Below are 115,343 nucleotides of genomic sequence, written 5' to 3'. Positions count from 1 at the left end.
CCGGAATCATGGCGTCCATCGACGCCATGAACTGGCGGGAGTTCGAGCATCACGTCGCCGTCCTGCTTCGCCGCGACGGCTGCACCGACGTCGTGGTGCACGGCGGCCCCGGCGACCGTGGAGTGGACGTCACCGCACTGGCCGCGGACGGCCGCAGTGTCGTCGTGCAGTGCAAGAACTTCCCCCTTACCGTCCGGTCTGGAGTGGCGAAGTGCAGAAGTTCCTGGGCGCCTCCATGGTCCAGCACCGGGCAGACGTGGCTCTCTTCGTAGCGACCACCTCCTTCACACCCGATGCACGCGCCATAGCCGAGACCCACGGCATCACGGTCGTGGACCGAGGCCACCTCGAGAAGTGGAGCGCCGGGGTACCGCTCCCGGTCCTGCAGTAGCCGACTGAGAGACCAGCGGACGCAGAGAGGCCCGAAGCCGCAAGAGAAAGTTGCGGCTTCGGGCCTTCGCCATCCTAGGGTCAGCTCAGCTCCGCCGGCTTCGTCTTCGGCGGCCCATCCGGCTCACAGCGCTGGCCGCGAGCCGAACCGCCCATCGAGCCCCGGCACCGCAACGGTGGCCGGGGCTCTTCGCTGTGCGCGCCGCGATGCCTGCCACCCCGGCATACCGCACATGTAGTCGTAAAGCGATCGTGTCTTCATATGTACTGATTCGTTGATCAGGTGGGGCGGGGCACCAGACTCCGGCTGCACCGACGGCTACGCGGAGGGCCAAGAGCATGATCAATGAAGTCGTACTGGTGGAATCACAGGCGCTGCGTCAGAGCCTCACGGAGCGGACGGAGGCACTCGACCGAGTCAAAGCGCTGTCCCTGCTGCCGGACGGTATGCACGTCACCACCGCCATGGTCGCTGCCTACTTCGAGGTGGCGGAAACAGTCATCAACAACCTCCTCAGCCGTCATCGGGGGGAGCTCGAATCGAACGGCCTGAGGGTGATCCGGGGTGCTGAGCTGCAGAAATTTAAGGAACTCACCCTGAGTTCCTATCCGCGGAGTTATCCACAGCCCCGTTCGAGCATGGCTCTCTGGCCCCGGCGGACCGTCCTGAACGTCGCCATGCTGCTCCGGGACAGTGAGGTGGCACGCCGCGTCCGTACGTACCTGCTCGACGTCGAGCACACCTCCCGGACGCACCCGGTCGTAGATACCCCGCGACGTGACAGCGAAGCCGAATCACTCGACGCCCGCATCACGCGACTCAGCGAAGAGAGCTTCACCCGCCTCCTCGGCACCGCGGTCGTGCCCATACTGAACGCCCTCATCGAGACGTCCTGCGAGCAGCAGCGAGAACTCATCAGCCTCCGCGAGAACGTCCAGCAGATCGAGCGGCGCCTCGTCCGGCACGACATCCAGCTGCGTCGTCTTCAGCGCGCGCAAGAGCAGCGTCCCCTCGCCGGAGTCATGGCCGCCATCGACACCATGAACTGGCGGGAGTTCGAGCAGCACATCGCCGGACTGCTGCGCCGTGACGACTGCACCGGCGTCGAGGTCCACGGCGGGAGCGGCGACCGCGGGGCCGACATCACCGGGTACACCGCCGACGGGCGCCGACTGGTCGTCCAGTGCAAGAACTTCGCCCCGTACCGCTCGGTGTGGAGCGGCGAGATGCAGAAGTTCGTCGGCACCAAGACGCTGCACCGGGCGGACGTGGCCGTCTACATGGCGACCTGCCCGTTCTCCCGCGAGGCGCTCGACATCGCGATGCAGGTCGGCGTCACCGCCGTGCACCGCGGCCTGCTGGAGGCCTGGAGCGCGGGCGCGAAGCTGCAGGTGCTCAAATAGGCCAGGACAGCAGAAGGCCCGAAGCCGCAAAAGGAAGTTACGGCTTCGGGCCTTCGCCATCCTAGGGTCAGCGCAGCTCTGCCGGGACCGTACGATCCTTATCGACCTTCTCCGTACGCACCAGCTCGCCCCACACGATGTAGCGGTACTTCGACGTGTAGACCGGCGTGCAGGTCGTCAGTGTGATGTAGCGGCCGGGCTTCTTCACGCCGGACTCCTCGGGGACCGGCTGGAGCACCTTGACGTTGTACTTCGACGTCTCGGGGAGCTCCTTGTAGACCTTGTAGACGTACCAGGTGTCCTTGGTCTCGAAGACGACGGCGTCGCCGGTCTTCACCTTGTCGATGTTGTGGAACTTCGCCCCGTGCCCGTCGCGGTGCGCCGCCAGCGTGAAGTTGCCCTGCTTGTCCCAGGGGAGAGCCGACTTCACCGGGTCCGTGTAGTAGCCGGCGATACCGTCGTTGAGGTTCTTGGTGTCGGTGCCCTTCTTGACGAGCACCTCGCCGTTCTTCATCGCGGGTACGTGCAGGAAACCGATGCCGTCCTTGGTGTCGAGGGCCCCGGGTCCCTCGTCCCAGCGGTCGCGAACGGTGTGGCCCTGCTTCTCGGCCTCGCGGTCGGCGAGCACATTCGTCCACCACAGGGAGTAGACGACGAAGAGGCCCAGCACCAGGCCCGCGGTGATCAGCAGCTCGCCGAAGACGCTGACCGCGGTCGCAACGAGATGGCGGTCCCTGCTCCGCACCGGAGGCGTGGACTCGTCGGTCTGCTCGTCCTGCTGCTGGGTCCTCGCTGCCACCGCACCCGTCCCTGTCGTGATGTAGTTCAGCCGACGAGCGCGTCGGGCTTTCCCTTGCTGCGCGGCCGTTCGTCGATCATCTTGCCCCAGACGATCAGCCGGTACGTACTTGTGAATTCAGGCGTGCAGGTCGTCAGAGTGATGTAGCGGCCGGGCTTGGTGAAGCCCGAACCGGGCGGCACCGGGGTGATCACCGAGACATTGGACGGGGACGTCTGAGGAAGGACACTGGTCATCTCGTACGTGTAGTACGCATCCTGCGTCTCGACCACGATCGGGTCACCCTTGCGCAGCCGGTTGATGTAGCGGAACGGTTCGCCATGGGTGTTCCGGTGACCGGCCAGCGCGAAGTTGCCCTGCGCGGCCGACGGCATCGCCGTCTTGAGCGCGCCCTGGCCGTAGTGACCGACCATGCCGCGGTCCAGGACCTTCTCCTTGCTGATGCCCTCGGCGATCGGGGCGACCACATCCAGCTTCGGGATGTGAATGATGGCGAAGCCCTGCCCCGGCTCGAACACCCCGGGCTTGCGGCCCTTCTCCCAGCCGTCCTGAATCTTGTGCGTCTCTTTCCCGGCGATCTGGTCGGCACGCACATTCGTCCACCACAGCTGGTACGTGACGAACAGCAGCATCAGCACGCCGAGCGAGATGAACAGCTCGCCGACGACCCGGCTGGCGATCACGGCCGGGCTGTCCTTGGCCGCACGGGCGGCCCGCCGTGCCTCGACGCGGGACAGCGGACGCCCCTCAGGCGTCGCCGCCGACCGGGTCTCCGGCTGCGGCTCGCCGTGCCGGCGGCCACGCCCCTTGGCGGCGCGCCGACGCTCGGCCCGGCCTCCGGCAGGCGGTTCCGGGCGCGCTTCGAGTTCCGTGGTCTCCGGACCGGGATCCTGAGCCGCGGCAGGCTCCGTGCCGTACTCCGGCTCTGCTTGCGGTGCCGGAGCCGTCATCGCCCGCTCGGCCGGGCGCCGGGTGTCCGCCGTCCGGAGACCGATCGTCTCGTCGTTGCGGGGGAGCGGCGGCGCGGGTGGAGGCGCCGCGACAGGCTCCTGCTGCCCGTACCAGTCCCGTTCGTACCCCTCGGGGTCGTACCACTCGCGCGGCGTCCCCTGAGGCCCCTGTGCCCCCTGTGACGCCTGCGCCTGGCCTTCCGACTGCCGGCCCTGCGCCGCCCCGGTGTCCGCCGTCACCGCCGGAATGCTCTCCGCCCGGAACCACGGCGAGGCGTGCTGCCCCGGCAGCGGATCGTTCAGCGGGTCCGCCAGCTGGTCGACTGCCGCCTCGAACGCGCCCGTGGCCTCGTACGCGCGTTGCTCGTACGGGCCTTCCTCACCGGCGTCGTGCTCGGGGCGGAGTGCGGTCACGCGACAGCCTTGCCCACCACCGGCGCGAGCCCCTCCGACCTCGCGACGGCTCCCGTATCACCGCACCGCACCAGCCAGTTGGCCAGCATCAGATGGCCGTACTCGGTCAGGACCGACTCCGGATGGAACTGCACACCCTCCACCGGCAGTTCGCGGTGGCGCAGCCCCATGATGATGCCGTCGGCCGTGCGCGCCGTGACCTCCAACTCCTGCGGGATCGTCTCCGGTTCGGCGGCGAGCGAGTGGTAGCGGGTCGCGGTGAACGGGGACGGCAGCCCGGCGAAAACGCCCTTGCCCTCGTGCGTCACCGGCGACGTCTTGCCGTGCAGCAGCTCGGGGGCGCGGTCCACCACACCGCCGTACGCCACGGCCATCGACTGCATGCCGAGGCAGACGCCGAAGACCGGGACGCCGGTCGCCGCGCAATGGCGCACCATCTCGACGCAGACGCCCGCATGCTCCGGGGTGCCGGGGCCGGGCGAGAGCAGAACGCCGTCGAAGCCGTCCTGGGCGTGTGCCGTGGTCACCTCGTCGTTGCGCAGGACCTCGCACTCGGCGCCGAGCTGGTAGAGGTACTGGACGAGGTTGAAGACGAAGCTGTCGTAGTTGTCGACGACAAGGATGCGGGCGCTCACTGGCCGGCCCCCGTTCCGCTCGTGCCGTCGACCGTCACGTCGCCGAACGGAAGCAGCGGCTCGGCCCACGGGAAGACGTACTGGAAAAGCACATAGACGACGGCGAGTGCCAGTACGAGCGAGATGAGCCCGCGCACCCACGCATTGCCCGGCAGATGCCGCCAGATCCAGCCGTACATGCTGTCCCTCCATTCGGTACGGGACCAGACTAAAGGGCCGGGGCAGGGGCGTGGGTCAGCTGTGGAAAGCTGCCGGCTTGCCGTCCGTCACAGGCTGCGTCGCGTCGAGATGCGCCCAGACGATGAGCCGGTGGCTGCTGCCCCATTCGGGATCGCAGGTGGTCAGTGTCAGATAGCGGCCGGGCCCGTCGAAGCCGGACTTGCGGGGGACGGCGTCGATGACACCGGTGTCGCTCGGCACGGTGCGGTACGGCTTCTTCTCGATGCGGTACGTGAACCATATCGTCCCGTCCGTCAGCACCACCGCGTCGCCGCGGCGCAGCGTCGGGAAGTCCTTGAAGGGATCCCCGTAAGTGCGACGGTGCCCGGCCACCGCGAAATTGCCGACGCCGCCGAGGGGGGCGGTTCCGCGGTAGTGGCCGAGCCCCTTCTGCAAGGTTTTGACCTCGGTGTTCTCCAGGACGGGCCACTCCCAGCCCTTGCCTAAGCGGGGGATGTACAGCATCGCGAACGGCTTCCCGTCCCGGTAGGCGGAGGGGGCCGGTGATGGCGTGGGTGCGGACGACGGCGAGGCCGAGGGCGACGGCGTGCCTGTCGCGTTCGGCCCGGGTACGGACACGGCCCCCTGCGCCCACTGGCTCTGCAGGGTGTCGATCTGCCCCTCGGTGGCACCAGCGGCCTTCACCCCGGTCCAGAACAGCACGTACACCACAAAAAGGATGATCAAAGCGCCCGCGGTGATGCACATTTCGCTGAAGGTCCTGACGATCAGTCGCACCGACACCGGTCGGCCTCCCCGGAACTGCTCGCTACTTCACCGGCTTCGCATAGTGGAGATCCACTGTGCCCGAGTAGCCGGGAAGAGTCACCGCCCCGTGCTCGTCGACTTTCCAGCCGAGCCCGTACGCCTTCACATACAGCAGGTAGTTCCGGATCGAGGAGGAGTTGTCCAGGGCCTTCTTGAGCCGGTCGGGGTCGCCGACCGCGGTGATCTTGTACGGCGGCGAGTAGACCCGGCCCTGGAGAATCAGCGTGTTGCCGACGCAGCGCACCGCGCTGGTGGAGATCAGCCGCTGGTCCATGACCTGGATGCCGCGGGCACCGCCCTGCCAGAGAGCGTTGACGACGGCCTGTAGATCCTGCTGGTGGATGACCAGGTCGTTGGGTTGCGGGTCGGGGTAGCCGGGGTTCGCGGTGGCGTTCGGCGGGGCGTCGTCGAGCGTGACGGCGACGGCCCGGCCGGAGAGCTTCTTGGTGCCCGCGGCCCGCTCCAGCGCCTTGAGCTTGACGTCCTCCGCCTTGGTGCTGCCGTCGTCGCGCTGGGCAAGGGCATCGATGTCCTCGCGCACGGACGCGTTGGAGCCGTCGAGCCCCGCGTTCTTCTCGCTGCGCTGTTGAATGAGGTCGGAGAGCTTCAGCAGCGACGAGTCGGTGCGGATGTTGGTGCCCTTGGCCGTGTTGGCGCTGGTGACGAAGATCAGCCCGGCAAGGGCGAAAACGGCAGCGGTGAGCACTCGGACCGGGTGCCGGACGGTGCGCCGGACCGGTCCTTGGGGAGAGTCGGCAGAATTGCTCAACGTACCCTTATCTCCTTCGGCGCCACGGAAGCACTACGCTAACGGACGTCCGGGGGAGGCAGCATTCCCCCTCGCGCCGCGCCCCGGCGCCAGCCACAGTTCCCTGCGCGGTCACGCAGCGCATCGACAGGAGAGTTCCTCGTGCCGAAGTCACGTATCCGCAAGAAGGCCGACTTCACGCCGCCTCCGGCGAAGCAGGCAACCAACATAAAGCTGACCAACCGCAGTTGGGTGGCGCCGGTGATGCTGGCGTTCTTCCTGATCGGTCTGGCCTGGATCGTCGTGTTCTACGTGACCGACGGCGATCTGCCCATCAAGACGCTGGGTAACTGGAACATCGTCGTGGGCTTCGGCTTCATCGCCGGTGGCTTCGGCGTCTCCACGCAGTGGAAGTAGCCGGACAGCACCCGTAGGACCACAGCCGGCCCCGGTACCGCAACCCTTGCCCTGAGTTACCCACAGCGTTATCCACAGGCGGGGGAAAAGGTCAGACGATCTGTGGATAACTCCCCGGCTGTTGACGCCGGTGTGACTGCAGTCTCCCCTGTCGAGGGGTGGCACGCCCCTTGTCTCCGCTGGAAAAACCCAGCTCAGCGACAAGGGGCACAGTTGTACCCACAGAATGCACAAGATCGTGCACCTGCTGTGGACAACTGCCGGAGAAGCCCCCCTGGCGCCTGCGATCAGGTCAGTGCGGCAGTTCTGGCAACCACGACGAGGACCACCGCCACCAGGACCAGCGCACAGGTGCCGTACTGCACCAGCGTCCGCCGTTCACGCGGTGCGTGCACCATGGCGATGGCGATCAGCGTGCCGGCGATCAGACCGCCGACATGCGCCTGCCAGGCGATTCCGCCCCAGGGGTTGAACGTGAAGAGCAGGTTCAGCGCGAGGAGCACGAGGACCGGCCGCATGTCGTAGTTCAGCCGACGCATGAGCACGGCGGTGGCGCCCAGCAGACCGAAGATGGCACCGGAGGCACCGAGCGAGCCCTGGTTCGGTGCGGCAAGCCAATAGGTGAGCGCGCTGCCCGCCAGGCCGGAGAGCAGGTAGAGCGCGAGGTAGCGGGCACGGCCGAGCGCCGCCTCCAGGGGACCGCCGAGCCACCACAGTCCCAGCATGTTGAACGCGATGTGCCAAACCTCCTGGTGCAGGAACATCGACGTCACCAACCGGTACCACTGGCCCTCCGCGACCCCTTCCAGCGGACCGCCCTCGTAGAAGGTGGCCCGTCCCAGCAGTGTCAGGTCGTCGAGCAGTGACACCTTCACATGTACCGCGATGAACAGGACGACATTGAGGGCGAGCAGGATCTTGGTGACCAGCCGCGGGTCGGCGGCGACGGTGCCGCCGGCCAGGGTGCGCGGCTGATTGGCAGCCGGGCCGTGCCCCGTACCTGAGCCCTGGCGGACGCAGCCCGGGCACTGGAAGCCGACCGAGGCGCTGACCATGCACTCGGTGCAGATCGGACGGTCGCAGCGCGTGCAGCGGATCCCCGTCTCACGGCCCGGGTGGCGGTAGCAGCTCAATGGGCCGCGGGCATCGGCGGACTGTTCCCGGGCGCCGGGCGGCTGCTCGTCCATCGGTCCCATCACTTGCTGGCCCCCTCGGGTCACGTCGTGGGCGACAGCGCGCATGGTGCCGCCCTGCTCGTCCGCTATGTAACCAAGTACGGACAAGCAGGGCGGTTGGTTCCCGAGATGGCCGATCAGAGAGTGATCCCACCGTAACCACAGGCAATCATCGGGTCTCGACGACGACCGACTCGATCACCACATCCTGCACCGGGCGGTCGGTGCGCGCGTTGGTCCGGGTGCTCGCGATGGCGTCCACGACCTTCTTGCTGGCCTCGTCCGTCACCTCACCGAAGATGGTGTGCTTGCCGGTCAGCCACGCGGTGGGCGAGACGGTCACGAAGAACTGCGAGCCGTTGGTGCCCGGGCCGGCGTTGGCCATGGCCAGAAGGTACGGCTTGTTGAAACTGAGGTCCGGGTGGAACTCGTCACCGAACTCGTAGCCCGGGCCGCCGGTGCCGTTGCCCAGCGGGTCCCCGCCCTGGATCATGAAGCCGCTGATGACCCGGTGGAAGACGGTCCCGTCGTACAGCCTGTCCGTGGACTTCTTGCCGGTCGCGGGGTGGGTCCACTCCCGCTCGCCCGTGGCGAGCTCGACGAAGTTCTTGACCGTCTTGGGCGCGTGGTTCGGCAGAAGCCGGATCTCGATGTCGCCTTGGCTGGTCTTCAAGGTGGCGTAAAGCTGCTCGGCCACGATCTGCCTTCCGTAAGTCTTCGCTGACGTCCACCGATCCTCGCACGGACCGTCCGTCGCACGGCCTTCCTGCGGCTCCCCACAGGAACAAAAGAGGCCAAGTGCGTGACGAACCGGCGCGTGCTGAACCGAACCGTGGCATTGTCATCGGCAAGCTCCCCTTGCACCACATTGCTCACAAACATCGCTTATGACTGTTTTGCATGACCGTCTCTCATGCCCCGGATGCCCGCCCCACATGCCGCACACGCCATCGCGGGGCATGATTTCGAAATGGGTGGAAAGGCGGAGTACCTACCCGCCACCAAGGAGGAGGATCCCGTGACCCGCATCGACAGCGTGCGCGCCGCAACCGACTCGGCGAAGGAAAGCGTGCAGCACGCCGCGGAAGTGGTGGCGCCCTACGCCGACTCGGCCAAGGACCAGGCGGCACACTATGCGCACGAGGCCCGTACGCGGCTCGCGCCGAGGGTGTCGAAGGCAGCCCAGCAGGCCCGCGTCCAGTACGACGCCCATCTCGCACCACGTATCGAACTGGCTCGCGCGCATGTGCCCCCCAAGGTCGACGAGGCCGCCCAGCGCGCCACGCTCCGCACCCGTCAGGCAGCCAGAAGCGCCGCGGCATACACCGTGCCCCGCGTCGAGCAGGCGATGGCCGCCGCCCAGCCCGTCGCCGGGGAAGCCGCGGCCCGCAGCGCCGCGGCACTGGCCGCACTGCGCGGGCAGGTCACGGCGAAGGAGATCAAGAAGCTGGCCAGAAAGCATGAGCGGCGGGCCAAGGCCGGGCGCGCGCTCAAGGTCGTGGCCGTGGTCTCCGTCCTGGCAGTCGGCGCCTACGCCGCGTGGCGGTGGTGGGATAAGCAGGCCAATCCGGACTGGCTGGTCGAGCCCCCCGCCCCCACGGAGGTCGCCGACCGTACGCCGCTGACCTCGGTCGACGGCAGCGGGCCGACGGCTGTGGACCCCGAGGTCCGCGCCAAGCAGGCCGATTCGGACAAGACGGACGAGGTGGACGGCACCGACCTCGACGACGGCCGCTGAGCCGCCACAGCCGCGCCGCCCACGGCAGACACCACAAGAGAGCCCCTCCGACCTGCGTTTCCGCAGATCGGAGGGGCTCTTGACGTGGAGCCTAGGAGATTCGAACTCCTGACATCTGCCTTGCAAAGGCAGCGCTCTACCAACTGAGCTAAGGCCCCGAAAAAGAGGACAGCACCAGACACATCAGCGTCTTGGTCACCGCCGCAGACCAGACTACCGGGTGACCCCCTGAATCTTCCAAAAAGATGGGGACTCCCGGTCGGCAACCACTCTCCGTAAGATGCTGGACGAGGTTCGCAGCAGCGAAGCCTCAGCGAAGGGGAGACGCCATGGATGCAGTTCAGCAGGAAGCAACGGCAAGAGCCAGGGAACTTCAGCGCAGCTGGTACGGGGAACCGCTGGGCGCGCTATTCCGCCGGCTCATCGACGATCTCGGCCTGAACCAGGCCCGGCTCGCCGCCGTACTCGGGCTGTCCGCACCCATGCTGTCCCAGCTGATGAGCGGTCAGCGGGCGAAGATCGGCAACCCCGCGGTCGTTCAGCGCGTCCAGGCTCTGCAGGAGCTGGCCAGCCAGGTCGCCGACGGCAGCATCAGCGCGGGCGAGGCCACCGACCGCATGGAACAGATCAAGAAGTCCCAGGGCGGTTCCGTCCTCACCGGCACCGGTCAGACCACGACCAGCGGCGGTGCACCCACCGTTCGTCGCGTGGTCCGTGAGATCCAGTCGCTGCTGCGGTCGGTCGCTGCCGCCGGTGACATCATCGATGCCGCCGACTCCCTCGCCCCAACCCACCCGGAACTGGCAGAGTTCCTCAGGGTGTACGGCGCCGGCCGCACCGCGGACGCAGTCGCGCACTACGAAGGACACCAGAGCTAGTGCCGTAACCGGCAATGTTTGCCCCATGAGGAGCGTCGTCCAGTACGTGCGACCGCAAGGCGGCCGGAAGTCCTTGGGTGGGGCCTCCCCTGCTCGAACGAAGCTGAGAGCTTGGGGAAGAAGCTGCTAGGACTTTTGGCCAACGCGGCGAGCAGGCGTGCTGAGCGGTGCGACGGGGCAGAGCTTGCCGGGAGGGGCATTAGGACCTTTCTTTCGGTTCGGGCCGGATTCAGGGGGCGGAACCTGGTACGTGCGACTGCCAGGCGGACAAGGGAAACAGCGCCGGGCGTTGTGGACCGACGACAACGCGGCGGATGTGCGTACCAGACCCCACAAGCTCAGCCGAATGAAAGATCCTGGTGCACTACCCCCGAGAACCGGGCACGAGCCGAAACAGGAACTGGGAGCGGGCACAGCGCAATGGGTGAGGTCTTCGCGGGTCGGTACGAGCTGATCGATCCGATCGGACGTGGTGGCGTCGGTGCCGTCTGGCGAGCCTGGGACCACCGGCGCCGCCGGTACGTGGCGGCCAAGGTGCTTCAGCAAAGCGACGCACACACGCTGCTGCGCTTCGTCCGCGAGCAGGCCCTGCGGATCGAGCACCCTCATGTGCTCGCTCCGGCCAGTTGGGCCGCGGACGACGACAAGGTCCTGTTCACCATGGATCTGGTGAGCGGCGGCTCGCTTGCGCATGTCATCGGCGACTACGGCCCACTGCCCCCGCGCTTCGTCTGCACGCTGCTCGACCAGCTGCTGTCCGGACTGTCGACGGTGCATGCGGAAGGCGTCGTGCACCGCGACATCAAGCCCGCCAACATCCTGATGGAGGCCACCGGCACCGGCCGGCCGCACCTGCGGCTCTCCGATTTCGGCATCTCCATGCGCAAGGGCGAGCCCCGCCTGACCGAGACCAACTATGTGGTGGGAACGCCGGGTTACTTCGCGCCCGAGCAGATGATGGGCGCAGAGCCCGACTTCCCCGCGGACCTCTTCGCCGTGGGGCTTGTCGCGCTCTATCTGCTGCAGGGGAAGAAGCCGGACGCCCGAGCCCTCATCGAATACTTCGCCTCGCACGGCACCCCCAGCGCCCCGCAAGGCATCCCGGAACCGCTGTGGCAGGTCCTCGCAGGTCTTCTGCAGCCGGATCCGCAGGCCCGGTTCCGCACGGCCACCGGCGCGCGCAAGGCGCTGACGGCCGCGGTCGAGATGCTGCCGGAGCCAGGTGTCGACGACGAACCGGTGGAGGTCTTCGACCAACTCGGCCCGCTGCCCGCCGGTTTCGGCCCCGAAGGCCCGATCGCCACCCCCAGGCAGCCGTCCCCGGCCGACCACACCGCACACGTGGGCCAGGACGCACAGCAGGCCGTACAGCAGCCGCACACCCCACCGCCCTCCCCGATGTCGGAGACAGGCAGCTTCCATCTCGCCCCGCCTCCGCAGCAGCCGCCCACGCCGCTGCCCCAGCCGGCCCAGCCTGCTCCTGCCCCCGCTTCGCTCCCGGCGCATACGGGTTCCCCCTTCCCTGCCGCTCCACCGGATCTCTCCCAGGCCCCGACATCCGCAGTGTGGCGCGAACCGGTTCCTACTCGTGCATACACCGCCGAGCAGCAGCAGGTTCCGCATCCCGGGGCGGGAATGTCCCCGCACTTCGCTCCGGCATCGCCTCCGGCCCACCCCATGGCCGCCGCTCCCGCACAGGGATCGCAGAAGCGTCCGGGACCGCCCCCGAAGGTGGCGATCCCGGTCCTGCTGGTGGCGCTGATCTGTTTCGCTGTCGGAATCTGGGCACTGAACCAGGCCTGAGGCCCGGTGGCTGCAGCCGCTGTCACCAGGCCTGCGGAGGCCCTCCGTAGGGCTGCTGCCCGGCCGCGCCACCGGCAGGACCGCCCACGGCGGCCGCCGTGCGGCGACGCGCAAGCAGCGTCCACGCCCCGAGGCCGAGCACCAGCACGGCACCGGCGCCGATCCCGGCCGCACCCACCGTCTTCATCGTGTTGCTCTTGTCGGCCTGAGGGGCGCTCTGACCGCTCCTGGCCATGTCCTTGTCGTCCTGCGTCACACCGAAGACTCCGGCGGAACCTTCGTACGGCGATGTCTTCGCCGTCTTCGCCGCGTTCTCGACCTGCACACTGAGAGTCATCGGAATCGCCTTCTCCCCGTAGGCATGAGCGACCTTCGGGCTGAGCGACACCGACAGGTAGTACCAGCCCGCGAACCGCATGGCGCTCTCGCCGGCACTGAACGTGAACCGGTTCCCGTACGCCACCGGGGGCAGCGGATCGAGCGACACCGAGGCGGGCTTGCCGGAGTACGACAGCGGCGAGGCGTTGTCGACATGGCCGTGCGCCGGATTGTCCAGGGACAGTGCGAGCGCGTTGCCGACGTACTCGTCCGAGCCGCCAACACTGTTGCCGAGGTCGACGGTGGCGAAGATCTGCTGTCCCCAGTCCACCGGCACCCGGTAGAAGAGGGTCTGCCCCGGCTCGATGCCGTCCCTCCACGTGCCGGTCTCCAGGCTAGTGGCGTCGTAATAGCTGGTGCCTCCGTGCCGTTCCTCCTTCTTGGCCCGCGTGGGCGGTGTCGGCGACGCGGAGGGCCAGTCCTCGGGCGCCTCGGTCTGCGCCGCACCGCCCTTCTTCAGCTTCGGCTCCGACGCGTAACGGAGCTCCAGGTCCCAGGCGTCGGGCGTCGAGGTGGCCTTGCTCTCCCGCTCGATCAGGACGTTGTACTTACCGGCGTCCTGGCAGGTGCTGCGGTCCTTGTCCGTGACCCGGTAGGCGTACGCGGCGATCGGATGCGGGAACTCCGCCGCCTCGAAGCGGGCGTCCTCGGAACTGCACTGCAGGTCCCTGCTGTCCCTGATGCTGACCGTGATGCCGTCCCCGTACGCGACCTTGCCACCGGCCTTGGGTACGACCACCGCCGAGACGTACGCGTTCGTGGCGGCGTCGAGGTCGAGGCGGTAGTAGAGCTTCTCGCCCGGCTTGATCGAGCTCCTGTAGACGGATCCGGGCTTCAGGTCCGACGCGTCGGTGCTGACCTCCGCGCCCGGGACCGCCTTCGCCCCGGGGGCGAAGGTGTACGCAGCAGGCTCACCGGCCGCGTACGCCTGCCCCGGCAGCGCCGCCACCGCGCACATCGCCGCGGCCGCGGCCAGCGTCGCCCGGCCCCTGTTGCGCTGCCTCATCACGCGCTTCCCCTCGTCTGTGTGGCCGACCTGCGGCGGCTGCGTACGAACACGAGCCCGGCGATCACCACCACGGCGCCCGCCCCGTCAGCGGCCGCAACGCCGGTCCATCCTGCCCCGCCCGTACCTCCGCTGTCTCCGGCCCCAGCCGAATTGCCCTCCTTGTCCGCCCTCTTGCTCTCTCCCCTGCCCGGCTTCCCGGAGAGGACGGCGGCATGGTACTCGGGGCCGGCCCGCTCGTCGTCGAGCACCGACACCCGCAGCACCACACCGATCTGCGCGTTCTCGGCAATCTCGGCAGCCTGCGCGCCCAGCGTCACCGAGATGTAGAACTCACCCCCGGCATGCACTGGCTGGACCACCCAGCGGTACTCGTAGCGGTTGGTCCAGGCGGCCGGCACCGAACCCATCCTGACCGCGGCCGGACGGCCGCTGTACAGGGGCGACGAGGTGAACTCGCCACCGCCGCCGACTGGGAAGCAAGCCGGCGTGAACAGCTGCGTCGCACCATACGAGTACGTCGAGGCGACCCCCGCGACCGTGGGTTCGTTGGCGAACTCCACGTCGTAGCGCACCTGCTGGCCCCAGCCCGCCGGAACCTTGTACCAGAGCGTCTGTGCCGGCAGGATCCGGTCGCACCACACGCCCCGGCCGAGCTCCTCGGCGTCGTTGAATCCGGTGCCTCCCCGCATGTCACGGGGGTTGCCGGAGGGCAGCACCGCGCTCTTGCCGCCCGCCCCGTACTCCGGCTCGGACGCGGCGGGCGTGACACCCTTCTTCAGCGGTGCCTCCACCCCGTACACGAGCTCCAGCGGCCAACGCGCGGCATCGGAACCCTTCTTGCTCGCCCGTTCCACCACCAGCCGGTAGTGGCCCGCCCGGTCGCAGCTGCGGGTCCCCTCGGTGGAGGGGATACGGGCGACGGCCCAGGTCAGCGGGGTCGCGCCCTCCTTCTGGTAGAAGCGCGCGGTGTCCGTCGCGCAGGCGCTGTCAGTGCCGTACGCAATGCTGGTACGCAGCGCGTCGAAGGTGTCGACGGCGGCCCCGGGCTGCGGCACCGCCGTCGCCGAGAAGTCCGCCGTGGACACGGCGTCCAGACCAACCGCGTAGTACCGCCTCTCGCCCGGACCGATGGTGTCCAGATACTGCCCGGGTACGAGTGCGGGCGCCCTGCCGCCGGTCGCGGCGCCCTCGACCCGCTTGCCACGGAACCGGTAGCCGTCCGCCGAGAGTTGCGCTGCCCGTTGCAACTGCCTGGCCGGCGACTTGGCGTCCGGTGCGTCGCAGTAGCGGCCGTTGCCCGCCTCCGCGATGCATTCGAGCTGCTCGCGGGCTCGGCCCTTCACCTGGAAACCGACGGTGTCGATGCGCAGCCCGATCCCGTCCTTGCCGAGCCGCTCGGCCACCGCGCAGGGCTGCGGCGTACCGCAGTTGCCTCGCCGTCGGAGATCAGCAGGATCGCGCGCGTCCCGATGACACCATCCGCGGGCTCAGGAAGGTCGTTCGCGGCCTTCTGCAGGGAGAGCCCGCCAAGGAGTGTCGCCCCTGGGCCGCAGGTCCGCCACGGCCTGCTTCACCGCGGCCCGGTCGAGCGCCTGCACCGGGCGGACGAGACGGGTGAGCCCCGGGGCCGGTCGGCGCCGTACACCCGCAGACCGGTCGGGTAGCCGTCGGGAAGACCGTCCACGACGGTGCCCACAGCGGTACGGGCGGACTCCATGCGGGTCCGGCCCGTTCCGTCGTCGTCCGCCATGGAGCCGAAAGAGTCCAGCACCATGACCAGGCTGCTGCTGCCGTCCCGAGGGGTCGTGGCCGGGGCCGCAGCTGCGCCGCCCGCAACCGTGCCGGCCGCCGTGGCGGGCATCGCACCCGCGACCAGGGCGAGCAGGGCCCCGCCGATCCATGTCCCCAATGCTGAAGTACGGCGATGGTTCCGTGCTCCCACCCGTGCCCCCTCGGCAGACCCACCAGTCCCTTTGCTTTCGCAACCTATTGATTTGCGTAGGTGAATTCAAAAGCACAGGTGTCGCGGTCCCGCAACAGCACGAAACCCCGGTCGCTCAGCGACCGGGGCCCGCACAAGGCTGTTCTGTCTCAGACACCCGAACCTGCGGGCACGGAGTCAGTCGCCTCCGTCCACAGATCCTGCTCGGCGCGATCCGCCTGGATCTGGCGGTACACGAGGAGCCCGCCGATGGCGGCCAGTGCGACCAGGAGAAGCTTCTTCACCGCGCGACCTCGTCTTTCCTTGACATAGGGGACTTCTGCCGCCCGACTATACACACCGACCGATACCGATCAGTGACCTACCTGCGACCTGGCTGCTTTCCGGGCAAAAGTGACCATCCCGCCCCGCCCCGCAGCGGTCCGTCCCGCCCGGTTGCACCAGACGAGTGGTGTTCATCTGAAGATCGGTGGATCCGCGGCGTCGGTCACCGAAATCGCGAGCTACATCCACATCATCAGAAAGGTAAGCAAACCGGACCACCCGAAAGCGAGGGGCCATGAGCACCTTCAAGGCCAAGAGCATCTGGACCGCCTTCATCACCGCCTTCTTCGCGCTTCTCGCGTCGATGGGGCTCATCAGCACCCCCGCCGCAGCCGCGCAGCCGAAGGCCACGACTCAGGAGCACACGGGTGCGACCGCGGCAACCGCGACCACCCCGTCGGTGCGATGGACCCTTCCGCGTGACAGGTCGCTGCCACCCACGATGAAGCAGCGCATCCACGCCGAGGCACACGGCTCCTCACCGGCCACCAGGCACCTGCTGACGGACATGAGAGACGCCGTGGGCGCCACAGGCACCACCGGTGCCGCCCGCACCGCCCACGGGGCCCCGGCGGGGGACACATCCCTCCTGCCACCGTGAGAGCGGCGCCACTGACGCACAGGGCCCCTGGTCTGGTTCACACCGGACGGGGGCCTTTTCGTGCGCGGGCAGCCGGGGGCCGGCTTCGTGCCCACCATGGCGTGGCAGACGGATCCGCAGTCCGCCAAAGCTTCGAGCGTCTCGTGAAGCGGGCCGGGGTCCGCCGCATCACGGTCCGGCCGGCCCGGCACACGTGCAGGACGCTGCTTGGCTTCTTGAAGGTGCATCCCAAGGCCGCTCAGGCGACCCTCCGCCACAGCCAGATCAGCATGACCAGGGACGTCTGTACGCACATGGTCGACTCTGGCGAGCGGGAAGCCGTCGCGATGCTGGCAGAACCCACCCACCGGCTGATGTCAGCCGCAGATGCCAAAGACCCCCAACCATGATCGGTTGGGGGTCTTCGTGCTGGTGGGGCTAACAGGATTTGAACCTGTGGCCTCATCCTTATCAGGGATGCGCTCTAACCAACTGAGCTATAGCCCCGCCGCGCTGCGCGCTGACTTCTGAAGATTAGCGCACGTCGGGGCCAGTCCCAAAATCGATACCCGCGGCCCTACTCGTCCTCCGCCAGCGTGAGCTCGACACCGCCCACGAAACCGGCCGACAAGTTGTAGATGAAGGCGCCCAGCGTCGCCAGCGCGGTCGCCAGCACGACGTCGATCACCGCGATGACCGACGTGAAGATGAGGACGCGCGGAAGCGACAGGAACGACTGCACATCGAAGCCGTTGCTGTCGTTGGAACCGGTCGCCTCGCTGATGGTGCCGCCCACGGTGGAGAAGACACCCATGGCGTCCATCACCATCCACAGGACCGCGGCCGCCACGACCGTGCAGATGCCGAGCGCGATGGAGAGCAGGAAGCTGACCTTCATCACCGACCACGGGTCGGCCTTCGCCACCCGCAGTCGCGCCTTGCGGGTACGCGGAGTGGTCCGCGCCCCCGTTCGCGCGCGACGGGCCGCCTGAGCGGCAGCGACGCCCTGCTGCGCGCCCTGGGGCGGGCCGCCCTGCGTCCCGCCCGCGGGCGAGGGGTACGCCTGCGGCGGGTGGTAAGGCCCGCCTGCCTGCCCTGGCGCGGGCTCACGCTCACCGGGCAGCGGCCCGGTCGCGTATCCCTCGTACTGGGGCTGAGGCCCCCGGGTGTCCGTCACAGTGCCCCCTTGGGAGTCCGTGGCAGGGCCACGGGCACCGTTCGCTCCAGCTCCGGAAGCGGCCGAACCGGCGCCCGTGGCTCCACTCACGCTCTACTCCTCGTGCTCCCCGGCCGAAGGCGACGTGCCTTCGACAGTGCCCTCGACAGTGTTCTCTGCGGTCGCCTCGGCAGTCGCCTCGGCAGTCGCCTCGGCATCCGCATCTCCGTCGACCTCTTCGGCCTCGCGGCCGGCCTCGGCGTTACGTGCGATGCCGACGACCGCGTCACGCTTGCCCAGATTGATCAGTTGAACGCCCATGGTGTCACGGCCCGTCTCCCTGACTTCATTGACTCGCGTACGAATCACACCGCCGCCGAGCGTGATGGCGAGGATTTCGTCCGTCTCCTCGACCACCAGCGCGCCGACCAGCGAGCCCCGGTCCTCCACGATCTTGGCGGCCTTGATACCCAGGCCGCCACGACCCTGAACGCGGTACTCGTCGACGGGGGTCCGCTTCGCGTACCCACCATCGGTGGCAGTGAACACGAACGTACCGGGCCTGACGACATTCATCGAGAGCAGTTCGTCGCCTTCGCGGAAACTCATGCCCTTGACGCCCGAGGTGGCGCGGCCCATCGGGCGCAGCGCATCGTCCGTCGCAGTGAACCTGATGGACTGGGCCTTCTTGCTGATGAGCAGCAGATCGTCCTCGGCCGAGACCAGCTCCGCACCGATCAGCTCGTCGTCGCTGCCGTCCTCCGTCTCGCGGAGGTTGATCGCGATGACACCGCCGGAACGCGGGGAGTCGTAGTCCTTCAGCGCGGTCTTCTTCACCAGGCCGCCCTTGGTGGCGAGGATCAGATAGGGCGCGGCCTCGTAGTCCCGGATCGCCAGGATCTCGGCGATCTGCTCGTCCGGCTGGAAGGCCAGCAGGTTCGCGACGTGCTGGCCGCGTGCGTCCCGGCCGGCGTCCGGAAGCTCGTACGCCTTGGCCCGGTAGACGCGGCCCTTGTTGGTGAAGAACAGCAGCCAGTGGTGGGTCGTCGACACGAAGAAGTGGTCGACGATGTCGTCTTCCTTGAGCTTCGTGCCGCGGACGCCCTTGCCGCCGCGCTTCTGCGAGCGGTAGTCGTCCGTCTTCGTACGCTTCACATAGCCGCCGCGCGAGATGGTGACGACAATGTCCTCCTCGGCGATCAGGTCCTCGATGGACATGTCACCGTCGAAGGGCACCAGCTTGGAGCGCCGGTCGTCGCCGAACTTCTCGACGATCGCCGCCAGCTCCTCGCTGACGATCTGCCGCTGCCGTACCGGCGACGCCAAAATCTCGTTGTACTCGTTGATCTTCGCCTGGAGCTCATCGTGCTCGGCCGTGATCTTCTGGTGCTCCAGCGCGGCCAGTCGGCGCAGCTGCATCTCCAGAATCGCGTTCGCCTGGATCTCGTCGATCTCCAGCAGGCCCATCAGGCCCTCACGCGCGATCTCGACCGTCTGGCTGCGCCGGATGAGGGCGATGACCTCGTCGATCGCGTCGAGTGCCTTGAGCAGACCGCGCAGGATGTGCGCCCGCTCCTCCGCCTTGCGCAGGCGGAACTTCGTACGCCGGACGATGACCTCGATCTGGTGCGTCACCCAGTGGCGGATGAACGCGTCGATCGACAGCGTGCGCGGCACCCCGTCGACGAGCGCCAGCATGTTCGCGCCGAAGTTCGTCTGGAGATCGGTGTGCTTGTACAGGTTGTTCAGTACGACCTTGGCGACCGCGTCCCGCTTCAGCACGACCACGAGGCGCTGGCCGGTGCGCGAGGACGTCTCGTCGCGGACGTCCGCGATGCCGCCGACCTTGCCGTCCTTGACCAGGTCGGCGATCTTCTGCGCGAGGTTGTCGGGGTTGGTCTGGTACGGAAGCTCCGTGACGACCAGGCACTGCCGGTTCTGGATCTCCTCGACCGCGACGACCGCGCGCATCGTGATGGAGCCACGGCCCGTGCGGTACGCCTCCTCGATGCCCTTGCGGCCGACGACGAGCGCTCCGGTCGGGAAGTCCGGGCCCTTGATCCGCTCGATCAGGGCCTCCAGCAGCTCCTCGTGCGAGGCCTCCGGGTGCTCCAGGTACCACTGGGCACCGGCCGCGACCTCGCGCAGGTTGTGCGGCGGGATGTTGGTCGCCATGCCGACCGCGATGCCCGCGGAGCCGTTGACCAGCAGGTTCGGGAAGCGCGCCGGCAGAACCGTCGGCTCCTGGTTGCGGCCGTCGTAGTTGTCCTGGAAGTCGACGGTCTCCTCGTCGATGTCCCGGACCATCTCCATGGACTGCGGCATCATCTTGCACTCGGTGTACCGCATGGCTGCGGCCGGGTCGTTGCCCGGAGAACCGAAGTTGCCGTTGGAGTCGACCAGCGGCATGCGCATCGACCAGTGCTGCGCCAGTCGCACGAGCGCGTCGTAGATCGAGGAGTCGCCGTGCGGGTGGTACGTACCCATGACGTCACCGACGACACGGGCACACTTGTAGAAGCCCTTCTCGGGCCGGTACCCGCCGTCGTACATGGCGTACAGCACACGGCGGTGGACGGGCTTGAGGCCGTCCCGTACGTCCGGCAGCGCACGCGACACGATGACGGACATCGCGTAGTCGAGGTAGGAGCGCTGCATCTCCGTCTCGAGCCCCACGGGCTCGACACGCATGCCCACACCCGCGGCTGCGGGTTCCTCTTCAGGGGTCACAGGGGTGTTCTCGTCGGCCATTGCTGGTCAAAGTCCTTTCGAGCTGCGGCTTGCTTGGTACGGCCGACTCAGATGTCGAGGAAGCGGACGTCCTTGGCGTTGCGCTGGATGAACGAGCGCCGTGCCTCGACGTCCTCACCCATCAGCACCGAGAAGAGGTCGTCGGCCTGCGCCGCGTCGTCCAGCGTGACCTGGCCGAGCACCCGGTGGTCGACGTCCATCGTCGTGATGCGCAGCTCCTCGGCGTTCATCTCGCCGAGACCCTTGAAGCGCTGGATCGAGTCTTCCTTGATCCGCTTGCCGTTCTGCTTGCCGAGCTCGACCAGGGCGTCGCGCTCGCGGTCCGAGTACGCGTACTCGAAGTCGTCGCGGCCCCACTTGATCTTGTAGAGCGGCGGGCGGGAGAGGTAGACATGGCCGGCCTCGACCAACGGCCGCATGAAGCGGAAGAGGAACGTCAGCAGCAGCGTGTTGATGTGCTGACCGTCGACGTCGGCGTCCGCCATCAGAATGATCTTGTGATAGCGGAGCTTCTCGATGTCGAAGTCCTCGTGGACTCCGGTACCGAAGGCCGAGATCAGCGCCTGGACCTCGGTGTTCTGCAGGATCTTGTCGACCCGGGCCTTCTCGACGTTCAGGATCTTGCCCCGGATCGGCAGGATGGCCTGGTACATCGGGTTACGGCCGGACTTCGCCGAACCACCGGCGGAGTCACCCTCGACGATGAAGATCTCGCACTTCGTCGGGTCGTTCGACTGGCAGTCGCTCAGCTTGCCCGGCAGCGAGGCGCTCTCCAGGAGCCCCTTGCGACGGGTCAGGTCGCGCGCCTTCCGGGCGGCGACGCGGGCCGTGGCCGCCGCGATGCCCTTGCGGATGATGTCCGCGGCCTCGTTCGGGTTCCGGTCGAACCAGTCCGTGAGGTGCTCGTGGACCACCTTCTGGACGAAGGTCTTCGCCTCCGTGTTGCCCAGCTTGGTCTTCGTCTGGCCCTCGAACTGCGGCTCGCCCAGCTTCACCGAGATGATCGCCGTCAGACCCTCACGGATGTCGTCACCGGTGAGGTTGTCGTCCTTCTCGCGCAGCAGCTTCTTGTCCCGCGCGTACTTGTTGACCAGCGTGGTCAGCGCCGCGCGGAAGCCCTCCTCGTGCGTACCGCCCTCATGCGTGTGGATCGTGTTGGCGAAGGAGTAGACGCCCTCGCTGTACTGCGTGTTCCACTGCATCGCGATCTCGGCCGAGAGGAGTCGCTCCTTGTCCTCGGCCTCGATGTCGATCACCGACTGGTGAATGACGTCGCCCTTGCGGGAGTTGAGGTACTTCACGAAGTCGACGATGCCGCCCTCGTAGTGGTACGTGACCGTGCGGGCCGCTTCCTCCTCGGCGACCTCGACCGCCTCCGCGACATCCGCGCCCGCCGTCGCCTTCGCAGACTCGCGCTCGTCCGTGAGCCTGATCGTCAGGCCCTTGTTGAGGAACGCCATCTCCTGGAAGCGGCGCGACAGGGTCTCGAAGGAGTACTCGGTGGTCTCGAAGATGTCGCCGTCGGCCCAGAAGGTGACGGTCGTACCGGTCTCCTCGGTGGCCTCGTTACGGGCCAGCGGCGCCGTGGGCACACCGAGCTTGTAGTCCTGGGTCCAGCGGTAGCCGTCCCGCCTGACCTCGACGGAGACGCGCTTCGACAGGGCGTTCACGACGGAGACACCGACACCGTGCAGACCGCCGGAGACGGCATATCCGCCGCCGCCGAACTTGCCGCCGGCGTGCAGCACCGTCAGCACGACCTCGACCGCCGGCTTCTTCTCCGACGGCACGATGTCGACGGGGATACCGCGACCGTTGTCGATCACGCGGACCCCGCCGTCGGCAAGGATCGTGACGTCGATGGTGTCCGCGTGCCCGGCCAGGGCTTCGTCGACCGAGTTGTCGACGACCTCTTGCACAAGGTGGTGAAGTCCACGCTCACCGGTCGAGCCGATGTACATGCCAGGTCGCTTGCGGACCGCGTCCAGACCCTCGAGGACGGTGATCGCGCTGGCGTCGTACGAGGCAGCCGCCTCGCCGCTCTCACCGGGTGTGGACGGAATGTTCTCGTTGGGGTTGCCGGAATCGGCCACGAAGCGCCCTTTCTGGCACAGCACAGGCCGTTCTCCGGGCAAGCGGGAGCGGCTGCGTCGTTCGGCTTGTATCGACGACTCCCGCAAGGACGCGGGATTGTTCACCAGTCTACCGGTAGCGCCGACACGAATGGGGGTTTGCCGGTACCTGAGTCCGCATGTGCCGCCCTGAATGAGCGCCTGACGACTCCCCATATTCGGGATGGGTCCCCAAGAGGCTCACGCGGGCATTAAGCGCTTCGGCCTGTCAACCTCTCGCTACGGTGAGGGACGCCTCGGCCACACCGCAGGGTTTCAAACTGCACAGACCCGTACATCACGGAAGCAACGGACAACGCCGCAGAGAACGCAGCACACCACCGCAGCCGAACTTCTCCGGGCTGCGGAACCGCAGCCGCCGGCATCGGGCAAAGAACCGCACAGGGAGAGAAAATCCCAGGTCAGCCGTAGGTGTCGCCCGGGCCGATGCTTCCCGGCGCACGTAGCGGACCGAATCTGCGCTGCGGACCGCCCGGCCCCAGAACCTTGATCAACTTCACGGTGCCGTGCCCCAGATCCGCGTTCAGCCGGGCGACCAGCTGCGGCGCCAGCAGCCGCAGCTGCGTCGCCCAGGCCGTCGAATCGCACTGCACCGTGAGCACCCGCTCCTCGGGGGCCTCGTCGTACCGCAGCGGCACGCAGTGATTGGCCAGATCCTCACCGACGATCTGCGGCCAGCGTCCCATCACACCGCCCACAGCCGCGGGGGTCTCCCAGCCGCGCTCGGTGATCAGACGATTGATCGCGGCGCCCAGCGGCAACGGATCGCGCCCGTCCGCCCGCGCGCCGGAACGCAGCCCACCGCCCCGTCTGGCCTGTTTCTTCTGCTGCGCCGCGGCTCCGCGCGCCCGAGCCTGCTCCTTCGCGGCACGCAGGGCGACCCGCGCCAGATCGACACCGGACGCCTCCGGCTGCTTCGTCTCGCCCAACGGCTCCTGCGGGCCGCCGGCAGCGCCCTTCGCCGGATCGACGGAGCCGCTCATATCCGCTTCACCTCGCCCGCCGACACCGCATACCGCGTTCCCGCCAGCACACCCGGAACGTCATCGTCCACCGCCGCCGTCACCAGCACCTGCTCACCCGGAGCCACCAGCTCCGCCAGCCGCTCCCGGCGCCGCGCGTCCAGCTCGGCGAAGACATCGTCCAGGACGAGCACCGGCTCATTGCCCTCGGTGCGCAGCAGATCGTACGAGGCAAGCCGCAGCGCCAGCGCGTACGACCAGGACTCGCCATGACTCGCGTACCCCTTGGCGGGCATCCCGCGCAGTCCCAGCAGCAGATCGTCACGGTGCGGACCGACCAGCGTCACACCCCGCTCGATCTCCTGCTTGCGGACCTCCGCGAGTGCGGCGAGCAGTTGCTCGTACAGCTCGTCACGGGTACGGGCGGGCTCCACGCCCGCACCGACGGAACTGCGGTACTCCAGCGTCACCGGCCCACCACCGGGCGCGACATCCGTGTACGCCTTGTCCGTCAGCGGCTGCAGGGTCGCGATCAGATCCAGCCGCTGCGCCAGCAGCTCCGCGCCCACGCGGCCCAGATGCTGGTCCCACACGTCGAGGGTGGACAGATCCATCGACCGGCCGCCGTGCCTGCGCGCCATCGCCGCGGACTTCAGCAGGGTGTTGCGCTGCTTCAGCACCCGCTCGTAGTCCGAACGGACACCGGCCATCCGCGGCGAACGCGCCGTGATCAGCTCGTCGAGGAAGCGCCGACGCTCCCCGGGATCGCCCTTGACGAGCGCCAGATCCTCCGGCGCGAACAGCACGGTCCGTACGATCCCCAGCACGTCACGGGGCCTGACCTGCGACGATCGATTGATCCGGGCGCGATTGGCCTTGCCCGGGTTGAGCTCCAGTTCGATCAGCTGCGCACGCTCGCCCTGGGTGACGGCGGCCCGGATGACGGCCCGGTCCGCACCCATCCGCACCAGCGGCGCATCGGAAGAGACGCGATGGCTACCGAGCGTCGCGAGGTAGCCGACGGCCTCGACCAGATTCGTCTTGCCCTGACCGTTCGCCCCCACGAACGCGGTGACGCCCGGGTCGAGAGGCACCTCGACCCGGGCGTACGAGCGGAAGTCGGCCAGCGAGAGATGCGTGACATGCATGGGTGTATGCCGACCTTCCCGGCTTCCTGCTCCGTGCTCCGCAGCGCGGGCCGGTGGGTCCGGCCCGCCCTCGGTGCGGTTACTTCTTGTTCTCGACCGCGTGGCCACCGAACTGGTTGCGCAGCGCGGCGATCATCTTCATCTGCGGGGAGTCGTCCTGGCGCGAGGCGAATCGCGCGAAGAGCGACGCGGTGATCGCGGGCAGCGGCACCGCGTTGTCGATCGCGGCCTCCACCGTCCACCGACCCTCACCGGAGTCGGCGGCGAAGCCACGGAGCTTGTCGAGGTGCTCGTCGTCGTCCAGCGCGTTGACCGCCAGGTCGAGCAGCCAGGAACGGATGACCGTGCCCTCCTGCCAGGAGCGGAAGACCTCGCGCACATCGGTGACGGAGTCGACCTTCTCCAGCAGCTCCCAGCCCTCGGCGTAGGCCTGCATCATGGCGTACTCGATGCCGTTGTGGACCATCTTCGCGAAGTGGCCGGCGCCGACCTTGCCCGCGTGGACGGAACCGAAGTCGCCTTCCGGCTTCAGCGCGTCGAAGACCGGCTGGACCTTCGCCACGTTCTCGGCGTCGCCGCCGTACATCAGCGCGTAGCCGTTCTCCAGGCCCCAGACGCCGCCCGACACACCGCAATCGACGAAGCCGATGCCCTTGATGCCCAGCTCGACCGCGTGCTTCTCGTCGTCCGTCCAGCGGGAGTTGCCACCGTCCACGACGATGTCGCCGGTTGAGAGCAGCGCGGCCAGCTCGTCGATCGTGGACTGGGTCGCGGCACCGGCCGGGACCATCACCCAGATGACCCGCGGGCCCTTCAGCTTGCCCACAAGCTCTTCGAGGCTGTGGACATCGGAGACGTCCGGGTTGCGGTCGTATCCGATGACGGTGTGGCCTGCGCGGCGGATGCGCTCGCGCATGTTGCCGCCCATCTTGCCGAGGCCGACGAGACCGAGCTCCATCAGAGATTCCTTAAGCGTTGTGCCGATTCGTACCCAAGGCCGAGCCTACGCCCGGCCGGGGACAGACCGACGGGCATGCTCGGCGCTGAGCGTGCCCGTCGGAAGCTGCCGTGACAGGACCGGTGGCCGGATCAGCCGGAGAGGCGGACCGGCATGATCAGGTACTTGTACGCGTCGTCCGCCTCGGCATCCACAGCCGGCCGGCCGCTGAGCAGCGCAGGCTTGGTGGACGTCGTGAAGGAGAGCTGGGCGACCGGGGAGTCGATCGCGCTGAGCCCGTCGAGCAGGAAGGTCGGGTTGAAGGCGATCGAGATGTCGTCACCGTCCAGCACGGCGTCGACGCGCTCCACAGCCTGTGCATCGTCGCTGGATCCAGCTTCCAGGATCAGCACACCCTGCTCGAAGCTGAGCCGCACCGGGGTGTTCCGCTCGGCGACGAGGGCCACACGCTTGACGGCCTCGACGAACGGGGCGGTCTCGATGACGGCGACCGAGTTGAACTCGGTGGGGAACAGCGTCCGGTACTTCGGCAGATCGCCTTCGAGCAGTCGCGTGGTCGTACGCCGGCCCGCGCCCTCGAAACCGATCAGACCTTCACCGGCACCCGAGCCGGACAGCGCCAGCGTGACCGTGTCACCGCTGGTCAGGGCCTTGGCGGTGTCCAGCAGTGTCTTGGCGGGCACCAGGGCGACGGCCGAGGCGTCCGGGTTCTCCGGCTTCCACAGGAACTCGCGGACCGCGAAGCGGTAGCGATCGGTGGACGCCAGGGTGACTGTGTCGCCCTCGATCTCGATCCGCACACCGGTCAGGACGGGCAGCGTGTCGTCCCGGCCCGCGGCGATGGCGACCTGGGCGGCGGCCGAGGCGAAGACCTCGCCGGGGACCGTGCCCGTCGCCGTCGGCATCTGCGGCAGCGCCGGGTACTCCTCCACAGGAAGGGTGTGGAGTGTGAATCGCGAGGAGCCGCAGACCACGGTGGCCCGTACACCGTCGGTGGAAATCTCCACCGGTCGGTTGGCGAGAGCGCGGCAGATGTCGGCGAGCAGCCGGCCGGAGACCAGCACCGTGCCGTCCTCCTCGACCTCGGCGTCCACCGAGACCCGGGCCGAGACCTCGTAGTCGAAGCTGGAGAAGCTGAGGGCGCCGTCCTCAGCCTTCAGAAGAAGGCCCGCAAGAACGGGCGCCGGCGGACGGGCCGGAAGGCTGCGGGCCACCCAGGCCACCGCCTCCGCGAGTACATCGCGCTCCACCCGGATCTTCACCGGAACCGCCTCCTGCTGTTGCTCGCTCGCCCTGCTGGCCTTCGTGGTCTGGTCGGGGTCGCTCCGCCGATGGCAGGGGGAGGACGTCCGGGGACCAGTCTGACGTACGGCACCGACACTCGGTGCTGCTCGGGGTCAAGTCGCGACAAGAGGTTCGGAGAGCTCCGGCGCCGAGTTGTGCACAGCACCCACTTCGAAGCGGAATCCGAGCTAACTCTATGTGGCAGTAGTAGTAGGGCCTGTGGAAACCGTGGATAACGTCGTTTTCGCAGGTCAGGCCCGGTTTTTTATCCACTGGTCCTGTGGGTGGCATCGGTGGACAACCCGGCGTTTCTGTGGACACGCAAAAGTTCTGCACACCCCATGCACAGGACAATGGTGTTTCTCCCCAGGGCTGTCCCCAGTTTTACCCAGGTTCCCCACAGCCCAACCGCGCCCCTTGGTGTGACGCCTTTCACTCCGCGCGGTGAAGGCGGGTGTTGTGTTGCCGAACAGTGGACAGGGATGTGGAGAAGCTGGGGACAACGCAGCCCCGCCTGTGGGCCGCCGGTGGACAACATCGAAGGGCCCCTGTGGACGAATATTTTGTCCACAGGCTGTGGATCGCTGTTGACCACAAATCCCCAGGCCCTTGACCTGGCCTGATGGAGTATCGGCAGTCGCCCCTGTGGAAGCAATATGGACAACTTCGCGATCCCCAGGCTGTGGAGGGGAAATTTTCCCCAGATCTGTGGAGAACCGCAGGTCGGCGGCGTGTATTCGAACACCAGGGCCGGGGCGGAGGCGTGCGGATGGCGCCGGGAAGGGCTCCGGGAGGCCTCTGGAAGCTCCGCCGACGTGTCCCGGCAGCCCCACGGAGGCGTTCCGGAAGCCGACAGAAGAGCTCCCGGTGGTCGGCAGGAACGCTCCAGGACCACGCTGAGACATGCCCCGGCCCCCATGGATGTGGGCAGGAGACGACGAAGGGCACCCCTGCCGGACTTGTGTGGAAGTCCGGCAGGGGCGCCCTCGGCGCCGTGCATGAAGTCGTGCCAGAAGCCGTACCGGCGCTCTGTCAGCCGTTCTTGATGCGGTTGGTGAGCTCGGTGACCTGGTTGTAGATGGAGCGTCGCTCCGCCATCAGCGCACGGATCTTGCGGTCCGCGTGCATCACCGTCGTGTGGTCGCGGCCGCCGAACTGCGCGCCGATCTTGGGCAGTGAGAGATCCGTCAGCTCACGGCAGAGATACATCGCGATCTGGCGAGCCGTCACCAGCACCCGGCTGCGTGAGGATCCGCAGAGGTCCTCCACGGTCAGACCGAAGTAGTCGGCGGTCGCCGCCATGATGGCCGTCGCCGTGATCTCCGGAGCCGAGTCCTCGCCACCCGGGATCAGGTCCTTCAGCACGATTTCGGTCAGCCCGAGATCCACCGGCTGCCGGTTGAGGCTGGCGAAGGCCGTCACCCGGATCAGCGCTCCCTCCAGCTCCCGGATGTTGCGCGAGATGCGGGAGGCGATGAACTCCAGGACCTCCGGCGGGGCGTTGAGCTGCTCCTGCACCGCCTTCTTACGGAGGATCGCGATGCGCGTCTCCAGCTCCGGCGGCTGCACATCGGTGGTCAGACCCCACTCGAAACGGTTCCGCAGCCGGTCCTCCAGGGTGACCAGCTGCTTGGGCGGCCGGTCCGAGGACAGCACGATCTGCTTGTTGGCGTTGTGGAGCGTGTTGAAGGTGTGGAAGAACTCTTCCTGCGTCGACTCCTTGCTCGCCAGGAACTGGATGTCGTCGACCAGCAGGATGTCCACGTCGCGGTACCGCTTGCGGAAGGTGTCGCCCTTGCCGTCGCGGATCGAGTTGATGAACTCGTTGGTGAACTCCTCGGAGCTCACATAGCGCACCCGGGTGCCCGGATAGAGACTGCGCGCGTAGTGCCCGATGGCATGCAGCAGGTGGGTCTTGCCGAGCCCCGACTCCCCATAGATGAAGAGGGGGTTGTACGCCTTCGCGGGTGCCTCGGCGACAGCGACGGCGGCGGCGTGCGCGAATCGGTTGGATGCACCGATGACAAAGGTGTCGAAGAGGTACTTCGGATTCAGCCGGGCATGGGGTTCGCCGGGACCGGGTGCGGGTGCGGGCTGTGCACCCATCGGTCCGGTGGCGCCGCCGGAGCGTCCGGTGCCGGGACCGCCCTGCCGGTGCTGGGGCTGGGGGTCCGGCATGTCGTGGCGCTCGGGGCGCTGCTGCTCGTAACCCTGGCGCTCGGGCAGCTGGGACCGGTAGCCGTGCTGCTGGGGACGGTAGTCGTGCTGCGGCTCACGCCACTGCTCCGCGGACGCGTCGCGCTCCTGGAATCCGCCGAGCCGGGGCTGCTGCCAGGAGAGGTCTTCCTGCGTGCGCGGCCAGGCGCCGGGCTCGGGGCGCTGCTGCTGGTAGTCGGGGTAGGCGGGGCGGGCCGTCGGCATGCCGTCGTCCGAGGGCCGGTGGCCGTATCCGTCGTACGCGTCGTTGTGCTGCCGCTCGTCGTGCTGCGGTCCCTGGTAGCGGTGCTGCTCCGGCTGCTGGGACTGGTGCATCGCGGGTGCCGGCGGGTTCGGCGGCACCCCCGCCGAGTCGTCGACGGTGATCGCGATCCGGATCGGGCGTCCGCATTCACGGCTCAGGGTCTCGCTGATGAGCGGCGCGAGCCGTCCCTCGAGGACGCGCTTGCCCCATTCGTTGGGCACGGCGAGCAGCGCGGTGTCGGCGACCAGCGCGAGCGGCTGGCAGCGCTCGATCCACTGCTTGTCCTTCGGCTCGATGCCCTGCTGGCCCTCCCCGAGGAGTTGCTCCAGCACTCGTGGCCACACTGCGGCAAGATCGGCAGGTACGTCAGCCACAAGGCACGCTCTCTCGCTGGTCCCACGAATGTGTGGTTCTCGGGACGGGATGGGTCGGGACGGGTGAGGCCCGGCAGGCGGGAAGAAAAAGAACCGCAGTCCAGCCACGGTAGTCACGCCGACCCGGGAGGTTCAAGTCGTTGTCCACAGGCTGTGTACAGCGCGGGTCGCCGCGGGGCGGGTTTGACCGGATGGCGTAGCCGCGCGTACCGTGACCAGGTCGAGTTGTCGATGGCTGCTGCCGCCTGCCTCCGATGGGCAAAGATCACGATCTGTGATTGTGAAGCGGTGCACTAGGGCGTTTACGCGAGTCTCTCGTGGGCGCACGGTGACAGCCAGGCGATGTCCCGCCAACACACAATCATTTCTGGAGCCCCCGAGTGAGCAAGCGCACCTTCCAGCCGAACAACCGTCGTCGCGCGAAGACCCACGGCTTCCGGCTGCGTATGCGCACCCGTGCCGGCCGCGCGATTCTCGCGTCCCGCCGTGGCAAGGGTCGCGCCAATCTGTCCGCCTGATCGCGTACAGGTCATGACGTGCTGCCTACCGAGAATCGGCTGAGGCGGCGCGAGGACTTCGCGACCGCAGTACGTCGAGGACGCCGGGCCGGACGCCCGCTACTCGTCGTCCATCTACGCAGCGGTGCAACGGACCCGCACGTGACTGGGGAGAGTGCTCCCCCGCCGCGTGCGGGTTTCGTTGTCAGCAAAGCCGTGGGTGGCGCGGTCGTACGCACAGCCGTGAAGCGAAGGCTTCGCCATCTGGTCCGCGATCGTCTGGCCATGCTGCCCCCCGGTAGCCTGGTTGTCGTACGAGCGCTGCCCGGATCGGGCGACGCCGACCATGAACAGCTGGCCCGAGACCTGGACGCCGCCCTTCAGCGGCTGCTGGGAGGGGGCGCGCGATGAAGTACCCGCTGCTGGCTCTGATCAAGCTGTACCAGTGGACGATCAGCCCACTCCTCGGGCCTGTCTGCCGTTACTACCCGTCGTGTTCCCACTATGGATATACGGCGATCGACCGGCACGGAGCGATCAAGGGAACCGCGCTGACCGCATGGCGCATCCTGCGGTGCAATCCGTGGTCACCCGGCGGCGTGGACCATGTTCCGCCACGCAAACGTCCGCGTTGGCACGAACTGCTGCGTAATGCACTACGTGGCAGCAAGGGCGGGGACTCCGCCACTGATGTGCCTCTTGGGGGGACGGTCTCCGAATCCCCGAGCCCGGCCGCAGAGACTTCGCCCAATGCTCAAGGAGCCTGATTAGTGGACACGATTGCCAGTCTGTTCAGCTTTATCACTTACCCCGTTTCGTGGGTCATCGTCCAGTTCCACACGCTGTACGGAGCGATCTTCGGCGATGACACGGGCTGGGCCTGGGGCCTGTCCATCGTGTCCCTGGTGGTACTGATCCGGATCTGCCTGATCCCGCTTTTCGTTAAGCAGATCAAGTCGACCCGGAACATGCAGGTGCTCCAGCCGAAGATGAAGGCGATCCAGGAGCGCTACAAGAGCGACAAGCAGCGTCAGTCCGAAGAGATGATGAAGCTGTACAAGGAGACGGGTACCAACCCGCTCTCCTCGTGCCTTCCCATCCTGGCGCAGTCGCCGTTCTTCTTCGCCCTGTATCACGTGCTCTCGGCCATCGCCTCGGGCAAGACGATCGGTGTCATCGACCAGCCGCTGCTCGACAGCGCCCGTCAGGCGCACATCTTCGGTGCTCCGCTCGCTGCCAAGTTCATGGACAGCGAAGCGACGGTCCAGGCGCTCGGTGCCTCGCTGACCGATGTCCGGGTCGTCACCGCGGTCATGATCGTCATGATGTCGGCGTCGCAGTTCTTCACCCAGCGCCAGCTGATGACGAAGAACGTCGACCTGACGGTCAAGACGCCGTACATGCAGCAGCAGAAGATGCTGATGTACATCTTCCCGCTGATCTTCGCCGTCATGGGCATCAACTTCCCTGTCGGTGTCCTCGTCTACTGGCTGACCACGAACGTCTGGACCATGGGTCAGCAGATGTACGTGATCAACCAGAACCCGACCCCGGGTAGCAAGGCGCAGAACCACTACCTGGAACGTCTGCTGAAGAGCGTCACCGCTCATGAAGAGGTGCGCGGCCGGACCAGGCGCAACACGATCAAGCGGATCGTGGCCAAGGGCCCGGACCGCAATGACATCGAGCGGAAGTTCATCACCGGGCTGGCCAAGCTCGGCCTTGCCGCCCAGGAGGACGGCACGGTGACGAAGAGCGATACCGCTCTTGCCGAGGCCGAGGGTGGATCCGCACAGAAGCGCCAGCAGCCCAAGCGCCAGACCAAGGCGAAGCGTCAGAGCGGTACGACTCAGGCCGGTGCCGCTCAGCCCGGCGCGGCGAAGGAGACCGACTCCACCGAGTCGGAGGCCAAGACCTCGCTGCAGAAGCAGGACGCACCGCAGGACGACAAGCCGAAGCCGGCGGGCAAGCCCGCGTCCGGCTCCTCACGCCAAGCCAAGTCCGGACAGCGCAGGGGCCCGCAGCGGCCCAAGCACCCGTCCAAGAAGTAAGAAGGAGTCCATCCGTGACGGAAGGCACCACCTCCACGGCCGCTGAGGGCAGCGACACCTTGACCCGCCTCGAGCAGGAAGGGGAGATCGCAGCCGACTACCTCGAGGGCCTGCTCGACATCGCCGACCTTGACGGTGACATCGACATGGACGTCGAGGCGGACCGGGCCGCGGTCTCGATCATCAGCGACTCGGCACGTGAACTGCAGAAGCTCGTGGGCCGCGACGGTGAGGTGCTGGAGGCGCTCCAGGAGCTGACGCGACTGGCTGTGCACCGGGAGACCGGTGACCGCAGCCGTCTGATGCTGGACATCGCAGGCTTCCGGGCCAAGAAGCGTGCGGTCCTGGCCGAGCTGGGTGCCAAGGCCGCGGACGAGGTCAAGAAGACCGGTGAGCCGGTGAAGCTGGACCCGATGACGCCGTTCGAGCGCAAGGTTGTGCATGATGCGGTTGCGGCCGCAGGTCTGCGCAGCGAGTCGGAGGGCGAGGAGCCGCAGCGCTTCGTCGTCGTTCTCCCGGCCTGACCGGACCCTTGTTCTGTCGGCCCCGTCTGTTCGCAGGCGGGGCCGATCTTTGTCAGCCTGATAGTCAGCCACCCACAGTGCGGTAGTGCGGTATGGAAGGACGGTTCCCGTGACGGCGGAAGTAGAGCTTCCCCAGGCGCCTGAAGAGGCGCGGGCAGTTTTCGGTGAGTTCTTCCCGGAGGCTGTCCGGTACGCGGAGCTTCTTGCCGATGCCGGGGTCAAGCGCGGTCTGATCGGCCCCCGCGAAGTGCCCCGGCTGTGGGAACGGCATCTGCTGAACTGCGCGGTGCTCTCCGAAGTGGTGCCCGAAGGTGTCACGGTCTGCGACGTGGGCTCCGGAGCGGGTCTCCCGGGGATTCCACTGGCGTTGGTGCGTCCCGACTTGAAGATCACCTTGCTGGAGCCGTTGCTTCGGCGGACGAACTTTCTCCAGGAAGTCGTCGAGTTGCTCGGGCTGGACCATGTGACCGTGGTCCGTGGCCGGGCCGAGGAAGTCCTGGGGACGCTTCAGCCGGTCCATGTGGTCACGGCTCGTGCCGTGGCGCCGCTCGATCGACTCGCCGGCTGGGGTGTGCCACTGCTGCGTCCCTACGGGGAAATGCTGGCGCTCAAGGGCGACACCGCCGAAGAGGAGATCAACGGCGCACGGGCCGCTCTGAGCAAGCTCGGAGTGGTGGAGACCGAGGTGCTGCACGTCGGGGAGGGCGTGGTCGAGCCGATGTCCACCGTGGTGCGCGTGGTGGTCGGTGAGAGCCCGGGTGGTGTGAGGTTCGCCGCAAAGAGGGCCAAGGCCGCAAGGACGAGCCGCACGCGACGGCGGCGCTGAGCCGCGTAGTCACGCTGCGGAATCAGTCATTACGTACAGTTCATGCCGTCTATCCGTAATGCTCCGCACAAGCAGCCATACGCACTCTGTGCGGAGTGTCGTGCCCCTGTAGCTAGGCTGCAGGGGCATCGTGTTTCACGTGAAACGTCGCTCTCTGCTGCATGGAATCATCGGCCGCGGCCGTGCGGCTGCCGCTCCGCGCCATCGCAGGCCCGCTAGGGCTACGGAGTTGTCCACAGAAGTGGATTCATCCACAGAAGAGCGGGCCTCGCTGGTTCACGACCCCGAAAGCATGGCAGGCTCTGCTCATTGCGAGCCTGAAGTCGAGGAGAGTGAATCCTTGCGGTCCGACGCCAACATCGCGGGACCGATGACCGATCCGGTCCCCGGTCCCCGAACCGAATCGGCGGGGGACGGTGTTTCACGTGAAACACCCCCGCCGATGGATGACACACCCATCGGTCGTGCGGCCCAGCTGGCGGTCGAGGCCCTAGGCCGCGCCGGCGAGGGGCTGCCCCGCCCTGACCAGACACGCGTCATGGTGGTGGCCAACCAGAAGGGCGGAGTGGGTAAGACGACCACGACGGTGAACCTTGCCGCCTCGCTTGCACTCCACGGTGCACGTGTTCTGGTGGTCGACCTCGACCCGCAGGGAAACGCCTCCACGGCCCTGGGTATCGACCACCATGCCGAAGTTCCCTCTATCTATGACGTTCTGGTGGAGAGCAAGCCACTCTCCGACGTGGTGCAGCCCGTACCGGACGTCGAAGGTCTCTTCTGCGCCCCCGCCACCATCGATCTCGCCGGTGCGGAGATCGAACTGGTGTCGCTGGTGGCGCGGGAGAGTCGACTGCAGCGAGCGATCCAGGCGTATGAGCAGCCGCTGGACTACATCCTTATTGACTGCCCGCCTTCGCTCGGTCTGCTGACGGTCAACGCCCTGGTCGCGGGCGCCGAGGTGCTGATCCCCATCCAGTGCGAGTACTACGCGCTGGAAGGACTGGGACAGCTGCTGAGGAACGTCGATCTCGTCCGGGGACATCTGAACCCCGATCTGCATGTGTCGACGATCCTTCTCACCATGTACGACGGCAGGACCCGGCTCGCTTCCCAGGTGGCGGAGGAGGTGCGCAGCCACTTCGGTAAGGAGGTGCTGCGCACAAGCATCCCCCGGTCGGTACGAATCTCGGAGGCGCCGAGTTACGGGCAGACCGTGCTGACCTACGACCCGGGTTCCAGCGGATCCTTGTCGTATCTCGAAGCAGCTCGTGAGATTGCCCTGCGGGGGGTCGGGGTGCACTACGAGGCCCAGCACGCCCACTCAGGCAGCCAGAACAGCCAGCAGAACATTTCGGAGGGGATCCAGTGAGTGAGCGTCGTAGAGGATTGGGGCGTGGGCTCGGCGCACTGATTCCCGCTGCCCCGCAGGAACGTCAGGTACCAGCCTCCGAGCCGGGCGCGGCCTCACCGGGCGCGATCCCGGTGATGGCGGCCGAGCGAGGAGTGGCCGCTGCGAAGGTGGCCACGCTCGCGGCTGCTTCCGTTGCACCGGGGCCGAGTGCGCCGATCTCGCAGCCCGAAGCCTCCTCCGAGGCGACGGACGCCGCGGGAGCGTACTTCGCCGAGGTTCTCCTCGGCTCCATCACTCCGAACCCCCGGCAGCCTCGTGAGGTGTTCGACGAGGACGCGCTTGCCGAGCTCGTCACCTCCATCAAGGAGGTCGGTCTCCTCCAGCCTGTCGTCGTGCGGAAGCTGGGACCGGAGCGCTACGAGCTCATCATGGGCGAGCGGCGCTGGAGGGCCTGCCGTGAGGCGGGTCTGGAGCGCATCCCGGCCATCGTGCGGGCCACGGACGACGAGAAGCTGCTCCTGGATGCACTCCTGGAGAACCTCCACCGGGCTCAGCTGAACCCACTGGAGGAGGCAGCCGCGTACGACCAGCTACTCAAGGACTTCAAGTGCACGCATGACCAGCTGGCCGACCGGATCGGGCGGTCACGCCCGCAGGTGTCGAACACGCTGCGTCTGCTGCGGCTCTCTCCGCCTGTGCAGCGCAGGGTCGCTGCCGGGGTGCTGTCGGCCGGTCATGCCCGAGCGCTGTTGTCCGTGGACGACTCCGAGGAGCAGGATCGGCTGGCCCATCGCATCGTGGCCGAAGGGCTCTCGGTGCGTGCGGTCGAGGAGATCGTGACCCTGATGGGTTCCCGGACCACCAGTACCCCAAAGGCCAAGGGGCCCCGGGCCGGCGGTCGGCTGTCTCCAGCTCTCTCCGATCTTGCTTCCCGGCTCTCGGACCGCTTCGAGACCAGGGTGAAGGTCGACCTCGGGCACAAGAAGGGAAAGATCGTCGTCGAGTTCGCTTCGATGGAAGATCTGGACCGCATTCTCGGCAGTCTGGCGCCGGGCGAGGGCCGCGTGCTGGAGCGGCGTCTTTCCGAGGAGTCGGCCGAGGACGGCGAGGACGGCCAGGGCTGACACCCGCCGAGTGAGCTGTGAGGCGGGCCGTGTTCGGGTACTTACCGGAACACAGCCCGCCCTTTGCTTTCTCACGGTGTCGGCTTCGTCTCCGGGTGGATACGATTCGTTCTGATATGGCACATCCAGCTTGATCCACCTCGGCGGAGGGAGGGCCATGCGATCAGTGAGCCGCAGCCGGCTGGTGACAGTGGGGCTGGGCTTGGGAGCCGTCGGAGGGTTTGTCGGCGGCCTGCTCCGCGAACGGAGTGCACTGACCGCCGCACGTGATGCGGCGGGCGAAGGAAGCGAGGAACAGCCTTCATGGGACGGCGGCTCGTACCGCTCACACTGGATAACCTTCCCGATCTCCCCAAGCGCTGCCGCGCGTGTGTCTTCTGGGAGCTTGATCCGGTCAGTGGGGAAGTTGCGGTAAAGGCAGGCACTCCGGAGCTGGAAAAGGAAGCGTGGATCTCGGCTGTCCTGCTGGAGTGGGGATCGTGTGGCCGGGTCGTCTATGTGGACGATGTGCCGGTCGGCTTCGTTCTCTATGCGCCACCGGCGTATGTTCCGCGTTCGACGGCCTTTCCCACCAGTCCCGTGTCCCCCGATGCCGTGCAGTTGATGACTGCGTGGATCATGCCCGGGTATCAGGGGCAGGGTCTGGGGCGGGTCATGGTGCAGACCGTCGCCAAGGACCTGCTGCGACGAGGGTTCAAGGCGATCGAGGCGTTCGGTGATGCCCGGTGGAAGGAGCCGGCCTGTGTACTTCCGGCTGACCATCTGCTGGCGGTGGGCTTCAAGACCGTACGCCCGCATCCGGTGAATCCACGGCTGAGACTGGAGCTGCGCACGACGCTCTCGTGGAAGGAAGACGTCGAATTGGCACTGGACCGGTTGCTGGGTGCCGTGCAGAAGGAACCGGCACTGCGCCCACTGTGATCCGAGAGCTCGGGAGAACGTGAAACGGGTCCATCCCCTCAAGGGATGGACCCGTTTCACGTGAAACAGCGCACCGTGGTCCTACTCGGCGATGAAGCCTTCGAGGTCGCGGAGGATCGCGGCCTTCGGCTTGGCGCCGACGATGGTCTTGGCGACCTCGCCGCCCTGGTACACGTTCAGCGTCGGGATCGACATCACGCCGTACTTGGCGGCAGTCGCCGGGTTCTCGTCGATGTTGAGCTTGACGATTTCGATCTTGTCGCCGTGCTCGGCCGCGATTGCCTCCAGGGAGGGAGCGATCTGGCGGCACGGGCCGCACCAGGCTGCCCAGAAGTCCACCAGTACGGGCTTCTCGCTCTTCAGGACGTCCTCGTCAAAGGAGTCGTCAGTCACGTTCTTCAGGGCGCCGGCCACGGCGGCCTCCTTAACTTCGCGGGGGGTGTGGGGTGAGAGGCGTGGATCAGACGGCTGCCGCAGCGGCCTTCTCTTCGTCGGCGAGCACGGCAAGGAAGCGCTCGGCGTCGAGGGCGGCGGAGCAGCCGGTGCCGGCAGCGGTGATGGCCTGCCGGTACGTGTGGTCGACGACATCGCCGGCGCCGAAGACGCCGGTCAGGTTGGTGCGCGTCGAGGGAGCGTCGACCTTGAGGTAACCCTCGTCGTCCAGGTCGAGCTGCCCCTTGAAGAGCTCGGTACGCGGGTCATGGCCGACGGCGATGAACAGACCGGTCACTGCAAGCTCGGATGTCTCGCCGGTCTTGGTGTTGCGCAGGGTCAGACTGGAGAGCTTCTGCTCGCCGTGAACCCCGGCGACTTCGCTGTCCCAGGCGAACTTGATCTTTGGGTCGGCGAAGGCACGCTCCTGCATGGCCTTGGAGGCGCGCAGCGAGTCGCGGCGGTGGACGATCGTGACCGACTTGGCGAAGCGGGAGAGGAACGTCGCCTCTTCCATGGCCGTGTCGCCGCCGCCGACCACAGCGATGTCCTGGTCCTTGAAAAAGAAGCCGTCACAGGTCGCGCACCAGGAGACGCCGCGTCCGGAGAGCGCGTCCTCGTTGGGCAGACCGAGCTTGCGGTGCTGGGAGCCGGTGGTGACGATGACAGCCTTGGCACGGTGCACCGTGCCTGCCGTGTCGGTGACGGTCTTGATGTCTCCGGTGAGGTCGACGGCGATCGCATCGTCGGGAATGAGCTCGGCGCCGAAGCGCTCCGCCTGGGCGCGCATGTTGTCCATGAGCTCGGGGCCCATGATCCCGTCCTGGAATCCGGGGAAGTTCTCCACGTCAGTGGTGTTCATCAGCGCGCCACCAGCGGTGACGGCGCCCTCGAAGACCAGAGGCTTCAGCGACGCACGCGCGGTGTAAAGGGCGGCGGTGTAACCCGCGGGGCCGGAGCCGATGATGATCACATTGCGGACGTCGCTCACGGGTTTCTTCCTCGTCTCTGCAGACTGCCTACTGTCCACGCCTACTGGGGTCGGTTCAACGACTCTCACCCCACCCAACGGATCCTACGGGGGATGCATTCCCGACGTGCCGGAGCGGCGTCCGGTGCCATTCTCAGGGGCGGGCGTAGGTGTGGGTCAGGAGAAGAGCGCCCCTGCCTGCGGGGTCTGTGCGGACGCAGCTCGCATCGATGACGTAGGCCTGGACGAGGGTGGCGTCGGTCTCGTGCGGCAGAACGACGAGGAAGGCGTTGGTGTCCTCGTAAGTGCCTTCCTCGACGGCGAGTGCGGCAGTCTCTCGTCCGGTGCCCAGCTGTACGCAGGCGGGGATGGGCGCGACGGGTGTGCGCAGCGGTGTGCCGGAGGCTGAGGCGGCAGGGGACTCGCCCTCCGGGGTCGACTGAACATCGACGGACGGCGCCTGCTTCTCGGCGTTGGGGTGTTTGGGAGGGGACGCCTCGGCACTACTCAGGAGGCTGTGTACGCGCTGGCTGAGCGGGGTGCCCGAGAATGCGCTCGCTCCCGCCTTCGAGGCACTGACACCCATGTCCGCCGCCTTGGACCCTGAGGAGTTCTGGGACGTCTGGACCATCTGCAGCATGAAGACGCTCATGCCCACCGCCGCCGCGCCGAGCGCTGTGCCGAGGACGATGCGGCGGCGGCGCCGTGACGACCGGCGGCCAGGGCCGCCGGTGGCCCTGGGGTGCCCTGAGGGACGGTCCGCAACGTTGGACTGAGCCGCCCTGTTCTCCGCTTCCCGGCCCCGCGCCTCTTGCTCTCCCGCTTCCTGACCCTGTTCTGCGGCTTCTGTTTCACGTGAAACATCGGCTTCGGCGGCCAGTGCGGCATCGATACGGTTTGCGACATCCTCGGGCATACGCACGGGAGCGAGCAGAGTGCCGAGTAGTCCGCGGATCTCTTCTAGAGCGGACCGGACGTCGCCACAGAGTGCGCAGTCATCCACGTGGCGGCTTACTTCCGCCGTGCGGGATGGCGAGAGCAGCCCTTCGGTGAGTTCGGAGATCTCCGAGACGTCCGGGTGCTGGGTCGTGTCGGTCGTTGATGTCATGTGCGCCCACCTCCGCCCTTCACTCCAGCGGGATCACTGGTCTCTGCGTCCTTTGGCCCCGATGCGGGTGGGACGGATGCCCTCTGCGTCCGGTTCCTTCCCATGCCTGGTTCACCGCTCTCTCCAACTTCACCACGGAGGTGGGTTAGGAGGGGGGCCAGCCGGGCTCGGCCCCGTGCACAGCGGCTTTTCACGGTGCCGGTCGGCACCTCGAGGATGCGGGCAGCCTCCGCCACGGGATAGCCCTGCATGTCCACGAGAACCAGTGCGGCCTGTTGTTCGGCGGGAAGCGTGCCGAGCGCCGCCAGAAGTTCGCGGTGCAGATCCTGACGCTCGGCTGGTGCCTCGGCGGACTCGTGGGGCTCCAGGAGCTGTTCGAGTCGCTCGGTGTCGTCGACGGGTGAGGTCTTGCGTGACGCCGCCTTGCGGACCCGGTCGAGGCAGGCGTTGACCGTGATGCGGTGCAGCCAGGTGGTGACGGCAGACTGGCCGCGGAAGGTATGAGCGGCCCGGAAGGCGGAGACCAGGGCGTCCTGAACCGCGTCGGCCGCTTCCTCGCGGTCTCCCAGCGTTCGCAGTGCCACGGCCCAAAGCCGGTCGCGGTGGCGCCGTACGAGCTCACCGAAGGCGTCCGGCTCACCGGCTACGTGACGAGCGAGGAGGTCTGAGTCGCTGAGTGGCTCTAAAGGCTCGGCGGCCACCTCCCCTCCCTCCCTCTGTGCGTCAGGTCCGTCTGTCTATCACGATTCAGGCGAGCGGGGTCAGAGAGATGAGGAAGGTCGGTCCGATGAGTGCTGCGGTCGTTCGTTACTGCTCGCGCAGCAGGCCGACGGGGAGGATGCGTCCCCGCCGGCCTGTGCTGTCAGCCGAGAACGGAGATCTCCGAGATGCCGCCGCGGAAGAGGCTCGCTGACCCATCCGGCGGAAGTTCGGTGATGTGGATCAGGATGTAGCGAGTCCGCACCGGTTCATCGAGGTTCTTCTCCAGGCCGTCCCCGGCCGTAGCGAGCTTCGTGATGGGCTGCGAGAAGTCGGATAGGGATGACGGCGCGGATGCGCTCTTGTCGGCGGCCAGCACTTCGGCCTTCTGACCGCTGCGGTACATCTCGATTTTGATGCCTCTCACGTTCTGCACACTGCCGAGGTCAACGACTATGCCGCTGCCCTGCTTGCGGTTCGCGAGGTTGCCGAAATTTGCGTAGCCCTTGTACTGAGGGGTGACCCAGGCGGTGTCCGACTTGCCGTCCACGGCATAGGGCACGTCCTCCTGCTTTATCCCCGAGCCGCCGGGCATGAACTCCGTCGCTTTGACGATCCGCAGCGGCTTCGTCGGAGCGGGAGCGTGCTTGTCGCCGTTCTCCGGGTTGGTCTGTGTGCTGCCGGGGTCACCCGGGTCGCTGTCGAGCAGCGTCTCGGCGAGCTGCCAGCTGCCGAGGCCCAGGGCCGCGATCAGCAATGCGGACACGGCCCACTTGAGGGCCTTGCCGGTGCGGCTCTGGAGCGGCGCCGGGGGTGCGGCCAGCACGGGCTTGGTCACGGGTGCGCCGGGACGGACGGACGGACGTCCGTAGGTGCCCTGCTGGTAGGTCGTCCGCTGGTACTCGGGCGGAGCCGTGAACGTGGGCTCGGGCGGGCGGATGCGCGGCATCGCCGCGACGGCCTTGGCGAGCTCGTCCGGGGTGGTGCACGGCTGTTCCTGCCGGGAGGCGGTGGCGCCGTCGTTGGCCAGGGCGCGCATGGCGAGCTCGGAGAGACCTCGGTGTACGCCGGCCCGCACCTGGTCGGGGGCGATCAGCCCCACGCCCTTGGGCAGTCCGGAGAGACCGTACGCGTCGTTCTCGTACGGCCAGCGTTGTGTCAGCGCGGCGTAGAGCAGGGCGCCGATCGCTTCCGTGTCCGTGCGCTGAGGACGCTCTGCGGTGATGCCGCGCAAGGCGGCGTTAACCGCGAGGCCGCGGATCCGGTACTGACCGGTCGAGCTCCGCAGCACCGCTCCCGGGGTGAGCCTCAGATGCGCGAGGCCCTCGCGGTGCGCGGCCGCCATCGCCTGGGAGATCTGGCTGACCAGCTGGTACGCGTCGTGAGCGTCCATGGGGCCGGAGGCCAGCAGAGCCGTGAGCTCGGTGGCGTCGGGAAGCCATTCATGGACGACGTAGACAAGGTCGTCCTCCTCGACCGCGTCGAGGACCTGCACGAAGCGGGGGTCGCCGAGCAGTGCGGAGGACCGGGCCGCGGCCAGCACGGAGCGGGCTCGCGGGTGGTCCGCGGGGAGCAGATGCACGCCCACCGCGCGGCGCAGTTTCTCGTCGACAGCACGCCAGCTGCTGAATCCGTCCAGACGGGTGACGCACTCTTCCAGTCGGTAGCGCTGGGCAAGTCTGTGGCCGCTGTGCAGATCAGGGGTCGCCGAGGCGGCCTCCGAGCTGCTTCGCTCATCGTCTGCGTCCTGGGGGCTGGTGCCCGCCGATTCCTGGGCTTCTGCCGTCCCGTCGGTCGTGGCCTCGTCCGCCTTGGCGGCCAGCGGCTCATCACCGCTGTTGTCGGCCACGTCGACGGCAGCCGTGCTACGTTCCGCCACCGTCGTTCCTGCCTCCCCATCCGTTGCGCGATGCCAGCCATCTCTGCACAGTCACGCCAATTGTGCCCACACTCCAGCGCTATGCACGACACACGGAGACCGGCGATGGTTGTGCGGGCCGGTTGATCCTCAGCGTCCGAGCCGCCCCCGGACCATCCCGACCATGCCGTTGATCTCTTCGATCCGCATGCGCTTCGCCGCGATGAAGAAGACCCCCATCAGCACGGTCCCACCGCAGAGCAGGGCGATCAGCGAACCGAAGGCACCCTCGCCCAGGCCCTTGAGCAGTGCGAAGCCCACGCCACCGCCGAGGATCGCCGCGGGGATCGCCGCGAGGCACAGACGGGCGTAGGTACGGACGACGTGTGCGCCGTCCAGGTCGCCGCCCAGCCGGTTGCGCAGCCGGCGCCAGGCGATGCCCACGCCGACGGCATAGGCCAGCCCGTACGAAGCCGCCATGCCGACGACCGCCCACTGGGCCGGAAGCACCGCGTAGCAGAGAGCGGAAGCGGCGGCATTGACCCCGGCGACGATGACCGTGTTGTAGAAGGGCGTGCGGGTGTCCTCGTAGGCGTAGAAGCCACGGAGCACCACGTACTGCACGGAGTACGGGATGAGGCCGAGGGCGAACGCCATCAGGATGAAGCCCATGGACTTGGCGGCCTCGGTGCCGCTGGAGGAGTACAGCAGCGTGCACATCGGCACGCCCAGCGCGAGGAACGCGAAGGCGACCGGCACGATCGCCACGGCGGAGTTGCGCAGCCCCTGCGAGATGTCGTCGCGGACCGCGCCGGGGTCGTTGTCGTGGGCGGCACGGGAGATACGGGGCAGCAGGGCTGCCATGACCGAGACGGTGATGATCGCCTGAGGCATGCCCCAGATCAGCTGCGCATTTGAGTAGGCGAGAAATCCCGTGCCGTTCCTGTCGGAAGCCTTACCGGCGGCGGTTGCGAGCTGCGTGACGACCAGTACGCCGGCCTGGTTGGCGAAGACGAACAGAACGGTCCACTTGGCCAGCTTGACCGTCTTGCCGAGTCCATGGCCCTTCCAGTCGAAGCGCGGACGGAAGCGGAAGCCGGCCTCGCGAAGATACGGAATCATCGCCAGGGCCTGGACGACAAGGCCGAGCAGTGTGCCGATACCCAGCAGCCGGACGCCCTCCGGCGGAATCGTCTGCACACCCATGTGGGATTCGGCGGAGGTGCCGTAGACCCAGATGAACATGCCGAACGTGAAGATCATGACGATGTTGTTGAGGACCGGGGTCCACATCATCGCGCCGAACTTTCCGCGGGCGTTGAGGATCTGGCCCATCACCACGTGCACGCCCATGAAGAAGATGGTCGGCAGGCAGTACCGGGCGAAGGTGGTGGCCACATTGTCGGCCGCCGGATCGTTCGCGATCGTGCTCGACATCAGATGGATCAGCAGGGGAGCGGCGAAGACCGCGATCGCGACGATCACGCCGAGTGCGACCATGACGAGCGTGAGCAAGCGGTTGGCGTACGCCTCGCCGCCGTCCTCGTCGTCCTTCATGGAGCGGACGAGCTGAGGAACGAAGACCGAGTTGAGCCCGCCGCCCACAGTGAGGATGTAGATCATCGTCGGCAGCGTGTAGGCGATGGTGAAGCTGTCACCGAGCAGCGCCGCACCCAGCGCGGCGGTGATCACCAGGCTGCGGACGAAGCCGGTAAGACGGGACACGAGTGTGCCGGCTGCCATCACCGCGCTGGACTTCAGCAGGCCGGAGGCCCGGCCGCCGGACTTCGGCGGGGCGGGTGCCGGAGCCGGAGTCGGCGCTGGCTCGGACGGAGCGGGGGACCCGGCCGGGCCCTCCTGGTCCCGGAACAGGTGAGCGAATGCGTCCGGTTCCTCGTGGTGCTCGGATGCCTGGGTGACGAGGTCGTCCACACCGACGAACTGCGTGGTCGCCGCGTCATCCCCGTACGGCAGGTGCCGGGACGGGCCGTCGGGCTCGGGCGGCGGGGTCTGCGCCCAGATGCGTGGATCGGGGGCGTACTGCGCCGCAGGCGGCTGCTGGTAGAGCGGCTGCGGTTGCTGGTACGTGCCAGGGGGTGGCGGCGGGTGGGCGGCGCGGTCGTACAGCGCCTCGGCCACCGGGTCCTGGGCGGACAGATCCTGAGCGCGGTAAGGGTCGCGGTCATACGCGTCCTGGACGTACGGGTCGGGCGGCAGCGGCACCTGGCCCGGGCCAGGTGGCATCGGGGGGCCACCGGAAGAACCATCTCCGCCCGCACCCTGACCACGATCACCGTCGTACGGCGCGTTCATCGAAACCCCACCTCATCGTCCCCGGCCGACCGGCCACGACAGACATCGCTCAACGGTCTACTTTCTCACCCGTGCCTGACGGCCCCCCGCTTTCCGGACCGGTGTCCGGCGTCGGGTCACTCGGCTGCTCGGGTTCACCGCCGTCGTCGCCGGCCGGGTCGCTTGCGTTGGCGCGCTTGCGATGGGTGTACATCCTGATGCCTGCGAGGACCAGCAGCAGCAGCCCGCCGGCGATCACCAGCAACACGGTCGGTGTGACCTCGGAGACCTTTACCGTGAAGGTCATCTCTTCGCCGTACGGCATGTCGTCCTCGGTGTACAGCTGCGCCACAACCTGTACCTGGCCGTTGGCGTTCGCAGCTGCGTCGAACTTCACGGACTGGCTGTGGCCACCGGCGATACGGATCGGCTTCTCGGCAACCGCGCCGCCGTTGTTCAGCTTGAGCCGCGTCGGGTTCTCCGACTTCAGCCGGAGCACCAGATGATCGACACCCTGCAACAGCCTGTTCTGCACGGTCACAGGGATTGTGGCGCTGCGGCCGGACAACGTGACGTCCGACTTCGAAATGAGCTGCACCTCGTTGATGAGGCCCTGCAGATATGTGCGTACCGAGTCCCGGTACTGCTGTGCCTCCAGCGGCCTGCCGCGCCACGACGTCGACATGGCCCGGTCGATCGCGTTGCCGAACGGGGTCACCACCCGCTCCGGCTGAGTGAGGATGACCTGGAAGCTGCCCAGCGAGACCTGGGTGGACTTGATGTCCTGGAAGGCTTGGGTGGGCAGCTCCTGGCTGCGGAGCCTCTTCGGGTACTGGGAGGTCCCGGGGACGCTCGTCGTCGCCTGGGCGTCGGGCTCGGCCTCGGCAGCGCCCACGAGGTCGAGAGGCTGCGTCCACCGTTCGTCGTCGAGGGCGTGCAGGGCGCGTGCCATCGACTGCGCCTGAGCGGCGGTCGGCATCCTTTGTGGCGCGACGACGATGCTGCGCTTGGTGTCCGTGTCCTGCTCGGTCAGCGCGAGGGTTGTGGCGAGGAACTTCTGAACGGCGAGAGTGGAATCCTCCGCACGCGACATGTCTCCCTCGAAGGCCTTGGAGAGCCGGGAGTCGGCCACGACGGCGTTGGTACCGCCACCGATCGGCCGGGCTGCGGTCGGCGTGTACGGCAGTCTCCCCGTTTCCTGGAGGCTGTCGCTGCGGGCGATCACGTTGTGGGCACCGGCCGACGTGGCGACATCGACGATCGAAGGATCGATCGCGCCGTCGACCGGCCATGCGAAGTCGGTGGAGGGCTTCACGTGCAGGATCGTCTCCACCGTTGTGCCGGCCACCTCGGTGGCGGTCTGCAGGTGGCTGAGGGTTCCAGAGACGTTCTTGCCGCGGTGTGCGATGGACGCAAGATCCGGATCGGCGAAAGGCAGCGCCACGACCTTGCCGTCCGCCACCCCCTTCTCCAGTGAGCTGAGCCACCGCTTGGCAACGGCCTGGTTCTTCCCGGGAACGGTGGTGTCGCCGACCTTGACGCGGTAGTTCCTCGCCATCGCATCGACGCCGGCCAGCAGATCCGGGTCGATCACCCAGGTGACGGGCAGCTGGCTGCCCAGCGAGACCATCTGGTCGAGGCGACCACCCGGAGCGATCTCGGCCGCCAGGTCGTCATCGGCGAAGACCGGTGTCTGCTGCTCGTCCGAGCCGGTCTCGGCAGTGACATGGGCGGATGCGATCAGAGGCCAGAGATAGGTGACATGGGTCCTGGAATTGCTCTCCTCCGTCTGCCAGGGAAGGAAGGTGCGCTGGATTCCGAGTACCTGCTCGTACTGGGCGCGGGCGGTCCACCCGGACAGGGAGACACCGAACTGGTAGACACCTGCGTCGTCGAGTTCCAGCTTGTCGACGGGCACGGACAGCGTGAAGTCCTGGCTGATGCCCGAAGGGAGCTTCGCGAATTCCACCGTGTACTTACCGCCGATCGCTGCGGGATCGCTGCCGGGCACGTACCCGGTGCGCTCCGCGGCGGCGTCGATCGATGTCCTGCTGAAGAGCCTCGGCCCGACACGCAGATCGACCCGGGCATCGGTGACCGGTTCCTTGCTCCTGTTGGTCAGGGTGCCGGAGACGGTGAGCGTGTCCCCCTTGACCGGTGCACTGGGAGCCAGGGTGTCCAGGGACACATCGACGGTGCTGGAGCCGGTGGGAGCCTTGCTCGCCACGTCGGCCTGCGCCGTGGGCGCGGCCGTTCCGGCCAGCAGCGCTGCCACGAGCGGTGCTGCGACGACCAAGGATGCTGTGCGCCGCAGCCACCGGCGGGCAGGAGAAGGACTGATCCCCTGGATGTCTGCCGCCTCGGCCACGCGCCTACCCGTCCCTCGTCGTCGTCAGCTGCTGTCGATGGTTGTCGGTTGCTGCGTCCCCGCATGGTAACGATGTGCGCGGGGGCTAAGTGCTGGGGTGTGCGCTACATGATCGGGAGAGTCTTGCAGGGCGGAGAGAAACGATGACGCCCGGGCCGGTCCGGGCACGTACCCTTTTCTGTTGTGCCGAACGCCAATGAAGAGAATTCCAGTGCCCTGACCCAGGTGCAGCATCGCGCAGTCAGTGAACTGCTGCGGGTCTCCCCGGTCGCCGACGACCTTGCCCGCCGATTCCAGGATGCCGGATTCAGTCTGGCCCTGGTCGGTGGCTCGGTCCGGGACGCGCTTCTCGGCAGGCTCGGGAACGACCTGGACTTCACCACCGACGCCCGGCCCGAGGACGTTCTGAAGATCGTGCGTCCATGGGCCGACTCGGTGTGGGAGGTCGGTATCGCCTTCGGCACAGTGGGCTGCCAGAAGAACGGCTACCAGATCGAAGTCACCACGTACCGGTCGGAGGCGTATGACAGGACCTCGCGCAAGCCCGAGGTCTCCTACGGCGACTCCATCGAGGAGGACCTCGTACGCCGAGACTTCACGGTCAACGCCATGGCCGTCGCGCTGCCGCAGAAGGAATTCATCGACCCGCACGGCGGTCTGGAGGACCTGGCGGAGCGGGTGCTGCGCACCCCCGGGACACCCGAGGAGTCCTTCTCCGACGATCCCCTGCGCATGCTGCGTGCCGCGCGCTTCGCCGCGCAGCTGGACTTCGAGGTCGCTTCTGATGTCATCACTGCAATGACGGAGATGGCGGGCCGTATCGAGATCGTCTCCGCCGAGCGGGTCCGTGAGGAACTCAACAAGCTGCTGCTCTCCGCGCACCCTCGCGAGGGACTGGCACTCCTGGTCGATACGGGACTGGCGCAGCAGGTGCTGCCGGAGCTGCCCGCACTGCGGCTGGAAAGTGACGAGCATCACCGTCACAAGGACGTCTACGAGCACTCGCTGACCGTTCTGGAACAGGCGATCGACCTGGAGGAGGACGGTCCCGACCTGACTCTTCGGCTTGCCGCGCTGCTCCATGACATCGGTAAGCCGCGGACCCGGCGCTTCGAGAAGGACGGACGCGTCTCGTTCCATCACCACGAGGTGGTGGGCGCCAAGATGGTCAAGAAGCGCATGACGGAGCTCAAGTACTCCAATGACACGGTCAAGGACGTCTCGAAGCTGGTGGAGCTGCATCTGCGCTTCCACGGCTATGGCGACGGCGAGTGGACCGATTCCGCCGTCCGCCGGTATGTGCGGGATGCGGGCCCGTTGCTGGAGCGGCTGCACAAGCTGACGCGCTCGGACTGCACGACGCGGAACAAGCGCAAGGCCGGCGCGCTCTCGCGCACCTATGACGCGCTTGAGGAGCGCATCGCACAGTTGAAGGAACAGGAGGAGCTGGACGCCATCCGGCCCGACCTGGACGGCAACGAGATCATGAAGACGCTGGGTGTCGGCCCTGGGCCGGTGATCGGTAAGGCGTACGCGTTCCTGCTGGAGATGCGGCTGGAGAACGGCCCGATGGGGCATGACGTGGCCGTCGCGGAGCTCAAGAAGTGGTGGGCCGAGCAGAGCTGAGAGTGGGGTCGCGGTCATGTTTCACGTGAAACATGACCGCGACCGGATGTGCGGAGGGGCGCTGTTTCACGTGAAACAGCGCCCCTCGATGCAGCAGCTATCGGTACCTGCCCCGGAAGAGGGTCAGCCCGTCGACTTCGTCGGCGTGAGACAGAGAACCACACTGGTCCGGCTTTTACGGCTGCCGGAGGTTTCGGTGTAGGCGACGTACTTCTTGGCATCGCACAGGTCCGTGTCCGTGGTGTCGTCGTGCACCTCGGCCACCTTGTATTTGGCCGCCGACGAGCCGCAGTCAGCCGATGCCATGTCCGGGCTGGTGTTGGAGCCCCTGTTCTGCAGGCAGTCGCCGACCGAGGCGGCCTTGGCGTCCGACTCGAATATCTTGTCCCAGCCGAACTTCAGACCCGCGAGGGCGCCGGGCGCCACCACGATGATGACGATGTTGCGCACCGCCAGGAAAGCCCTCTTGCCACCGGACATGTTCTGAGGCGGCGGGCCCTGTGGGGGCATGCCCTGGGTCGGAGGTCCACCGGGATAGCCGCCGTACGGCTGCTGACCCTGATGCGGCGGATACGGCTGCTGTTGCGGATGGCCGTACGCGGGCCGTTGGGGTGGGTACGGCTGTTGAGGCTGTTGCCCATATGGTCCGTGGATCGCGCGCCGCTCTTCTTTTGACGCGCGCACGCTATAGCACTTCACTGACACGGCTCCACCGGAACATCGTCACGGCGACGATCCCGTAAAGCAGCGCAAGCCCGATCACTACTGTGGCCGATTTCCCGTCAGGAGGCAGTGCCACAGCGGCTACTGCGGCAGCGCCCACAAAGGCCACGTTGAACAGCACGTCGTACAGGGAGAAGACGCGACCGCGGAATGAGTCGTCCACCGCGGTCTGCACCACCGTGTCCGTCGCGATCTTCGTTCCCTGAGTGACGGCTCCGAGGACGAATGCCGCGACCAGCATCGGTCGGGGGGTGAACCACAGCCCGAGCGCGGGTTCGAGGACGGCAGCCGTGGCGGCGCACGTCGCCATCCAGCGGAACCGGCCGAGTCGTCCAACCGCCCAGGGCGTCAGCACGGCCGCCGCGAAGAATCCCGCCCCAGAGGCGCCCACGGCCAGTCCGAGCAGGGCCAGACCGCCGGATTCGCTGTCGGACCAGGCGTACCGGCACAGCATCAGCACCATCACGGTCAGCGCCCCGTAGCAGAACCGGATCACTGTCATGGCGGCCAGTGCCCGTGCGGCGTCCGTCCGTTCCGCTAGATGGCGCAGCCCGCCGACGAGTCCGTGCGCGGTGGTGGCCAGCGCGTCCCTCAGCCGGATAGGACTGCCGTTCGTATCCGGTCCGAGGAGTTGGGTGGCAAGGCGCAGGGAGGCCAGTGCCGAGGCGAGGTAGAGCCCCGCGCCCAGCAGCACGACTGCGGCATCCGAGTCCGCAGCCACGAGGCGTACGGCGAAGGCGAGGCCGCCGCCCGCCGTGGCGGCGAGCGTGCCCGCGGTCGGCGAGAGCGAGTTGGCCATGACCAGCCGGTCCCTGTCGACGACCCGCGGCAGCGCGGCCGAGAGTCCCGCCAGCACAAAGCGGTTCACTGCGGTGACGCACAGCGCGGAGGCGTAGAAGAGCCAGTCGGGTGCGGTGCCGAGGATCAGCAGGGCGGTGCAGCAGGCGAGGGCTGCGCGCAGCAGATTGCCGTATAGGAAGACTTGGCGGCGCGGCCAGCGGTCCAGTAGGACGCCGGCGAAAGGGCCGATGAGCGAGTACGGCAGCAGCAGCACAGCCATCGCGGAGGCGATGGCCGCCGCCGATGTCTGCTTCTCCGGGGAGAAGACGACATGCGCGGCGAGGGCGACCTGATAGACGCCGTCGGCAGACTGGGAGAGGAGCCGTACGGCCAGCAGACGACGGAAGTTCCGAAGGCGCAGGAGTACGCGCAGATCACGTACGACGGGCATGTGGGCAAGGGTCACATACGTTGAGGGTCCCCGGGCGGATTGCCCGGGGACCCTCAACGAGGCGGAAGGGGAGAAGCGTTGCCGCTCATCGCACTGCCGCGGTTACACGCCGTTGCCGGTCGTGTCAGCTCTCGACGTCGCCGTTGATGAACTTCTCGACGTTCTCGCGGGCCTCGTCGTCGAAGTACTGGACCGGCGGGGACTTCATGAAGTAGGAGGACGCGGAGAGGATCGGGCCACCGATGCCACGGTCCTTGGCGATCTTCGCGGCGCGCACGGCGTCGATGATGACGCCGGCGGAGTTCGGGGAGTCCCAGACCTCGAGCTTGTACTCCAGGTTCAGCGGAACGTCACCGAAGGCGCGGCCCTCGAGGCGCACGTACGCCCACTTGCGGTCGTCCAGCCAGGCCACGTAGTCCGACGGACCGATGTGGACGTTGTCCGCACCGAGTTCGCGGTCACGGATCTGGGAGGTGACGGCCTGCGTCTTGGAGATCTTCTTGGACTCCAGGCGCTCACGCTCGAGCATGTTCTTGAAGTCCATGTTGCCGCCGACGTTCAGCTGCATCGTGCGGTCCAGGATGACACCCCGGTCCTCGAAGAGCTTCGCCATCACGCGGTGCGTGATGGTGGCGCCGACCTGGGACTTGATGTCGTCGCCGACGATCGGGACACCGGCCTCGGTGAACCTGTCCGCCCACTCCTTGGTGCCGGCGATGAAGACCGGGAGGGCGTTGACGAACGCGACCTTGGCGTCGATGGCGCACTGCGCGTAGAACTTCGCAGCGACCTCGGAACCGACGGGCAGGTAGCAGACGAGGACGTCGACCTGCTGGTCCTTGAGGACCTGGACGATGTCGACCGGGGCCTCGGTGGACTCCTCGATGGTCTGGCGGTAGTACTTGCCCAGGCCGTCGTGGGTGTGGCCGCGCTGGACGGTCACGCCGGTGTTCGGAACGTCGGCGATCTTGATGGTGTTGTTCTCGCTGGCACCGATGGCGTCCGCGAGGTCGAGGCCGACCTTCTTCGCGTCGACATCGAAGGCGGCGACGAACTCGACGTCACGCACGTGGTACTCGCCGAACTGGACGTGCATCAGACCGGGCACCTTGCCGGCCGGATCGGCGTCCTTGTAGTACTCGACGCCCTGCACCAGCGAGGCGGCGCAGTTGCCCACGCCGACGATGGCTACGCGAACCGAACCCATTCCGGTTGCTCCCTGTGTTGTGTGTTCTTGGTAATTCCGATGAAGGCCCTGCGGAAGTGCCGGGACTTCACTTGGCGGTGTCGTCGGACGGATCCGGCGGGGTATGACCCCGGTGCCGGGGCAGGCCGTCCGTCTCCCCTGCTGTGTTCTGCCGAGCGGAGCCCTCGGGCGAGGATCGTCGCTGATCCCGTCCCGACCGCTCGCTCTCGATGAGCTCGTTCAGCCAGCGCACTTCGCGCTCCACGGATTCCATGCCGTGTCGCTGCAGCTCAAGCGTGTAGTCGTCGAGTCGTTCGCGGGTGCGTGCCAGAGAGGCGCGCATCTTCTCCAGGCGCTCCTCCAGCCGGCTGCGGCGGCCTTCCAGTACGCGCATCCGCACCTCGTGCTCCGTCTGTCCGAAGAAGGCGAAGCGGGCTGCGAAGTGCTCGTCCTCCCAGGAGTCGGGGCCGGTGTGCGAGAGCAGCTCCTCGAAGTGCTCCTTACCTTCTGCCGTCAGCCGGTAGACGATCTTGGCGCGGCGTCCTGCCAGTGAAGAGGAAGGGGCGACCGCACGTCCGCCGACGGGCGGGACCTCTGCCGGACCGTTTCCCGGTTCCTCGATCAACCAGCCGCTGGCTACCAGCGTCTTGAGACAGGGGTAGAGGGTGCCGTAGCTGAAGGCGCGGAAGATCCCCAACGAGGTGTTGAGGCGTTTGCGCAGCTCGTACCCGTGCATGGGGGATTCGCGGAGCAGACCGAGTACGGCGAATTCGAGGATGCCCGAGCGTCTGCTCAACTTCGCCTCCCCCTTCTCCGAGTGCCCTCGCGGAGCCCTATGCCGAGCTGATGTATCGACTCGATACATCATGACGATAGATCGCTCACCGCGATGCGACAAGGGGGGGCATCGTGAACGGCGTCACATCGCCAATTCGTAGGAAGCGACTTGCGTGATTTGGGGTGAACTTGGGCCCTAGGTGGGTTTTGACCGTGCGTAGTCTGTGCGGCATGCAGACCACCGGGAACCGCGCGACGCCCCCGAGCGTCAGTCGTCGCGGACTGACCGGACGCACTGCGGATGAGCCTGTCGCAGGGTCCGTCCGTAATTCGGGGGACCGGATCTCAACTGCCGCTTCCAGGCGCTCTCGCCTGCCCGAGGAGTAGTCGTTCGATGAGCGAGCACCGTCGCAAGACGCAGCAACCGCAAGGTGGCGGGCGTGCCGCGACCAGACGAGCCGCCCAGCAGTCCGCAGGACGCCGCGCAGCTCCGTCACGCGGAGTAACTAATGAGTCACCTTCCGGTTCGTACGACGACGAGAGTCCGTACGGCGGGCGTGCCGCGGCCAGACGAGCCGCGCAGCGTGGAAGCGGGAGCCGGCGTGCCGCCGAGGGAGGTGGCGCGGGTCATGGCGGCGGCGGTGGCCGACGCCGCGGTGGTGGCGGCGACGGGCACGAGGGTCCTGGCCGGGGCCGCGGGCGCGGTAATCAGCCTCCCGTCAAGAAGCGCTTCATCGACTACCCGCGCGCCGGCAAGTACGGAGCGCGGCGCTGGGTGCCGTCCTGGAAGCTGGTCTCCGGCCTGTGCATCGGCTTCCTCGGCCTTCTCATGGGCCTCGGCGGTATCGCGTACGCGATGGTCGGGAAACCCAGTGTGAAGGCTGCGGCCCAGGCGGAGAACAACGTCTACTACTGGGCCGACGGGAGGCAGATGATCGCCACGGGCGGTGAGGCCAACCGTCAGATCATCGATTACGAGCAGATCCCCGAGGCCATGCGGAACGCCGTCATCTCGGCGGAGAACAAGTCGTTCGACACCGACAGTGGCATCGACCCGATGGGTATCGCCCGGGCCTTCTACAACATGGCCAAGGGCGGACAGACCCAGGGCGGCTCGACGATCACCCAGCAGTACGTGAAGAACTCGCGTCTCTCTCAGGAGCAGACCCTGAGCCGGAAGTTCGAAGAGCTCTTCATCACGATCAAGGTCGGCAAGACGGAGACTAAGCGGACTGTCATGGCTGGCTACCTGAACATCTCGTATTACGGGCGAGGCGCATCGGGGATCCAGGCCGCGGCACGTACGTACTACGGCAAGGACGCCAAGAAGCTCAATGCAAGCGAGTGCGCCTTCCTGGCCACCCTGCTGAAGGGCCCGACCTACTTCGACCCGGCCGGCGTTACCGAGGCTGACCCCAAGGAGGCGACCCCTGCGAAGAACAAGGATCGGGCGGAGAAGCGCTGGCGCTGGATCCTCGACGAGGAGGTGAAGGACGGGCGGATGACCCAGAAGGAGCGCGCCAAGTACACAGAGTTCCCCATGCCGGATCCGCCGAAGCAGAACGCGCAGCTGGGCGGTCAGACCGGCTATCTCGTGTCCCTCGCCCGGAAGACCTTCCTCAACAACAACAAGGACGTCACCCCGGAAAAGCTTGCCCTGGGCGGCTACGAGATCCACACCACCTTCGACGAGAAAAAGGTCAAGGCGCTCAACGCCGCGGTCAAGAAGGTCTACGACCGCAAGATCAAGCCGAAGCAGCGCCCCAAGACGGACACGCACGTCCAGTTCGGCGGCGCTTCGGTGGATCCGAAAACCGGCGCCATTCTCGCGATCTACGGTGGTCAGGACGCGACGCAGCACTACACCAACAACGCCGACACCACCGGTGCGCAGGTCGGTTCGACCTTCAAGCCGTTCGTGCTGACTGCCGCGATGGAGTACGGCAAGCGTGACCCGAAAGGCACGGCGGATCAGGACGAATCGCAGCGCACGAAGGTCTCCCCGAAGAGCATCTACAACGCCGACGACCGGCTGAAGATCAAGAAATACAACGGTGAGATCTGGACCGACGAGAACGGCAAGGAGTGGCTGCAGAGCAACGACGGCCATGAGTCAAGGGGGAACATCACCCTTCGCGAGGCCATGCAGTGGTCCGCCAACTCCCCGTACGTCCAGCTCGGTATGGACGTCGGCACCGACAAGGTGAAGGACGTTGCCGTCGCCGCAGGCCTGCGCGACGACGACTCGATGGCCGACTCGACCGTTCCGTCGTTCTCCATCGGTACGTCCCAGCCCAGCGCGATCCGGATGGCTGGGGCCTACGGCACCTTCGCCGACAGCGGGATGCAGCACGACCCGTACTCCGTCGAGGAGGTCAAGTACCGCGGCGACATCATCTATCAGCACACGAAGGTTCCCAAGCGCGCCTTCACCGATGCCGTCGCCGACAACGTCACCGACGTCCTGAAGAACGTCGTCGAGAAGGGGACCGGCACGCCTGCCCAGCTCCCCGGCCGTGACGTGGCGGGCAAGACGGGTACGACGGACGACAACAAGTCCGCCTGGTTCGTGGGGTACACCCCGCAGCTGTCGACCGCCATCAGCATGTTCCGGTACGACGACAACGAGAAGCACACCAACCGTAAGTTCGAGAAGATGTACGGCACGGGTGGCGAGGAGACGATCCACGGTGCCTCGTTCCCGGCCCAGATCTGGCACGACTACATGGCCGACGCGCTGAAGGGGAAGGACGTCCTGACCTTCCCGAAGCCGGAGCCGTGGGGCGAGACGCTCTACGGGGGCGGCGCGCCGAGCCCTTCGCCGACGCCGAGCATCGTGCCTTCGGAGACCCCCTCCAGCACGCCGTCCACGACACCTTCGATGACGCCCTCCTCCCCCACGCCCGACCCCAGCGGCAGCTGCGGGGCTTGGGACTGGAACTGCCAGAACAGCAACGGAGGCAGCAACGGAGGCAACAACGGAGGCAACTCGGCCGTTAGCGGCGGAGGTGGATCTCCCAATCCGACCGACGGGACTACGTCTCCGGATACCTCGTCGGGCGGCGGGGGCAACGGGAACGGCAACGGGAACGGGAACGGCGGTCTCTTCGGAGGCCCGACCGGATAGCGCCCGAACGGCAGGCCAATAGGCCCAGTCGGAAGAAGGCCACCAGGGCCGCCACACCACTCGGTGCGGCGGCCCTCGCCGATTCCACAGTCCCGTACGGCAGGATGTGCGGCATGCCAAGCGCAGAAGACACGAGCGTGCACCAGGAACGGCCCGTCGTTCGGCCCACGCACCAGGACGAGATCGCCGCGGCCGGCAGTGAGCTGATCGGCGGGCGGTCGGGGCGCTGGGCGCGGCTCGGCTCCGGCCCCCTCGCGCCTGTGCGTGTCGTCGCGCTGGTGGCGATCGGGATGTTCGCGCTCGGCATGGTGCAGAAAGTGCCTTGCTACAACTGGGCGTGGTTCAGGGGCGCCAGCTCGCAGTACACGCATGCTTGCTACTCCGACATTCCGCACCTCTTCGTCGGACGTGGTTTCGCGGACGGTCTCGTGCCGTACTTCGACCGGCTGAGCGGCGACATGCAGTACCTGGAGTACCCCGTCCTGACCGGGGTGTTCATGCAGGTCGCGGCCTGGCTGACGCCCGGCGGCTCCATTCAGTACCGCGAGCAGATGTACTGGATGGTCAACGCGGGCATGTTGTTGATCTGCACCGCGGTCATGGCGGTGTGTGTCGCCCGTACGCACCGGCGCCGTCCGTGGGACGGGCTGCTGGTCGCCCTCGCGCCGGCCTTCGCACTCACCGCGACGATCAACTGGGACCTGCTGGCCGTCGCGCTGACAGCCGCGGCGATGCTCATGTGGTCCCGGCAGCGGACGCTGGCGTTCGGCATCCTCATCGGCCTCGCCACGGCCGCGAAGCTCTATCCCGTACTCCTGCTGGGGCCGGTCTTCGTGCTCTGCTGGCGGGCGGGTAAATGGCGGGAGTTCTTCGTGGCGACACTTGGCGCGGCCGCATCATGGCTGGTGGTGAACCTGCCGGTGATGGTGTTCGCACCCGAGGGGTGGAAGAAGTTCTACACATTCAGCCACGACCGGCCGCTCGACTTCGGCTCGTTCTGGCTGATCATCTCGCAGCGCACCGGCATTTCCATCCCGGTAGACACGGTGAACACCGCATCGACGCTGCTGATGCTCTTCTTCTGCGTATGCATCCTGGTGCTGACGCTGATGGCCCCGCGCCGGCCCCGTTTCGCACAGCTGGTCCTTCTTGTCGTCGCGGCGTTCATTCTCACCAACAAGGTCTACTCGCCGCAGTACGTGCTGTGGCTGATCCCCCTTGCCGCGCTGGCCAGGCCGCGGTGGCGGGACTTCCTGATCTGGCAGGCGTGCGAGGTCATGTACTTCCTCGGGATCTGGATGTACCTCGCGTACACGACGAGCGGCGACAAGCACCAGGGACTGCCGACGGAGGGCTACCAGGTGGCGATCGCCCTGCACCTCCTGGGCACGCTGTACCTCTGCGCCGTCGTCGTACGGGACATTCTGATGCCGGAGCGGGACGTCGTACGCAGGGACGGTTCGGACGATCCGTCGGGCGGGGTGTTCGACGGTGCCGAGGACGTCTTCGTGCTGGGGCATGCGGCGGCGCATCCGCCGCGGCACGCGGCACCCACGGTCGAGGGGCCGCGGGTGGAGTGGGGTGCGGCGCACGGGCCGGTCACGGACCGAACAGGGTCACATGGGCCGGCCGCGGACTGAACAGGGCCTCGTCAAGGGCGCGAAACCCTTGGCGAGGCCCTGGCCCCATCGGTCGTGGGGGCCGGTCGTCGCGCCGCCCGGCCCGGTGTCCAGTGCCCCTCCCGGCAGGCTTTGCCCCGTCGCGCCCGCTCGCCGCGTTGGCCGGAAGTCCTGGTAGCTCCTTCCTCAAGCTCTCAACTTCGTTCGAGCAGGGGAGACCCCACTCAAGGACTTCCGGCCGCCTTGCGACCGCACGCACTGGACGACGCTCCTCACGGGGCAAACACTGCCGGTCACGGCACTAGCGGTCGACGAGGCGGTCGAACTGGGTGGTCGTGTGGCGCAGATGTGCCACCAGTTCGTCGCCGACCTTCGGTTCCTGTGCGTCCGCGGGCACGAACAGGATCGACACCTGCATGTGGGGCGGCTCGGCGAACCAGCGCTGCTTGCCGGCCCAGACGAAGGGCGACAGATTCCGGTTGACGGTGGCCAGGCCCGCGCGGGCGACGCCTTTGGCGCGCGGCATCACGCCGTGCAGCGCCTTCGGGGCCTCCAGGCCCACGCCGTGCGACGTACCGCCGGCGACGACCACCAGCCAGCCGTCGGAGGCGGCCTTCTGCTGGCGGTAGCCGAAACGGTCCCCCTTGGCGACGGGCGTGACGTCGAGGACGGCACCCCGGTACTCCGTCGCCTCGTGGTCGCCGAGCCACAGCCGTGTGCCGATCCGCGCGCGGAAGCGGGTCTGCGGGAACTGCTGCTGCAGCCGGGCCTGTTCCTCGGCGCGCAGATGGCTGACGAAAATGGTGTGCAGCGGCAGCCGGGCGGCGCGAAGGCGGTCCATCCAGCCGATGACCTCCTCGACCGCGTCCGAGCCGTCGGTGCGGTCCAGCGGCAGGTGCAGCGCGAAGCCTTCGAGACGTACGTCCTCGATGGCGGCGTGCAGCTGCCCCAGCTCCTCCTCCTTGACGCCGTGACGCTTCATCGAGCTCATGCACTCGATGACGACCCGGGCGCCCACCAACGCGTGCACGCCGTCCACGGAGGAGACCGACCGGATGACGCGGTCGGGCAGCGGCACGGGCTCCTCACCCCGCCGGAACGGGGTGAGGACCAGCAGATCGCCGCTGAACCAGTCCTTTATGCGCGCTGCCTCGTAGGTGGTGCCGACGGCGAGTGTGTCGGAGCCGAAGCGGATCGCCTCGTCTGCGAGTCGCTCGTGACCGAAGCCGTATCCGTTGCCCTTGCAGACCGGGACGAGCCCGGGGAACTGGTCGAGGACGGATTTCTGGTGCGCCCGCCAGCGCGCGGTGTCGACGTAGAGGGAGAGCGCCATGGCCGGTCCGGAACCTTTCTGGTGGCTGCGGTGTATCAGAGGTATGTGGAGCTTGTCGAAGTGTCTGAGCCTGTCGGCCTGCCTGCCGGCCGGCCTGGTGAAGCGCTCATTGAAACGGATGATGCCGGTTTCGTCAGCGGCGCGACATGTACATGTCCAGCGCCTTGTGCAGCAGCTTGTTGAGCGGGAAGTCCCACTCGCCGACGTACTCGACGGCTTCGCCGCCGGTGCCGACCTTGAACTGGATCAGGCCGAAGAGGTGGTCGGTCTCGTCGAGCGAGTCGCTGATGCCGCGCAGGTCGTAGACAGTGGCGCCCATCGCGTAGGAATCGCGCAACATCCGCCACTGCATGGCGTTCGAAGGCCGTACCTCGCGTCCGATGTTGTCGGACGCGCCGTACGAGTACCAGACGTGCCCACCGACGACGAGCATCGTCGCCGCGGAGAGGTTCACCCCGTTGTGGCGCGCGAAATACAACCGCATGCGATTCGGGTCCTCGGAGTTGAGGACGGTCCACATGCGCTGGAAGTAGGAGAGGGGACGTGGCCTGAAGTGGTCGCGCACAGCGGTGATCTCGTACAGCCGCTGCCATTCGGCGAGGTCCTCGTAACTGCCCTGGACCACCTCGACGCCGGCCTTCTCCGCCTTCTTGATGTTGCGCCGCCACAGCTGGTTGAAGCCCTTGAGAACGTCTTCGAGCGAGCGGTTCGCCAGTGGCACCTGGAAGACGTAGCGCGGCTGCACGTCACCGAAGCCGGCGCCGCCGTCCTCGCCCTGCTGCCAGCCCATCTTCCGCAGCCGGTCCGAGACTTCGAAAGCACGCGGCTCGATGTGCGTGGCCTCGACGTCGCGCAGGCGCTTCACGTCGGGGTCCTGGATACCGGACTTGATGGCGGCTGCGTCCCAGCGGCGGATGACGACCGGCGGGCCCATCTTTACCGAGAAGGCGCCCTGTTGCTTGAGATGCGCGAGCATCGGCTGCAGCCAGTCGTCGAGGTTCGGCGCGTACCAGTTGATGACCGGGCCCTCGGGGAGGTACGCGAGATACCGCTTGATCTTTGGGAGTTGGCGGTACAGCACCAGGGCGGCGCCCACGATCTCGCCGCTCTTGTCAAACCAGCCCAGGTTCTCCGAACGCCATTCGGTCTTCACATCCGCCCACGCCGGGACCTGGCAGTGACTGGCCGACGGCAGACTCTGGATGTACGCCAGATGCTGCTCTCGGCTGATGGTCCTCAGGGTCAGGCTCATGCGGGGCGCTCCTCGGCAGGTGTGTCCCCATCGGTCAGGGGCTCCGGCTCTCGCGCCGAAGCCTACTGCGACCGGGGAGCGCGTCGTCTGGCCCTGTCGGACCTTGTCGGCCAGGTGAGTCCCGGCTGTCCGCCCTCGGGGGGTCTGGACGACCCCCCGAGGGGATGTGGGTGGACTTGCCGGGACCGGCGTCCGGAGGTGTCCGGGACAGGCGCGGCTACAGGCCGCCGAAGAGACCGCCGTGGGCCATTCCCAGGTAGAACCCGATGGCGGACGCGCCTATACCGAGGATCAGCGGGAACCTCTCGCGGGTGGTCACCGAGATGTACTGCCCGTATGCACCCGTGAGGATCCCGACGAGCCCGGCCCACGAGCTGATCAGATGCAGGCTGTGGAACATCGCCGTCACGAAGGCGATAAGACCGAGGGCCACGGTTACCGCCACCAGAGTGTCCTGGAGCGGATGGGGCCTGCCGTCCGTAGCGAGAAGGGAAACGGGGGGGCGGGTTCGCGTTGTCTGTGCCATGGAGCACCTCCTGGCCGAAAAGGCGGCGCACCATGGCGCCGCTCACACCCGATGTGTACAGATTGCGTCTCCTGAGCACCGGATTTCAACCGGAAGCCGGTGTGCGGGTACTCTGTACGGTCTGCACCGGTGTCTGCCCAAGCCAGCACGGCAGCCCTCCTCGGATGGGGGCGTTGTCAGTGGCGGCTGTTTTACTTGGAGACACTGTTGCTTACGCATCACGACCCTCCTGCCACGGAACGACCGTGGCCGCTGAGTCCAAAGGAGGTGGGTTCCACATGCGTCACTACGAGGTGATGGTCATCCTCGACCCCGATCTCGAGGAGCGCGCTGTCTCCCCGCTGATCGAGAACTTCCTCTCCGTCGTCCGTGAGGGCAACGGAAAGGTTGAGAAGGTCGACACCTGGGGCCGTCGTCGTCTCGCTTACGAGATCAAGAAGAAGCCCGAGGGCATCTACTCGGTCATTGACCTGCAGGCCGAGCCTGTGGTCGTCAAGGAGCTCGACCGCCAGATGAACCTGAACGAGTCGGTCCTCCGGACCAAGGTCCTCCGTCCCGAGATCCACTGAGCATCTAGCTCAGCGGTCATCGGGTTCGAGTAGCAGCAAGCAGCCAGAAGCAATCCCCGCCGAGAGGTTCACCCATGGCAGGCGAGACCGTCATCACGGTCGTCGGCAATCTCGTCGACGACCCCGAGCTGCGTTTCACCCCGTCCGGTGCGGCGGTCGCGAAGTTCCGTGTCGCGTCCACTCCCCGCATCTTCGACCGGCAGACCAATGAGTGGAAGGACGGCGAAGGCCTGTTCCTCACCTGCTCGGTCTGGCGGCAGGCGGCGGAGAACGTCGCCGAGTCGCTCCAGCGAGGCATGCGCGTTGTCGTGCAGGGCCGGCTGAAGCAGCGGTCGTACGAAGACCGCGAAGGCGTGAAGCGCACGGTCTATGAGCTGGATGTCGAGGAAGTCGGCCCCAGTCTCAAGAGCGCCACGGCCAAGGTCACCAAGACCACCGGTCGCGGTGGCCAGGGCGGCCAGGGTGGTTACGGCGGTGGCCAGCAGGGCGGCGGCAACTGGGGCGGCGGTCCCGGTGGCGGCGGCCAGCAGGGCGGCGGCGGTGCTCCCGCCGACGACCCGTGGGCCACCAGCGCGCCGGCCGGCGGCCAGCAAGGCGGGGGTCAGCAGGGCGGCGGGGGCGGTTGGGGCGGAAGCTCCGGCGGCTCCGGCGGCTCCGGCGGCGGCTACTCGGACGAGCCTCCCTTCTAGGGCAGCTCGTACCCCCACTTCTTGATCACACAGGAGAAACACCATGGCGAAGCCGCCTGTGCGCAAGCCTAAGAAGAAGGTCTGCGCTTTCTGCAAGGACAAGACCCAGTACGTGGACTACAAGGACACGAACATGCTGCGGAAGTTCATTTCCGACCGCGGCAAGATCCGTGCCCGCCGCGTAACCGGCAACTGCACGCAGCACCAGCGTGACGTCGCCACGGCAGTCAAGAACAGCCGTGAGATGGCGCTGCTGCCCTACACGTCCACCGCGCGATAAGGGAAGGGTGACCGAATAATGAAGATCATCCTCACCCACGAGGTCTCCGGCCTCGGCGCTGCAGGCGACGTCGTCGACGTCAAGGACGGGTACGCCCGTAACTACCTGGTTCCGCGTGGCTTTGCCATCCGCTGGACCAAGGGTGGCGAGAAGGACGTGGCGCAGATCCGCCGCGCCCGCAAGATCCACGAGATCGCGACGATCGAGCAGGCCAACGAGGTCAAGGCCAAGCTTGAGGCCGTGAAGGTTCGTCTGGCCGTTCGCTCCGGCGACGCCGGCCGTCTCTTCGGCTCCGTCACCCCGGCCGACATCGCTTCGGCGATCAAGGCTGCCGGTGGCCCGGACGTCGACAAGCGTCGCGTCGAGCTCGGCTCGCCGATTAAGACGCTCGGCGGGCACCAGGTGTCCGTGCGTCTGCACCCCGAGGTTGCGGCGAAGCTCGGCATCGAGGTCGTTGCTGCCTAAGGGCACAGCTCACCAGAGCAAGTGAAGGGCCGCACCCCGCGGGTGCGGCCCTTTGCTGTTTCACGTGAAACAGGATTGACGGTCGCTGCTCAGCGGGTAGCTCCGGTGACGATCCACTTGCCCGAGCGTGTGCGCAGCCAGAGCGTCACCATGCGGACTGTCATCATCAGCGCCATTGCCCACCACAGAGCAGTCAGGCCCCCACCGTAGGTGGGCACGAGCAGGGCGACCGGGGCGAAGACGGCCAGGGTGATCAGCATGGCCCAGGCGAGGTACCGACCGTCTCCGGCGCCCATCAGCACGCCGTCCAGCACGAAGACCACGCCGGCGATCGGCTGGCACACGGCCGCCACCAGCAAGGCGGGGAGCAGGATGCTCTGCACGTCCTGGTCGCCGGTGAACAAGGGGATGAACAAGGGACGTGCGAGCACGATCAGTGCCCCGAGCACCACGCCTGAGGCAATGCCCCACTGCACCATGCGGCGGCACGCCTCGCGTGCGCCCTCGGTGTCATTTGCCCCGAGGTAGCGGCCGATGATGGCTTGCCCGGCGATCGCAATGGCGTCGAGAGCGAAGGCCATCAGACTCCACAGGGAGAGAATGATCTGGTGGGCGGCGATATCGGTGTCGCCCAGGCGTGCGGCGACGGCGGTGGCGATCATCAGGACGCCGCGGAGCGACAGCGTACGAACCAGCAGGGGGACGCCTGCCTGGGCGCTGGCCCTGATCCCTGCCGTGTCGGGGCGCAACGATGCGCCGTGTCGGCGCGCTCCCCGTACCACCACGATCAGATAGGCCGAGGCCATGCCAACCTGGGCGATCACGGTGCCCCAGGCCGATCCGGCGATACCGAGACCGGCGCCGTAGACAAGCCCCGCGTTGAGGGTTCCGTTGGCCGCGAAACCACCGATGGCGACGTACAGCGGGGTCCTGGTGTCCTGCAGGCCACGGAGCACGCCGGTAGCGGCCATGACTATGAGCATGGCGGGGATACCGAGGCTGGAGATCCGTAGATAGGTGGTGGCGTACGGCGCGGCGGTGTCGGAGGCGCCAAAGATTTCGACGAGCCAGGGGGCAGAGGGCAGCGCCACGGCGATGACGGCGATGCCGAGGAGCAGCGCCAGCCAGATGCCGTCCATGCCCTGCCGTATTGCGGAGGCGAGATCGCCGGCACCTACGCGTCGCGCGACCGCTGCCGTGGTGGCATAGGCGAGGAAGACGAAAATGCTCACGGCGGTGGTCAGCAGAGCCGCGGCGACACCCAGGCCGGCTAGTTGCGGTGTGCCGAGGTGGCCGACGATGGCGCTGTCGACCATGACGAAGAGCGGCTCGGCGACGAGCGCGCCGAAGGCGGGGACGGCGAGTGCGACGATCTCGCGATCGTGCCGTCGACGGCTGGAATGCGAGGTCGCGGTGGCCTGAGGCATGAGGGCAATCTAATCTTCCACAGGTAACGGATGCAACGGCGTAGTAGTCCTTACATTTAATGGCGCCGAGTGTTCTCCTGTGTGCGGTTTGCCGTGATCTTGTGCCGACTCGGAAAGTTTTTCTCCCCCACAGGCCGTGGATGGAGAAAGCCCAGGTCAGAGCTGCGGTCGGGGTGGTGTTATGAGTTTGTCCACAGTGCTGTCCCCTGCTCCGTGCACAGGTTCTGCGGAGTTCTCCACAGCATCTGGTCCGCCGTCCACATGCCCTGTGGATAACCAGATTGGCTGACGGTGCAGCGAGGCCTACCGTGGACCGGCGCCCACACCCCGTTTCAGCCCTGGAATCCCGCAGAACTCGACGTGCCGGAACCGGAGTCGAGCGTCTTGTTTGTCGGTGCTGTGCCGTAAGAAAGAGTGGCACGGCGAAGGTCCGCGGAGCGGACGGGAGGAGGTGGCACGGTGAGCATTCCCGAGCCTTTGGACGACCCCTGGGCCGACACCGGTCCCAGTGACCGTCTGCCCGTTACCCGCCAGCGTCGCGGCGAAGGCCGGGACCGCGGTGAGCAGCACGACCGCGGCAGGGAGAGCGGCGGCTGGGACGGCGGCTCGCCCGGATTCGAGCGCGTGCCCCCTCAGGACCTCGACGCCGAGCAGTCGGTCCTCGGCGGCATGCTCCTCTCCAAGGACGCCATTGCCGATGTCGTGGAGATCATCAAGGGGCACGACTTCTACCGCCCCGCCCACGAGACCGTCTTCCAGGCGATCCTCGACCTCTATGCCAAGGGCGAGCCCGCCGACCCGATCACGGTCGCGGCCGAGCTGGTCAAGCGCGGCGCGATCACCAAGGTGGGCGGCGCCCCCTATCTGCACACCCTCGTCCAGTCCGTGCCGACCGCGGCCAACGCCTCGTACTACGCGGAGATCGTCCACGAGCGGGCGGTCCTGCGACGGCTTGTCGAGGCAGGCACGAAGATCACGCAGATGGGATATGCGGCCGACGGTGACGTCGACGAGATCGTCAACTCGGCGCAGGCCGAGATCTACGCCGTCACGGAGCAGCGCACCAGCGAGGACTATCTACCGCTGGGCGACATCATGGAGGGCGCGCTCGACGAGATCGAGGCGATCGGTTCGCGCTCCGGCGAGATGACCGGCGTACCGACCGGCTTCACCGACTTCGACGCCCTGACCAACGGCCTGCACCCGGGCCAGATGATCGTCATTGCGGCGCGTCCGGCCATGGGTAAGTCCACGCTGGCCCTGGACTTCGCGCGGGCCGCATCGATCAAGAACAACCTCCCGAGCGTGATCTTCTCCCTCGAAATGGGCCGCAACGAAATTGCGATGCGGCTGTTGTCCGCCGAGGCGCGGGTTGCTCTGCACCACATGCGTTCCGGCACGATGACCGACGAGGACTGGACGCGGCTGGCCCGCCGGATGCCGGACGTCTCGGCCGCGCCGCTCTACATCGACGATTCGCCGAACCTGTCGATGATGGAGATCCGGGCGAAGTGCCGTCGGCTGAAACAGCGGAACGACATCAAGCTGGTGATCATCGACTATCTGCAGCTGATGCAGTCCGGTGGCTCGAAGCGTGCCGAGAGCCGCCAGCAGGAGGTCTCGGACATGTCCCGAAACCTCAAGTTGCTGGCCAAGGAGCTGGAGCTCCCGGTCATCGCGCTGTCCCAACTGAACCGTGGTCCGGAGCAGCGTACGGACAAGAAGCCGATGGTCTCCGACCTTCGTGAATCCGGCTCCATCGAGCAGGACGCCGACATGGTGATCCTGCTGCACCGCGAGGACGCGTACGAGAAGGAGTCCCCACGGGCGGGCGAGGCAGACCTGATGGTGGCCAAGCACCGTAACGGCCCGACGGCGACGATCACTGTGGCATTCCAGGGCCACTACTCACGCTTCGTGGACATGGCGCAGACCTAGAGGCTGTCCTGTGGGATCCCGAATCCGTGTCGGAATCCGCGCCGCGATGTCGGAGCCGTGTCGGATCCGACACGTTAACGGGATTCGTGCCCTCCGGCTCGCAAGTTGCACTCTTTGTGTACCGGACAACCCCGGTCGTCATCAATGCGTACGGCCGGGGCATGCCAGCAGCGTTCGGCGGCTGATCAGGCAGCCCTGAGGAACGCGGGGGCGGAGGCTGGTGGGCAAAGAAGATCTGGCTGTGTCGGTACAGCTGAGTGTCCGGCGGGCTGACGAGTTCGTGGTGGAGGACCTGGAGTGGGCTTCCGCGCCGCCCGATTTGCTGCGATACACGCAGCCATGGCGGACGTTTCGCTGGTACAAGGGCCAGAAGCATTACTCCGGAACGTACTGGTCAGCGGCGGTTCGCGATCACGTGATCTATGAGTTGAGGCTGGAGCTGGGGCGGCTCCCTTTTCGCGGACTTCGCCCTGGAGGTCCGGCACGTTGTTGCTCAGCCCTTCCTGCTCAAGGCTGGGGTTCAGGACAAACTGCGGCGACACATCCCGGACTGTCTGCTGCTGGCTGATGACGGGCCGGTGGTCGTGGACGTCAAACCGCGACACCGGCTGGAGCAGCCGAAAATCTCGTTCACGTTCGCATGGACACGGGAGGTGGTCGAATCCCGCGGCTGGCAGTACGAAGTCTGGAGCGAGCCGGACCCCATGCGCTGGAGAACGTCCGCTTCCCCGCCGGCTATCGCCGGGACTGGTTGTTCGACCAAGCTCTCCTTGAGAGCCTGCGGGCCCTGGGGCCAGACGGAAGATCGCTGGGGGAAGCCTTGCGGCTGCTGTCTGAATATTCCCGGCGGCTGGTGAAGTCGGCGGTGCTGAACCTGTTGTGGTCCGGACACGTGACCACGGATCTGGACCAGCTGCTCAGTGCCGGACACGTGCTGCAGAAGGCCGCGCGAACGGGGCGGGAGCGCGACTGGGTGTCGGCACGTGTTTCCGGCTCGATGGGGAGACGGTCGAGTTCGTGGAGTTCGCAAGCCTGGCGAGCACATGGAGGTCATCCTCAAGGACGCACGCGACCGGCTGGTGCGGATGTCGGTTCGGGAACTGCTGACCTCGGAGCGAGCTGAGGTGATCCCTGCTGGCACAGGGGTGGCCGCCGATGACGGGGAGCCGGCCGCCGTGGTGCTGGCCCGGCTGACCAAGGAATGGGGTACCACCACCTGAGGCGCGCCGGCCCGGGTGGCCGTCGTCGTGGTGCCCGCGCCGCTGTGGTGCACGACGGCGGCCACCCGGCCGAACAGTGCCTGCTGGTTGACCTCGCTGACGGCGAAGCAGTCGTCCTGGCCGTCCATCAGGGCCAGCTCGGCCCAGCCGCGCCCGCGGAATTCGTCGGAAGACGACACGTGCCACGGGATTACGGCACCGACACGATGCTGGAACGGCCCGTGGAACCACAGGTCACAGAATCTGACGCTGATTCGGTCAGGGCGGAACCTGCAGTCCCAAGGGTCGCCGACTTCACGGCACAGTCGCAGCCTCGTGGGCATCACGGTGGCACGTGTGACGCCGCCGCGAGACTCGCCGGCACATCCCCTGTCCCCCGCGGCGAATGCGGGATCCACTGGGAGCGATGATTTTGGAGCGGCCCCGGAGTCTCTCCTGCAGTTGACCCGGATGAGGAAGAGGAGCGAGTCCCGTGCGCATCGTGATCAGTGAGTTCATGAGCTTGGACGGCGTCGTGCAGGCGCCGGGCGGACCCGACGAGGACACCGACGGTGGCTTTGCCCACGGCGGCTGGTCGCACCCCTTCTTCGATCCGGAGGTGGTGGGCGGTGCCTTCGACGACGCGCTGACCAAGGCCGAGGTGCTGTTGTTCGGGCGCCGCACGTGGCAGTCGATGGCCGCGGCGTGGCCCGAGCGAGCCGGTGACCCGTTCGCCGACCGGATGAACGCCATCCCGAAGTACGTCCTGTCCGACGTACTGGGCGACGCCGAGCTGACGTGGGACAACACCACGCGCATCCCCGGCGACAAGGCCGTTGCCCGCATCCGTGAGCTGCACGAGGCCGACGGCGGCGACCTGCTGGTCATGGGGAGCCCCACGCTTGCGCGCACCCTCCTGCGCGAGGGCCTGGTCGACGAGCTCCGGCTGATGATCATGCCGGTGATCCTCGGCGGCGGAAAGACGATCTTCCCCGGCGACGGCGCGCTGCGCCCGCTGGAGCTGGTCTCCACGGTCACCAGCGGCACGGGGGTACACGTCTGCACCTACCGGCCGGTTGCCGAGGGGTAGGTCGGGCGGCGGGGCGCCGGGGCCGCGCGCCGGGCCGGCCCCAGTGGCCGTACGGTTCCGGCGCTGGCCGGTTCGCCTCGTTCGACCCGTCCGTCGACGCCACGGTCATCCGCCGGTTGCGCCGCTGCCGGCGCCGAGGTCCTGTTCGGAGCGCACGGTCGGCCCGGTGGTGCGCAGCGTCATGGCGGCCAATTCCCGGCCGGCTCCTGGTCGAAGCGCTCCAGGGCCGCCGGTCGGTGCCCGAGCGCGACGGGGCGGGGAGCCTTCTCGACCTCGCGGGACGCCTTCCAGGGAGCGAGCCCGCTTCGGTCGGTGCGACCGACAGCCACGCGGTCAATCGTTCTTTGTCCGCCCGCGCCGCACCCGTGCCGACCGGACGTGCCACGGCGGGTTCGGCAGCCGATAAACGCCGTTGTTGCGGACCCCGGCGATGGATACGGTTGCTGGGTCGTTCCGCGCGCGGAGCGACGTCATCGACAGGAGGTGTGCAGCACATGCGCAGGAGCCGTCAGCACCCGAACCCGTGCACTGCCATGCCACCAGCCGCTTCCTCATGACGGAGACATCTTGTCGATTCGCATCACCCCGCTGACCGACCCCGACCGCGGCCCGGCCGGCCACCGCCTGGCGTGGCTCGCATCCGGTCTCGCCGGAGCTCCGACCGGATCAGCCTTTCTGCGTCTTTTCACGACCACGGGTCAGGATCACCTGGCCGAGCTCGAACTCGCTGTCCATCCGGCCGAGAGGCGGAACGGCATCGGCTCACAGCTGCTGGAAGCGGCTGTGGCCACTGCTCGAGCCGAGGGCCGGAGCTGCGTCACCGCTCAGGTGGACGCGGGATCACCCGGTGACCGGTTCCTTTCGGCACGGGGCTTTCGCAAGGTCCTGACCCTGACCTTCGCCCGGCTCGCGTTGGCGCGGGCGGACCTCGCCGCTCTCACCGAGATCATCCGGAAGCCGCATCCCGGCTACCGGCTGGCGTCATGGGCCGGAACCGTCCCCGATGAGCTCGCCGAGACTTTCGCGTTCTCGCGGCGGGCCATGGACGACATGCCGATGGACGACACCGATTACGGCACGGTGAGCTGGGACGTGGACCGGGTCCGGGCAGTGGCACAGGTCATCGAGAAGCGCGGCGACCTTCTGTACGCGGTCGCCGCCATCGACGTGTCGAACGGCACGATCGCCGGTTTCACCGAACTGGTCGTCCCCGGCGCAGGCATGGGCGACGGCCAGCACTACGGCACCGGTGTCCTGCCCGAGCACCGCGGACATGGCCTCGGCCGATGGATGAAGGCCGAGGCGATCCGGCAGGCCGTCGAGTACCACCCGGATCTCGGAGGTCTGCTGACAGACACGGCCGACAGCAACCGGCCCATGCGCGCGATCAACGATGCGTTCGGGTATCTGCCGACCCATAAATCGCTTCTGTACCAGCTCGATCTGTAGACGCGATGCCGCAGGGCCGGGGTTGCGCTGTCGCCCGGGCAGGGCTGCCCCGGCCATGTGTTGCCATCCTCGAGCGGGTCACCCCGCAGGGATGATGCGGGTGACGACCGTCTCCACAAGCCGGTCCAGGACGGCATCGGTGTGGGGAGCGTCGACGGTCTCGCTCCCGGTGAGCACGTAGGGCAGGGTGAAGTGCTCCAGCAGCAGGCCCGTCATGGCGAGATACAGCACGAGGAAGGCGTCGGCATCGCCCGGCAACCCCGCTTCCCGGTGGAAGCGGGCGCTCTCGTCCAGATTGGCGCGGAAGGTCCGGTTGAGCCGGTCACGGAGGGCGGGGCGCCGGGTGGCCTCCAGGCGCAGTTCCAGCATGGCGAGGTAGCCAGTGCGATCGGCGGCCATGCGCTGCACCAGCCATCGCATCAGTTCGGTGACCAGCTGGCGCGAGGGAGCCGGACGCATCGCCTCCTCGACTCCGACCGGGTCCGGTGTCATCCGGTCGGTGATCCGGGCGCCGGCTTGCATGAACAGGTCGTCCCGGTTGGCGAAGTAGTTGGACGCTGTCCCGACCGGTACGCCCGCCCGTGTGTCGACCGCGCGGAAGGTGAGCCCTCGCGCACCCTCGTGCGCCAGCACCTCGATGGCGGCATCGATGAGCGCCGTTCTGCGCTCCGGGTTCCTGACCATCTGTGTGTCTCCTCTTCCTTCGGTCCCTCTGCGGAAAGGGGCTTGCGCAACCACTACATGTGAAGCACTATAAATGAAGTGGTTCATATGTCCGAGCCAACGCCACATTGAACGGGGATCCTGTGCGAAAGCTGACCTACTTCATTGCCTGCTCCATCGACGGCTTCATCGGTGACCCGAGCGGCGATGCGTCGTCCATGCACCGGTTCGTGGACGAGGAGTTCCTCGACTACCTCAAGTCCCAGTATCCGGAGACGGTTTCGACCGCAGGCCGCCGGCAGCTGGGGTTTCACGGCGTCAGGAATCAGAAGTTCGACACCGTGATCCAGGGAAGGGCCAGCTACCAACTGGCCCTGGACATCAACATCGCCAGCCCGTATGCCCAACTGCGCGAGTTCGTGGCATCCCGGACCATGAAGGAGTCGCCGGACCCGAATGTCGAACTCATCTCCGCCGACGTAGTCGGCAGGGTGCGGGAACTCAAGGCGGAGGAGAGCGGCCTCGGGATCTGGCTCTGCGGTGGCTCACAGCTCGCGGGGGAGCTGCTCGACGAGATCGACGAGCTCGTGATCAAGACGTATCCGCTGGTCTACGGCTCGGGTATGCCGATGTTCGGATCGGATTTTGCGGCCACGGAGTTCATGTTGGATTCGGTGGCCGCCTTCGACAGCGGAGTACTGGTCAGGACGTACAGCCGCAAGCGCTGACCCCCAGGCCCGCGGGCTTCGAAATCGGGTCGCCGCCGACTCGATGTGCCGGTACTTGTTGACCATGACCTATTCCTCAGAAGAGTTGCTTTCCGGTACGCAGCGGGCGCTGCTGCACCGCATCGCCTCCGCACAGGTCGAAGGCCGTACCCCCTCGCTCGTCGCTGCGGTGCAGCGCCAGGGCCGGATTGTCTGGAACGGATCGCGCAGTTGCGTCGACGGTCACGCCCCCGACTCCGATACGCAGTTCAGGATCGGTTCCCTGACCAAGACCTTTACAGCCGTGCTGGTCCTGCGGCTGCGTGACGAGGGTCTGCTCGATCTCGACGACCCGCTGGAAAAGCACCTGCCAGGGACAGGCGTCGGCGGGGTCACCGTCCTCCAACTACTGGGCCACAGTGCGGGGCTGAGCGCCGAGTCACCCGCACCCTGGTGGGAGCGGACGCCGGGAACTCTGCGCCCCGAGCTCGCCGATGTCCTCGGCGAGCAGACGCAGATGCATCCTCCCGGCCGTCGTCACCATTACTCGAACCCCGGCTACTCAGTGCTCGGAGCGCTGATAGAGGCGGTGCGCGGCGCATCGTGGGCGGAGGTGCTGCAGCGCGAGATCCTGGAACCGTTGGGCATGCGTCGTACGAGCACCCAGCCACAGGCGGCGCACGCGGGTGGCTGGGCCGTCCACCCGTGGGCCGACGTCATGCTTCCCGAACCGGCGGAGGACCTAGGTCTCATGGCACCGGCCGGGCAGCTCTGGTCGACCACCGCCGACCTCCTCCGGTTCGCAGCCTTCCTCGTCGAGGGGGATGACCGTGTGCTCGGCGCCGCCTCGGTGAAGGAGATGCGTGCTCCGTCGGCGCCCTCCGCGTCCGGTCCCGGGGAGGGCGCTTACGGTCTCGGCCTGCAGGTCGTCCAACAGAGCGGCCGCACCCTGCTCGGGCACACCGGCTCGCTGCCGGGATTCCTGGCCACGCTCTGGTTCAGCATCGAGGACGATGTGGCCGCCGTGGTGCTCACCAATGCCACATCTGGGCCGCTCGCCGCTACGATCGCTGCGGACCTCGTGGAGATCGTCGCCGAGGCCGAGCCGCGCATCCCTGAGCCCTGGCGCCCGCTGCCCGAGGCCGACCCGGAACTCCTCGCGCTGACCGGACTCTGGTACTGGGGCGCGCGCCCGAATGTCCTGCGCCTGACTGCAGACCGAGGGCTGGAACTGGGGCCGCTGCGTGGCGACGGCCGCGGTGCCCGCTTCGTCGCGCAGCCGGACGGCACCTGGACCGGCCTCGACGGTTATTACGCGGGGGAGACGCTCCGTGTCGTCCGAGACGTCGACGGAAGCGTGAGCCACCTCGACCTGGGGTCGTTCGTCTTCACACGTGAGCCGTACGATCCCGCGTCGGCCGTTCCCGGTGGGGTCGACGCGGAGGGCTGGCGGGGCCTCGGCGCCTGAGCGTCACGGCGTCCGGCGTCACGTTTCACGTGAAACCTGACGCCGGAGCCCGCTCATGCCGTCAACTCCCTTTCCAGCGGCGTGCGGAAGCGTGGAGTGATCCGCGTTTCCCCCACCCACTCCGACAGCCGGGACGCCTCCGCCTCGATCGAGGTGGAGGCATCCCGGCCGATGTCGGACAGCAGGCGCCAGGCCGGCTCGCCATCGGCGAGCTGGGCCCAGCCACCCACGATCTCGCCGTTCCACCACACCGTCGGGCCGATGTTGCCGGCCCGGTCGAAGAGTGCCGCCCGGTGCTCGGCCAGAAGATGGAAACCGCGATCGGCCCAGCCCATCGCGCTCGGGTCGAGGGCGGGAAGCAGTGCCGCCCACGGCTCCAGGGACGGTTCGGGCTCCGTGTCCCCCGGGGAGACCCAGCCCGTCACGCCGCTGTCGAGCCGCACCTCCTCGGCTCCGATGGCTGCCAGCGCACTGCGCACCTGGCCGAGGCCCCAGCCCGTCCACCACTTCAGATCGGCCTCGGTCGCAGGGCCGTACGAGCGGAGATAGCGCAGGGCCAGCTCCGCCTGTGCCTCTGCGGGCTCCCGGGTGGGCCATGGCTCGGCTGCCGTCCAGCGGAACTGGCTGGAGGTCCAGGAGCCGCGCGGCCGGTTCCGGCGGATCAGGCCTTCGGCTGCCAGCACCCGCAGAACACGGGTGGCGACTCCCTGAACCGTCTCCTGCTTCTTGCCGGGGAAGATCGTTATCTTCGTACGCAGCGCCGGTACGGCGGCGGACAGTTCGCTGCCGGTGGCGGAGCCGCGCGCTGTGAGGGCGGCCAGGGTCGCCTTTTCCGTCTCGATGAGCCAGCTCTCGTCCAGTCCGTTCCCGTCGTCCTGCAGGTGCTTGAGGAAGGTTCGGCGCTCCTTGGCGGCCACCGCCCGGGCGTTCGACGCGTCGACATACGGGGCGAGCCCGCTCGACACCGTGAAGAGAGTGTTGCGCATGGACAGCAGCCGGACCAGAGAGACGTCCTCGTAGAGAGCCCGCTCCACCGCGTCCACGCCGGCCTCGGCGAGCCGGGCGCAGGTGGAAAGAAAGACAGTGGCCGCGTCGGTGGCGTGCAGGGCAACGACCGCGTCGGCCACGGAGACCGCGGATGCGGCCCGCACGGGGGGCGCAAGGAGGTGACGTCGGCTGAGTCTGATCCGGCGCTGTGTGTCGCTGATGGCGTGCACCGAGCGCTCCTTCGGTCCGTCGGATCCTGTGGATTCCGAGCTGCGGTCACAGAGCGAGCTTGAAACCTACGTGACTGGCGGTGAAGCCGAGCCGCTCGTAGAAGCGATGGGCATCGTTCCGGGTCGCATCGGACGTCAGCTGGACCAACTGGCAGTTCTGGCGCCGGGATTCGTCCACGGCCCACTGGATCAGCCGGGTGCCGAGGCCGCTGCCGCGCTCATCGGCATGGACGCGAACGCCCTCGATGATGGATCGGGTCGAGCCGCGCCGGGAGAGCCCGGGGACCACCGTCAGCTGCAGGGTCCCGACAACACCGCCTTCGCGGACGGCGACGACCAGGTGCTGGTTCGGGTCATCGGCGAGTCGTTGGAACGCGGCGTGGTAGGGGGCGAGATCGTCCGGCGACTCGCGCTGCGCGCCCAGCGGATCGTCCGCGAGCATGGCCACGACGGCCGGGATGTCGGTGGGGGCCGCGGGGCGTATTTTCAGATCGCTCATGATCGGCAGACTACGCAGTTCAGGTGGCCTACGCGGGGACCTTCAGCTCTTCGACCGCCGTGACGAGCGGGGCCAGCTCGGGGTTCCTGGCCGCCTCGTCGAGGGCGGCGCGCAGAGCTGCGTCGTTGGTCGGCCGGGCCTGGGCGAGCAGTGTGAGGCCGGCATCGGTGACATTGGTGTAGATGCCGCGGCGGTCGGTGTCGCAGAGATACCGGGTCAGCAGCCCGCGGTCTTCGAGGCGGCTGACAAGACGGGTGGTGGCGCTCTGGCTGAGCACGACCGCGTCGGCGACCTGCTTCATCTGGAGATGGCCGCCCGGGCCGTTGTGCTGTCGGCTCAGGACGTCGAGCAGGGAGTACTCCCGCACGCTGAGCCCGTGCCCGGACTGCAGGGCCCGCTCGATGTGGGACTCGATCTTGCCGTGGAGCAAGGAGAGCGCGCACCAGCCCTGCGAGAGGGCGGTCAGTGCAGGGTCTGTCGCTGTCATGGTCTCTCCTCCGTGCGGAGCCGCTTGCCTCCAGGATAGAGGACGTCTGCAATAGCCCGCGTTTGCAATTAATAAGCGCCTGCAATTATTGTGGACGCTTGTAAGGCGCAGATGCAATCTCTTGAGAAGGTGAAACCCATGCCGCTCGCGCTCCTCGCCCTCGCCATTGGGGCATTCGGTATCGGAACCACCGAGTTCGTGATCATGGGGCTGCTCCCCGAGGTTGCTGCGGACTTCCAGGTCTCGATCCCCACCGCAGGATTCCTGGTCACCGGCTACGCACTCGGAGTCGTACTCGGCGCTCCACTGATGACGGTCCTTGGCACGCGGGTCACGCGCAAACGCATGCTCATGCTCCTGATGGGGCTGTTCATCGTGGGCAATGTGGTGTCCGCCGTCGCCCCCGTCTTCGGCGTGATGCTCGCCGGGCGAGTGATCGCTTCCCTCGCCCACGGTGCCTTCTTCGGCATCGGATCGGTCGTCGCGGCCGATCTGGTCGCCCCACAGAAGAAGGCCGGCGCGATCGCCATGATGTTCACCGGCCTCACCGTCGCCAACGTCGTCGGCGTACCGCTCGGCACTTACATCGGGCAGAGCGTCGGGTGGCGGACCACGTTCTTCATCGTTGCGGCCCTCGGAGTCGTCGGCCTTCTGGGTGTGGCCAGGTTGGTGCCCGAGCAGCCGAAGGCCGAAGGCGTGCGGCTCCGCCATGAGCTGGCCGCGTTCCGCAATGTGCAGGTGCTGCTCGCCATGGCGATGACCGTCCTGGGCTTCGGTGGAGTCTTCGCCGCGATCACCTACATCACGCCGATGATGACCGAGATCGCCGGCTACTCCGCGTCCTCCGTCACCTGGCTACTGGTCCTCTTCGGGCTCGGCATGGTCGGGGGTAATCTGCTCGGCGGCAAGTTCGCCGACCGCCACCTGATGCCGATGCTGTACGTGTCGCTGGGCGCCCTGTCCGTGATCCTTGCAGTCTTCACGCTGACCGCCCACAACAAGATCGCGGCAGCCGTCACCATCGTGCTGATCGGTGGCCTGGGCTTCGCGACCGTACCGCCGCTGCAGAAGCGGGTTCTCGACCAGGCGGCGGGGGCCCCGACCCTCGCCTCCGCCGTCAACATCGGAGCCTTCAACCTCGGCAACGCGCTGTCGGCATGGCTCGGCGGCCTCGTCATTGCCGCCGGTCTCGGTTACACCGCACCCAACTGGGTCGGCGCCGCACTGGCTGCTTCCGCTCTGGTCCTCGCCGTCCTCTCCAGTGCCCTGGAGCGCCGGACGGTCACCCGCAGCCGCCTTGTCGCCGGACGCGTTCCCGAGCTGGTCGAGGCATCCGCCGCCCGGCACTGACACCCCCACAACGCGCGCTCACCACAGGGCGCGCACTCTCCACCGCACCAAGGAGCCATCCCTCATGAGCACCACCCTCCCCACGGCCGTTGCCCCGCTGACCATTCAGGACGCGGAATTGCTGGTCGCCGCAGCCCACACCGCCGCCGAAGCCGCCGGTGTCACCGCCGCTGTGACGGTCCTCGATGCGGGCGGCCACCTGCTGGCCTTCCGCCGCGACGACCGGGCTGTACTCATCGCGGGCGAGACCAGCACCCGCAAGGCGTACACGGCCCTTCAGCTCGGCGCCCCGACCACCGACCTTGTCGACGCGGTCCAGCCGGGCGGGCTCTTCCACACCCTGCCGACCGCCCTCGACCGGCCGCTGCTCTTCATCGCCGGCGGTGTTCCGGTTTTCCGCGACGGTCGGCTGATCGGAGCCGTCGGCGTGGGCGGTGGCGCGCCCGAGCAGGACCACGGCTTCGCCACGGCCGCCGTGACGGTTCTCGGCTGACTCGCGAACCGCTGCGAAGGCAGCGGAAATCCATTGATGTCCGTTCCCATGTGCCAGGAGAATCCCGGCACATGGGAACGGACATCTACGGTTTCATTGAGTGCCGGGCCAGTTGGTACGAGAAGGTGAGCCCTGGTCGGCCGCAGTCGATCTCGATCTGCTCTACATGGGCCGGAGTTACGAGGCGTTCGGCTGCCTCTCCGGCGTGCGCAACCGTGCCGGCTTTCGATCGCTCGCGGCCGGCCGCGGGCTGCCGGAGGGTGTCTGCGACCGCGTCCGCCAGGGGTTCGGGAACATGGCGGCACCGTTCAGCCCGGTCCGCGTCAGCCCGTCGCCACGGTCAATGGTGCGAAGCGACGGGTCCAGTCGCCCGGCAGGCCCGAAGACCGGTAGGCCATCACCGTGGTTCCGGAGCCGGCCGGCTGCAGACCGCACTCCTTGAGCCGGTCCAACAGTTGTTCATGGCGTGCGTCGATGTCCGTGCGCAGGGGACGGTCCGTCGCCTGCGCGAGGGAGTCGACGAGCGCCAGCGCCGTGACGGCGTCCCGGGCGATCAGCGGACCGACCACATGGACACCGTCGCTCGGCCACAGCGCCGCGTAGCCGACAAGCCCGTCCTTGTCCTCCGCGACCCGGAGGTGATCTGCGAAGGCCGGCAGCCGGGCAAGGAGATGCGTCCGGTCCGCACCGAACACCTCCGCGTCCAGCCGGAGTATGGCACGCAGATCCTCGGCCGTCGCCGGACGGACGGCCATGGTGGACGCTGCGGGAGTGCCGTCACCCGACGCGCCGGGCGGCCGGAAGCGACCACTGATCCGCTCGGCCCGGCCCACCCCTTCGAAACCGAGCTCTTCGTACAGCGGCCGCCCGGCCGACGTCGCGTACAGGCTGAGTGACGTCTCCCCCGCCGTTTCGATCACCTGGTGCATCAGGCGCCGGGCGATCCCCTGGCGCGCGTACCGCTCGGCGACGAGGAGCATGCCGATGGCGGCGAGGCCCTGGCCGTATGAGGTCATCACACAGGTGGCCATCAGGCCGTTGCCCTCGGGATCATCGATGCCGTAGCCCGTCCCCGCGGAGAGGAGCAGGGCCCAGCGGTGCTCGTCACGCGGCCAGCCGCGGTCCTCGCAGAGATTGGCGCAGGGGACCAGGTCTCCCCGGGTGAGGCGCCGGATGGGCGTATCGGCGTGCGGGTGGGGCAGTGGGCTGGGCATGAGGGCCAGGCTGTCCGACGCAGTGATCGTTCGTCCACTGCTTTGCCGGATCCGGCCGAGACGCATATGCGCCGACCGCGCCGATAGTGCCCGCGCGGCCAGAGAGCCGAGCCCGCGGTGAGGGATCGGCAGCGAGCTGCACGCGTGCGCAGTTTCACGTGAAACACGCAGCTGAGCGACGGTCGGAGGTGATCCGGCGCTGGTGCGTGTTGCCCGCATCGTCCTCGGGTTCCCGGCCTGGCCATGGGGCAAAAGAGCGTAACGGGAGAACTGGTTCGGATACCCGGACTTCCTGTTATTTGTCCGACCTGCAGGTGCCGCAGGCATGCTGGGGCGAGGGACCGCAGGCGGTGCGTGCGGTGTCGGCACGCTCATGCGACCAGAAGATGCTCGAGGCGAGGCACAATTATGGACGCTCCGGCCACCATGTCGACCGGCGACGGAACTCTGAGATCTCCCGACGCGACCCTGATCCACCGCACCCTGGCAGAGCTCACTCCTGTCGCGGATCAGGCCACCTCGTACTTCTATGCCCTGCTCTTCGTGCGCCACCCCGATCTGCGGGCCATGTTTCCGGTCGCGATGGACACCCAGCGCGACCGTCTCCTCCGGGCGATCCACACGGCTGCCAGCCGGATGGACGACCCCGATGCGCTGACCGAGTACCTCGGGGGACTGGCCCGCGGGCACCGTGAATACGGCGCTCTGCCCGCGCACTATCCCGCATTCGGCGAGGCTCTCCTCGGCGCACTGAGCCGCTACGCCACCACATGGGACGTGGAGACCGAAGCGGCCTGGATCCGTGCCTACACCGCGATTTCGCAGATCATGATCGACGCGGCTGCCGAGGACGAGGAACGGGCTCCCGCCTGGTGGCTGGCGGAGGTTGTCTCCCACGACCTCAGAACGCCCGACACGGCAGTCCTCACGGTCCGTCCCGACCAGGCGTATCCCTTCCTCGCGGGCCAGTACGCCGCCATGGAAACCCCATGGTGGCCACGGATCCGGCGGCACTACTCCTTCGCCTCGGCCCCTCGACCCGACGGTCTGCTCACTTTCCATATCAAGGCGGTCCCGGCGGGCTGGGTCTCCAACGCTCTGGTGCGCCGGGCCCGCCCCGGCGACGTGCTGCGTCTCGGCCCGCCCACCGGCTCGATGACCGTCGACCACACCACCCACAACGGTCTGCTCTGCCTGGGCGGCGGCACGGGTATCGCGCCTATCAAGGCACTGGTCGAGGATGTCGCCGAGCACGGCGACCGGCGCCCCGTGGAGGTCTTCTACGGCGCACGCAGCGACCACGACCTGTACGACATCGACACGATGCTGCGGCTCCAGAAGACTTTTCCCTGGCTCGCCGTGCGGCCTGTGGTCTCCAGCGGTACGGGGAGCGGGCTGAAAGGCCTGCTGCCCGACGTGGTGCGCGAGGGCGGTCCGTGGCCCGAGTACGACGCCTATCTCGCGGGGCCGCCGGGGATGATCCGCAGCGTCGTGGACGTCCTCAGAGGGATCGGTATGCCGCCCGAGCGCATCCGGCATGACTCCGTCGAGGAACTGGCGCCCCTGGGCCCGGGCTGACCACGACGGCCCATCCCATCGGCATGGGGCCTCCGGGCTCGGGATCAGCCCAGGTCCGGCGCGTGCATCGCCCGGACGCCCTCGATGTTGCCGTCCAGGTAGTGCCGCAGCGACAGCGGCACGAGATGGACGGCGGCGATCCCGATCCGGCTGAACGGCACCCGTACGACGTCGTACTCGCCGCACGGATCGTCGATCTCGGGGCCGTGCCGCCGGGACAGGTCCATCGAGTCCAGCCGGCAGACGAAGAAGTGCTGGACCTTGACGCCCTTCACCCCACCACCCTCGATGTGTTCCACGGTGTCGACGAAGCAGGGGACCACATCGGTGATCTTGGCGCCGAGTTCTTCGTCCACCTCGCGGTGGAGTGCGTCGACGACGGTTGCGTCCTCGGGCTCGACCCCGCCGCCCGGCGTGAGCCAGTACGGATCCACCCCCGGCTTGGTGCGCTTGATGAGGATAAGGTCGTTGCCGTCGAGCAGGATGGCGCGTGCGGTGCGCTTGACCACAGGACGTTCGGTCATGGCAAGAGAGTGGCCCACAGAACCCTTTCTGAAACACGCGCTCTGCCGTCGGGTCACCAATCGACGGCAGCACGCACCAGCCACTCGTGCGCCCGCGCGATATGCGGCAGCGCGAGTGTGCCGGTCCGCGCAGCCAGGAAGTAGGTGCGCAGTGGCGGCACGGGCGGGTCCAGGAGGGCCACCACCTCGCCGCGCTCCAGTGCCCCCTCGCACAGGTAGCGCGGTAGTACAGCGAGTCCGGCGCCCGCCGCGGTGCACTCCAGGACCGCGCGCAGATCCGGCGCGATGACGGTGCCCGCTGCGGCCGGCCGGCCGTCGAAGACGGCGGCCCAGTAGCGGGAGACGAGCGGAAGGCTCTCATGCACCTCCACCACCGGCAGCTGCTGAAGCGCCACGGGACCCTTGTGCCGCAGCGCTCCGGGATCGAGGCGCGCCGCCCAGCGCGGGGCGGCGACCAGCACATGTTCTTCGTCGCAGAGCGGAGTCGCGGTGAGCAGACCACCGCGCGGCCGGGCCGTCGCAATGGCCAGATCATGATGTCCGGCGGCGAGCCCCTCCAGCGCCTCCTCGGAATTGGCGAGGAACGTGCTGCGCAGGGCGAGGCCCTGGGAGATGAGCGGGGTGAGCGCGGGCAGGGCCCGCAACGAGGTGAATTCCGGCGGACCGGCCAGATGCAGCGTCCGTACCACCGACTCCTCGTCGAGCCCCGTCTCGGCGATCTCGACCAGTGCGTCCAGATGGGGAGCCGCCCGGTGCGCGAGCTCGTCGCCCATGGTGGTCGGGGTGACGCCGCGGGCCCTGCGCAGGAAGAGCGGACGGCCCAGCTGCCGTTCCAGCGTGCGTATCTGCGAGGTGACCGCGGGCTGGGAGAGACCGAGCAACGCGGCGGCCCGGGTGAAGGAACCGGCCCGGTGCACCGTGACGAATGTGCGCAGCAGGGCCAGGTCCATGTCCGGTTCCCTCCCGCCCTTTCGACGTGTCCACCCGAACAATCATAAATATGTCGATAGGTCGCTGTCGCTACTGTGATTGGACTCTGACGCAGAGTCAATTAACCTTGTCCAGGCGGTTCTTCGCGTGTGGAACCGGGACGGTCCGAGCCACGAGGGGGGAGGCTCGGACCGTCCGTACCGCTGGTTCTCCTCTGTTCTGATCTCCTGACCCGGCGTCTGGTGCCCCTCCCGGCAAGCTTTGCCCCGTCGCAAACATTGCCGGTCACGGCACTAGCCCATCGCCTCGTCCAGGGCCCGCTCCACGTCGGCGATCAGGTCGTCCGCGTCCTCGGCCCCGACCGAGAATCGGATGAAACCCTCCGGTACGGCGTCGCCGCCCCAGCGCGCCCGCCGTTCGGCGGTGGAGCGCACGCCGCCGAAGCTGGTGGCGTCGTCGACCAGCCGCAGCCCGGCAAGGAAGCGCTCCGCGATCTCGCGGTCGGGCAGCACGAACGACACCACGGAGCCGAAGCGTCGCATCTGCCGCGCGGCGACCGGGTACGAGGGGTCGGTGGGCAGCCCGGGATACCGCAGCCCGGTCACCTCCTGCCGTTTGCCCAGCGCCTCGGTGAGAGCCAGCGCGGTCGCGCACTGCCGGTCGATGCGCAGCTCCAGCGTGGCCAGCGAACGGTGCGCGAGCCAGGCCTCCATCGGGCCGGGGATCGCCCCGACCACCTTGCGCCAACGCCGTACACCCGCCGCCAGCTCCGGATCCCGGCACGTCACATGGCCGAGCAGGATGTCGCCGTGCCCGGTCATGCCCTTGGTGTCACTGGCCACGGAGAAGTCGGCGCCCAATTCCAGAGGGCGCTGGCCGAGCGGAGTGGCGAGCGTGTTGTCCACGGCCACCAGAGCGCCGGCCGCGTGCGCGGTGTCGATGGCCCGCCGCAGGTCGCAGACGTCGAGTCCCGGATTGGACGGCGTCTCGATCCACAGCAGCCGGGCCCCTTCCAGGACCGTAAGCTGTCCGTCGCCCCCGGTCGGCGCGGTCCGCACCTCGACCCCGTACGCCTCCAGCTGCTCACGCGCCAGAGGCAGCGCCTGATAGCCGTCGTCGGGCAGGACGACCGTGTCACCGGTACGCGCCTGCGACAGCAGCACCGCCGATATCGCCGCCATTCCGGAGGCGAACACCGTGGTCTCGACGGCCTCTCCCGGCGCTTCGAGCTCGCCGATGGCCCGTTCCAGATGAGTCCAGGTCGGGTTGGTGTCCCGTCCGTAGGTGTACGGACCGGTCGGCTTGCCGGAGAGATGGAAGTGCGCGGCGAAGACCGGACCGGGCAGGGTGGGTTCGTACTGCTCCGGTTCGGGAAGGCCTGCTCGTACCGCCCGGGTGCCGTCGCCTATGGTGCTCATGTTGTTCTCTCTGTTCTCTCTGGTCTGTGCGGCGTCGGATCAGTCCTCGTCGGGCAGGACCACGTTCAGTGCCCAGGACACGATCGAGATGATGAGACCGCCGAGCACGGCGGTCCAGAAGCCGTCGACATGGAAGCTGAGATTGAACTGGCCCGCCAGCCAGGAGGTCAGCATCAGCATCAGCGCGTTCACCACGAGGGTGATCAGCCCCAGCGTGAGGATGAACAGCGGCAGGGTGAGCACCTTCACTATTGGCTTGACCACGAAGTTCACCAGCCCGAAGAGCAGGGCGACCAGGATCAGGGTGAGCGCCTTGCGACCGGTGCTGCCGCCCGACAGGGTGATGTCGTCCAGCAGCCAGATGGCCACGGCCAGCGCACCCGCGTTGGCGATCGTCTTGACTACAAAATTCTTCATGTGTCTGATCGTGGCAGACATGATCGGTGGCGGACACCGGCTGAACAGCAGCAAGGAGCGGACGGGCCATGAAGGCATTCAGGCTGGACGAACTGGAGGCGGAACGTGCCGCCAACGACGGCGCGTATCTGCAGTTCCTGCGGGAGCGGAACATGTCAGTCGGCCTGTACGCGCTGGACGCCGGCGAACTCGACCCGCAGCAGCCGCACCAGCAGGACGAGGTCTATTTCATCGTCAGCGGTCGTGCCTCGATCACCGTGGGCATGGAGACCACGCAGGTGGGCCGGGGAAGCGTGGTGTACGTACCGGCCGGGGTGGCCCACAAGTTCCACCACATCACCGAGGATCTGCGGGTCATGGTGGTCTTCTCTCCACCCGAGAGCTGAGCCTGGCTCTCAGGGATCCCTCGGGGTTCGATCAGGGGAGATCAGGGGCTCCGGAGCCCTCGCTGGCGGCCCCCGCGCCTCTAGCATCGAGTCAAGGTACTCACAGGAATGAGGTAGGGACGATGGCTGTGCGGGAGATATTCGCGGGGATGCCCTGGTGGGTGAAGTGGGTCGCGGTGCCCGTCATCGCGATCGTGGTGTTCGGCGGTCTGATCGCCAGCGTGATCGGGTTCGTGATCGGTCTGCTCTTCAAAGTCCTGGTGTTCGTCATCCTGGTCGGTGGCCTCGTTTTCGTCGTACGGAAGTTCATGTCCTCCTCGTCCTCGCGCGGCGACTGGTAGGGGCGGGCGGACACCAGTCGGGCAATTAGCCCAGCTGAGCTAAGCACAGGGCGAAACGACGCCCCTTGCTTACACGGCCGATACAGTGGCAGTCCGCTGCCGATGCCTGGGAAGTAACTGTTCGTTACCGCTGTGCCCAGTGGTTTGTGCATACGTCCGGCCTCCGGACCTCAGGTTCGCGGCAGGACCGTGGGGGCGGCCCCCACGGACGGGCCGACCGCCCGTCGCCATGCCTGGGGGTGACTTTTGACCACGGCATCGAGCACCGCTGTTCCGACGTTGATCGGTTCGGTTCAGCGGGCGTTGAGGCTGTTGGAGGCTGTGGGCGCCCATCGGGACGGGGCGCCCGCGAAGCAGCTCGCACGGGAAGCAGGACTTCCTCTTCCTACTGCCTATCACCTGCTGCGCACCCTCACCCATGAGGGCTACCTGCGCCGCGCGAACGGTGTTTTCCTCTTCGGCACTGCCGCCGAGAGGCTCGTCGACGACGGCTGTCTGCAGAATCGTCGCAGCAGAATGCCGCAGTCGCCGGCCCGCTGGCGCGACATCATCGGTGCGCCGGTCTACTGCGCCGTCTACCGCGAGGGTGAGATCGAACTCATCGCGGTCGCCGACACCCCCGCGGCGCCCGCGGTGGACGAGTGGGCCTCGTTCCGGGAGACCGGGCATGCCCATGCGCTCGGTCAGTGTCTGCTCAGCCAGCTCGACGAGAAGGCCCGTGAGGACCATCTGGACCGTCACCCTGTGCGGCCTCTCACCCGCTATTCGGTGCGGGACCGACCGGCGCTTCTTGAGCGTTTGAGGTCGTTGGAGCGAGTGGAACCTGTCATCGAGCGACAGGAGTACGCCCTGGGGACGGTCTGCGCGGCCATCCCGATCACGGCCGGATTCACTGCAGCCGCCATGGCGATTTCCATGCCTCTCGACCAGGAAGATCGATTGCTCCCCGCAGTCGAACGACTACGTGGCGAAGTGGCAAGCCTCTTGCGTTCGTTCGTGTTCTCTATCAGTATCTGAAAAATCACTCCTTGTGATCTGCTATCGCGTGCACCACGATGGCGTCAATAGGGCCATGGGGGATCATTCCTGGCCAGATTCAACTACTGCGGGGTTGGACGATGCGCGAGTCGGTTCAAGCTGAGGTCATGATGAGCTTTCTCGTTTCCGAGGAGCTCTCATTCCGTATCCCGGTGGAACTCCGGTACGAGGTGTGCGATCCGTATGCGATCCGGATGACCTTCCACCTGCCCGGCGACGCCCCCGTCACCTGGGCTTTCGGCCGTGAGCTGCTGCTGGACGGCCTCAACAGCCCCAGCGGCGACGGCGATGTGCACATCAGCCCCACGGAGCCCGAGGGACTCTCCGACGTACACATCCGGCTGCAGGTCGGGACGGATCGCGCCCTGTTCAGGGCCGGGACAGCGCCACTCGTTGCGTTTCTCGACCGCACGGACAAGCTCGTGCCCCTGGGGCAGGAGTGCACGCTGAGTGACTTCGAGGGCAGCCTGGAAGAGGCGCTCGGCCGGATCCTGGCCAAGGAACAGAACGCCGGCTGAGGAAGAACTGCGCGGACGGCCTACCGGCCGATCGAACGCCGTATCTGCCGAACGGGTGATATGTGCTCCGCGTCGAGGTGCTCAATGCCTCGCCCTGCGACGCCGGCCCCTCCCGCCCCGTACGGGCGCCGAAGCTCCTGCTTCCGCGCCGAGCCCTGTGCGGTCCGCGGAGACGACCATTGCCGCGAGCACCGTCGTCACCGGCACCGAGGCGACCAGTCCGATCGAGCCGACCAGCGTCCGGACGATCTCCTCCGCCACGAGCTCGCTGTTGGCCACCGTCCCCACGCTGCTCTGCGCGATCGAGAACAGCAGCAGGAGGGGAAGCGCGGCGCCTGCGTAGGCGAGCACCAGCGTATTGACCACCGAGGCGATGTGGTCGCGACCGATCCTGATCCCTGCCCGGTACAGCTTTCGCGCACCCATGGTCGGGTCCGCCTGGTGCAGCTCCCAGACCGCCGACGTCTGGGTGACCGTCACGTCGTCGAGCACACCGAGCGAACCGATGATGACGCCGGCCAGCAGCAGGCCGCTCATGTCGATGTGCGGGTAGAGGCCGTGGATCAGACCGGTGCTGTCGTCGGTGTTCCCCGTCAGGCTCGCCCAGCCGATGAAGAGCGAACCGAGCAGCCCGATCAGCAGCAATGAGATCAGCGTGCCGATGACCGCGACCGAGGTACGTGCGGTCAGGCCATGACACATGTAGAGCGCGATGAGCATGATCGCGCTGGCACCGACGACCGCGACGAGCAGCGGATTCGACCCCTGAAGGATCGCGGGGAGGATGAACAGGGTCAGTACGGCGAACGACACCGCGAGCGCGACCAGCGCCATCAACCCGCGCATTCTGCCGACGACGACCACTGCGAGAGCAAAGAGCCCGGCCAGCAGCGCCATCGGGAACGTCCGGTTCACATCCGTCACGGAGTACTGCAGGTCATGGGGTGCGTCGGGGGCGTACGCCACGATCACGCCCTGACCCTCGCGCAACTGCCGAGGGGCGTCGGGCTGAACGATCTCGACGAACGTGCGCCCCTTGTCGTGCCCGGTCGTCACCTCGACCGTGGCCTTCCCGCACAGCCCCGGTTCCTGACCGGCGCCCGTGTCCCCCGATGGCGTCGTGGTGCCGCCCGTGACCGGCGTCTGCGCGGCATTCACGTCATTGCAGTCGACCTTGTCGACGCTCACCACCTTGCCCTGCTGGCTCTGCCGGTCGAAACCGACACCGGTGCGCTCGTGCGCGGGCGCACCGCCCGGCCAGAGAACCACCAGGCCGACAACGACCGCGGTGGCGAACGGGATCAGTACGGCCGCGATGACCTTGCGCAGATGTGTGGAGACCGGCGCAGCAGGGCCGTGGCTGTGCGAATGCCCGTGCTGATGGCTCTGCGATCCGGGGGCGCTCTGAAGGGACGTCACCGGTCGATCATCGCAAGAAGGAACAGGCCCTCTGTCCAGCACGCCGGAACAGGCGATAGCGTGGTGGCACCTTTGCACACGCGGGAGCTCGGAGCACCGGGCTGAGAGGGCGCTGATATCCGTACATCCGTACGGGACAGGCTGCGCCGACCGCCGAACCTGTTACCGGGTAATGCCGGCGTAGGGAGTAGGTCTCATGACCACATCGGACGCACGCACGCCTGCCTCGAACCAGAGCGACGAGGCCGGCACGTCCATCGGCTGGCACAAGGGATACGTCCAGGGCTCGCGCCCGGACATCCAGGTGCCGGTCCGAAAGGTGCACCTCACCAACGGCAAGACCGTGACGCTGTACGACACGTCGGGGCCGTACACCGATCCCGCCACCGAAACCGACGTACGGCGCGGTCTTGCACCCCTGCGGGAGAACTGGATCACCGCCCGCGGCGACACGGAGGAGTACGTGGGCCGCCCCGTCCGCCCCGAGGACGACGGGCTCAAGCACACCTCGCCGCGCGGCGGACTGCGTAACCTCGACGCCGTCTTCCCCGGCCGTCCGCGCCGTCCGCGCCGCAGCCGCGACGGGCAGCCCGTCACCCAGCTCGTGTACGCCCGCCGGGGCGAGATCACCCCGGAGATGGAGTACGTGGCGATCCGGGAGAACGTCGAACCCGAGGTCGTACGCAAGGAGATCGCGGCCGGCCGGGCGGTCCTGCCGGCCAACGTCAACCACCCGGAGACCGAGCCGATGATCATCGGCAAGCGGTTCCTGGTGAAGGTCAACGCCAACATCGGCAACTCCGCGGTCACTTCCTCCATCGAGGAGGAGGTCGAGAAGATGACCTGGGCGACGCGGTGGGGCGCCGACACGGTCATGGATCTCTCCACCGGCCGCAACATTCACACCACCCGCGAGTGGGTGCTGCGCAACTCCCCCGTGCCGATCGGCACCGTGCCCCTCTACCAGGCACTCGAAAAGGTCGACGGCAGGGCGGAGGAGCTGACCTGGGAGATCTACAAGGACACTGTGATCGAGCAGGCCGAGCAGGGCGTCGACTACATGACGGTCCACGCCGGCGTGCGGCTGCCGTATGTCCCGCTCACCGCCCGGCGCAAGACCGGGATCGTTTCCCGCGGCGGGTCGATCATGGCCGCGTGGTGCCTGGCGCACCACAAGGAATCGTTCCTGTACGAGAACTTCGAGGAGCTCTGCGAGATCCTCGCGACGTACGACGTGACGTACTCGCTGGGCGACGGACTGCGCCCCGGCTCGATCGCCGACGCCAACGACGAGGCGCAGTTCGCCGAACTGCGCACGCTGGGCGAGCTCAACTCGGTCGCCAAGCGGTTCGGCGTCCAGACCATGATCGAGGGCCCGGGCCATGTCCCGATGCACAAGATCAAGGAGAACATCGACCTCCAGCAGGAGATCTGCGAGGAGGCACCGTTCTACACGCTCGGCCCGCTGACCACCGATATCGCCCCGGCGTACGACCACATCACCTCGGGCATCGGCGCGGCGATGATCGCCTGGTGGGGGACGGCGATGCTCTGTTACGTCACGCCCAAGGAGCACCTGGGCCTGCCCAACCGGGACGACGTGAAGACGGGCGTCATCACCTACAAGATCGCGGCCCACGCTGCGGACCTCGCCAAGGGGCACCCGGGGGCGCAGGACTGGGACGACGCGCTGTCGGACGCGCGGTTCGAGTTCCGCTGGGAGGACCAGTTCAACCTGGCACTCGACCCGGACACGGCACGGGAGTTCCACGACGAGACGCTGCCGGCCGAGCCGGCGAAGACGGCCCACTTCTGCTCGATGTGCGGCCCGAAGTTCTGCTCGATGAAGATCAGCCGAAGCATCTCGGAGCAGTTCGGCGGCGACGAGCCCGCGGCGACCGAGGCCGAGATCGCCGAGGGCATGATGAAGAAGTCGGCGGAGTTCGCGGCCGCGGGCAACCGGGTGTACCTCCCGCTCACCGACTGAGCACGCCGTACCGGAACGGCCCACGCCCCCCGGAAGCCGCCGGGGGACGCGCGGGCCGCTCCACAGGCCACCCGCCGGGTGTCGGTGGGAGCCGTTACGTTTCTCGCGTGTGCAGGCCGGAAGCGGAGACGCAGGGGTGAGTGACGTGGAATCGGTTGTTCTGGTCTCCTATGCGGAGGGGTGGGATCTCGCCGCGCGTGCGCTGTGGAGGCCGCTGACCCCCGAGGCGGCGACGGACCGGGACTCGGCCGGATTGCCGTATGCCGTCGCGTACTGGATCACAGGACGGAACGAGCCGGTCGAGGTCCGTCTGGTGTCCTGGCAGGACCACTACACGGGTGTGTGGCTGTACGACGAGCAGGGCCGGCGTACACATCGGCTGGAGCTGCGCCTCCTCGACGACCGGCTGTTCCACCGTCAGGTGGAGAGCTGGCTCTATGCCGGGCCGGACATGCCGGAGTTCGACCGCACCTGCGCGCGGACGAAGCTGCGCATGCATCCGGGCCGCCGGGGAAGGACCTCGTGGGAGCCCCAGGGGGACGCGGGTTCCAGATTCGACACCCTGGCCGATGTCACCGAGGAGCAGCAGTGGTTGGCCGTGCCCGGGTTCGCCGACTGGCCGCTCTTCTCCGCCGAGCAGCAGGGACTGGCCGGGCCACTGGTGTTCCGGAACGCGGAGGCGCCCGAGGGGAGAGCCATCGGCCGGCCGGAGGACGCATGGCGACCTCCCCGACCGGCCGGTCCCGGCCACCTGGACGCCTTGTTCCGGCCCGGTACGCGCATGTCCACCCGTGACTTCCCCGTAATGACGGTCCTGGAGCCGAGCCCATGCGGGACACTCCGCGTGCCCGGCGGCCTGCTGGCCGTCGACTGTCCCGGAAACGACGAGGGGCCGAGAATTACGGTCACCGTCCCGCCCGGCGAGTACGTACTCGAAGAGGCGCGGGTCAGCGTCGGGTACGACTGCGAGTGGACCGGCGGCTGGGTGACCCGTACGGACACAACTGTCGTTCGGCTGCGGGTGAGTGACGCTCTTGTCGTGTCCTGGGAAATGGCCCTGGGTACGGACGACGATGTCCGGCTGCTCGGGGACGGCGAGGCGTATGGATTCAGCACGGACGGCGCCACCGGCTGCTTCGCCGACGCCGCGGCCTGGGAGCCCTTGCGGACGCTCTTCGAACGGGCGTTGATCGAGGGCGATCCGGAAGCCGGAGAGCATCTCTCCGATTCCATGTACATCCTGCGGACGGCGGACGAGACCTCGGCTGCCGATCTGATGGCGTTCGCGACGTGTGGGGACGGCACCTATCCCGTCTGGGTGGGGCGGTCGGCGTCAGGGAACGTCGTCTGCGTGGATGTGAAGGTGGACTACCTGCCCGACCTCAAGGTGCTCTGAGCCGGGAGACTGTGAGACCTGTCCCGGAGCGGTGCACTTCTTTGTACGGCGTACCGCACGGCTGTCGGTGCGACCGGGAGTACGGGAAGCCACTGGAGCCCGGTGCGGCGGGCGACGATCCCGTGGCGACGGCGCACGTTGTAGAGCTCTTCGCGCGGGATGTCCCTGACCTGCGCTGTCCGGCGGGCACGGACATGCTGCAGGCCACGATTCTTGGTGAGCCGAGGGGTGCTGATCCCACGGCCCGTGGCGCCGCCGGCTGGTGATTCCCCACCGCTCACGAGGCAGGCCGGGCCGCGGCGGCCGGTCAGTCCGGTTCGTGTTCCGGGCCGCCGAAGTCCGGGCTGGTGAAGTCCGGGCTCGTGAACGACGGGCGGGGGCCCGCCGCAGGCCCCTCGTCCGGCCCCGTGAAGTCCGGTCTGCTGTAGCCGATCTTCGGGATGCGGTTGGCCGACGGGTGCGGTGTGCGCGACGCGGCGCCTGCGGTGGGATCGACGAGTGCATCGCGCAGGAACGGCAGGATGCCGCGCTCCAGCAGCGCATGACGCCAGGCCTCCCTTGCGCGCGCCACCTCCTCCGGCAGTTCGTCCTCGGCATCCTCGGCGGGCAGCGCGGTCGATCCGTTGCGCAGCGCCGTGATGAGCAGTCCGACGGCGGCGACCAGTATCGCGGCCGCCGTCGCCGCCGCGAAGAACCACCCGGCGGCGACCATGGTGTCGGCGAACGAGGGGGGCCGGCTGAGCATCTTCAGCAGATAGCCGACCAGCAGGAAGATCAGTGCGGCGGTGCCCGCGAGCATCGGCGCCAGGACCGTGACGACCGCCCCTATCCCGGCGCCCGGCCGGTCCGGATCGTCTGCGTCGGAGCCGAGGCCCGAGCCCTGGGCGGAGTCGGTGGCCGGTCCGCGCAGCTCTTCGCGGGCCTTCACATAGTGGTCGTACTCGGTGGCCGCCGCCGTGGTGATCAGCGCCGTGGCGTTCAGTGCCATGGTACGCAGCTGTTCCGCGTTGAGCCGTTCGCCGACTCCGGCGAGATCCGGTCGTTCGTGAGCGTGACGCAGCGCGTCGCCGAGGATCCGCTCGTACTCGGGTCGGTCCTCGGCCAGCAGGTGCGGAGCGCTGTTCATGTGCATCCCCCGATGCTCCGTTGGGCCTGATTACCCGCTTTGGCCGGGCAGTTGGGCGGAAACGGAGGAGAGCCTGCTACTGATACGCCGATGGTAGAGCGCCCACGGCACGGGGTGACAGGGGGTTTCCGTAAATAGGCCCAGTGGTCGGCGTGGTCAGGTCGTGGATGCGTCTTCCCCGAAGACCGTCAGTCATGCAACGGCAGCTGGACGACCAGTAGCTTTCCGGCCATGGTCACGCCGCCGTCCATGGCGATCGCGAGCCCGTCCGCGTATACGTGCGGGCCCTCCACCACGGGGCCGGCGCTGTCCTCGCCGTCCTCCGAGCCGACCTCGCCGAGGAGATACGGAATGGGGCTGTGACCATGGACGATGCGCTGTCCGCCGTAGGCCGCCATCAGCTCCTGGACCGCCTGCGGACCCGCCTCGTCGCGGAAGGCGAACCGCTTGGTGAGCTTGCGGAAGAGGTCCCAGCACTCGTCGGCGTCGTTACGCGTGAGAATGGCGTGCACGGTGTCATTGACGTCCTCGATGGTGGAGCCGTAATCGAGGTACGCCGTCGTGTCGGAGTGCATCAGCAGATGCCCGTCCTCCTCGACGACCGCGTCGAGCCGGGACATCCACTGGAGGTGGTGGTCCTGGAGCCGCTCCATGTCGTTCTTCTGGCCGCCGTTGAGCAGCCAGGCGGCCTGGAACGTGGCGGTGCCGGCCCCGGAGTTCACCGGTGTGTCGCCGAACCGCTTGGCGCCGATGAGCAGCAGTTCGTGGTTGCCCATCAGGGCCTTGCAGTAGCCGCCCGCGGCCGCGGCTTCGGCGGACAGGCGCATGACGAGTTCGATGACGCCGACGCCGTCCGGACCGCGGTCGGTGAAGTCGCCGAGGAACCAGAGCCGGGCGTTGCCCGCGGTCCACTGTCCCTCCGCGTCGATGAGCCCCTGTTCGGCCAGGGCGGCGTGGAGTTCGTCCAGATAGCCATGGACGTCGCCGACGACGTACAGCGGTCCGAGCCCCGGGTCCTGGGCGGGCCGAGGGTCGGGGACGGTCTGCACCTGGACGGTGTCACGGTTGATCACGGGAAGATCGCGCGCGGTGGGCGTGTAGCCCTCCGGCTCGTCCGCCGGAACGGCACTGCCCGGATGCGGCGCCGTGGGTGGCACCGGAGTCTGCGCATAGGGCGGCACGCGGAAGTCACGCAACGTCGCCGTCCGCACCACGGGTTCCTGACCGGCCCCCTGTGTCATCGACCCCTCCACCACCGTCGCGCCGTCGTACACCTGACGGGCCCTGCTGGTCGGGGTGGTCCGCGGTGTCGTGCGCCCATCATAGGAATGCGGATCGTGCTGTGTGACGCACCAGGGGTGGTGAATCCGGGCGCACGCGAGGTTCACCGGTTGATTTGTCTTAATTGCGCCGATCAGTCCCCTGAGGGGGACCGCGGGGCGCTGACCGTGGTGCGGGGCGGACGGCGTTGCGAGGACGTCCGCACGATGAGTTCTGTCGGTATGACCTGTTCCACCGGGCCGTCCTGGTCGACGCCTTCGATGGCGTCGATGAGGAGCTGGACGACCGCCGTACCGATCCGGCGCGGTTTGAGCGAGAGCGTGGTGATGGGCGGCTCGGTCGTCGCGTACACGGTGGACTCGCTGCAGCAGACGAGCAGGAGGTCCTCGGGGACTCGCAGACCGTACCGGCGGGCGGCCGCCAGCAGATCAGTGCCATTGGGATCGAAGAGCCCGTAGACGGCGTCGGGCCGGTCCGGGCGGGCGAGCAGGCGGTCGGCGGCGACCGCCCCCGCGCAGGGGTCGTGGGCGGGATAGGACTCGTACACCGGGTCCTGGCCCACGCGCTCGCACCAGTGGAGGTACGCGGTGGTGGAGAGGCGGGTGTACGTGTCGGTGGTGGTGCCGGTGAGCAGGCCGATGCGGCGGGCCCCGGCGGCGGCGAGATGGTCGAGGAGATCGAGCACGGCGGCCCGGTGGTCGTTGTCGACCCAGGCGGTGACCGGGAGGGTCCCGGCTGGGCGGCCGTCCGAGACGACGGGCAGCCCCTGCCGGACGAGTTCGGTGACGACCGGGTCCTGGTCGGAGGGGTCGATGACGACAGTGCCGTCGAGAGCGACGTTCGACCAGACGTCATGGCGTGAGGTGGCGGGGAGGATGACGAGGGCGTAGCCGCGGGCGAGCGCGGCGGAGGTGGCCGCCCTGGCCATTTCGGCGAAGTAGGCGAATTCGGTGAAGGTGAAAGGTTCATCCCCGTACGTCGTCACGGTCAGGCCGATGAGGCCGGACTTGCCGGTACGGAGGGTTCGGGCCGCGGCGGACGGGCGGTAGCCCAGGCGCTCGGCGACCTCGCGGACATGGCGGCGGGTGGCGTCCGGGAGCCTGCCCTTGCCGTTGAGCGCGTCGGAGACGGTCGTGATGGAGACCCCGGCGGCGGCGGCCACATCCCGGATTCCCGCTCGTCCCTGCCGGCCGCCGCGCCGGGGGGTCTCCGTCCGGCTCACCTGGTGCTTCCCTGCTGCTGTCATGGCGAGCCGATAGTAGGGCTCGCGCGGACGGTTGGCCCGGCCGCATATTCACACGTCGACAGGCACGTTTCTGCATGGTCACCTGGCCGCAAATGCCTTGCAAAACAAGGGTGTTGGCGGGATGGGGCGTAGTGTGTCATGCACTGAGGAGGATGGGCCTACTAAGTGGTCGATGTTTCGAAGAGGTCTCAACTCACCTCTTCGAGGGATGCGCGCCACGGAGTGAGCTACCGGCGCACGCCGGTAGAAGAAACGCTCCCCCCCATTCCTGGGCCCACCGGACGATTCCTCCGCTCTGCCATTCGCAGCGGCGCGCAATCCTCATAAGGTGAGCAGTATTGATGTGTGCGACGGTCGAGGAGGACCTGCGGTGAGCGAGACGAGCCCCAAGCTGCGCGCCGAGCTGGACGGCGTCCCTGCCTATGTGCCGGGCAGGCCGGCGGCGGCCGGCGGACCGGTCGCATTCAAGCTGTCCTCCAATGAGAACCCGTATCCGCCGCTGCCCGGGGTGATGGAGTCCACCCTGGCCGCGGCCGGGAACTTCAACCGCTACCCGGACATGGCGTGCACCGGTCTGATGAACGAGCTGGCCGACCGGTTCGGTGTGCCCGTCTCGCATCTCGCCACCGGCACCGGTTCCGTCGGGGTGGCGCAGCAGCTGCTCCAGGCCACGTCGGGCCCGGGCGACGAGGTCATCTACGCCTGGCGCTCCTTCGAGGCGTACCCGATCATCACCCAGGTCAGCGGAGCGACCTCGGTGAAGGTTCCGCTCACCGACGGCGAGGTGCACGACCTCGACGCGATGGCGGACGCGATCACGGACCGCACGCGGATGATCTTCGTCTGCAACCCGAACAACCCGACCGGGACCGTGGTGCGCAGGGCCGAGCTGGAGCGGTTCCTGGACCGGGTGCCGGGCGATGTGCTTGTGGTGCTGGACGAGGCGTACAAGGAGTTCATCCGCGACATCGACGTGCCGGACGGCATCGAGATCTACCGGGACCGGCCCAATGTGGCGGTGTTGCGGACGTTCTCCAAGGCCTACGGTCTGGCCGGTCTGCGGGTCGGGTTCGCGGTGGCCCACGAGCCGGTGGCGGCGGCGCTGCGCAAGACGGCGGTGCCGTTCGGGGTCAGCCAGCTGGCGCAGGACGCGGCGGTCGCCTCGCTGCGCGCCGAGGACGAACTCCTCGGCCGGGTCGGCTCGCTGGTCTGCGAGCGCGTCCGGGTGCACAAGGCTCTCGTGGACCAGGGCTGGACTGTTCCGGACTCCCAGGCCAATTTCGTCTGGCTGCGGCTGGGCAACCGTACGGTCGACTTTGCCGGGTTCTGCGAGCGGGCCGGCGTCGTGGTCAGACCGTTCGCCGGCGAGGGTGTGCGGGTCTCGATCGGTGAGGACGAGGCGAACGACGTGTTCCTGAGGGTGGCGGAGGCGTACCGCAAGGAGCTGTAGCGCGGCGCGTCCGGGCCGGGTGTACCGGAAGGCCCCGTACCTCTCGTTTCTCGGGGGTGCGGGGCCTTCGCGTGGAGCGTCCCGATAGGGGACCCCCCTCGAACATCCCGAAAGCCTGTGCGCCATAATGCTTGTGAATGTGAACGCGTTCACAAGCGTGTCCTGTTCCTCCAGTGATCAGTCGGATTAACAGGGCAAACTGCCGCTGCTGCTAAACGGCGACGTAAGGAGAGACGACGTGGAGCTGGCTCTGGCGCCCGAGACCGTCGCGCGATGGCAATTCGGTATCACCACCGTCTACCACTTCCTTTTCGTTCCTTTGACGATCTCGCTCGCCGCGCTCACCGCGGGCCTGCAGACCGCCTGGGTGCGGACGGACAACCAGAAGTACCTCAGGGCCACCAAGTTCTGGGGCAAGCTCTTCCTCATCAACATCGCCATGGGCGTCGTCACCGGCATCGTCCAGGAGTTCCAGTTCGGCATGAACTGGTCCGACTACTCACGGTTCGTAGGCGACATCTTCGGCGCTCCGCTCGCCTTCGAGGCGCTGATCGCCTTCTTCTTCGAGTCCACGTTCATCGGGCTGTGGATCTTCGGCTGGGACAAGTTGCCGAAGAAGATCCATCTCGCCTGCATCTGGATGGTCTCCATCGGGACCTTCCTGTCCGCGTACTTCATCCTGGCGGCCAATTCCTGGATGCAGCACCCGGTCGGCTACCGGATCAACAAGGAGCGCGGCCGGGCCGAGCTCACCGACTTCTGGCATGTGCTCACCCAGAACACCGCGCTCGCCCAGTTCTTCCACACCATCACCGCCGCCTTCCTGGTCGGAGGCGCGTTCATGGTCGGCATCGCCGCCTTCCACCTGGCGCGCAAGAAGCACATCCCGGTGATGCGGACCTCGCTGCGGCTCGGACTGGTCACCGTGGTGATCGCCGGACTTCTCACTGCCATCAGCGGTGACCAGCTCGGCAAGGTCATGTTCAAGCAGCAGCCGATGAAGATGGCCGCCGCCGAGGCGCTCTGGGAGGGGCAGAACTCGGCACCCTTCTCGATCTTCGCGGTCGGCGATGTGGCCAAGGGCCACAACACCGTGGAGATCTCCATCCCGGGGATACTGTCCTTCCTCGCGGACGACAACTTCAACTCGTACGTCCCCGGCATCAACGACATCAACAAGGCCGAGCAGGAGAAGTTCGGTCCCGGTGACTACCGGCCCAACATCCCGGTCGCCTTCTGGAGCTTCCGCTGGATGATCGGCTTCGGAATGGCGTCCTTCGGCCTCGGCATCCTCGGACTGTGGCTGACGCGAAGGAAGTTCATGCTGCCGCCGGGGATGAGGACCGGTGAGGACGAAGTGCCCCATCTGGTCCTCTTCAAGAACAAGGCCCTCAGCCCGAAGCTCGCCAAGTGCTACTGGATCGTCGCGCTCTGGACGCTGCTCTTCCCGCTGATCGCCAACTCCTGGGGCTGGATCTTCACCGAGATGGGCCGCCAGCCCTGGGTCGTCTACGGCGTCCTCCAGACCCGCCACGCGGTTTCCCCCGGCGTCTCCCAGGGCGAGGTGCTCACTTCGTTGATCGGCTTCACCCTGCTCTACGCCGCGCTGGCGGTGGTCGAGGTCAAGCTGCTCGTGAAGTACATCAAGGCCGGACCGCCGGAGCTCACGGAGGCCGACCTCAACCCGCCCACCAGGATCGGCGGCGACCACGACGACGCCGACCGGCCGATGGCCTTCTCATACTGAGAGCAGAGGAGCTGAGAGATGGAACTCCACGACGTCTGGTTCGTACTCATCGCCGTCCTCTGGACCGGCTACTTCTTCCTGGAGGGATTCGACTTCGGGATCGGTGTCCTCACCAAGCTGCTGGCCCGCGACCGCAAGGAGCGGCGGGTTCTGATCAATACGATCGGGCCCGTCTGGGACGGCAATGAAGTGTGGCTGCTCACCGCGGGCGGTGCGACCTTCGCCGCCTTCCCCGAGTGGTACGCCACCCTGTTCTCCGGCTTCTACCTGCCGCTGCTGATCATCCTGGTCTGCCTGATCGTGCGAGGTGTCGCCTTCGAGTACCGGTCGAAGCGTCCCGAGGAGAAGTGGCAGACCAACTGGGAACACGCGATCTTCTGGACCTCACTGATCCCGGCCCTGCTCTGGGGCGTGGCCTTCGGGAACATTGTGCGCGGTGTCAAGATCGACGCCGACATGGAGTACGTGGGCAACTTCTGGGATCTGCTCAACCCGTACGCCATCCTCGGCGGACTGGTCACGCTCACCCTCTTCACCTTCCACGGTGCCGTGTTCGCGGGGCTCAAGACCGTCGGGGACATCCGGGAGCGGGCGCGCAAGCTGGCGCTGAAGCTCGGGCCGGTCACCGCGGTGCTCGCGCTCGGCTTCCTGATCTGGACCCAGATCGACAACGGCGACGGCTGGAGCCTGCTGGCGGTGATCATCGCCGCTGTGGCACTGATCGCCGCGATCGGTGCCACCGCGGCGGGACGCGAGGGCTGGGCGTTCGCGCTCTCCGGCGCGACCATCGTGGCCGCGGTCGCCATGCTCTTCTTGGCGCTCTTCCCGAACGTCATGCCGTCCTCGCTGAACGACGCCTGGAGCCTCACGGTCACCAACGCCTCGTCCACTCCGTACACGCTGAAGATCATGACCTGGTGTGCGGGGATCGCCACCCCCGTCGTCCTGCTCTACCAGGGCTGGACGTACTGGGTCTTCCGCAAGCGCATCGGCACGCAGCACATCGCCGAAGCGCACTGACGCGCCGGGGACGCGTCCCGGCGGATCGCGGCCGAGCCCGATCCGCCGGACACGTCCTGGGGACGGTCCGACACGTCCCGCCTGGTCCACCGCCCGAGCTCATTGGGGATGTTTCACGTGAAACCGATCGACCCGCGCCTCCTCCACTACGCCCGTGCCACCCGCCTCTTCCTGGCGGCCGTGGTAGCACTCGGAGTGATCGGGGCGGCGCTGGTCATCGCCCAGGCCATGCTCATCGCCGAAGTGGTGGTGGGCGGGTTCGAGGACGGGCTGACCGTTACCGAGCTGCGGACCCCGCTGATACTGCTGGCGGTGGTCGCGCTCGGCCGGGGACTGGTCTCCTGGCTGACCGAGCTCGCCGCGTACCGGGCCAGTGCGGCGGTCAAGTCCGAGCTCCGCGGCCGGCTGCTCGACCGCGCCGCGGCGCTCGGACCGGACTGGCTGAGCGGGCAGCGCACCGGCTCTCTGGTGGCGCTCGCCACCCGCGGTGTCGACGCGCTGGACGACTACTTCGCGCGCTACCTGCCGCAGCTCGGGCTCGCGGTCGTCGTGCCCGTGGCGGTCCTCGCCAGGATCGTTACCGAGGACTGGGTCTCGGCCGCGATCATCGTCGTCACGCTGCCGCTCATCCCGCTCTTCATGATCCTGATCGGCTGGGCCACCCAGTCCCGGATGGACCGCCAGTGGCGGCTGCTCTCCCGGCTCTCCGGACACTTCCTCGACGTGGTCGCCGGACTGCCGACGCTGAAGGTCTTCGGACGGGCCAAGGCCCAGGCCGAGTCCATCCGCACCATCACGTCGCAGTACCGCCGGGCCACTCTGCGGACTCTGCGGATCGCGTTCCTGTCCTCCTTCGCCCTGGAACTTCTCGCCACCCTGTCGGTGGCGCTGGTCGCCGTCACCATCGGCATGCGGCTCGTGCACGGCGAACTGGACCTCTACACCGGCCTGGTGGTGCTGATCCTCGCGCCCGAGGCATACCTGCCGATCCGGCAGGTCGGGGCGCAGTACCACGCCGCCGCCGAGGGGCTCTCGGCCGCGGAGGAGATCTTTGCGGTCCTGGAGACCGAGGTGCGGGCGGGCGGTACGGCGGACGTCCCGCAGTCGCTGAGGCTGGAGCTGGAGGGGGTGACGGTACGGCACGAGGGCCGTACCGCTCCGTCGCTGGACGGGGCCTCGCTGGTGGTCGAGGAGGGGGAGACCGTCGCCCTGGTCGGCCCGAGCGGTGTCGGGAAGTCCACACTGCTCCACGTGGTGCTGGGGTTCGCGGAGCCCGATGAAGGACGGGTGCGGGTCGGCGGCGCGGATCTGGCGGCACTCGCGCCCGAGCGCTGGCGGGAGCGGATCGCCTGGGTTCCGCAGCGCCCTCATCTCTTCGCGGGCACGATCGCGGAGAACGTACGGCTGGCCCGACCGGACGCGGACGACAGCGCGGTCACGGCGGCGCTGCGGGACGCGGGGGCGTACGACTTCGTGGCGGACCTTCCCGACGGTGCGCAGACACTGCTCGGCGAGGACGGCGCGGGACTCTCCGCCGGCCAGCGGCAACGGCTTGCGCTTGCGCGGGCGTTCCTCGCCGACCGGCCGCTGCTGCTGCTCGACGAGCCGACCGCGAGTCTGGACGGCGAGACGGAGGCCGGGATCGTCGACGCGGTACGGAGGCTGGCAGCGGGGCGGACCGTGCTGCTCGTCGTGCACCGGCCGGCGCTGCTCGCGGTCGCCGACCGGGTGGTGACACTGGAACCGGGCGTGGCACCGGAACGCGCGGCGGCCACGGAGCCGGTCGGGGTGGACGGACCGGCGCGCGCCTCAGATAACGTACCCAAAGGCGCGCGGGAGCCCGTGGCGCTGCGGGAGACCTCGGCACGGTCCGGCCAGGTGCTCGCCCGGGTCCGGGAGGCCGCAGGGGCACACCGCGGACAGCTGGCGCTTGCACTGCTGCTGGGCAGCCTCGCCCTGGGCTCGGCCGTCGGGCTCATGGCCGTCTCCGGCTGGCTGATCTCCCGCGCATCCGAACAGCCCCCGGTGCTCTATCTGATGGTCGCCGTGACCGCGACCCGTGCTTTCGGGCTCGGCCGCGCCGTCTTCCGCTACGCCGAGCGTCTCGTCTCGCACGACGCGGTGCTCAAGATGCTCGCCGAGCTGCGCGTCGCCGTGTACCGCGGACTGGAACGCATCGCGCCGGCCGGGCTGGCCCGGACCCGGCGCGGAGACCTGCTGTCCCGGCTCGTCGCCGATGTGGACGCGCTGCAGGACTACTGGCTGCGGTGGCTGCTGCCCGCCGGGACCGCGGCGGTCGTGGGGGTGGCGGCCGCCGGGTTCACCGGCTGGTTGCTGCCCCAGGCGGGCGTCGTGCTGGCTGTCGGGCTGCTGCTGGCCGGGGTCGGGGTGCCGCTGGTGACCGGCGCCTGCGCCCGCCGCGCGGAACGTCAACTGGCGCCCGCGCGAGCCGATCTGGCCACCCGGATCACCGATCTGCTCGGCGGGACCGCCGAACTGACCGTCGCGGGTGCCCTGCCCGCACGTTCGGCGCGGACCCGCGAAGCCGACAGCGTCCTGACCCGGATCGCGGCCCGGGCGGCAACGGCCACCGCGCTCGGGGGCGGGCTCTCCGCCGCGATCTGCGGTCTGACGGTTGTCGCTGCCGCACTCGTCTCCGTGTCGGCGGTTCTCGACGGGCGGCTGGCGGGAGTGGAGCTCGCGGTGGTGGTGCTCACCCCGCTCGCCGCGTTCGAGTCCGTCACCGGCCTGCCGCTCGCCGTGCAGTACCGGCAGCGGGTCAAGCGGAGTGCGGAGCGGGTGTACGAGGTTCTGGACGCCCCGGTGCCGGTGCTCGAACCCGCCGCCCCGGCCGATCCACCCGCCTCTCCCTTCCCGCTGGAGGTACGCGGGTTGGGCGCCCGGTACGCAGGAGCGTCGCGGGACGCCCTGGACTCCGTCGACCTGACGCTGACCGCCGGGCGGCGCATCGCCGTCGTCGGCCCTTCGGGCTCGGGGAAGACCACCCTCGCGCAGGTCCTGCTCCGCTTCCTGGACGCGCGGTCGGGGACGTACCGGATCGGTGGTGTGGAGGCCTCTGCACTGGACGGCGACACTGTCCGGCGGTTCGTCGGGCTGTGCGCCCAGGACGCCCATGTCTTCGACAGTTCCATCCGGGAGAACCTGCGGCTGGCCCGTACCGGCGCGACGGACGACGAACTGCGGGGCGCCCTCGCGCAGGCACGGCTGTTCGACTGGGTGCAGGCGCTGCCCGACGGGCTCGACACGCTCGTCGGCGAGCATGGCGCCCGCCTCTCCGGCGGCCAGCGTCAGCGGCTCGCGCTCGCCCGGGCGCTCCTCGCCGACTTCCCCGTACTCGTCCTGGACGAGCCCGCCGAGCATCTCGACCTGGCGACGGCGGACGCCCTGACGGCGGATCTGCTGACCGCGACCCGGGGCCGCACAACGGTTCTGATCACCCATCGGCTGGCGGGGCTCGAAGCGGTCGACGAGGTGGTCGTGATGGACGCGGGCAGGATCGTGCAGCGCGGTCCGTACACCGATCTCGCGGCGGTGGAGGGGCCGTTGAGCCGGATGCTGGAGCGCGAACAGGAGACCGTACGGATTCCGGCTCCCGTCGGGCGGGTGTAGGAGCGCCCGGGCGGGCCCGTCGGGCAGGGGCCGGAGCGGCCTGCCGGACCACCGGCCGACTTTCCCCTGCAAAAGGTGTTAATTAGGCTCGGAGTATGCCAGAGCCGGACCCGAAGGACTCACTCGAAGCGGCGACGCAGGCGACCCGCAGCCTGCAGGGCCTGTCCACCGAGCTCACGGCCCACGTCCCGCAGCTGCTGGAAGCCATGCGCTCCGTCGGCACCGGTCTCGAACTGCATTCCACCCTCGACCGGATCTGCGAGACCGCCGCCGAACTCGCCCACGCCCGCTACGCCGCCATCGGTGTCGTCGACGCCGAGGGCAAGGGGCTCTCCGACTTCCTCACGTACGGGGTGTCGGAGGCGGTGGAAGCCGAGATCGGACACCGGCCAGACGGTCACCGGGGACTGCTCGGCGCACTCATGCACGACCCGGCACCGGTGCGGCTCGCCGACCTGACGGCCGATCCGAGGTTCGCCGGATTCCCCGCCGGCCATCCCCCGATGCGGACCTTTCTCGGAGTCCCCATCCGTGTACAGGGAGAAATCTTCGGCAATCTCTATCTGGCGGAGAAGGAGGGCGGGGGCGAGTTCAGCGACTACGACCTGCACATGGTGCGGGTGCTCGCCACGGAGGCGGGGATCGCCATCGGCAATGCCCGGCTCTACGAGGCGGCGCGTCAGCGCGAGCGGTGGATCGACGGATCGGTGGCCGTGACCACCGCGCTGCTCTCCGGCGGGGACGCGGACGACGCGCTTGCCGTCGTCGCCGAACAGGCCCGCCATCTCGCCGCGTCCGCTGCCGGAATTGTGCTTCTGCCGACCGAGGAGGGCGGCCTGGAGATTGTCGCCGTCTCCGCCGAGAACCCGTCCGCCTCGCTCGGGGTGATCATCGGTCCGGAGAGCCCGTTGGTGGCGAAGCTGCTGGCCGGCGAGGCGGTCTTCATAGACGACTCGGCCACCGATTCCCGCATGATCACCAGGCTGTCCGACCCGTTCGGCCCGAGCATGCTGCTGCCGCTGCACAGCGGTGGGCGGGTGCTCGGCGCGCTCGCCACCCCGCGCGCCCGGGGCGACCGGCCGTTCACCGAGACCGAACGGACGCTGGCCACCCAGTTCGCCTCGCAGGCCGCACTCGCGCTGATGATGGCCGAGGCGCAGCGGGACCGGGAGCGGCTCGCCGTCTACGAGGACCGCGACCGGATCGCCCGCGACCTGCACGACCTGGTCATCCAGCGACTGTTCGCCACCGGGATGATGCTGGAGAGCGCCCAGCGCCGGTCGGTCGTACCCGAGGTGCAGACCGGAGTGGGGCGGGCCGTGGACGAACTGGACGTGACGATCCAGGAGATCCGCACCGCGATCTTCGCGTTGCAGCAGGAACCGGCCGAGGCGCCGTCCGGGCTGCGGACCCGTGTCCTGCGCGAGATCAACATGGCGGCCGTCCCGCTGGGTTTCAAGCCGTCGCACCGGTTCCTCGGCCCGGTCGACTCGCTGGTCGGCGAGCTGACCGGCAAGAACCTGATTGCGGCGCTGAGGGAGGCGCTGTCCAACGCCTTCCGGCATGCCGAGGCGTCCTTGATCGATGTGGTCGTCGACGCGACCGTCACGCTGCCCGACGGACGCGACGCGGTACGGCTGTCGGTCGCCGACGACGGGGTGGGCATCCCGGAGGGCGGGCGGCGCAGCGGGCTGCGGAACCTGGCGCGCAGGGCGGAGGCGCTCGGCGGGTCGAGCTGGTTCGGACCGGGCATCGGGGAGGACGGGGGCGGCACGACCGTGGTGTGGGAGGCGCCGCTCTGAGGTCGCCGTCGGCGTTCGGGCCCGGGCGCCTTCAGTTCTGGCTGCGGATCTTCCGGCGCTCGGCCACGAGCCGCTCGATGACGATCGCGACGCCGTCCTCCTCGTTGGTGACGGTCCGCCCTGAGGCGGCGGCGACCGCAGCCGGGTGGGCGTTACCCATCGCGTACGAGGTGCCCGCCCAGGTCAGCATCTCCACGTCGTTCGGCATGTCCCCGAAGGCGACGACCTCGGCGGGCGAGATGCCGCGCTCGGCGCAGCACAGCGCGAGGGTGCTGGCCTTGGAGACGCCGAGACCGCTGACCTCCAGCAGGGCCGTCGGGCTGGACCGGGTGAGGGACGCCCGCTCACCGGCTGCCGTGTGCGCGACGGAGAGGAAGTCGTCCGGGGCCAGTTCGGCGTGGTGCGCGAGGAGCTTCAGTACAGGGGCTCCGGCGCCCGGCATCTCTTCGTGGAGGAGCTTCTCGGCAGTGGCGACGGTGGCGCCCGGGTCGAGATGGAACGGCGGGTAGGCCGGTTCGTAGTGGATGCCCGTGGCCAGCTCTACAGCGAACGAGGTGCCCGGGGCGGCCGCGCGCAGGGCGTGGACGACATCGAGGGCGGCTGTGCGTTCCAGCGGGCGGACTTTGAGCAGCCTGCCGCCCGCGTGCAGGTCGGCGATCGCGGCGCCATTCGCGCAGATCGCCAGGCCGTGGCCGTGCACATGGTCGCTGACGACGTCCATCCAGCGGGCCGGGCGGCCGGTGACAAAGAAGACCTCGATCCCGGCCTCCTCGGCCGCGGCCAGCGCCGCGACCGTGCGGTCCGAGACGGTTTTGTCGTCGCGCAGCAGAGTGCCGTCCAGGTCGGTGGCGATCAGCCGTGGAGCGGCAGGCAGAGGCGAGTCGATAGCTGAGGTCACCCGGCCATTCTCCCGTACAGGGGTGCACGGGTGTGCGGAGGGGCGCGCATGTGAGGATGCACGCCCCTGACCAGGAGAACATGCCTGACACATATGCCAGGGGTGATGAAAAGGGCGGCCGGTGGTGTGTGCGCGTGGGTGCGCGGGTCAGCCGAGCTGGGACAGCCCCTCGGTGGCGATCCGTTCGAAGACCTTCTCGTCCGCCGCGAAGTCGGAGTCCGCGATCGGCCAGTGGATGACGATCTCAGTGAAGCCCAGTTCGAAATGGGTGCCCGCGAAGTCCACGAATGCGTCGAAGGACTCCAGAGGGCGGTCCGGGGTGAAGCCGGTGAGCAGGATCTTGTCCAGCTCGGCGACATCCCGGCCGATGGCCTCGCAGGCTGTGCCGAGCTTGCTGATCTGCCCGCGGATGGCTGCCACGGACTGCTCCGGGGTACCCGTCTCGAACAGCTTGGGTTCTCCGGTGGTGACCCAGGCCTGACCGTACTGCGCGGCGAGCTTCAGCCCGCGCGGACCGGTCGCGGCCACCGCGAAGGGCAGCCGGGGCAGCTGCACACAGCCGGGCACGTTCCGGGCCTCGTTCGCCACATACAACTCGCCCTCATAGGTGACGGACGGCTCCCGCAGCAGCCGGTCGAGGAGCGGTACGAACTCGGCGAAGTGGTCGGCCCGCTCGCGCGGCGTCCACGGTTCCTCGTCACTCCTGCGCAGCGTGGTGGCATCGAAACCGTTGCCGCCCGCGCCGATACCGAGGGTGATCCGTCCGTCGGAGACGTCGTCCAGCGTGATGAGGTCTTTGGCCAGGGTGACCGGGTGCCGGAAGTTGGGGGAGGTGACGAGGGTGCCCAGGCGCAGTCGCTCGGTGGCGGCCGCCGCGGCGGTCAGGGTCGGAACCGCGCCGAACCACGGCCCGTCGCGGAAGGTCCGCCAGGCCAGATGGTCATACGTGTACGCGGCGTGGAATCCCAGTTCCTCGGCTCGCTGCCAGACCTTCCGGCCCTCGCTCCAGCGGTGAATCGGCAGAATTACAGTGCTCAGACGCATACATACGACCATACGGCGGGAGAGTTGCGGAGCAGAGACGCATCAGCGGACGCTGCGGCTGAGCCACGGTGACAGTGTGTCGCCCAGGACGAGCTGCTTGTACGTCCCGTCGCCGGGCAGTGGCACGATCAGCGACCAGCCGGGCGGGAAGAACGTGCCTTCACATGAGTCATGCCGACGTGGACCGACCGCAGGAGGTCGGGTACGGGGGCGCGCGGAATGTCGGGGAACTCGACGTCCTCGATGGTGATCTTCGCGTCGTCGTCCGGGAACACCGGACCCTGATGGCCGGGGCCAATCAGTTCGACGAAGACCCTGTGCGGCAGTGAGCCGTCCGCATCGGTGATGACGAAGGCGCCTGCGGAGGTTCGGCGGGAGACCTGGTCGGCGCCGATGTCATTGGTGGCCCGCACCTCCGGATCGAATGCGTGGGCGATCTCGCGGATCGCGAGGACGTTGGTTTCGGTGCCGGCGAAGTGCGGACGGCCCATAAGGGCATTCACGCGGGACGGGGAGCCGACGCGGATCCGGGACCGCCGGGAGGGCGGGTGGGACCGGCAGACGACGGCCAGGGGCGGGCAGGTCGGGTTCAGCCGGGAAAGCGGAGGAACTTCGGCGGTACGGAGTCGGTCAGCCAGACCCCGTTCGCGCTGACGTAGAAGAGGTGGCCGGCGCGGTGCATCGCGCCCGCGTCCACCGAGAGGATCACGGGCCTGCCACGGCGGGCACCGACGCGGGTAGCCGTCTCGCGGTCGGCCGAGAGGTGGACGTGGAGCCGGTTCATGGGGCGCAGCCCCTCGGCGCGGATCGTGTCGAGGGCGCGGCCCACAGTGCCGTGATAGAGGTACGCGGGCGGCTCGGACGGAGGCAGGCCGAGGTCCACCGGGACGGTGTGGCCCTGGCTCGCCCGAATGCGGTCGCCTTCGATTGCGTAGCGCTGTTTGTCATTGGCGGCGACGACATGGTCGAGCTCGACACGGGTGATGGGGAAGCCGTGCCGAGCCGCGGCCCGGAGCAACTCGTCGATCGTCACCCAGCCGTTCGGGTCGAGATGGATCCCGATCCGCTCGGGCTGGTGCCGCAGATGCTTTGCGAGGTACTTGGACACCTTGACGGTGCGTCTCTCATCCATCCGGACAGAGTGCCTGTGGCGATCTCGTCGGCGCACCAGAATTTGCTCACGATTCGCACCAACGATTTTCGTCCACAGGTTTGATCCACAACCAACTACGGTTATCCACAGGTTAATTGGCTATTCTGTGGACAAGTAGCGCCGCAATCAACCGTTTTGGTTAACGTGCCTTGATTCGTGGCGTGATGTGGCAAGTGCGTCCAATCTTCTTGCCTGTACCTCGCGTTCAGTGGCGGCGGTGACAAAGGCAGCGACGTTCTGTGGACCAACCAGGCGCTGTACGGCCTGCATTGTTTCCGTCGGCAGTGGTACGGAACGCGGCTCGCTCGTCGAGAGTCCGCGGGTGAGCGGTGTGTCCGCGCCGAGATGGTGCTGCAGATGACGCGTGGCGAACGTCCTCATGGCCCGGGCCAGTTCCGCGTCCACTGTCTGCTGGGCGAGCGGGCGGAGCCGACGGACCAGCGAAGCGGCCTCGGCCGCATCCGCGTCCGTCGGTGGGTGATGGCCGAGGTAGCGAGCGAACACATGCTCCGTGGTGAACTCCAGGAAACGGGAGGCGATGTGTTCGACCTGACTGCGAAGTTCCCGCAGATGGCCGGAGATTGCGGTGAGCGGCACCCCTGCGGCATGCAACTCGACGGCTACAGAGAGCTCTTGTGGGCTCGGGATCAGGAACTCGTCGTCCCGGCCCGGGATGCACTCCAGTACGCCGAGCTCGACCGCCTCGGCGACCGCCTGGTCGTCCTGCACGCCGCCGAACTTCGCATGCAGCTCGTCCCGGGTGATCCGGTCGGCCTGCTCGTCCGTCCACGGGCCGTGCACCTCGGCGACGACCGAGAGCACCCCGCCCAGCCCGCGTCCCGCGTCCCACGCCTCCAGCAGCTCCTTGATGCTGGCCAGCGTGTAACCGCGGTCCAGCAGGTCAGCGATCTGCCGGAGCCGGGCGAGATGCGTGTCCCGGTACACATTGACCCTGCCACGCCGCTCCGGCGTCGGCAGCAGCCCCCGGTCCTGATAGGCCCGGATCGTGCGGACCGTGGCACCGCTCGCATGCGCCAGGTCCTCGATCCGGTACTCGGCGGCGGAACGCGTCGCTGCCACGGACGGCCCGGCCCCGCTCACAGCGGCGGCTTCAGCCGGGCGATCCCGCGCAGCGCGCCGGGACTGAGCCGGGACAGGAACCGGGCGGCTCGCGCCTCCGGTGTCACCGGCACCACGGCCCGGTTGTGCGCCACGGCCTCGAGGATCGCGTCGGCGACCTTCTCCGGCGGGTAGTTACGGAGCCCGTACAGCCGGCTGGTCCGCTTCCGCAGACGCTTCTCCTCGGCGGCGTCGGCCCCGGCGAAATGCGTGGTCGCCGTGATGTTGGTGTTGACGATGCCGGGGCAGATGGCGCTGACCCCGATCGACCGCTCGGCCAGTTCGGCCCGCAGGCACTCGCTGAGCATCAGCACGGCGGCCTTGGAGGTGCTGTACGCGGGCAGCGCCCGGGACGGTTGATACGCGGCGGCGGAGGCGGTGTTGACGATATGGCCGCCTTGGCCACGCTCGGCCATCTGCCTGCCGAAGATCCGGCAGCCGTGGATGACGCCCCACAGATTGACGTCCAGGACGTTCTTCCAGTCCTCGCTCGTGGTTTCCAGGAAGGAGCCGGACAGACCGATCCCGGCGTTGTTGACGAGGACGTCGACGATGCCGTACTCGGCGGCGACCTTCTCGGCGAGCTTCTCCATCGCCTGCTCGTCGCTGACGTCCACCGCCTCGCCCCAGGCGGCGGGGGAGCCGATCAGACGGGCCATCTCCGCCGTTCTGGCTGCCCCTTCCGCGTCACGGTCCACGGCCACCACCCGGGCGCCCGCCTCCGCGAACGCGAACGCGGTGGCCCGCCCGATACCGCCCGCCGCGCCCGTCACCAGGACCAGCTGACCGCCGAACCGGTCGGCGTACGCCCCGGTCGGTGAGGCGTACGGGGCCGGCCGCCCGTCTTCCATCGCCGACTCGTTGGCGGCGACGAACTCGCTGATCCAGAAGACAAGCTGGTCCGGGCGGGTGCGCGGCACCCAGTGCTTGGCCGGCAGGGAGCGCCGTACCAAGTGCGGTACCCACAGCTCCAGTTGGTCGTACAGCTTCTCCGAAAGGAAGATGTCACCCGTCGGCGTGATCAGCTGGACCGGCACATGCGCGTACGCGTCGGCACGCGGTCTGCGCAGCCGGGCGCGGACGTTGTCCCGGTAGAGCCAGGCGCCGTGCGCCGCGTCGTTCGGCAGGGACGGCGTCGGGTAGTCGCCCGCGGGCACCTTCTCCATCCGCTGGAGTATCCGCGACCACTGCTTGCCGAGCGGACCGCGCCAGGCGAGCTCCGGCAGCACCGGCGTGTGCAGCATGTACACGTACCAGGACTTGGCCCCCTGGCCGAGCAGCTGACCGATCCGGCGCGGGGTGGGCCGCGTCATCCGCTGCTTGATCCAGTGACCGAAGTGGTCCAGGGAGGGACCCGACATCGACGTGAAGGAGGCGATCCGGCCCTCGGTGCGCATGACCGTCGCGAACTCCCACGACTGGACCGAACCCCAGTCGTGCCCGACCAGATGCACCGGCCGGTCCGGACTCACCGCATCGACGACGGCCAGGAAGTCGTCGGTGAGCTTCTCCAGAGTGAACCCGCCTCGCAGCGGCTCCGGAGCCGTCGACCGGCCGTGGCCGCGCACGTCGTACAGGACGACGTGCCACCGCTCGGCCAACTGCGCCGCGACCTGCGTCCAGACTTCCTTGCTGTCCGGATAGCCGTGCACCAGCACGACCGTCGGACGCGTCTCGTCGCCGAGCTCGGCGACGGACAGCTCGATCCCGCCCGTACGCACCCGGCGTTCGCGGAACCCCGGCATATCCTGCAGACTCACGCCATCACCCTCTCCTCGGCCCAGCGCCGCACATGCGGCAGATCGTCGTCCAGCCAGAAGGCGCTCTGCACGGGGTCCTTGGAATCGGTGACGACCAGGATCTCCTCGAACTTCGCGCCCGTACCCCGGAATCCGAGATGGGGCTCGACCGCCCACAGCCCCGGCTGCGGCGGGTGGTCGGAGAAGCGGTACGGACTCCACAGCGGAGACCAGCCGTCCCGGTGCCCGTGCACAGCATCGCTGACGAGGCCCTTGAGCGACTGCGTACCGAACCCGAACACCCGCGGTGCCCAGCGGCGCTCAGCGACGCGGTCGACCTTGTGGGCGATGACGCCGAAGGGATAGGCGCGGTGCCTGTTGGCGTACCCCTGCCCGATCATCAGGCGCTCGACGTCCTCATAGATCTCGCGCAGCGAACGTCGCTCGCGCACCTCGTCCAGGATCAGCGCGCGGTGGCCCTCAAGATCGGCAAGGAGCTTGTCGTGCAACGGGTTGAGCCCGAGACAGCCGGAATATCCGATGTCCGCCGTGAACCCCTTGTGCACCGGAGCCATGTCGAGGATGAACGGCATCCCGGGCTCCAGCTTCCGGTCGGTCGGGAAGAACTGCAGCGGCACCTTGAAACCGGCGAACGCCGTGCGGTCCCCGAACCAGGCGAACGGGAGGTGGAACCAGTCACGGACCCCTCGCTCGCGCAGCCACTCCCGCTGCATCCGGGCCGCCTCGCGCTCGGTCACCCCCGGTTCGAGCCGTGCGGCGACCGCCTCCGCGCAGGCGTACGCGAGGCGTTGCACATCTCTGAACCCCTGGAGCTCCTGGGCCCGTCCGTCCTTCACCGGTGAGGCCATGCCACCGTCCGTCCCATGCCGTGTGCGGTACGTGCTCGTAACGTGACACTGATGAATGTGACTATGTCCAGCGGTTGCGTCAAGGCGTGCGCAAGACCTGTGGACAACTCCAGGCGCTCCTCTCCGGCCCTGCTTCCGGCCACCACCCCTTACCTTCGTCGTCCTCCTTCGTGGGGTCCCCCTACGGGGCCGTACGACTGGAGGCTGACGCGGATCCAACCGCCTGGTCTGACGACCGGTGTGGCCCGCGCCACTACCGTCGAAGATGTGACTGTGATCGCGACCGAAAGCCTGAGCAAGCGGTTCCCCCGGGTGACCGCGCTTGACCGGCTCTCCCTGGACATCGGGCCCGGTGTAACCGGCCTGGTGGGCGCCAATGGAGCCGGCAAGTCCACACTGATCAAGATCCTGCTGGGTCTGTCCCCTGCCACCGAAGGCCGGGCCGCAGTGCTCGGGCTGGACGTCGCCACCAGTGGTGCGGCCATCCGGGAACGGGTCGGATACATGCCCGAGCACGACTGCCTGCCGCCGGACGTCTCGGCCACCGAGTTCGTCGTCCACATGGCACGGATGTCCGGACTGCCGCCGACGGCAGCGCGTGAGCGCACTGCCGACACGCTGCGCCACGTCGGGCTGTACGAGGAGCGCTACCGCCCCATCGGCGGCTACTCGACCGGCATGAAGCAGCGCGTGAAGCTGGCCCAGGCGCTCGTCCACGACCCGCAGCTGGTCCTCCTCGACGAGCCGACCAATGGCCTGGACCCGGTCGGCCGCGACGAGATGCTCGGCCTGATCCGCCGCGTCCACACCGACTTCGGCATCTCGGTCCTGGTGACCTCCCACCTTCTGGGAGAACTGGAGCGCACCTGCGACCATGTCGTCGTCATCGACGGCGGCGCGCTGCTGCGCTCCAGCTCCACCAGCGACTTCACCCAGACCACCACGACCCTCGCGGTCGAGGTCACCGACAGCGACGCCCACCCCGACGGCACGGACGCACTGCGCCGGGCGCTCACGGCAGCCGGTGTCAGTCTTCTGGGCCGCGACGGAATCGAGACGGACGGTCTGCCCGGCGCCGGTCACATCCTGCTGATCGAGGCCACCGGCGAGGAGACGTACGACGTCGTCCGCGACAGCGTCGCCGGGCTCGGACTCGGTCTCGTACGGATGGAACAGCGGCGCCACCACATCGCCGAGGTCTTCCGTACCGAAGGTACCGCAGAGACCACGGAGACGGTCCTGGCCGGAGCCGCACAGCAGAAGGGGAGCGGTCGCGATGAGCACTGAGACCAGGGCCGTGACCGGGAGCGAGACCACCCGGATCCACAACATCGGGTACCGCTCCTACGACGGCCCGCGCCTGGGCCGCGGCTATGCCCGCCGTTCCCTCTACTCGCAGTCGCTGCGGGGCTCCTTCGGACTGGGCCGTTCCGCCAAGTCCAAGGTGCTGCCGATGCTGCTCTTCGGCGTGATGTGCCTGGTCGCGCTGATCATCGTGGCCGTCGCGATGGCCACGCCCGACGCGACGAAGCTCGTGATCAAATATACGGACTTCGCGATCTATCTGCAGGCCGTCATCGGCCTGTTCATCGCCTCGCAGGCACCGCAGTCCGTCTCCCGGGACCTCCGCTTCAAGAGCGTCCCGCTGTACTTCTCGCGCCCCATCGAACGGGTCGACTACGTCGTCGCCAAGTACGCCGCGATGGCATCCGCCCTGTTCATCCTCACCGCGACACCGCTTCTCGTGATGTATGTGGGAGCCCTGCTGGGGAAGTTCGACTTCGCCGACCAGACCACATGGTTCGGACAGGGGCTGGTGTCGGTGGCCCTGCTCTCCGTGCTCTTCGCCGGACTCGGCCTGGTGATGGCCGCACTGACTCCGCGCCGCGGCTTCGGCGTTGCCGCGGTGATCGCCGTCCTGACCATCTCGTACGGAGCGGTCTCCACCGTCCAGGCCATCGCCTGGGGGACGGGCTCGCCCGGCGCCGTGCAGTGGCTGGGGCTCTTCTCGCCCATCACGCTGATCGGAGGCGTCCAGAGCGCGTTCCTCGGTGCCACCTCCGCCTTCCCCGGAGGCGAATCACCGGGCGCCGGGACAGGCGTGGTGTATCTGATCGTTGTCCTCGCGCTCGTCGCCGGCTCGTACGCCGTACTGATGCGCCGCTACCGGAGGGTCGGGCTGTGACCACCATCGAGATCGACCACACCTCGCGCTGGTTCGGCAATGTGGTCGCCGTCAACGACGTCAGCATGGCCGTGGGACCCGGGGTGACTGGACTGCTCGGTCCCAACGGCGCGGGTAAGTCCACCCTGATCAACATGATGGCCGGGTTCCTCGCGCCGTCGACCGGCAAGGTCACTCTCGACGGCAAGCTGATCTGGCGCAATGAGGAGGTGTACCGGCAGATCGGCATCGTGCCGGAGCGGGAGGCGATGTACGACTTCCTCACCGGCCGCGAATTCGTCGTCGCCAACGCGGAACTGCAGGGACTCGACGAGGCTGCCGCGCAGAAGGCGCTGGCCACGGTCGAGATGGAGTACGCGCAGGACCGCAAGATCGCCACGTACAGCAAGGGCATGCGGCAGCGCGTGAAGATGGCGTCCGCGCTGGTCCACGAGCCGTCCGTGCTGCTGCTCGACGAACCGTTCAACGGGATGGACCCCCGCCAGCGGATGCAGCTGATGGAGCTGCTGCGGCGGATGGGCGCCGAGGGGCGTACGGTCCTGTTCTCCTCCCACATCCTCGAAGAGGTCGAGCAACTCGCCTCGCACATCGAGGTGATCGTGGCTGGGCGGCATGCCGCGTCCGGTGACTTCCGGAAGATCCGCCGCCTGATGACGGACCGTCCACACCGCTATCTCGTACGGTCCAGCGATGACCGCGCCCTCGCTGCCGCGCTCATTGCCGACCCGTCGACGGCCGGGATCGAAGTCGACCTGAGCGAGCAGGCGCTGCGTATCCAGGCGGTCGACTTCGGACGGTTCACCACGCTGCTGCCGAAGGTCGCGCGTGAACACGGCATCCGTCTGTTGACCGTCTCGCCCTCCGACGAGTCCCTCGAATCGGTCTTTTCCTATCTCGTAGCGGCCTGAGTAGCGGCCTGAAAGGAGCTGTGAAGCGTCATGTACAACCCCACAGTCGCCCGGCTCACCTACCGGGCCCTGCTCGGCCGGCGCAGGGCTGCGATCCTCTTCGTCCTGCCCGCGCTGCTGATCGTCATCGCCGTCGCGGTACGGGCGTTCGCCGGGGCCGATGACCAGGTCGCCACCGATGTACTGGGCGGTTTCGCCATCGCCACGATGGTGCCGCTGATCGGCGTGATCGCCGGTACGGGGGCCATCGGCCCCGAGATCGACGACGGATCGATCGTCTATCTGCTGGCCAAGCCGGTGAAACGGCCGACGATCATCTTCACCAAGCTGATCGTGGCGATCGCCGTGACCATGGTCTTCTCCGCCCTGCCGACATTCGTCGCGGGCATGATCCTCAACGGCAACGGCCAGCAGATCGCGGTGGCGTACACGATTGCGGCGCTGGTCGCCTCCATCGCGTACAGCGCGCTGTTCCTGCTGCTCGGCACGGTCAGCAGGCATGCGGTGGTCTTCGGCCTGGTCTACGCGCTGGTGTGGGAGGCGCTCTTCGGCAGCTTCGTGCCCGGGGCGCGCACGCTCAGCGTGCAGCAGTGGTCGCTCGCGCTTGCCGAAAAGGTCGGCGGGGAAGGTGCGATCACCTCAGAGGTCGGACTGCCGCTCGCGACGGTTCTGCTGGCGGCTGTCACGGTGCTCGCCACTTGGTACGCGGGCCAGAAGCTGCGCACGCTGAAGCTCGCCGGCGAGGAGTGAGCCGAAGGGCTCTGCTGCCCCCATGTGTCCGTCAACCCCTGCCCTTCGGGCGGGGGTTGACGCATGAACGGGCAGTCGTACGCGTAACTGTACGGTTATCGGTTCGTTGCTCAGGGGGCGTGGAGGCAATGAAAATCCGTGGCGTCGTAGCGTTCGTGAAATTGAGAATTGCCGACTGCGGCTCCGGCTCCGGCGAGACGGTGCGGGCCGGGTCGGTCATTGGGTGAGTGGCAACCGTGAGCGTCCTCCGCCCCTGAAGCCCGGGGACAGGGCCGTCCATTGCCGGTTTCCCGAACGGAAGGCATGCCCATGCCCACGGAAGTCGCCCTGCTCGAATCGCGTGCGCTGCGCGTCGAGCAGATGGGGCGCGTCGACGTCCTCGACAAGGTCAAGAGCCTTGTCATGCTCCCTGACGGAATTCACGTCCGCACAGAGGACGTGGCGCGTTACTTCGAAGTATCCACAGCCTCGCTCAGAAGGCTGACCGATCGCCACCACAAAGAGTTCACCGAGAACGGCATGCGTGTGCTGCGTGGTACTGAGCTGCGGGATTTCCATGGCGACATGGAGTCGCTATGGGAGGGCGAGGGGGTGGAAAGTTATCCACAGGCTGCCACTCAACTGCGGCTGTTCACCCGCCGGACCGTGCTCAACGTCGCCATGCTTCTTCGCGACAGCGACATCGCTCGATGCGTCCGAACCTACCTCCTGGGTGCGGAGGAGGATCTGCGGACAGGGCTCGCCTCGCTCGACCGTCGGGTCACTCGCGTCGAGAGCTGCCTGGCCGGAGTCGGTTCCGCGCTCCAGGAGCTCGGGCCGGTACTCAACCGGATGTCGCACCGGCTCGACAGCCTCGACCGCAGGCTGGAAACCACGAATCGGGTCGTCGGCGCGATGAGTGTCCGGCTGGGGGACATGTCCGAGGACATCGTCCGTATCGATGCGCGGATGGACGACTTCGTCCGTCAGCTCCAGGATCTGCGACGTCACCGTAGGCGCCGCTGATTACCGTCCGCCGCTAGCTGTCCGCCCACGGCCAGACGTACGTGGGCCGGGGCGGACAGCGAGCACCCCCCGTCGGTCGTCGCCGCTCGAATAATGGGTGGCGGACAAGGACGGTGCCAGGCACAGTGATTGAGGAAAGCACGCCACAGGACCGGGAGAGGAGCGCGACGATGACCGAAAGTACGAGTCCGTCGAGTTCCCACCAGGGCGGCCCGGAGCAGGCGCCGGAGTAACCATCACTTCACTCCGCTGAGCCGCTCCCAGTACGACGCCCGGGGCGGCTTTTTTGCGCGCATCGCGCGGCCGCTCACCCGGAGGATTGGCCGAGTGGTAAGGCAGCGGCTTGCTAAGCCGTGGTCGGGGCTGTCGACCCCGCGCGCGTTCGATCCGCGCATCCTCCGCACAGACACCCGGCGCGGACAACCCCGCGCCGAGGCCGCACACGATCACGGGCCGGGCGCATGCCTGCACCCGGCCCGTGATTCTCCGCGTTCGCGTGGTCTGCGGAGCCGCCTAGAGCAGCCGCTCCAGCACCACAGCGATGCCATCGTCCTCGTTCGAGGCGGTGATCTCGTGCGCGACGGCCTTCAGGTCGTCATGCGCGTTGGCCATCGCGACCCCGTGCTGCGCCCAGGCGAACATCGGGATGTCGTTCGGCATGTCGCCGAAGGCGAGTGTGTCCGCCGCCTTCACACCCAGCCGGCGTGCCGCCAGCGAGAGCCCGGTCGCCTTGCTCAGCCCCAGCGGCAGGATCTCCACCACGCCCGGGCCTGCCATGACCACGTCCACCAGGTTGCCGACGGCCCCACGCGCTGCGTTCGCCAGTGCGTCGTCGTCGAGTTCCGGGTGCTGGATGTAGACCTTGTTCAGGGGCGCGGACCACATCTCGGACACTTCCTTCACGCAGACGGCCGGCAGGGGCCCTTCCTGTACGCGGTAGCCGGGACCGACCAGCACCTCACCGTCGAGCCCGTCGCGGCTCGCCGCCAGCGCCAGC

The 115,343-nt window shown here is 67.8% G+C and carries 106 protein-coding genes, 3 tRNA genes, 2 pseudogenes and 1 riboswitch (2 of these 112 cut by a window edge); of the genes and pseudogenes, 51 read left to right on the top strand and 60 right to left on the bottom strand.

Going from position 1 to position 115,343, the window contains the following annotated elements; genetic code table 11:
* The 3 genes from OH809_RS21635 to OH809_RS21625 all read left to right on the top strand — a co-directional run.
* Nucleotides 1-272, top strand: partial view of a restriction endonuclease gene (locus tag OH809_RS21635; protein WP_406515451.1) — the end only. It extends 589 nt beyond the left edge of the window; only the last 272 of its 861 coding nucleotides appear in the window; its start codon lies beyond the left edge, outside the window; the stop codon is at nt 270-272.
* A complete protein-coding gene (locus OH809_RS21630; RefSeq protein WP_406420826.1) occupies nt 236-391 on the top strand; it encodes a restriction endonuclease in 156 nt (51 codons plus the stop codon). Before OH809_RS21635 ends, OH809_RS21630 begins: the two co-directional genes overlap by 37 nt.
* 338 nt (nt 392-729) lie before the next feature.
* A complete protein-coding gene (locus tag OH809_RS21625) occupies nt 730-1,794 on the top strand; it encodes a restriction endonuclease (RefSeq protein WP_406515450.1) in 1,065 nt (354 codons plus the stop codon).
* Nucleotides 1,795-1,861: 67 nt separating this feature from the next.
* Here the strand turns inward: OH809_RS21625 and OH809_RS21620 are convergent, their stop codons facing one another.
* The 6 genes from OH809_RS21620 to OH809_RS21595 are packed head-to-tail and all read right to left on the bottom strand — an operon-like array spanning nt 1,862 to nt 6,348.
* On the bottom strand, nt 1,862-2,593 hold the full coding sequence (locus OH809_RS21620) for a class E sortase (protein ID WP_406420828.1): 732 nt from the start codon (nt 2,591-2,593) through the stop codon (nt 1,862-1,864).
* Between the two features lie 26 nt (nt 2,594-2,619).
* Complete coding sequence (locus tag OH809_RS21615) at nt 2,620-3,957, bottom strand: class E sortase (protein WP_406420829.1); 1,338 nt, start codon at nt 3,955-3,957, stop codon at nt 2,620-2,622.
* On the bottom strand, nt 3,954-4,592 hold the full coding sequence (locus OH809_RS21610; RefSeq protein ID WP_406420830.1) for an aminodeoxychorismate/anthranilate synthase component II: 639 nt from the start codon (nt 4,590-4,592) through the stop codon (nt 3,954-3,956). The genes OH809_RS21615 and OH809_RS21610 overlap by 4 nt, the downstream gene beginning before the upstream one ends.
* Complete coding sequence (locus OH809_RS21605) at nt 4,589-4,771, bottom strand: hypothetical protein (RefSeq protein WP_037702041.1); 183 nt, start codon at nt 4,769-4,771, stop codon at nt 4,589-4,591. The genes OH809_RS21610 and OH809_RS21605 overlap by 4 nt, the downstream gene beginning before the upstream one ends.
* Nucleotides 4,772-4,826: 55 nt before the next feature.
* Nucleotides 4,827-5,555 (bottom strand): class E sortase, encoded by a 729-nt coding sequence (locus tag OH809_RS21600; RefSeq protein WP_406515449.1) that lies wholly within the window; start codon nt 5,553-5,555, stop codon nt 4,827-4,829.
* Nucleotides 5,556-5,580: 25 nt separating this feature from the next.
* Nucleotides 5,581-6,348, bottom strand: a complete 768-nt coding sequence (locus OH809_RS21595; RefSeq protein ID WP_406420832.1) for a DUF881 domain-containing protein — start codon at nt 6,346-6,348, stop codon at nt 5,581-5,583.
* 141 nt (nt 6,349-6,489) lie between these two features.
* Here OH809_RS21595 and crgA point away from each other — a divergent pair, with 141 nt between their 5' ends.
* On the top strand, nt 6,490-6,744 hold the full coding sequence (gene crgA, locus OH809_RS21590) for a cell division protein CrgA (protein ID WP_359109441.1): 255 nt from the start codon (nt 6,490-6,492) through the stop codon (nt 6,742-6,744).
* Nucleotides 6,745-7,031: 287 nt separating this feature from the next.
* On the opposite strand, the gene OH809_RS21585 is transcribed toward crgA, so the two are convergent.
* Together OH809_RS21585 and OH809_RS21580 are read right to left on the bottom strand one after the other, a co-directional pair.
* Complete coding sequence (locus OH809_RS21585) at nt 7,032-7,931, bottom strand: rhomboid family intramembrane serine protease (RefSeq protein WP_406425061.1); 900 nt, start codon at nt 7,929-7,931, stop codon at nt 7,032-7,034.
* Between the two features lie 157 nt (nt 7,932-8,088).
* A complete protein-coding gene (locus OH809_RS21580) occupies nt 8,089-8,616 on the bottom strand; it encodes a peptidylprolyl isomerase (protein WP_406420833.1) in 528 nt (175 codons plus the stop codon).
* Between the two features lie 321 nt (nt 8,617-8,937).
* On the opposite strand from OH809_RS21580, the gene OH809_RS21575 reads away from it, so the two are divergent.
* Complete coding sequence (locus OH809_RS21575; RefSeq protein ID WP_406425063.1) at nt 8,938-9,657, top strand: DUF5324 family protein; 720 nt, start codon at nt 8,938-8,940, stop codon at nt 9,655-9,657.
* Between the two features lie 85 nt (nt 9,658-9,742).
* Here the strand turns inward: OH809_RS21575 and OH809_RS21570 are convergent.
* Nucleotides 9,743-9,815 (bottom strand) — tRNA-Ala (locus OH809_RS21570).
* A 171-nt stretch (nt 9,816-9,986) separates the two neighbouring features.
* On the opposite strand from OH809_RS21570, the gene OH809_RS21565 reads away from it, so the two are divergent.
* Both OH809_RS21565 and OH809_RS21560 read left to right on the top strand, forming a co-directional pair.
* On the top strand, nt 9,987-10,535 hold the full coding sequence (locus OH809_RS21565) for a helix-turn-helix domain-containing protein (protein ID WP_406420834.1): 549 nt from the start codon (nt 9,987-9,989) through the stop codon (nt 10,533-10,535).
* Between the two features lie 420 nt (nt 10,536-10,955).
* Nucleotides 10,956-12,338, top strand: a complete 1,383-nt coding sequence (locus OH809_RS21560; RefSeq protein ID WP_406515448.1) for a serine/threonine protein kinase — start codon at nt 10,956-10,958, stop codon at nt 12,336-12,338.
* A 22-nt stretch (nt 12,339-12,360) separates the two neighbouring features.
* On the opposite strand, the gene OH809_RS21555 is transcribed toward OH809_RS21560, so the two are convergent.
* The 3 genes and pseudogenes from OH809_RS21555 to OH809_RS21545 all read right to left on the bottom strand — a co-directional run bounded on the left by OH809_RS21555 (nt 12,361) and on the right by OH809_RS21545 (nt 15,951).
* Entirely contained in the window at nt 12,361-13,722 is a 1,362-nt protein-coding gene (locus tag OH809_RS21555) for a hypothetical protein (protein ID WP_406515447.1), read from the bottom strand.
* Nucleotides 13,722-15,586: pseudogene (locus OH809_RS21550) on the bottom strand (vWA domain-containing protein). The gene OH809_RS21555 and the pseudogene OH809_RS21550 overlap by 1 nt, the downstream one beginning before the upstream one ends.
* 230 nt (nt 15,587-15,816) lie before the next feature.
* Complete coding sequence (locus OH809_RS21545) at nt 15,817-15,951, bottom strand: DLW-39 family protein (protein ID WP_003958712.1); 135 nt, start codon at nt 15,949-15,951, stop codon at nt 15,817-15,819.
* Nucleotides 15,952-16,226: 275 nt separating this feature from the next.
* Here OH809_RS21545 and OH809_RS21540 point away from each other — a divergent pair, with 275 nt between their 5' ends.
* Nucleotides 16,227-16,592: a DUF6344 domain-containing protein gene (locus OH809_RS21540; RefSeq protein ID WP_406420837.1), complete on the top strand. Its 366-nt coding sequence runs from the start codon at nt 16,227-16,229 to the stop codon at nt 16,590-16,592.
* 409 nt (nt 16,593-17,001) lie between these two features.
* Here the strand turns inward: OH809_RS21540 and OH809_RS21535 are convergent.
* The 9 genes from OH809_RS21535 to dnaA form a co-directional block, all read right to left on the bottom strand.
* A tRNA-Ile gene (locus OH809_RS21535) sits at nt 17,002-17,078 on the bottom strand.
* A gap of 70 nt (nt 17,079-17,148) precedes the next feature.
* Nucleotides 17,149-17,748 carry a DUF3566 domain-containing protein gene (locus OH809_RS21530; RefSeq protein ID WP_406420839.1) on the bottom strand — a complete coding sequence of 200 codons (600 nt, stop codon included), beginning with the start codon at nt 17,746-17,748 and terminating at the stop codon, nt 17,149-17,151.
* A gap of 93 nt (nt 17,749-17,841) precedes the next feature.
* On the bottom strand, nt 17,842-20,478 hold the full coding sequence (gyrA, locus tag OH809_RS21525; protein ID WP_406515446.1) for a DNA gyrase subunit A: 2,637 nt from the start codon (nt 20,476-20,478) through the stop codon (nt 17,842-17,844).
* Between the two features lie 47 nt (nt 20,479-20,525).
* Nucleotides 20,526-22,595: a DNA topoisomerase (ATP-hydrolyzing) subunit B gene (gene gyrB, locus OH809_RS21520; protein ID WP_406420841.1), complete on the bottom strand. Its 2,070-nt coding sequence runs from the start codon at nt 22,593-22,595 to the stop codon at nt 20,526-20,528.
* A 416-nt stretch (nt 22,596-23,011) separates the two neighbouring features.
* Nucleotides 23,012-23,593 (bottom strand): DUF721 domain-containing protein, encoded by a 582-nt coding sequence (locus OH809_RS21515; RefSeq protein WP_406420842.1) that lies wholly within the window; start codon nt 23,591-23,593, stop codon nt 23,012-23,014.
* The gene (recF, locus tag OH809_RS21510; RefSeq protein ID WP_406420843.1) at nt 23,590-24,720 is read right to left on the bottom strand and encodes a DNA replication/repair protein RecF; all 1,131 of its coding nucleotides are present in this window, start codon (nt 24,718-24,720) and stop codon (nt 23,590-23,592) included. The genes OH809_RS21515 and recF overlap by 4 nt, the downstream gene beginning before the upstream one ends.
* 79 nt (nt 24,721-24,799) lie before the next feature.
* Entirely contained in the window at nt 24,800-25,678 is an 879-nt protein-coding gene (gene gnd / locus OH809_RS21505; protein WP_406420844.1) for a phosphogluconate dehydrogenase (NAD(+)-dependent, decarboxylating), read from the bottom strand.
* Between the two features lie 131 nt (nt 25,679-25,809).
* Nucleotides 25,810-26,940, bottom strand: a complete 1,131-nt coding sequence (dnaN, locus tag OH809_RS21500) for a DNA polymerase III subunit beta (protein ID WP_406420845.1) — start codon at nt 26,938-26,940, stop codon at nt 25,810-25,812.
* A 1,054-nt stretch (nt 26,941-27,994) separates the two neighbouring features.
* Nucleotides 27,995-29,797 (bottom strand): chromosomal replication initiator protein DnaA, encoded by a 1,803-nt coding sequence (gene dnaA / locus OH809_RS21495; RefSeq protein ID WP_406420846.1) that lies wholly within the window; start codon nt 29,795-29,797, stop codon nt 27,995-27,997.
* A gap of 380 nt (nt 29,798-30,177) precedes the next feature.
* On the opposite strand from dnaA, the gene rpmH reads away from it, so the two are divergent.
* From rpmH to OH809_RS21450, 9 genes are all read left to right on the top strand, one after another.
* Nucleotides 30,178-30,315: a 50S ribosomal protein L34 gene (gene rpmH / locus OH809_RS21490; protein ID WP_030930485.1), complete on the top strand. Its 138-nt coding sequence runs from the start codon at nt 30,178-30,180 to the stop codon at nt 30,313-30,315.
* 18 nt (nt 30,316-30,333) lie between these two features.
* The gene (gene rnpA / locus OH809_RS21485) at nt 30,334-30,705 is read left to right on the top strand and encodes a ribonuclease P protein component (RefSeq protein WP_078840444.1); all 372 of its coding nucleotides are present in this window, start codon (nt 30,334-30,336) and stop codon (nt 30,703-30,705) included.
* Nucleotides 30,702-31,061, top strand: a complete 360-nt coding sequence (gene yidD, locus OH809_RS21480) for a membrane protein insertion efficiency factor YidD (RefSeq protein WP_406420847.1) — start codon at nt 30,702-30,704, stop codon at nt 31,059-31,061. Before rnpA ends, yidD begins: the two co-directional genes overlap by 4 nt.
* A gap of 3 nt (nt 31,062-31,064) precedes the next feature.
* Entirely contained in the window at nt 31,065-32,345 is a 1,281-nt protein-coding gene (gene yidC / locus OH809_RS21475; RefSeq protein ID WP_406420848.1) for a membrane protein insertase YidC, read from the top strand.
* A 14-nt stretch (nt 32,346-32,359) separates the two neighbouring features.
* A complete protein-coding gene (locus OH809_RS21470; RefSeq protein ID WP_030930494.1) occupies nt 32,360-32,869 on the top strand; it encodes a R3H domain-containing nucleic acid-binding protein in 510 nt (169 codons plus the stop codon).
* Nucleotides 32,870-32,978: 109 nt separating this feature from the next.
* On the top strand, nt 32,979-33,695 hold the full coding sequence (rsmG, locus tag OH809_RS21465) for a 16S rRNA (guanine(527)-N(7))-methyltransferase RsmG (protein ID WP_376338997.1): 717 nt from the start codon (nt 32,979-32,981) through the stop codon (nt 33,693-33,695).
* Nucleotides 33,696-33,987: 292 nt separating this feature from the next.
* Complete coding sequence (locus OH809_RS21460) at nt 33,988-35,064, top strand: ParA family protein (protein WP_078840446.1); 1,077 nt, start codon at nt 33,988-33,990, stop codon at nt 35,062-35,064.
* Entirely contained in the window at nt 35,061-36,170 is a 1,110-nt protein-coding gene (locus tag OH809_RS21455) for a ParB/RepB/Spo0J family partition protein (protein WP_406420849.1), read from the top strand. Before OH809_RS21460 ends, OH809_RS21455 begins: the two co-directional genes overlap by 4 nt.
* A 303-nt stretch (nt 36,171-36,473) precedes the next feature.
* Nucleotides 36,474-37,091, top strand: a complete 618-nt coding sequence (locus tag OH809_RS21450) for a GNAT family N-acetyltransferase (RefSeq protein ID WP_406420850.1) — start codon at nt 36,474-36,476, stop codon at nt 37,089-37,091.
* A gap of 81 nt (nt 37,092-37,172) precedes the next feature.
* On the opposite strand, the gene trxA is transcribed toward OH809_RS21450, so the two are convergent.
* From trxA to OH809_RS21415, 7 genes are all read right to left on the bottom strand, one after another.
* Entirely contained in the window at nt 37,173-37,505 is a 333-nt protein-coding gene (gene trxA, locus OH809_RS21445) for a thioredoxin (RefSeq protein ID WP_030930508.1), read from the bottom strand.
* A 46-nt stretch (nt 37,506-37,551) separates the two neighbouring features.
* Entirely contained in the window at nt 37,552-38,514 is a 963-nt protein-coding gene (trxB, locus tag OH809_RS21440; RefSeq protein ID WP_406420851.1) for a thioredoxin-disulfide reductase, read from the bottom strand.
* A 133-nt stretch (nt 38,515-38,647) separates the two neighbouring features.
* Nucleotides 38,648-39,601 carry a hypothetical protein gene (locus OH809_RS21435; protein WP_406420852.1) on the bottom strand — a complete coding sequence of 318 codons (954 nt, stop codon included), beginning with the start codon at nt 39,599-39,601 and terminating at the stop codon, nt 38,648-38,650.
* The gene (gene sigM, locus OH809_RS21430) at nt 39,598-40,302 is read right to left on the bottom strand and encodes an RNA polymerase sigma factor SigM (RefSeq protein WP_406420853.1); all 705 of its coding nucleotides are present in this window, start codon (nt 40,300-40,302) and stop codon (nt 39,598-39,600) included. Before sigM ends, OH809_RS21435 begins: the two co-directional genes overlap by 4 nt.
* A 161-nt stretch (nt 40,303-40,463) precedes the next feature.
* Nucleotides 40,464-42,179, bottom strand: coding sequence for a protein kinase family protein (locus OH809_RS21425; protein ID WP_406420854.1), 1,716 nt, complete (start codon nt 42,177-42,179; stop codon nt 40,464-40,466).
* A 129-nt stretch (nt 42,180-42,308) separates the two neighbouring features.
* The gene (gene murJ / locus OH809_RS21420; protein WP_406420855.1) at nt 42,309-44,471 is read right to left on the bottom strand and encodes a murein biosynthesis integral membrane protein MurJ; all 2,163 of its coding nucleotides are present in this window, start codon (nt 44,469-44,471) and stop codon (nt 42,309-42,311) included.
* A gap of 49 nt (nt 44,472-44,520) precedes the next feature.
* Nucleotides 44,521-46,818, bottom strand: a complete 2,298-nt coding sequence (locus tag OH809_RS21415; protein WP_406420856.1) for a DUF6049 family protein — start codon at nt 46,816-46,818, stop codon at nt 44,521-44,523.
* Nucleotides 46,819-47,001: 183 nt separating this feature from the next.
* Between OH809_RS21415 and OH809_RS21410 the strand changes: the two genes are divergently transcribed.
* The gene (locus OH809_RS21410; protein WP_406420857.1) at nt 47,002-48,444 is read left to right on the top strand and encodes a CCA tRNA nucleotidyltransferase; all 1,443 of its coding nucleotides are present in this window, start codon (nt 47,002-47,004) and stop codon (nt 48,442-48,444) included.
* A gap of 123 nt (nt 48,445-48,567) precedes the next feature.
* Here OH809_RS21410 and OH809_RS21405 read toward each other — a convergent pair whose 3' ends face one another.
* The 5 genes from OH809_RS21405 to OH809_RS21385 form a co-directional block, all read right to left on the bottom strand.
* Nucleotides 48,568-48,924, bottom strand: coding sequence for a hypothetical protein (locus tag OH809_RS21405; RefSeq protein ID WP_406420858.1), 357 nt, complete (start codon nt 48,922-48,924; stop codon nt 48,568-48,570).
* Between the two features lie 205 nt (nt 48,925-49,129).
* Nucleotides 49,130-50,398: an MFS transporter gene (locus OH809_RS21400; protein ID WP_406420859.1), complete on the bottom strand. Its 1,269-nt coding sequence runs from the start codon at nt 50,396-50,398 to the stop codon at nt 49,130-49,132.
* Nucleotides 50,399-50,522: 124 nt separating this feature from the next.
* Nucleotides 50,523-51,605 (bottom strand): inositol-3-phosphate synthase, encoded by a 1,083-nt coding sequence (locus tag OH809_RS21395; RefSeq protein ID WP_406515445.1) that lies wholly within the window; start codon nt 51,603-51,605, stop codon nt 50,523-50,525.
* A gap of 67 nt (nt 51,606-51,672) precedes the next feature.
* Entirely contained in the window at nt 51,673-52,380 is a 708-nt protein-coding gene (locus OH809_RS21390) for a helix-turn-helix transcriptional regulator (protein WP_406420922.1), read from the bottom strand.
* 495 nt (nt 52,381-52,875) lie between these two features.
* Nucleotides 52,876-53,037 carry a hypothetical protein gene (locus tag OH809_RS21385; RefSeq protein ID WP_406515444.1) on the bottom strand — a complete coding sequence of 54 codons (162 nt, stop codon included), beginning with the start codon at nt 53,035-53,037 and terminating at the stop codon, nt 52,876-52,878.
* A 153-nt stretch (nt 53,038-53,190) separates the two neighbouring features.
* On the opposite strand from OH809_RS21385, the gene OH809_RS21380 reads away from it, so the two are divergent.
* Together OH809_RS21380 and OH809_RS21375 are read left to right on the top strand one after the other, a co-directional pair.
* Complete coding sequence (locus tag OH809_RS21380) at nt 53,191-55,488, top strand: transglycosylase domain-containing protein (protein WP_406516269.1); 2,298 nt, start codon at nt 53,191-53,193, stop codon at nt 55,486-55,488.
* Nucleotides 55,489-55,601: 113 nt separating this feature from the next.
* Entirely contained in the window at nt 55,602-57,128 is a 1,527-nt protein-coding gene (locus OH809_RS21375; protein WP_406420924.1) for a glycosyltransferase family 87 protein, read from the top strand.
* 280 nt (nt 57,129-57,408) lie between these two features.
* On the opposite strand, the gene OH809_RS21370 is transcribed toward OH809_RS21375, so the two are convergent.
* The 3 genes from OH809_RS21370 to OH809_RS21360 all read right to left on the bottom strand — a co-directional run bounded on the left by OH809_RS21370 (nt 57,409) and on the right by OH809_RS21360 (nt 60,218).
* A complete protein-coding gene (locus tag OH809_RS21370) occupies nt 57,409-58,440 on the bottom strand; it encodes an alanine racemase (RefSeq protein ID WP_406420925.1) in 1,032 nt (343 codons plus the stop codon).
* Between the two features lie 133 nt (nt 58,441-58,573).
* Nucleotides 58,574-59,692 (bottom strand): lipid II:glycine glycyltransferase FemX, encoded by a 1,119-nt coding sequence (locus OH809_RS21365; protein WP_393297534.1) that lies wholly within the window; start codon nt 59,690-59,692, stop codon nt 58,574-58,576.
* Nucleotides 59,693-59,909: 217 nt separating this feature from the next.
* Nucleotides 59,910-60,218, bottom strand: coding sequence for a hypothetical protein (locus OH809_RS21360; protein ID WP_406420926.1), 309 nt, complete (start codon nt 60,216-60,218; stop codon nt 59,910-59,912).
* Between the two features lie 278 nt (nt 60,219-60,496).
* Between OH809_RS21360 and rpsF the strand changes: the two genes are divergently transcribed.
* The 4 genes from rpsF (at nt 60,497) to rplI (ending at nt 62,221) form a co-directional block, all read left to right on the top strand.
* Complete coding sequence (gene rpsF, locus OH809_RS21355; RefSeq protein WP_406420927.1) at nt 60,497-60,787, top strand: 30S ribosomal protein S6; 291 nt, start codon at nt 60,497-60,499, stop codon at nt 60,785-60,787.
* 74 nt (nt 60,788-60,861) lie between these two features.
* A complete protein-coding gene (locus OH809_RS21350) occupies nt 60,862-61,476 on the top strand; it encodes a single-stranded DNA-binding protein (protein ID WP_376339022.1) in 615 nt (204 codons plus the stop codon).
* Nucleotides 61,477-61,519: 43 nt separating this feature from the next.
* Complete coding sequence (gene rpsR / locus OH809_RS21345; protein WP_003967857.1) at nt 61,520-61,756, top strand: 30S ribosomal protein S18; 237 nt, start codon at nt 61,520-61,522, stop codon at nt 61,754-61,756.
* An 18-nt stretch (nt 61,757-61,774) separates the two neighbouring features.
* Complete coding sequence (gene rplI / locus OH809_RS21340) at nt 61,775-62,221, top strand: 50S ribosomal protein L9 (protein ID WP_037702131.1); 447 nt, start codon at nt 61,775-61,777, stop codon at nt 62,219-62,221.
* A gap of 89 nt (nt 62,222-62,310) precedes the next feature.
* On the opposite strand, the gene OH809_RS21335 is transcribed toward rplI, so the two are convergent.
* Nucleotides 62,311-63,648, bottom strand: coding sequence for an MATE family efflux transporter (locus OH809_RS21335; protein ID WP_406420928.1), 1,338 nt, complete (start codon nt 63,646-63,648; stop codon nt 62,311-62,313).
* A 477-nt stretch (nt 63,649-64,125) separates the two neighbouring features.
* Here OH809_RS21335 and dnaB point away from each other — a divergent pair, with 477 nt between their 5' ends.
* From dnaB to OH809_RS21320, 3 genes are all read left to right on the top strand, one after another.
* Nucleotides 64,126-65,586, top strand: coding sequence for a replicative DNA helicase (gene dnaB / locus OH809_RS21330; RefSeq protein WP_327249482.1), 1,461 nt, complete (start codon nt 64,126-64,128; stop codon nt 65,584-65,586).
* Nucleotides 65,587-66,056: 470 nt separating this feature from the next.
* The gene (locus OH809_RS21325) at nt 66,057-66,443 is read left to right on the top strand and encodes a TnsA endonuclease N-terminal domain-containing protein (protein ID WP_406516268.1); all 387 of its coding nucleotides are present in this window, start codon (nt 66,057-66,059) and stop codon (nt 66,441-66,443) included.
* 186 nt (nt 66,444-66,629) lie between these two features.
* Nucleotides 66,630-66,806 (top strand): hypothetical protein, encoded by a 177-nt coding sequence (locus tag OH809_RS21320; RefSeq protein ID WP_406425484.1) that lies wholly within the window; start codon nt 66,630-66,632, stop codon nt 66,804-66,806.
* Here the strand turns inward: OH809_RS21320 and OH809_RS21315 are convergent.
* A pseudogene (locus OH809_RS21315) lies at nt 66,743-66,958 on the bottom strand (nucleotide disphospho-sugar-binding domain-containing protein); the annotation flags it as partial. The gene OH809_RS21320 and the pseudogene OH809_RS21315 sit on opposite strands and share 64 nt — an antisense overlap.
* A 320-nt stretch (nt 66,959-67,278) precedes the next feature.
* Here OH809_RS21315 and OH809_RS21310 point away from each other — a divergent pair.
* Entirely contained in the window at nt 67,279-67,875 is a 597-nt protein-coding gene (locus tag OH809_RS21310; protein ID WP_406420929.1) for a dihydrofolate reductase family protein, read from the top strand.
* A 179-nt stretch (nt 67,876-68,054) separates the two neighbouring features.
* On the opposite strand, the gene OH809_RS21305 is transcribed toward OH809_RS21310, so the two are convergent.
* The gene (locus tag OH809_RS21305) at nt 68,055-68,204 is read right to left on the bottom strand and encodes a hypothetical protein (protein WP_406420930.1); all 150 of its coding nucleotides are present in this window, start codon (nt 68,202-68,204) and stop codon (nt 68,055-68,057) included.
* Between the two features lie 238 nt (nt 68,205-68,442).
* On the opposite strand from OH809_RS21305, the gene OH809_RS21300 reads away from it, so the two are divergent.
* Nucleotides 68,443-69,324, top strand: a complete 882-nt coding sequence (locus OH809_RS21300; RefSeq protein ID WP_406420931.1) for a GNAT family N-acetyltransferase — start codon at nt 68,443-68,445, stop codon at nt 69,322-69,324.
* Between the two features lie 78 nt (nt 69,325-69,402).
* On the opposite strand, the gene OH809_RS21295 is transcribed toward OH809_RS21300, so the two are convergent.
* Nucleotides 69,403-70,008, bottom strand: a complete 606-nt coding sequence (locus OH809_RS21295) for a TetR/AcrR family transcriptional regulator (RefSeq protein WP_406420932.1) — start codon at nt 70,006-70,008, stop codon at nt 69,403-69,405.
* 122 nt (nt 70,009-70,130) lie between these two features.
* On the opposite strand from OH809_RS21295, the gene OH809_RS21290 reads away from it, so the two are divergent.
* Together OH809_RS21290 and OH809_RS21285 are read left to right on the top strand one after the other, a co-directional pair.
* The gene (locus OH809_RS21290; protein ID WP_406420933.1) at nt 70,131-70,715 is read left to right on the top strand and encodes a dihydrofolate reductase family protein; all 585 of its coding nucleotides are present in this window, start codon (nt 70,131-70,133) and stop codon (nt 70,713-70,715) included.
* A 64-nt stretch (nt 70,716-70,779) separates the two neighbouring features.
* Nucleotides 70,780-72,162, top strand: coding sequence for a serine hydrolase domain-containing protein (locus OH809_RS21285; RefSeq protein WP_406420934.1), 1,383 nt, complete (start codon nt 70,780-70,782; stop codon nt 72,160-72,162).
* A gap of 53 nt (nt 72,163-72,215) precedes the next feature.
* Here OH809_RS21285 and OH809_RS21280 read toward each other — a convergent pair whose 3' ends face one another.
* The 3 genes from OH809_RS21280 to OH809_RS21270 are packed head-to-tail and all read right to left on the bottom strand — an operon-like array spanning nt 72,216 to nt 74,365.
* Nucleotides 72,216-73,379 carry a winged helix DNA-binding domain-containing protein gene (locus OH809_RS21280; protein ID WP_406420935.1) on the bottom strand — a complete coding sequence of 388 codons (1,164 nt, stop codon included), beginning with the start codon at nt 73,377-73,379 and terminating at the stop codon, nt 72,216-72,218.
* 46 nt (nt 73,380-73,425) lie between these two features.
* Entirely contained in the window at nt 73,426-73,878 is a 453-nt protein-coding gene (locus tag OH809_RS21275) for a GNAT family N-acetyltransferase (RefSeq protein WP_406420936.1), read from the bottom strand.
* Between the two features lie 28 nt (nt 73,879-73,906).
* Nucleotides 73,907-74,365: a MarR family transcriptional regulator gene (locus OH809_RS21270; protein WP_366693264.1), complete on the bottom strand. Its 459-nt coding sequence runs from the start codon at nt 74,363-74,365 to the stop codon at nt 73,907-73,909.
* A 138-nt stretch (nt 74,366-74,503) separates the two neighbouring features.
* On the opposite strand from OH809_RS21270, the gene OH809_RS21265 reads away from it, so the two are divergent.
* Both OH809_RS21265 and OH809_RS21260 read left to right on the top strand, forming a co-directional pair.
* Nucleotides 74,504-75,715 (top strand): MFS transporter, encoded by a 1,212-nt coding sequence (locus tag OH809_RS21265; protein WP_406420937.1) that lies wholly within the window; start codon nt 74,504-74,506, stop codon nt 75,713-75,715.
* Between the two features lie 64 nt (nt 75,716-75,779).
* Nucleotides 75,780-76,208 carry a heme-binding protein gene (locus OH809_RS21260; protein ID WP_406420938.1) on the top strand — a complete coding sequence of 143 codons (429 nt, stop codon included), beginning with the start codon at nt 75,780-75,782 and terminating at the stop codon, nt 76,206-76,208.
* A gap of 323 nt (nt 76,209-76,531) precedes the next feature.
* Here OH809_RS21260 and OH809_RS21255 read toward each other — a convergent pair whose 3' ends face one another.
* Nucleotides 76,532-77,422 (bottom strand): GNAT family N-acetyltransferase, encoded by an 891-nt coding sequence (locus OH809_RS21255; protein WP_406420939.1) that lies wholly within the window; start codon nt 77,420-77,422, stop codon nt 76,532-76,534.
* 426 nt (nt 77,423-77,848) lie between these two features.
* Between OH809_RS21255 and OH809_RS21250 the strand changes: the two genes are divergently transcribed.
* On the top strand, nt 77,849-79,000 hold the full coding sequence (locus OH809_RS21250; RefSeq protein ID WP_406420940.1) for a globin domain-containing protein: 1,152 nt from the start codon (nt 77,849-77,851) through the stop codon (nt 78,998-79,000).
* Nucleotides 79,001-79,044: 44 nt separating this feature from the next.
* Here the strand turns inward: OH809_RS21250 and OH809_RS21245 are convergent, their stop codons facing one another.
* From OH809_RS21245 to OH809_RS21230, 4 genes are all read right to left on the bottom strand, one after another.
* On the bottom strand, nt 79,045-79,524 hold the full coding sequence (locus tag OH809_RS21245) for an NUDIX domain-containing protein (protein ID WP_037702185.1): 480 nt from the start codon (nt 79,522-79,524) through the stop codon (nt 79,045-79,047).
* 53 nt (nt 79,525-79,577) lie between these two features.
* Nucleotides 79,578-80,474: a LysR family transcriptional regulator gene (locus OH809_RS21240; protein ID WP_406420941.1), complete on the bottom strand. Its 897-nt coding sequence runs from the start codon at nt 80,472-80,474 to the stop codon at nt 79,578-79,580.
* Nucleotides 80,475-80,747: 273 nt separating this feature from the next.
* On the bottom strand, nt 80,748-81,872 hold the full coding sequence (locus OH809_RS21235) for a cystathionine gamma-lyase (protein ID WP_406515443.1): 1,125 nt from the start codon (nt 81,870-81,872) through the stop codon (nt 80,748-80,750).
* A gap of 39 nt (nt 81,873-81,911) precedes the next feature.
* Nucleotides 81,912-82,289 (bottom strand): phage holin family protein, encoded by a 378-nt coding sequence (locus OH809_RS21230; protein WP_406420943.1) that lies wholly within the window; start codon nt 82,287-82,289, stop codon nt 81,912-81,914.
* A 68-nt stretch (nt 82,290-82,357) separates the two neighbouring features.
* Here OH809_RS21230 and OH809_RS21225 point away from each other — a divergent pair, with 68 nt between their 5' ends.
* The 4 genes from OH809_RS21225 (at nt 82,358) to OH809_RS21210 (ending at nt 84,572) form a co-directional block, all read left to right on the top strand.
* On the top strand, nt 82,358-82,675 hold the full coding sequence (locus OH809_RS21225; protein WP_037702197.1) for a cupin domain-containing protein: 318 nt from the start codon (nt 82,358-82,360) through the stop codon (nt 82,673-82,675).
* A 128-nt stretch (nt 82,676-82,803) separates the two neighbouring features.
* Nucleotides 82,804-83,016 (top strand): DUF5326 family protein, encoded by a 213-nt coding sequence (locus OH809_RS21220; protein ID WP_345512737.1) that lies wholly within the window; start codon nt 82,804-82,806, stop codon nt 83,014-83,016.
* A 246-nt stretch (nt 83,017-83,262) separates the two neighbouring features.
* The gene (locus OH809_RS21215; RefSeq protein ID WP_406420944.1) at nt 83,263-84,033 is read left to right on the top strand and encodes an IclR family transcriptional regulator; all 771 of its coding nucleotides are present in this window, start codon (nt 83,263-83,265) and stop codon (nt 84,031-84,033) included.
* Nucleotides 84,034-84,134: 101 nt separating this feature from the next.
* Nucleotides 84,135-84,572 carry an SsgA family sporulation/cell division regulator gene (locus tag OH809_RS21210; protein ID WP_037702202.1) on the top strand — a complete coding sequence of 146 codons (438 nt, stop codon included), beginning with the start codon at nt 84,135-84,137 and terminating at the stop codon, nt 84,570-84,572.
* Between the two features lie 81 nt (nt 84,573-84,653).
* Here the strand turns inward: OH809_RS21210 and OH809_RS21205 are convergent, their stop codons facing one another.
* Nucleotides 84,654-85,991, bottom strand: coding sequence for a YibE/F family protein (locus OH809_RS21205; protein ID WP_406420945.1), 1,338 nt, complete (start codon nt 85,989-85,991; stop codon nt 84,654-84,656).
* A gap of 70 nt (nt 85,992-86,061) precedes the next feature.
* Nucleotides 86,062-86,195: riboswitch (TPP riboswitch) on the top strand.
* Here OH809_RS21205 and thiC point away from each other — a divergent pair.
* On the top strand, nt 86,188-87,978 hold the full coding sequence (gene thiC, locus OH809_RS21200) for a phosphomethylpyrimidine synthase ThiC (protein WP_406420946.1): 1,791 nt from the start codon (nt 86,188-86,190) through the stop codon (nt 87,976-87,978). (Overlaps the previous riboswitch by 8 nt.)
* Nucleotides 87,979-88,114: 136 nt before the next feature.
* On the top strand, nt 88,115-89,374 hold the full coding sequence (locus tag OH809_RS21195) for a DUF4241 domain-containing protein (protein WP_406420947.1): 1,260 nt from the start codon (nt 88,115-88,117) through the stop codon (nt 89,372-89,374).
* A gap of 307 nt (nt 89,375-89,681) precedes the next feature.
* Here OH809_RS21195 and OH809_RS21190 read toward each other — a convergent pair whose 3' ends face one another.
* From OH809_RS21190 to OH809_RS21180, 3 genes are all read right to left on the bottom strand, one after another.
* Nucleotides 89,682-90,506: a hypothetical protein gene (locus OH809_RS21190; RefSeq protein ID WP_406420948.1), complete on the bottom strand. Its 825-nt coding sequence runs from the start codon at nt 90,504-90,506 to the stop codon at nt 89,682-89,684.
* A gap of 182 nt (nt 90,507-90,688) precedes the next feature.
* A complete protein-coding gene (locus OH809_RS21185; protein ID WP_406420949.1) occupies nt 90,689-91,741 on the bottom strand; it encodes a metallophosphoesterase in 1,053 nt (350 codons plus the stop codon).
* 173 nt (nt 91,742-91,914) lie between these two features.
* The gene (locus OH809_RS21180; protein ID WP_358856609.1) at nt 91,915-93,027 is read right to left on the bottom strand and encodes a LacI family DNA-binding transcriptional regulator; all 1,113 of its coding nucleotides are present in this window, start codon (nt 93,025-93,027) and stop codon (nt 91,915-91,917) included.
* Between the two features lie 370 nt (nt 93,028-93,397).
* Here OH809_RS21180 and hisC point away from each other — a divergent pair, with 370 nt between their 5' ends.
* The 5 genes from hisC to OH809_RS21155 all read left to right on the top strand — a co-directional run bounded on the left by hisC (nt 93,398) and on the right by OH809_RS21155 (nt 102,676).
* Nucleotides 93,398-94,477 (top strand): histidinol-phosphate transaminase, encoded by a 1,080-nt coding sequence (gene hisC / locus OH809_RS21175; RefSeq protein WP_406420950.1) that lies wholly within the window; start codon nt 93,398-93,400, stop codon nt 94,475-94,477.
* Between the two features lie 238 nt (nt 94,478-94,715).
* Nucleotides 94,716-96,224, top strand: coding sequence for a cytochrome ubiquinol oxidase subunit I (locus tag OH809_RS21170; RefSeq protein WP_406420951.1), 1,509 nt, complete (start codon nt 94,716-94,718; stop codon nt 96,222-96,224).
* 18 nt (nt 96,225-96,242) lie between these two features.
* On the top strand, nt 96,243-97,244 hold the full coding sequence (gene cydB / locus OH809_RS21165) for a cytochrome d ubiquinol oxidase subunit II (protein ID WP_406420952.1): 1,002 nt from the start codon (nt 96,243-96,245) through the stop codon (nt 97,242-97,244).
* Between the two features lie 117 nt (nt 97,245-97,361).
* The gene (cydD, locus tag OH809_RS21160) at nt 97,362-100,874 is read left to right on the top strand and encodes a thiol reductant ABC exporter subunit CydD (RefSeq protein ID WP_406420953.1); all 3,513 of its coding nucleotides are present in this window, start codon (nt 97,362-97,364) and stop codon (nt 100,872-100,874) included.
* Between the two features lie 95 nt (nt 100,875-100,969).
* Complete coding sequence (locus tag OH809_RS21155) at nt 100,970-102,676, top strand: GAF domain-containing sensor histidine kinase (protein ID WP_406420954.1); 1,707 nt, start codon at nt 100,970-100,972, stop codon at nt 102,674-102,676.
* 31 nt (nt 102,677-102,707) lie between these two features.
* On the opposite strand, the gene OH809_RS21150 is transcribed toward OH809_RS21155, so the two are convergent.
* The 7 genes from OH809_RS21150 to OH809_RS21120 all read right to left on the bottom strand — a co-directional run bounded on the left by OH809_RS21150 (nt 102,708) and on the right by OH809_RS21120 (nt 109,498).
* The gene (locus OH809_RS21150; protein ID WP_406420955.1) at nt 102,708-103,574 is read right to left on the bottom strand and encodes an HAD hydrolase family protein; all 867 of its coding nucleotides are present in this window, start codon (nt 103,572-103,574) and stop codon (nt 102,708-102,710) included.
* Between the two features lie 147 nt (nt 103,575-103,721).
* A complete protein-coding gene (locus OH809_RS21145) occupies nt 103,722-104,618 on the bottom strand; it encodes an LLM class flavin-dependent oxidoreductase (RefSeq protein ID WP_406420956.1) in 897 nt (298 codons plus the stop codon).
* Nucleotides 104,619-104,746: 128 nt separating this feature from the next.
* Nucleotides 104,747-105,109 (bottom strand): hypothetical protein, encoded by a 363-nt coding sequence (locus OH809_RS21140; protein WP_406420957.1) that lies wholly within the window; start codon nt 105,107-105,109, stop codon nt 104,747-104,749.
* Between the two features lie 98 nt (nt 105,110-105,207).
* The gene (locus OH809_RS21135) at nt 105,208-105,750 is read right to left on the bottom strand and encodes an RNA 2'-phosphotransferase (RefSeq protein WP_406420958.1); all 543 of its coding nucleotides are present in this window, start codon (nt 105,748-105,750) and stop codon (nt 105,208-105,210) included.
* Nucleotides 105,751-105,897: 147 nt separating this feature from the next.
* Nucleotides 105,898-106,872 carry a MerR family transcriptional regulator gene (locus tag OH809_RS21130; protein WP_406420959.1) on the bottom strand — a complete coding sequence of 325 codons (975 nt, stop codon included), beginning with the start codon at nt 106,870-106,872 and terminating at the stop codon, nt 105,898-105,900.
* Complete coding sequence (locus OH809_RS21125) at nt 106,869-108,635, bottom strand: SDR family oxidoreductase (protein ID WP_406425069.1); 1,767 nt, start codon at nt 108,633-108,635, stop codon at nt 106,869-106,871. Before OH809_RS21125 ends, OH809_RS21130 begins: the two co-directional genes overlap by 4 nt.
* 11 nt (nt 108,636-108,646) lie before the next feature.
* Nucleotides 108,647-109,498, bottom strand: coding sequence for a M24 family metallopeptidase (locus OH809_RS21120; RefSeq protein WP_406420960.1), 852 nt, complete (start codon nt 109,496-109,498; stop codon nt 108,647-108,649).
* 273 nt (nt 109,499-109,771) lie between these two features.
* Between OH809_RS21120 and OH809_RS21115 the strand changes: the two genes are divergently transcribed.
* The 6 genes from OH809_RS21115 (at nt 109,772) to OH809_RS21090 (ending at nt 114,747) form a co-directional block, all read left to right on the top strand.
* Entirely contained in the window at nt 109,772-110,785 is a 1,014-nt protein-coding gene (locus OH809_RS21115) for an ABC transporter ATP-binding protein (protein WP_406425071.1), read from the top strand.
* On the top strand, nt 110,775-111,683 hold the full coding sequence (locus OH809_RS21110) for an ABC transporter permease (RefSeq protein ID WP_406420961.1): 909 nt from the start codon (nt 110,775-110,777) through the stop codon (nt 111,681-111,683). Before OH809_RS21115 ends, OH809_RS21110 begins: the two co-directional genes overlap by 11 nt.
* Nucleotides 111,680-112,591 carry an ABC transporter ATP-binding protein gene (locus OH809_RS21105; protein WP_406420962.1) on the top strand — a complete coding sequence of 304 codons (912 nt, stop codon included), beginning with the start codon at nt 111,680-111,682 and terminating at the stop codon, nt 112,589-112,591. The genes OH809_RS21110 and OH809_RS21105 overlap by 4 nt, the downstream gene beginning before the upstream one ends.
* A 30-nt stretch (nt 112,592-112,621) precedes the next feature.
* A complete protein-coding gene (locus tag OH809_RS21100; protein WP_406420963.1) occupies nt 112,622-113,341 on the top strand; it encodes an ABC transporter permease in 720 nt (239 codons plus the stop codon).
* Nucleotides 113,342-113,650: 309 nt separating this feature from the next.
* On the top strand, nt 113,651-114,346 hold the full coding sequence (locus OH809_RS21095; protein WP_406420964.1) for a hypothetical protein: 696 nt from the start codon (nt 113,651-113,653) through the stop codon (nt 114,344-114,346).
* Between the two features lie 313 nt (nt 114,347-114,659).
* Nucleotides 114,660-114,747, top strand: a tRNA-Ser gene (locus OH809_RS21090).
* 112 nt (nt 114,748-114,859) lie between these two features.
* On the opposite strand, the gene OH809_RS21085 is transcribed toward OH809_RS21090, so the two are convergent.
* Nucleotides 114,860-115,343 carry the 3' portion of an HAD family hydrolase gene (locus tag OH809_RS21085; protein WP_406420965.1) on the bottom strand. The gene runs 314 nt beyond the window's last position, so only the last 484 of its 798 coding nucleotides appear in the window; its start codon lies beyond the right edge, outside the window — the gene reads right to left on this strand; it ends in the stop codon at nt 114,860-114,862.

The sequence above is a fragment of the Streptomyces sp. NBC_00873 genome (assembly GCF_045207415.1).
GTDB lineage: Bacteria > Actinomycetota > Actinomycetes > Streptomycetales > Streptomycetaceae > Streptomyces.
Note: the sequence above shows the minus strand (reverse complement) of the source record. Positions and strands in the feature narration are given on the sequence as shown.

Bases quoted from the DNA above. Each gene is read 5' to 3' on its own strand.
- murJ (WP_406420855.1), bottom strand. From the start codon at position 44,471: ATGAACGCGCCGTACGACGGTGATCGTGGTCAGGGTGCGGGCGGAGAT.
- cydB (WP_406420952.1), top strand. From the start codon at position 96,243: ATGGAACTCCACGACGTCTGGTTCGTACTCATCGCCGTCCTCTGGACC.
- OH809_RS21185 (WP_406420949.1), bottom strand. From the start codon at position 91,741: ATGACACAGGGGGCCGGTCAGGAACCCGTGGTGCGGACGGCGACGTTG.
- thiC (WP_406420946.1), top strand. From the start codon at position 86,188: ATGACCACATCGGACGCACGCACGCCTGCCTCGAACCAGAGCGACGAG.
- OH809_RS21630 (WP_406420826.1), top strand. From the start codon at position 236: ATGGTCCAGCACCGGGCAGACGTGGCTCTCTTCGTAGCGACCACCTCC.
- gnd (WP_406420844.1), bottom strand. From the start codon at position 25,678: ATGGAGCTCGGTCTCGTCGGCCTCGGCAAGATGGGCGGCAACATGCGC.
- OH809_RS21295 (WP_406420932.1), bottom strand. From the start codon at position 70,008: ATGGTCAGGAACCCGGAGCGCAGAACGGCGCTCATCGATGCCGCCATC.
- OH809_RS21180 (WP_358856609.1), bottom strand. From the start codon at position 93,027: ATGACAGCAGCAGGGAAGCACCAGGTGAGCCGGACGGAGACCCCCCGG.
- OH809_RS21095 (WP_406420964.1), top strand. From the start codon at position 113,651: ATGCCCACGGAAGTCGCCCTGCTCGAATCGCGTGCGCTGCGCGTCGAG.
- OH809_RS21365 (WP_393297534.1), bottom strand. From the start codon at position 59,692: ATGAGCCTGACCCTGAGGACCATCAGCCGAGAGCAGCATCTGGCGTAC.
- rpsF (WP_406420927.1), top strand. From the start codon at position 60,497: ATGCGTCACTACGAGGTGATGGTCATCCTCGACCCCGATCTCGAGGAG.
- OH809_RS21335 (WP_406420928.1), bottom strand. From the start codon at position 63,648: ATGCCTCAGGCCACCGCGACCTCGCATTCCAGCCGTCGACGGCACGAT.
- OH809_RS21370 (WP_406420925.1), bottom strand. From the start codon at position 58,440: ATGGCGCTCTCCCTCTACGTCGACACCGCGCGCTGGCGGGCGCACCAG.
- OH809_RS21250 (WP_406420940.1), top strand. From the start codon at position 77,849: ATGTCGACCGGCGACGGAACTCTGAGATCTCCCGACGCGACCCTGATC.
- OH809_RS21320 (WP_406425484.1), top strand. From the start codon at position 66,630: ATGGAGGTCATCCTCAAGGACGCACGCGACCGGCTGGTGCGGATGTCG.
- OH809_RS21125 (WP_406425069.1), bottom strand. From the start codon at position 108,635: ATGCCGGGGTTCCGCGAACGCCGGGTGCGTACGGGCGGGATCGAGCTG.
- OH809_RS21255 (WP_406420939.1), bottom strand. From the start codon at position 77,422: ATGCCCAGCCCACTGCCCCACCCGCACGCCGATACGCCCATCCGGCGC.
- OH809_RS21540 (WP_406420837.1), top strand. From the start codon at position 16,227: ATGAGCACCTTCAAGGCCAAGAGCATCTGGACCGCCTTCATCACCGCC.
- OH809_RS21555 (WP_406515447.1), bottom strand. From the start codon at position 13,722: ATGAGGCAGCGCAACAGGGGCCGGGCGACGCTGGCCGCGGCCGCGGCG.
- OH809_RS21565 (WP_406420834.1), top strand. From the start codon at position 9,987: ATGGATGCAGTTCAGCAGGAAGCAACGGCAAGAGCCAGGGAACTTCAG.
- OH809_RS21135 (WP_406420958.1), bottom strand. From the start codon at position 105,750: ATGGATGAGAGACGCACCGTCAAGGTGTCCAAGTACCTCGCAAAGCAT.
- OH809_RS21350 (WP_376339022.1), top strand. From the start codon at position 60,862: ATGGCAGGCGAGACCGTCATCACGGTCGTCGGCAATCTCGTCGACGAC.
- OH809_RS21145 (WP_406420956.1), bottom strand. From the start codon at position 104,618: ATGCGTCTGAGCACTGTAATTCTGCCGATTCACCGCTGGAGCGAGGGC.
- OH809_RS21285 (WP_406420934.1), top strand. From the start codon at position 70,780: ATGACCTATTCCTCAGAAGAGTTGCTTTCCGGTACGCAGCGGGCGCTG.
- OH809_RS21110 (WP_406420961.1), top strand. From the start codon at position 110,775: ATGAGCACTGAGACCAGGGCCGTGACCGGGAGCGAGACCACCCGGATC.
- OH809_RS21375 (WP_406420924.1), top strand. From the start codon at position 55,602: ATGCCAAGCGCAGAAGACACGAGCGTGCACCAGGAACGGCCCGTCGTT.
- OH809_RS21605 (WP_037702041.1), bottom strand. From the start codon at position 4,771: ATGTACGGCTGGATCTGGCGGCATCTGCCGGGCAATGCGTGGGTGCGC.
- OH809_RS21585 (WP_406425061.1), bottom strand. From the start codon at position 7,931: ATGGACGAGCAGCCGCCCGGCGCCCGGGAACAGTCCGCCGATGCCCGC.
- rplI (WP_037702131.1), top strand. From the start codon at position 61,775: ATGAAGATCATCCTCACCCACGAGGTCTCCGGCCTCGGCGCTGCAGGC.
- yidD (WP_406420847.1), top strand. From the start codon at position 30,702: ATGAAGTACCCGCTGCTGGCTCTGATCAAGCTGTACCAGTGGACGATC.
- OH809_RS21245 (WP_037702185.1), bottom strand. From the start codon at position 79,524: ATGACCGAACGTCCTGTGGTCAAGCGCACCGCACGCGCCATCCTGCTC.
- gyrA (WP_406515446.1), bottom strand. From the start codon at position 20,478: ATGGCCGACGAGAACACCCCTGTGACCCCTGAAGAGGAACCCGCAGCC.
- OH809_RS21230 (WP_406420943.1), bottom strand. From the start codon at position 82,289: ATGAAGAATTTTGTAGTCAAGACGATCGCCAACGCGGGTGCGCTGGCC.
- OH809_RS21405 (WP_406420858.1), bottom strand. From the start codon at position 48,924: ATGTCCGGTGGCAAGAGGGCTTTCCTGGCGGTGCGCAACATCGTCATC.
- OH809_RS21400 (WP_406420859.1), bottom strand. From the start codon at position 50,398: ATGCCCGTCGTACGTGATCTGCGCGTACTCCTGCGCCTTCGGAACTTC.
- OH809_RS21240 (WP_406420941.1), bottom strand. From the start codon at position 80,474: ATGGACCTGGCCCTGCTGCGCACATTCGTCACGGTGCACCGGGCCGGT.
- recF (WP_406420843.1), bottom strand. From the start codon at position 24,720: ATGCATGTCACGCATCTCTCGCTGGCCGACTTCCGCTCGTACGCCCGG.
- OH809_RS21360 (WP_406420926.1), bottom strand. From the start codon at position 60,218: ATGGCACAGACAACGCGAACCCGCCCCCCCGTTTCCCTTCTCGCTACG.
- OH809_RS21265 (WP_406420937.1), top strand. From the start codon at position 74,504: ATGCCGCTCGCGCTCCTCGCCCTCGCCATTGGGGCATTCGGTATCGGA.
- OH809_RS21380 (WP_406516269.1), top strand. From the start codon at position 53,191: ATGGGCCTCGGCGGTATCGCGTACGCGATGGTCGGGAAACCCAGTGTG.
- OH809_RS21155 (WP_406420954.1), top strand. From the start codon at position 100,970: ATGCCAGAGCCGGACCCGAAGGACTCACTCGAAGCGGCGACGCAGGCG.
- OH809_RS21625 (WP_406515450.1), top strand. From the start codon at position 730: ATGATCAATGAAGTCGTACTGGTGGAATCACAGGCGCTGCGTCAGAGC.
- OH809_RS21450 (WP_406420850.1), top strand. From the start codon at position 36,474: ATGGGACGGCGGCTCGTACCGCTCACACTGGATAACCTTCCCGATCTC.
- OH809_RS21120 (WP_406420960.1), bottom strand. From the start codon at position 109,498: ATGGCCTCACCGGTGAAGGACGGACGGGCCCAGGAGCTCCAGGGGTTC.
- OH809_RS21275 (WP_406420936.1), bottom strand. From the start codon at position 73,878: ATGAGCGATCTGAAAATACGCCCCGCGGCCCCCACCGACATCCCGGCC.
- rpsR (WP_003967857.1), top strand. From the start codon at position 61,520: ATGGCGAAGCCGCCTGTGCGCAAGCCTAAGAAGAAGGTCTGCGCTTTC.
- OH809_RS21235 (WP_406515443.1), bottom strand. From the start codon at position 81,872: ATGAGCACCATAGGCGACGGCACCCGGGCGGTACGAGCAGGCCTTCCC.
- OH809_RS21270 (WP_366693264.1), bottom strand. From the start codon at position 74,365: ATGACAGCGACAGACCCTGCACTGACCGCCCTCTCGCAGGGCTGGTGC.
- OH809_RS21260 (WP_406420938.1), top strand. From the start codon at position 75,780: ATGAGCACCACCCTCCCCACGGCCGTTGCCCCGCTGACCATTCAGGAC.
- OH809_RS21100 (WP_406420963.1), top strand. From the start codon at position 112,622: ATGTACAACCCCACAGTCGCCCGGCTCACCTACCGGGCCCTGCTCGGC.
- OH809_RS21460 (WP_078840446.1), top strand. From the start codon at position 33,988: ATGGCAGGCTCTGCTCATTGCGAGCCTGAAGTCGAGGAGAGTGAATCC.
- OH809_RS21560 (WP_406515448.1), top strand. From the start codon at position 10,956: ATGGGTGAGGTCTTCGCGGGTCGGTACGAGCTGATCGATCCGATCGGA.
- OH809_RS21435 (WP_406420852.1), bottom strand. From the start codon at position 39,601: ATGACATCAACGACCGACACGACCCAGCACCCGGACGTCTCGGAGATC.
- OH809_RS21225 (WP_037702197.1), top strand. From the start codon at position 82,358: ATGAAGGCATTCAGGCTGGACGAACTGGAGGCGGAACGTGCCGCCAAC.
- OH809_RS21140 (WP_406420957.1), bottom strand. From the start codon at position 105,109: ATGGGCCGTCCGCACTTCGCCGGCACCGAAACCAACGTCCTCGCGATC.
- OH809_RS21210 (WP_037702202.1), top strand. From the start codon at position 84,135: ATGCGCGAGTCGGTTCAAGCTGAGGTCATGATGAGCTTTCTCGTTTCC.
- OH809_RS21515 (WP_406420842.1), bottom strand. From the start codon at position 23,593: ATGAGCGGCTCCGTCGATCCGGCGAAGGGCGCTGCCGGCGGCCCGCAG.
- OH809_RS21395 (WP_406515445.1), bottom strand. From the start codon at position 51,605: ATGGGTTCGGTTCGCGTAGCCATCGTCGGCGTGGGCAACTGCGCCGCC.
- OH809_RS21190 (WP_406420948.1), bottom strand. From the start codon at position 90,506: ATGCACATGAACAGCGCTCCGCACCTGCTGGCCGAGGACCGACCCGAG.